Below are 103990 nucleotides of genomic sequence, written 5' to 3' on the forward strand. Positions count from 1 at the left end.
TCGCTCCTCGTCAGCTACCTCGCGCCCGTCCCGTTCCCGGTGCTGTTCATCGCGATCAACCTGCCGTTCTTCCTGCTCGCGATCCGCGGCAAGGGCTGGGTGTTCACGCTGCGGAGCGGCGGCGCGATCGTGCTCGTGTCCGTCCTGTCCGGGGTGCACCCGCTGTTCCTGCCGGTCGGGCACATCGACCCGTTCTACGCGGCCGTCGTCGGCAACGTGCTCTGCGGCGTCGGCATCCTCATCCTGTTCCGACACCGAGCCAGTCTCGGTGGGTTCAACATCGTCGCGCTGATCCTCCAGGACCGGTTCGGCATCCGCGCGGGCTACGTGCTCATGGCCGTCGACACCGTGGTGGTGCTCGTGTCACTCGTCGCCGTGCCGCCGCTCAACGTGCTCGTCTCGGCGCTCGGTGCGGTCCTGCTGAACCTCATCCTCGCGCTCAACCACCGGCCGGGCCGCTACCTCGGCGTCTAGGGCAGGAGATCCGCCCGGCAGCAGGACGTGCTGCTCGACAACATCCTGCTACCGCGCTGATGTCCTGCTGTCGCGCGCCTACTGCTTGTAGGACGACAGGAAGTTCCCGAGCCGCTCGATCGCGTCCGTCAGCACGCGCTCCTCGGGCAGGGTCACGACCCGCAGGTGGTCGGGGTCCGGCCAGTTGAAGCCCGTGCCCTGGACGAGCAGGATGTGCTCCGCCACGAGCAGATCGTGGACGAGCTGCTCGTCGTCGTGGATCTCGTGGACCTCGGGGTCGAGGCGCGGGAAGGCGTAGAGCGCCCCCATCGGCTTGGTGCACGAGACGCCCGGGATGGAGTTGAGGCCGGCCCAGGTGGCGTCGCGCTGCTCGAGCAGACGGCCGCTCGGTGCGATGAGGGCGTCGATCGACTGCACACCGGAAAGCGCCGCCTGCACGGCATGCTGCGCAGGCACGTTCGGGCACAGACGCGTGGACGCCAGGAGGGTGATGCCCTCGAGGAAGCCGCGCGCGTGGTCGCGGGGCCCCGTGATGACGAGCCAGCCGGACCGGTAGCCGGCGACGCGGTACGTCTTCGACAGGCCGTTGAACGTCAGGCAGAGGAGGTCGGGGGCGACGGTCGCCATCGGGATGTGGACCGCGTCGTCGTACAGGATGCGGTCGTAGATCTCGTCGGCGAGCAGGAGGAGCCCGTGTTCACGCGCGACGCCGGCGATCTGCTCCAGCACCTCACGGGAGTACACCGCGCCCGTGGGGTTGTTCGGGTTGATGACGACGATCGCCTTGGTGTTCGGCGTGATCTTGGAGCGGATGTCCTCGATGTCGGGCGCCCAGTCCGCCTCCTCATCGCAGCGGTAGTGCACCGGCGTGCCACCCGCGAGGCTCGTCATCGCGGTCCACAGCGGGTAGTCGGGCGCGGGGATGAGGACCTCGTCGCCGTCGTCGAGGAGGGCCTGCATCGTCATCGTGATGAGTTCGGAGACGCCGTTGCCGAGGAACACCCACTCCGGATCGACCCGGGGGAACCCCTCCATCTCCTCGTAGCGGTAGGAGACGGCCTGACGCGCGGAGAGGATGCCGCGGCTGTCGCTGTACCCGTGGGAGTGGGGGAGTGCGGCGATCATGTCGCGCACGATCTGGTGCGGTGCCTCGAAGTCGAAGATCGCGGGGTTGCCGGTGTTGAGCTTCAGGATGCGGTGCCCGTCGGCCTCGAGACGCACGGCCTCGACGAGGGCCTTCCCCCGGATCTCATAGAGGACGCTTTTCAGCTTGGAGGATTGGTCGAGGGTGCGGCGGGTGGTCATCCCCACAGGCTACTGCGGGGATGTGAACGCACGACAATGCCGATTCAGGGATCGCGGCTCCCACGGTCGGTCGGCTCCGGTGTCAGACGGCAAGGGCCTCGAGGCGGGCGAGGAGCACCGGACGAGGAGGCCGCGCCGTGCGGACGACGTCGAGCGCGGTCCGGCCGTCAGCGAGGACGACGGCCGGGTCGAGGCCAGGCGCGGCGAGGAGCACGTCGTACAGCGGTTCGAGTCGGTTCTCGGGGAAGTTGCCCTGCCCGGCGAGTGCGGTCAGCGGGACACCGTTCGCCGGTGACGACGCGTTGACGTCGGCACCCGCGGTGATGAGTGCGCCGAGCACCCGGGCGTCCTGTTCGGCGTCCCGCGCGCCGGAGCGGTCGAGCGCGAGGTGGAGGACGCTGTCGCCCTCGGCGGTGCGTAGGGCGACGTCGGCACCGTCGGCCAGCAGCTGCGGGACGAACGTGGAGCGGACGGTGAGGCCGGGATTGCGCAGGACGGCGTGGAGCAGGCTGTCGCCGTTCTCGTCGACCGCGGACGCGAGGCCTGGGGTGTAGACGGCTCGGAGCTCGTCGAGGTTCTGCCAGGTCGCCGTGCGGGTCACCGCCTCGGCGGCGGGGGCGAGTCCGGCCGCATCGAGATACGCCGTCACCAGGTCGAACAGCTGCGGCCGCCGGAAGCGACTCGAGCGCGCGCGGTCGAGCACCGAGTGCCCGTGCGGGTCGGGCGCGAGGAGCTCGAGGCCCGGCTGGTCGAAGAACGCACGGTAGTAGGGTTCGAGCTCCGCTTCGGACAGCTTCGGGTGGTCGACCTCCTCCACCGGGCGGCGCTGGTGTCGTCCGGCAGGCCGGTTCACGTCGGCACCGGCGGCGATGAGGCGACGGACGAGCGGAGGGTCGACCTCGGGGTCCCGGGCGCGCTGCGCCAGCAGGACGTGCAGCAGCGTGTACCCCTCGTCGAGGACGACCGTCGCATCCGCCCCGTCGTCAAGGAGCCGCCCGGCGATGAACGCGCGCGTCGCCGGATCCTGGTTGGACATCGCCTCGGCCAACAGCGGCAGCCCGGTCGAATCGGTGTACGAGGGCCAGGTCTCGGGGTCGTAGGCCGCCTCGAAGTCCTCGATGCTCGCACGCTTCAACCAGTAGGGCCGGACCACCATCGTGACATCCTCCGATCGGGCGGCACCGGCGGAATGGGCCGCGCCCACCAGCCTAGGCGGACGCCCCGCGCGCTGTCCGGCTGGATGCCCGCTGTCAACGTCGGGGACACGATTCGTCCACGTTCAGGGTAGAGGAGTACCGTCAGACGCTGGCGGTCAAGACTGCCTGGTCAGAGGCACGGAGGAATCGTGACCGGAAACGCAACTACCCGATTCGACAATGTGGCCATGTTGTCGGTGGCGAGCACGCTGCCGTCCGCAGTGGTGACCTCGGTCGAGATCGAAGAGGGCCTCGCGGCCGCGATGAAACGCGCCCGCCTCCCGAAGGGCATCCTGCGACGCGTCGCCGGTGTGGTCGAGCGACGACACTGGGGACCCGGCGAGAACTCGGACGACGCCACGGTGTCGGCCGGACGCCGCGCGCTGGCCGAGGCCGGCATCTCACCGTCGCAGATCGGGCTCATGATCAACACCTCGGTCACGAGACAGCACCTCGAACCGTCCGTCGCCGTGCGCATCCACGACGGCCTCGGCTTGCCGAGCTCGGCCATCAACTTCGACATCGCCAACGCCTGCCTCGGGTTCGTCACCGGTATGACGATGGCGGCCGCGATGATCGAGTCCGGACAGATCGAGTACGCGCTCATCGTCAACGGTGAGGACGCGAGCGAGGTCCACGCCAACACGATCGAGCGCCTGAGCGGCAGCACCATCGACCGCGACGACTTCATGAGCGAGTTCGCCTCTCTCACGCTCGGCTCCGGAGCAGCCGCCGCCGTCATCGGGCCGGCCGATCGTCACCCCGAGGGACACCGCATCCTCGGCGGGGTCACCCGCGCGGCGACGGAGTTCAACCACCTCTGCGTCGGCAGCGTCGACGGCATGTTCACGGACGCCCGAGCACTCCTCAAGGGTGGGCTCGATCTCGTCGTCTCCGCGTGGAAGGAGGCCGCCGGCGACTCGTGGCGGTGGTCGAAGATGGACCGCTACATCACCCACCAGGTGTCGTCCATCCACACGGACTCCATGGTGAAGGCCGCCTCGCTCGACCGCAGTCGCGTCCCGGTCACCTATCCCTACCTCGGCAACGTCGGGCCGGCCTCCATCCCGATCACCCTCGCCGACCAGCAGTCGACCCTGAACAAGGGCGACCGCGTCCTCCTCATGGGCGTCGGCTCGGGGTTGAACACCGGCCTCATGGAACTCGCGTGGTAGCGGGCACCGTCGCCGCGAACGTCGGTCTGCGGACCATGGGGGTGCGCGCCGCAGGTCTGCCCGGTCTGCCCGCCGCCTTCTCCCACCGCATCGACGTCCCCGGCCGCCTGGCCGACGACGGCACCACGCGCAACTGGCACTACCTCGACACCGCCTCGGCGCTCGCCGAAGCCGGCGCGACACCGGTCGGCACCGTGCTCGCCGTCCACGGGAACCCGACGTGGTCGTACCTGTGGCGCTCGCTCGTCACGCAGTCGGTCGAGCAGGCCTCCTCCGGTGGCGACGCCTGGCGCGTCGTCGCCGTCGACCAGCTCGAGATGGGCTGGTCGGAGCGGACCGAGGTCGCCCGCACCCTCGAACAGCGGATCGCCGACCTCGCCGCCTTCACCGAGGCGCTCGGCATCACCGGTCCCGTCGTCACGCTCGGCCACGACTGGGGCGGCGTCATCTCCCTCGGCTGGGCGACGGAGCACCCGGAGGAGCTCGTCGGCTCGATGCTCCTCAACACCGCCGTGCATCACCCGGAGGGCACGGCGATCCCCGCGCCGCTGCGTCTCGCCGGCGCTCGAGGCATGCTCGGTGCCGGATCGGTCCAGACCACGGCGTTCCTCGACACGACGCTCTCCCTCGCGTCACCGCCGCTCGACCGCGACGTCCGCGACGCCTACCGGAGCCCGTACGGGTCGCCGGCCCGCCGTCGGGGGATCGGTGCGTTCGTCGCCGACATCCCCGCGACGCCCGACCACGTCAGCTTCCCGCGCCTCGAGCGCCTCGCCGACGACGTCGCCCAGCTCCGTGTCCCGGCCGTCATGCTCTGGGGCCCCCGCGATCCGATCTTCAGCGACCGCTACCTCGACGACCTCGCCGACCGCCTTCCGCACGCCGAGGTCCACCGCTTCGAGGGTGCCGGCCACCTCGTCATCGACGACGCCCCCGTCGCCGAATCGCTGCTCACCTGGCTCGGCGACCGCCTGCCGCAGGGTGCGGCCGCGGAGACCGTGCCGGCTGCTCCCGCCGAGGCGTCCGCGTCCGACAGCGGCTTCGAGCCGCTGTGGCGTCGGCTCGACCAGCGTCGCACCGACGACGGCGACGCCATCGTCGAGCAGCGCGGGTCCGGAACCGCACGTCGCGTCAGCTGGCGGCAGCTCGACGACCGCGTGACCCGCCTGGCCGCCGGCCTGCACCGCATCGGTGTGCGACGGGGCGACCGCGTCTCGCTGCTCGTCACGCCTGGCGCCACGCTCACCGCCGTCATCTACGCCTGCCTGCGCATCGGCGCGGTCGTGGTCGTCGCCGACGCCGGTCTCGGCGTCAAGGGACTCCACCGAGCCGTGCGCGGTGCCTGGCCCGCCTACGTCATCGGTGAGACCAAGGGGCTCGCCGCAGCCCGGGCGCTCGGCTGGCCCGGCGTGAAGGTCTCGGCCGCCCGCCTCCCCGGCGCGACAGCAGCAGCGCTCGGCGTCTCGTACAGCCTCAAGGACCTGCTCGACACCCGCACGACGCCTGAGCTGCCCAGCGAACCCGGCCCGACCGACCTCGCGGCGATCCTGTACACCTCGGGATCGACCGGCCCGGCGAAGGGCGTGAAGTACACCCACGCCCAGCTGTCGTCGCTCCGCGACGTCCTGTCGGACCACTTCGCGATCACCGCCGATTCGGGACTCGTCACCGGCTTCGCTCCGTTCGCCCTCCTCGGTCCGGCGCTCGGTGCCCGCTCCTCCACGCCTGAGATGGACATCTCCTCGCCACGCACGCTGACGGCCCGCGCTGTGGCGGCGGCCGTGGCGGAGACGGATGCCGACATCGTGTTCCTCTCGCCGGCCGCCATCCTGAACGTGGTCGCGACGGCCGACGCGCTCGACAGCGCGGACCGTCAGGCGCTCCAGGGCGTCAGGACCGTGCTCTCGACGGGCGCGCCCGTCAGTCGCCAGCTCCTCACAGCACTCGTGGGTGTCCTGCCCAACGCGTCCGCGCACGCGGTGTACGGCATGACCGAGTGCCTGCTCGTCGCGGACATCACCCTCGACACGCTGCCCGACGAGGACACCGAGCACACGGGTGTGTGCGTCGGGACGCCCATCGGCGGCGTCGACGTGCGCATCAGCCCACTCGACGAGGCCGGACGCGCCACGGGTGCGCCGACGCAGGACGCGGATCGCCTCGGCGAGGTCATCATCTCGGCGGAGCACCTCAAGTCGCAGTACGACCGCCTCTGGCTGACCGACCGTGCCGCTGTCCGCGACGTCGCCGATGACGGACGCTGGCACCGCACCGGCGATGTCGGGCATCTCGACACCGATGGCCGCCTCTGGATCGAGGGCCGTCTGCCGCACGTGATCGCGACCCAGGACGGACCGATCGCTCCGGTCGGACCGGAGCAGGCGATCGAGACCGTGTCGCTCGTTCGCCGCGCCGCCGTCGTCGGCGTCGGCCCCGCGGGTCTCCGCCAGTGCGTCGCGATCGTCGAGACGACCACGGGTACGAAGCGGGTCCAGCTCGCTGCGGCGGAGCTCGCCGCGCAGGTGCGGGACGCTTCGACGCAGCCGCTCGTCGCGGTGTTCGTCGTACCCGAGCTGCCGACGGACATCCGCCACAACTCCAAGATCGACCGCACCCGCCTGTCGGTGTGGGCGGAAGGCATCCTGGCCGGTGAACGGCTGAGCACCCCGTGACGGTCCTCGTGACCGGCGCGAGCGGCATGCTCGGCCGCGAGGTCGCGTTGGAGCTGCTCCGCGCCGGCCACCACGTCCGCGTCCTGCAGCGCGGCCCGTCGGCGCTCGCCGATGTCGAGGAAGTGCGCGGGTCGATCACCGACGCGGCGGTCGTCGAGACGGCGATGGACGGTGTCGACGCCGTCGTCCACCTGGCCGCGAAGGTCTCGTTGGCGGGTGACCCGGCGGAGTTCGAGCGCGTCAACGTCGCCGGGGCCGAGGTCGTCCTCGACGCCGCCGAGACCGCGGGCGTCTCACGATTCGTCCACATCTCCTCGCCGTCCGTCGCTCACGGTGGCTCGGCGCTCGTGGGTGTCGGTGCGGAACCGGCCGACCCGGACGCAGCACGCGGGGAGTACGCGCGGACGAAGGCGAAGGGTGAGCTCCTCGCCCTCGAACGTGACCGTCGCGGGTTCGCGGTCGTCGTCGTGCGGCCGCACCTCGTCTGGGGCCCGGGCGACCCGCAGCTCGTCGAGCGCATCGTCGACCGCGCACGCCGCGGCCGGTTGCCGTTGCTCGACGACGGAACCGCCCTCATCGACAGCACGTACGTCGCGAACGCGGCGTCGGCGATCGCGGCGGCACTCGAGCATGCGGAGACGGCACACGGTCGTGCGTTCGTGGTGACGAACGGGGAGCCGCGTCCGGTCGGCGAGCTGCTCGCGGGCATCTGCCGTGCTGCCGGTGTGAAGCCGCCCGCCTTCAGTGTCCCCGCCGGCGTCGCCCGGGCCGCAGGTGGGCTCGTCGAGCGCCTGTGGAGCATCCGCCCCGGCGCCGATGAGCCGCCGATGACGCGCTTCCTCGCGGAACAGCTGTCGACCGCCCACTGGTTCGACCAGCGTCAGACCCGCGCGGCCTTGCACTGGACGCCGGCGGTCTCGATCGACGAGGGACTCGAACGCCTGGCGGAGCACTACCGCGCCTGACGCCTGGCCCGGGTGAGCCTGCGCCGTCATCGGCTCACCGACCGGCATCGCGCTCGTCCGCTCCACGGTCTACCGTGTGAGTCATGACCCCGCGACGCGACTCCGAGACCGGGGGCGCGGGCGGCGGCGCACCGGGCGATCACCCGTCGAGACCCCGTCACCGGGTGATCGGCCGCATCATCGGCGTCGCGGCGTTGGTCGCGTTCATCGTGGCGGCACCAGCCGTCGCGCGGTTGCTCGACTTCGGCGTGCGTGTGGGGGAGGGGGCGGCGGACGAGTCCTCGGTGGAGGGCTTCTACGGTTCCGCCACGCCCACACCGGCGTCGACCGCAGCGCTTCCAGGGACGATCGTGCGGAGCGAGTCCGTCGTCGGCGCGCCGGACGGTGCCACGGCGCTGCGGGTCGTCTACCACTCGACCGATGTCGACGGCGCCGACATCCTCGTCTCCGGCCTGATCGTCGCACCGAGTGAACCGGCGTCGGCCGGGACTCGAACGGTCGTGTCCTGGGCGCACCCGACGACCGGGACCGCGCCGCACTGTGCTCCATCGAGTGGTATCGCACCGTTCGCGCTCATCGAGGGCCTCACCGACCTCCTCGCGGACGGCAACGTCGTCGTCGCCACCGACTACGCGGGGATGGGGGTCCCCGGCCCGGCGTCGTTCCTCATCGGCGCGACCGAGGCGGCGAACGTCCTCGACATCGCCCGCGCCGCACAGCACGTCGAGGGCATCGGCGCGAGCGACCGCGTCGTGCTGTGGGGGCACTCGCAGGGCGGACACGCGGCCTTGTTCGCGGCACAGCGTGCCGCCACCTACGCGCCCGAGCTCGACGTTCGGGGCGTCGCGGTCGCGGCTCCGGCGAGCGATCTGGCAGCCCTCCTCCAGGACGACATCCGCGACGTCTCCGGCGTCACGATCGGGGCCTACGCCTTCAACGCCTACGCGGAGGCCTACGCCGATCGGCTGCCGACGGACCCGCTGAGCACCATCCTCTCCCCGGCCGCAGTGACGGCCGTGCCCGCGATGGCGAAGCTGTGTCTCCTCGGCGAGAACAGACAGTTGCACGACATCGCCGACCCGATGATCGGCTCGTTCTTGACGGCGGACCCGGCGACGGCTCCCGTGTGGAGCGACCTTCTGCGGGAGAACACTCCGACCGAGCGGATCACCGTGCCGCTGTTCGTCGCACAGGGGTCGAAGGACACGCTCATCCGGCCTACCGTGACCGCCGCTTACGTCGCCGCGCAGGAGCAGACCGGCGCGACGGTCAGCTCACACGTCTACCCCGACGCCGATCACGCCACCGTCGCCCTCACGGCCCTCGCCGACCTCCGGGCCTGGATGCGCACGCTGTGATGCGCTAGCGGATCCGGTTCGCCTCCCCTGTCGGACGTCTGCCCTAGCGTCGAGCGCATGCGTTCGTTCCGGATCCAGGTGCCCGATCCCGACCTCGAGGACCTGCGGCGGCGACTCGACACGGTTCGCCTCCCCGCCGCGATCGGTGACGCCGGCGAGGAGAGTGCCCTCTCGCTCGACCGGTTGCGGGCGCTCGTCGACCACTGGCGGGACGGCTTCGACTGGCGGCGCATCGAACGGGAGCTGCAGGAGGTGCCGCAGTTCGAGGCGGAGGTCGACGGCCAGCGGCTGCATGTCGCGCGGCTACCGGCGCCGGACGGCGTCACGGTGACGGTCCCGGTGATCGCGTTCCACGGCTGGCCGTACTCCTTCGTCGAGATGCTGCCGCTGGCGAGGGAACTCGCAGGACGCACGGTCGACCTCGGCGACGGCCGGACACTCGGCTTCGAGGTCGTCGTCCCCTCGCTGCCCGGGTACGGGTTCTCGGCGCCTCTCGCGGACCGGCCGTTCACCGGCCCGGTGGTCGCCGAACTCATGCACGCACTCATGACCGAGGTGCTGGGGCGCGCGAGCTACCTCACCTACGGCGAGGACGTCGGGTCGACGACGAGCGACTGGCTCGCGGCCCTGTATCCCGAATCGGTCATCGGCCAGTTCGCGACGCACGCCGCCTTCCCATCTGCGTCCCGAGCGCGCGACCTCACCGCCGAGGAGCAGGACTGGCTCGCCCGACACGACCAGGAGTGGGCTCGCGGCCTCGCCTACGCGCGGGTGCAGGCCACCAGGCCCGAGATCCTCGCGACGGCCCTCAACGACTCGCCGGTGGGCCTCGCCGCGTGGATCGTGGAGAAGCTCCTCGCGTGGGCGGGCGAGGGGGACTGGTGGACCGACGACGAGCTGCTGACCACGGTCTCGCTGTACTGGTTCACGCAGAGCGTCGGGTCGTCGTTCCCGCCGTATCGCGACCACCCGAAGCAGCCTGAACTCCCACTGGTCGAGGTGCCCGTGGCCGTCGCCGTGCAGACGGGCGAACGCGGACTCCCGCGCTCCTACGCGGCGCGGACGTACACCGACATCCGGAGCTGGGAGGAGCTGGACTGCGGTGCGCACTTCACTGCCTGGCAGGTGCCGGACGTGGTGGCGGACCGGATCGAGGCGTTCGCCGTGACCCTGCTCGAGGACTGACCGGCCGAGGAGGCGGGCCGTCAGGCGTCGGCGTCGCGAAGTGAGCGGATCATCCTGCGCAGGATGCCGAGCGCCGCCTGCTGCTCGTCCGCGGTCAGGTCGCTCAGCATCCGCACCTCGACCGTTCGCACCGCGGCGGTCGCCTGCGCGAGATGCTCGCGACCGAGCGGCGTCAGCTGCGTGGGCAGGGCCTTCCCAACGGGTGCCTGGTCAGGACGGCTGACGAAGCCGTCGCGCTCGAGGGCCTGCAGGAGCACGTTCATGGACTGTCGGGTGACGAAGGCGCCGCGAGCCAGTTCCGAGTTCGACAGCCCGGGTCGCTGGGCGAGGAGTTCGAGGCAGGAGTAGTGCGTGATCGTCATGCCGAGTGGCCGCAGCACCGCCTCCATGGCTGAGCGGAGTGCGCTCGACGCCTCCTTCAGGAGGTACCCGAGCGAGGTGTCCAGTTCGATCCCGTCTTGACTCATGTCAGTATTCTGACATAGACTGAGTGTGTCAGATAACTGACACAAGAGAAATGGACGCACATCATGCCCGTCACCGGACCCGACTTCATCTCCCTCCAGGTCACCGACCTCGACGCCTCGCAGGCCTTCTACGAGCAGTACCTCGGCCTCGTCCGCTCGCAGGCCGGCCCGCCGCACGCGGTCGTCTTCGAGACGACGCCGACCGCCTTCGCGCTGCGCGACATCGTCCCCGGGACCGACCTCGCCTCGGTGAACCAGCCCGGGATCGGAGCGGCGATCTGGCTGCACGCCACCGACGTCCAGGAGATCCACGACGCCCTCGTCGCCGACGGCCACGCGATCGTCTCGGCGCCGATCGACGGCCCGTTCGGTCGCACCTTCACCTTCGCCGACCCCGACGGCTACCAGCTGACGCTCCACGACCGCGCCTGAGCCGTCCAGTGCCCGACGCGTCAGAATGGACGGATGCGACGATCGAGAGTGCACGTGATGGGCGCCAGTGGTAGTGGCGTGACGACGCTCGGGCGGGCGCTCGCCGATCACTGGTCCGTCCCGCACGCCGACGCCGACGACTACTTCTGGGTGCCGACGGACCCGCCTTACGTCACCAAGCGTTCTGACGCGGAGCGGGTGCGGCTCGTGCGCGAGCTGTTCGTGCCGCGCGAGGCGTGGGTCCTGTCGGGTTCGATGCCCGGCTGGGGCGACGAGATCGTCGCCGAGTGCGACGCGATCGTCTTCGTGACCCTCGACCCGGCGGAGCGGCTGCGGCGTCTGGAGGCCCGAGAGATCGAGCGGCGGGCCGGCGAACCGCACGACGAGCGCGCGTGGCAGGAGTTCCGGGAGTGGGCGTCCGGCTACGACGACCCCGCGTTCGACGGCCGGAGTCGGGCGTCGCACGAGGCCTGGCTCGCGACCCTGCCGCAGTCGGTCCTCCAGGTGGACAGTGGGCTGTCGCGAGCTGAACTCCTCGACGCTGTCCTGGCCTGGGAACCGCGCTGACGGGTGTCGGTGCCAGAGTTCTGTCAACGGGGTGTCGGCCGCCGGATCGAGGCGCATACTGGAACGGTCAGACTTATCTGACACACGTCGCTTAGTGAGCGACTGCGGCGTGCGGTTCCGACGCTCGAGGAGGATGTCTCACCATGAAGGCACTGCGGTACACGAAGATCGGCTCGGCCCCCGAGGTCGTCGAGATCGAGAAGCCGACACCGGGGCCGGGTGAGATCCTCCTGAAGGTCACCGCCGCCGGTGTCTGCCACTCCGACGACTACGTCATGAGCCTCCCCGAGGAGGACTACCTCGCGCAGCAATACCCGCTGCCGCTCACGCTCGGTCACGAGGGTGCCGGCGTCATTGAGTCGTTCGGCGAGGGTGTCGAGACGAGCCTGCAGATCGGTGACGCGGTCGCCGTCTACGGGCCGTGGGGCTGTGGCCACTGCCTGAACTGTTCGCAGGGCAAGGAGAACTACTGCACGAACGCCGTCGCCGAGGGGATCCGTCCTCCCGGACTCGGCAGCCAGGGCTCGATGGCCGAGTACATGATCGTCGACGACGTGCGCCATCTGGTGCCGATCGGCGACCTCGACCCCGTGAAGAACGTGTCCCTCACCGATGCCGGGCTCACGCCGTACCACGCGATCAAGCGCAGCCTGCCGAAGCTCGGTGCCGGCACCTTCGCCGTCGTCATCGGATCCGGTGGTCTCGGTCACGTCGGCATCCAGATGCTCAAGGCGCTCTCCGGAGCGACGGTCATCGTCCTCGATGTGAGCGACGAGAAGCTCGAGCTGGCGAAGCACGTCGGCGCCGACGTCACGCTCATCAGCGACGAGTCGGCCGCGGGCAAGATCCGCGAGCTGACCGGCGGGGTCGGGGTCGACGCGGTGTTCGACTTCGTCGGCGCCAACCCGACGATCGCCACGGCCACCGCGGTCGCCGCCATGGAGGCCGACGTGACGATCGTGGGCATCGGTGGCGGATCGGCGACCATCGGCTTCGGTTCGATCGCCTATGACGCCGCCGTCCGCGTGCCGTACTGGGGTTCGCGGAGCGAGCTCATCGAGGTCTTCGAGCTCGCGAAGGCGGGCAAGGTCGACGTCGAGGTGCAGCCGTACTCGCTCGACGACGCCCCGAAGGCCTACGAGGACCTGCACGCGGGCACGATCCGCGGTCGCGCGGTCATCGTTCCGTAACCACGACTCCCGGAACCGGCGTCGGTCGCACTCGCGGCGGGCGCCGGTTCTGCGTTTTCAGTGCACCTCGGCGCAGGGTTCACACCCTGGAAACACTTTCGACACTGCGTCGAAACTCCACCAACGCATACGTTCAATACAGTATCGAAATGAGTCGCGGCGAGGGCAGCGACGTAACCGGAGGAGCATCCCATGACCGTCATCGAGACCGTTAACACCGTGGAGTCCGTTCCGGTCGGGACCACGACCTACGACGTGCAGATCACCGGCTTCGACCCCGACTCCGCGAGCGGCCAGTCCAACTTGGGGCCCGACGACGCGCCCTGAATGGAACCCGGAGCCTCGTTCACGCCCGGTGTCAACGGGGCGACGATCCGCGTGGAGAACACCCCGGGTGCCGGCTATTTGCTCAACAGCTACTCCTACACGCCCACCGAGGTCGTCCTGTTCGGCTGGCCGAACGCCCTGAGTGCCGGCAACCCGTTCTATCCGGACGAGCCGTTCCGCTTCACCTCCCGCTTCTCGAACCGCAACGCCGTGGGCACCCCGGCCCGCGACCTGCAGATCTGACATGCCGGGAATGCCGACCAGGTCCACCTGACCGGGCCGGGGACCCAGCGGCTGCAGCAGTTCCCGATCATGATCGAGTACGGGGTCCTGACCGGCACGCCGAACGCGCAGCTCAGCCGCTGCGGTCGGGTGGGCGACGGTGCAGCGACCTGGTACGCCTCGCCGGCCGATATCCCGGCGGGCGGTGGCGACGCTGATGGCGGTGCCGCGGCTGGAGGCGGCGACGACCTCAGCAAGACCGGTGTCGACGGTGTCGTCCCCGCGACGGCGCTCGGTACGCTCAGCCCTGCTGATCGGTGCGCTGACGGTGGCCGTGGTCCGGCGCCGACGGGTTTCGGATTCACCCTCCGCGTGATGACAGGCATGACGCGGTCGCGCATCCCGTCCACGACGTGTACGCAGAACGGCCCCGTCCCTCCGGGGGGGGGGGGCGGGGCCGTTCGTGCTTCAGCGGTCAGGCGGGCCGGTGGGCTCGCCGGGTCGCCGTCGTCAGTGCTGTGCCTGCTTCTGGCGGCGCAGCATCATGACGAGGCCGGCCGCGAGGAGCGTGAGTGCTCCGCCGATCGCGGCGATCGTTCCAGCCGCGTCGACGCCGGTGGAGGCGAGCTTGCCGTTCGACGAGTTGCCGCCGGTCGAGGATCCGCCACCGGTGTCGCCCGAGTCCTTCGTGTCGGTGTCGACCGCGACACCGTAGTCGATGGTGTCGGTGCCGTCGGCGAACACCGCGCCGGGCACGGTCGTGGCGATGAGGTGGCCGTCGCGCAGCGTCCAGGTGATGAGGTCGGTGTCGGCCGGGATGATCCACGAGGCGTTGTCCGGGCCGGCCGGGTTGTCGATGCCCGGGGTCGCGGGGTTCGGGACGACAAGCGCGTCGATCGTGACGGTGTGCTCACCGCGGGTCGTGAGGCCGGAGGCGTCGGTGGTGTCGATGGTCACGGAGAAGGTGCCGGTCGTCGTGGTAGTGCCGACGAGGTGCCCGGTCTGCGGGTCGACGGACAGGCCGTCCGGGAGTGAACCGGCCACGGTGGAGTACGAGGTCGGAGCGTAGGCGACGGTCGCCTCGGCGGAGTAGTCGAACGTCACCAGTTCCTCGTCGAGGGCGGTGTGCGCGGGCACCGAGACGGACGCGTCGTGCTGGTCGACCTCGACGACAGGGTACAGGGTGGTACCGTTCGCAGCGGCTCCGCTCGGGTCGTCGATCGTCCACGGGTACTGGGCGTACCACTCGTAGTCGCCGCGGATCGGCTCCAGCCCTTCGGCCGACGCCTGGGCGCGCGTGACGATGTCGGTGCTCGCGAAGGTGAGGGGACCGGCGTCGACGGATCCGTCTCCGAGTCGAGCCGTGCCGCCCGACCACGGAACGGTGCGGTCAGCCGGTGTGGCGGTGATGCTGCTCTGCTCGGCGGACTTCAGGATCGGCTCCGAGCTGACGTGACGCTGGTCGTCCGCCCACAGGGTCGACGTGGTCGGGAGTCCCGAGAAGTCGTTGATCGCATTGAATTCGAGGTTAAGGATGTTGTACGGGCCGCGCGGGAACGAGGCGAGGTCGGCACTGTCGAGCAGGTTGTAGCCGACACGCAGGTCGGTGAGGGCCGTGAGCGCCTGCAGGTCCATGTCCGTCTGTCGGTTGAACGGGACGAAGAGTTTGGTGAGGTTGGGCAGCGCGTCCCAGCCGGTGATCGTCGTCGGGGGAGCGACGGTCTCGTCCGCGACATCCGGGATGAGGCTCAGTGTGGTCAGGGTGTCGCCGACCCCGGCAAGATCGTGCAGATCGATCGTCGCGGGGAGGTTCTTGTACCCCTGGAGCGTGAGGGTGCGGAGCGCGTCCATCCCCTCGAGCGGCGTGAGGTCGTTGATCTCCAGGTTGGAGTGCAGGCGGAGGATGGGCGCGTTGACGAGGAACTGTGCACCCTCGAGGCTCGTGATGGTGGCGTACTTCGAGACGCACTCCACCCAGCCGGTCACTGTGGCGAGTTCGGCCTCGGTGATCGGCGTGGCGGCGTCGCGCTTGAACTGGTCCTCGTTGAGGCACGCCTGGAAGTTCGGGTCGGCGACGACGTTGGTGTCGCCGGCTGCCGCCCACGCTGCGGTGGGGATGAGGGAGCTGGCGATGGCTGCCGTGCCGAGCAGGGCCGATGCGGCCAATGCCCGTCGGCGTCGGGGGAGGTGGGACATGGAGGTGCTCCTAGCTTGTCTGATGGGGTGTTCATCGATCGAACAGTCGCATCAATCGTTTTCCGGGAGGCGGCTCGAGCAGCCGATCAGGTGATTACTTAAATACTAGACGCTCATGTTCAATACGTCAACATCTTTGGCTAGGTGATATGGCAGAGCTCGGTGTCATCCCGGCGACCCGCGCCTTCATCTCCGCGAAACATCGCCGTCACCACGGCGAAACCGGGTGTCCGCATACTTTTCAATACAGTATGGAAATACGTCGCAGTACGCGTGCGACACAACCGGAGGAGCACCCCATGACCATCGTCGAGACCGTTACCACCGTGGAGTCCGTCCGCGCCCGACTGCAGGAGGCCGGCGTCAAGTACGCCATGGCGAGCTTCGTGGACATGCACGGCAGCATCAAGACCAAGTTCGTCCCGCTGTCGCACCTCGAGCGCATGGCCGGGGGATCGGAGCTCTTCACGGGGGCCGCGCTCGACGGCCTCCCGCAGGCGATCAGTGACGAGGAGCTCTCCGCTCGCCCCGACCTCGACAGCGCGGTGCAGTTGCCGTGGCGGAAGGATGTCGCCTTCTTCGCGAGCGACCTGTACACGAAGGGCGAGCCGTTCGAGGCGGCGTCGCGCAACATCCTCAAGCGCCAGCTCGAGGCGGCGGCTGAGATGGGCTTCACCTTCAACCTCGGGATCGAGACCGAGTTCTTCGTCCTGAAGGACACCCCGGAGGGTGTGACCGAGGTCAGCGACCGCGACGACCTCGCGAAGCCCTGCTACACGGCGACCGCGGCGCTCGACAACCTCGATTGGCTCACCGAGCTGGTCGAGGCGATGACCGAGATGGGCTGGGGCGTGTACTCGTTCGACCACGAGGACGCCCCGGGGCAGTTCGAGATCGACTTCAACTACTCAGACGCGCTCACCATGGCGGACCGCGCCGTCTTCTTCCGGCTCATGGCCAACGAGATCGTCCGCAAGCACGGCTACTTCGCCACCTTCATGCCGAAGCCCTTCGCCGACCGCAGCGGCTCGGGTGCGCACTTCAACATGTCGCTCGCCGACATCGAGACCGGTGAGAACCTCTTCGAGACCGACGACGACCCACGTGGTTGCGGCATCTCGGAGCTCGGCTACAAGTTCATCGCCGGTGTCCTCAAGCACGCGCCGGCGCTCTCTGCGGTCATCGCGCCGACGGTCAACAGCTACAAGCGCCTCGTGCGTCAGGGCAGCATGTCGGGCTCGACCTGGGCTCCCGTGTTCGTGAGCTACGGCAACAACAACCGCACCAACATGCTCCGCGTGCCCCTGCAGGGTGGCCGCGTGGAGTGCCGGGCGGCCGACATCAGCTGCAACCCGTACCTTGGGGCGGCGCTCATCCTCGCCGCAGGCCTCGAGGGCATCCGTGAGGACCTCGACCCGGGAGCGCCGCACACCGAGAACATGTACGACTACACCGAGGCGCAGGTCGCGCAGCTCGGCATCGGCATGCTGCCCCGCAGCCTCGGCGAGGCCGTCGACGAGTTCGCGACCGACTCGTTGTCGCGCTCGGTGTTCGGTGACGCCATGTACGACGCGTTCATCGACTACAAGCGCCAGGAGTGGAACGAGTACCAGGCGCACGTGTCGGACTGGGAGACCGCCCGCTATCTGAAGTTCTTCTGATCCCGATGCACCAGGTCCTCGACCTCGGGAGGTTCGCGCTGGAGTCCGGCGCGGACCTCCCCGAGGCGCGGCTCGCGTACACGACGCAGGGCGCGCTGAACGCCGACGGCGACAACGCCGTCCTGCTCCCGAGCTACTACACCGGGACGCACGCGAGCTACGAGCCGTGGGTAGGTCCGGGGCGGGCGCTCGACCCCGCGGACTGGTTCATCGTCTCGGTGGACCTGTTCGGCAACGGTGTGTCGACATCGCCGTCGAACGCCGCCGCGGAGGTTCGCGGGGCCGCGTTCCCCGAGGTCTCGATCGGTGACAACGTGCGCGCGCAGCGCCAGCTCGCCGAACACCTCGGGGTCCGCCGCTGGCGGCTGGTCGCCGGCTGGTCGATGGGCGCGTTGCAGGCCTACGAGTGGGCGGTGCGGTACCCGGAGTCCGTCGCCACGTTCCTCCCCGTCGCCGGTGCCGCCCGCTGCTCGCCGCACAACGCGGTCTTCCTGGCCGGCGTCGAGGCGGCGCTCCGAGCCGACCCGGCGTTCGACGACGGCCGCTACACGACACCGCCGCGGGCCGGACTCCGCGCATTCGGGACGGTGTATGCCGGGTGGGCCTACTCGCAGGCGTTCTTCCGCGACGGCACCTACCGTGAGCTCGGGTACGCCGACGTCGCCGACCTCCTCGAGGACTGGGCGGCCGACCACGAGCGGTGGGACGCGAACGACCTGCTCGCGATGCTGCGCACCTGGCAACGGGCGGATCCCGGGCGAGGGGTCGAGGGCGGGTTGGCCGCGGCGCTCGGCGGAGTGCGCGCGCGGAGCCTCGTCATGCCGTCGTCGACCGACCTCTACTTCACCGTCGAGGACAACGTCCTGGAGTCGGCGATGATGCCTCGGAGCGAGGTGCGGGTGATCGAGTCCGACCTCGGCCATGTGGCGGGGCGGCCTGGCGTGCGTGCCGCCGAGACGGCCGTGATCGAGGCGGCCATGCGGGAGCTGCTGGGCGAGAGGTGAGCTGCTGTGCCCGCCCCTAGGATTGGCGGAGGTGTCCGCGAGCAGGGAGTGGTGATCGATGGCCGGCCGCACAGGAGCATCGCCCGGTCGTCCTCGCGCGAGCGGGATCGCCGCCGAGGATCCTCGTGAGGAGATCATCGAGGTCGCGACCAGGCTGTTCGCGGAGCGCGGGTACGAGCGCACGAGCATGACGATGCTGGCCGAGGCGTGCGGGATGAAGCAGTCCTCGCTCTACTACTGGTTCGCGAACAAGCGCGAGGTGCTGCGGGCGACCGCCGCCTCGAACCGCCAGTCGGTCGGCGCCGCGGAGGCCCTCGGTCCGATCGAGGCTGGCGTTCCCGCGAAGCTCTACCGCGTCCTCTACGAGGACGGCGTCGCGATCTGCGAGGCGCCCTTCGACTACAACGAGATCGAGCGGCTCGCGGCGGAGCATCCCGACGACCTCGCGTCGTTCTGGGACGACTACCGCACGCTGTTCACCTTCATCGCCGGGCTCATCCGCGACGGCGTCGAGCAGGGGACCCTCGTGCTCGGCGGCAGCGAGACGCCGGAGTGGGCGGCAGCGGCCGCACTCCACGCCAACGAGGGCATGCAGAAGGCCTACCGCTATGGCTCCGGCGACATCGCCGCGCAGTACCCGCCGGTCGAGGCCGCCGAGGGTGCGAGCGAGACGGACCGCATCAGGGCCTTCGCGCGGCGCACCTCCGCCGCCACCCTCCACAGCCTCCTTGTCGACCGCGCTGCGCTCGCCGACGTCGAGCGGGCTGCGCTCCAACTCGACCTCGCGGCCGGCTAACCCGCCGGAGACTCGTCCTCAGCTGGGGCGTCCGTCGAGTGGGTCCGACGTCCCGACCGCAGGCTCGACGTGATGACGCCCATCATTCACGTCTGCCGAGGGGTAAACGCCGACCGGACTCGACACGCGATCCCGTAACGAACACGAAACGGATTCGATACTGCATTGAAACCGGTCGTCACAACAATTGGATGACCTATTGAAAATGCGGTCGTCCGTTTCGGATCCCGCGCGAACCCTGGAGGTCCGAATGGACACGGCTGCAATCGCGGGCAACACTGCATGGCTCCTGACGGCGGTGGTGGCCGTGGCGCTGATGCTGCCCGGCCTGGCGATGTTCTACGGCGGCATGGTCAGCCGTCGCGTCACCATGAACATGATGATGATGATCTTCGCGTCGTTCTGTCTCGTCGGGATCCTCTGGGTGGCCTTCGGCTACTCGATGGTCTTCGGCGACAGCCTCGGCGGCCTCGGGCTCGTCGGCGACCCCACCGAGTACCCGGGCCTCGGCCAGTTGCTCGTCGCCCCTGAGGGGAGCACGCTGCCGCCGCTGGCGCTCGCCGCACTCCACCTGATGTTCGCCGGTCTCACGATCGGGATCGTCGCCGGTGCTGCCGCCGGTCGGATGAAGTTCAGCGCATGGATGGTCTTCGCCGGTGTCTGGTCGACGCTCGTCTACTTCCCGGTCGCGCACTGGGTCTTCGCCTTCGACTCCGCTGACGGCAGCGTGCAGGGTGGGTGGCTCGCCAACACGATCGGCTCGATCGACTATGCCGGCAGCACCGCGATCCACGTCAACTCCGGGGTCGCCGCCCTCGCCCTCGCCATCGTCCTCGGCAAGCGCAACGGCTTCCCGTCGCAGCCCAAGGCGCACAGCCTCCCGCTCACCCTGCTCGGAGCCGGACTCCTCTTCGTCGGTTGGATCGGCTTCGACGGCAGCGCCCTCGGTGCGGCCGACAACAACGCCGCCGTCGCGGTCTTCAACACCGTCGCCGCCACCTGCACCGGCGTCATCGTCTGGCTCGTCGTCGAGAAGCTGCGCGACGGTCACCCGACCACGCTGGGCGCCTGCTCGGGTGCGATCGCCGCACTCGTCGCCATCACGCCCTCCTGCGGCGCGGTCACCCCGCTCGGCTCGCTCGCGATCGGCGCCGCCGCCGCGGTCGTCTGCTACTTCGCCGTCAGCCTCAAGGTCCGCTTCGGCTTCGACGACGCCCTCGACGTCACCGCCCTCCACTTCGTCGGCGGCGTCGTCGGGGGTCTCCTCATCGGTGTCCTCGCGGTGCCGCTCGCGCCCAGCGGCGGCGAGGGACTCCTCGCGGGCGGCGGCTTCCTCCTCCTCGGCAAGCAGGCGCTCGCGATCGTCGCCGTGTTCGCCTACACCTTCTCCATCACCTGGGTGCTCGCCAAGGTCCTCGACAAGACGATGGGCATCCGGGTGTCGGCCGAGACCGAGGCGCAGGGGCTCGACGTCGCCCTCCACGCGGAGAACGCGTACGAGATCAGCACGCACGAGGCGCTCGCCCCGCGCGGGCACGCCGAGCCGAAGGTCCCGGCCGTCGTCGAGTAGTCCCGGACGGCCCCCGCGGTCGACCATCCCCTGCCGAGGACACCACCGCGGTAGGGGGTGGTCGATACCCCAGGGTGATGCCCGGCGTCCGTCCGCTTCGTAGCGTCGGAGCATGGACGTCATCAACGAACTCATCCTCGGCGCCGTGACCTCACCATGGCTCTACCTGGTGATGTTCGCAGCGGCCGTGATCGACGGCTTCTTCCCGCCGATCCCCAGCGAGACGGTGCTCGTCGCCGCCGCGGCGGTCGCCGTCTCGACCGGTGGGTCGAACCTCCTGCTGCTCTGCGCCGTCGCGGCGGTGGGGGCGGCGATCGGCGACAACCTCGCCTACCTCATCGGCCGTGGCGTCGGCACGACCCGCTTCGCCTGGATGCGGCGTCCGCGCATCGCCGCGGCCTTCGACCGGGCCGGGCGGACCCTCGGCAGGCGGGGCGCGCCGCTCATCCTGGGTGCGCGCTACATCCCCGTCGGACGGGTCGCCGTCAACATGTCGGCGGGTGCCCTCCGGTACCCGTGGCGTCGTTTCCTGCCCCTGAGCGTCATCGGTGGCGTGACCTGGGCCGCCTACAGCGCGCTCATCGGCGTCGTGGCCGGGAAGCTCTTCGAGGACCAGCCGTTCCTCAGCTCCGTCATCGGGGTCGCCGTGGCGCTCGTCCTCGGTCTCGTCGTCGACCGGGTCGCAGCGGCGCGTCGTCGTCGTCGCGAGCGCTCGGAGGCCGCTGCCGGGGCGAGTGGGACCGAGGAGGCGGAGGCGGACGACCACCCCGTCCTGGTGCTGGTGGGAGAATGACGACCATGGATCGCACGTCGCCCGGCATCACTCGTCGGACCGTCATCCTCATCGTCCTCGCGGGCGTCGGAGTTGTCCTGCTCAGTGTCCTCGTGCCGATCCAGAGCCTCCTCTACGGCACCGTGCTCCCGGCGTCGTTCCTCCTCGGAGCCGCGATCTGCGGGGCACCTGTCCTCTCCGTGGTCCTTCCGCGCGTCGCGATCGCGCTGTTCGCCGCCGCCGCGTTCGTGCTCCCGCTCATCGCCTCGGCCGATCACGACCCGGTCTGGCCGTGGCCGTGGTCCGTACCCGCGCTCATCGCGTTCGCCGTCCTCGTCGGGGCCGTCACCTTCCTGCACGGCTGGTTGCCGGGGCTCATCACCCTGCTCGTGAACATCGCCGGCTCGCTCGTCGCAGCGCTGCTCGTGCCGTCCGCCGCCGACCCGACCGCCATGGCCGCCGACCTCATCGTCGCGTCCTCCATCGCTGCCGTGGCGTTCCTCGTCGCGCTCCTCGTCTCCGGGCGCGTGCGCATCGGCGAGGAGCTCAACCGGGAGCGCCAGGTCTCGGCCACCGAGCAGTCGCGGCGGCTGCTCGTCGAGGAGCGCACGCGGATCGCCCGCGAGCTGCACGACGTGGTCGCACACAGCATGTCCGTGATCCAGGTGCAGGCCTCGACCGCCAGGTACCGGGTGCCCGGCCTCTCGGACGAAGCCACGGCGGAGTTCGACGACATCGCAGCGACCGCCCGGGCGTCGCTCGTGGAGATGCGTCGCCTGCTCGGCGTCCTGCGGACCGAGGATCAGGTGGCCGAGTTGACGCCGCAGCAGGGCATCGCCGATCTCCCGGCGCTCGCGGAGAGCCTGCGCCGGGTGGGCGCCGACATCACCCTCCAGGTGACCGACACCGACGGCGCCGAGGTCCCGCCGTCTGTGCAGATCGCCGCCTTCCGCATCGTCCAGGAGGGCATGAGCAACGCGGTACGGCACGCGCCCGGCGCACCGGTCGCCGTGGACGTCCGGGTCGACGACGCCGCGGTGCACCTGCGCATCCACAACGGAGCGTCCCGGTCGGCAGGTGAACACGGAGCCGGACACGGCCTGCGTGGCATGCTGGAGCGCGCGGAACTCCTCGGCGGCGGCTTGAGCGCTGGGCCGGACGGTGAGGGCGGCTGGCTCGTCGTCGCCACGTTGCCGGTCGCCGTGTCGTCCGAGCCACGGACGTCGACACCCTCGTCCCCTTCCCGACCCGTCTCCACGAAGGATCGCCCGTGACCATCGACGTCCTCATCGCCGACGACCAGGCCATGGTCCGCGCCGGGTTCGGTGCCCTCCTCGACGCCCACGAGGGCATCCGGGTGACCGGTCAGGCCGCGAACGGCGCCGAGGCCGTGAAACTCTCCGCGCGACTCGACCCCGACGTGATCCTCATGGACGTCCGTATGCCCGAGCTCGACGGGATCGAGGCGACCAAGCGCATCCTCGGGCCGTCCTACCCCGCGGCGAAAGTCCCACGGATCATCATGCTCACCACCTTCGACATCGACGACTACGTCTACGACGCGCTACAGGCCGGCGCGAGTGGCTTCCTGCTCAAAGACGCCCTTCCCGAGGACCTGGTCCACGCCGTGCGGGTCGTGGCGGCGGGCGACGCCCTGCTCGCCCCGAGCGTGACCCGACGGATGATCGCGCAGTTCGCCGCGCAGAAGCCCCGCGCCTCGCATGGCGCCGCGCGGCTGGCGGAGCTCACCGAGCGCGAGCGAGAGGTGCTCGTCCTCATCGGCCATGGGCGGTCGAACAGCGAGATCGCCGCGACCCTGTTCATCGCGGAGCAGACCGTGAAGACCCATGTCGGCAAGGTCCTCGCGAAGGTCGGCGCGCGCGACCGCGTGCAGGCCGTGATCTTCGCCTACGACACCGGACTCGTCGCCCCGTCCTGACCCGGACTCCGCGCGTCGGCGCCTCACCCCTGGGTACGGGGCGCGACGACACCGCCGGGTGATGTGCCCTTCGGTACCGCGTTCATAACCTCCTCGGACATCACCGAGGAGGACCGTCATGGCCATCACCCACACCCCACCGCAGCTCGCCGAACCAGGGCCCAGACCCGCGCTCGCATCCGCAGTCGTCGCCTTAAGCGTTCGCGACACGGGCATCGACCTCGTGCGTGCCTGCTGCATCGTCGGGGTCGTCGTCCTGCACGCGATGATGGTCGGCGTGACGGTGACCGCCGCCGGCCCGGTGTTCGAGAACGCGAGCGACGGCACGGCGTGGATCGCGCCGCTCAGCTGGGTCCTGCAGGTCATGCCGCTGTTCTTCGTCATCGGCGGGTTCGCGGGGTTGATCGCCTTCCGTCGGCAGCGATCGCGAGGGGTGCCGGCCTCGGCGTTCGTCGCGGCACGGCTGCACCGCCTGTTGCTCCCCGCGGTCGTGACCATCGGCTGTGTGGGAGCCGCACTCGCGATGCTGACTCTGGCCGGTGTCCCCGCCGACCTCGTCGCCATGGCAGGCTTCCGGTTCGGCCAGCCCCTCTGGTTCCTCGGCGTCTTCCTGCTCTGCCAGGCACTGCTGCCCGCACTCGCCGCCGCCCACGAGCGCGCACCGCTCCGGTCGATCGTGTCGCTCGCCGCGGCCGCCGTGCTGGTCGACGTCCTGCGCGCTGCCACCGGCGTCGACGCCCTCGGATTCCTCAACCTCGTCCTCGTCTGGACCGCGCTCCAGCAACTCGGGTTCTTCCTGGCGGACGGCTCGATCGGCGCGCTCAGCCGGCGTGTCCGGGCGCTCGCCAGTGTCGGGGCGGTCGTCGTCCTCGTCGTCACCTGGTGGACCGGCGTGTACTCGAGTGACCTCATCGCGAACATCAACCCGCCCACCGCGGCGCTCCTGCTCGTCGGCGTCGCGCACACGGCACTGCTGTCGCTCCTGCGGGACCGGCTCACGAGGCTCAGCCGGCGGCCCAGGGTCGCGGCGGTGACGGCCTTCGTCACCACGCGGGCCATGACGATCTACCTCTGGCACATGCCGGTCCTGCTGGCGATGGCCGGCGCGTCGGCCCTGTTCGCACTGACGACCGGCATCGCGCTTCCGGCGCCGGATAGCCTCGGATGGTGGCTCGGGCGGCCACTCTGGCTGGCGCTCGCGCTGACGCTGACCGCACTGGTCGCGACGGTGTTCGCCCGCGTCGAGGCGGTTCCGAGCCCGGTCGCGACCGGTGCACGACGGCGACTCGCGATCGCCGTCCTACTGGGGCTGGGCGCGATCGTGGCGCTCCTCGTGGTCGGCACTTCCGTGCTGACCGCGGCGCTCGCCGTGGTGCTGATCCTCGCCGCGCTCGTCCTGAGTGCAGAGCCCGTCGCGGATCGTCGCGGCCAGTGCCGTGCGCCGACGCTGGTGGACCTCGGGTGCGTCCGCTGAGGTCGCGACGACCGTCATCGACGCCTGTGCCCACGTCGCGGCGGTCGAGATGAGCAGCGACCAGATGTCCGCCGGGTCGAGGTCGGGGCGGATCGACCCCGCTCGTTGCTCCGCCTCGATGTCCCGGATGTGGCGGACGTCGTGGTCTTCGAGGCTGGGGTACAGGTAGCCGGTGCTCTCGCGCTCGAGCCGCTTCCACAGCACCAGGCGGGCGAGCGCCGGATCGGCGAGGTAGTCGTCGTAGAGCCGGGCCGCGTACTCGGGGAGCTCGGCGGCGGTGAACGGTACGCGGTCGCCGTTCGCGATGACGTGGGCGTGGAAGACGGCGTCGAACAGCTGGTCCTTCGCGCCGTAGTAGGCGTAGATCATCGGCTTGCTCATGCCGGAGCGCTTGGCGATGCGGTCCACCCGTGCGCCAGCGATGCCGTGGGTGGCGAACTCCTCGGTCGCGGCGTCGAGGATGCGCTGGCGAGTCTGTTCCGCGGTGGTCATCGATCCAGTGTAGCGACACTACCAACTAGTAGGTAGTATCAGCCCATGCGCACAACCGCCCTCATGTCCACCGCTGCTCCCCGCTCCCTTCGACCGACCGTCATCGACCGCCGCGACCTCCGCCCGGACGATGTCGACGTACGGGTCACGCACTGCGGCGTCTGCCACAGCGACCTGCACGCCCTCGCCTCCGCGGGACCCGCGGCCGGACTCGTGCCCGGACACGAGTTCGTCGGGGAGGTTGTCGCCGTCGGCTCCGAGGTGACGTCCTTCGCCCCCGGCGATGCCGTCGCCGTCGGCAACATCGTCGACTCGTGCGGTACCTGCACCATGTGTCTGCGCAGCCAGGAGAACTCCTGCTTGGAGTTCCCGACCCTCACCTACGGTGGCCGGGACCGCATCGACGGGAGCACGACGCTCGGCGGCTACTCCGGGCGCTATGTCGTCCGCGACAGCTTCGTCTATCACCGCCCGGCCTCCCTGGATCCGGCGGGTGTGGCACCCCTGATGTGCGCGGGCATCACCGTCTGGGAGCCGCTCCGCACCAACGGCGTGGGGGAGGGGACGCGGCTCGGCGTCGTCGGCCTCGGCGGTCTGGGGCACCTCGCCGTCCGACTCGGCCACGCGCTCGGCGCCGACGTCACGGTCTTCACCACCTCCGAGGGCAAGGCGACCGACGCACTGCGGCTCGGCGCGTCCCGGGTCGTGGTCTCGACCGACCCCGAGGCGATGGCCGCAGCGGCCGGCAGTCTCGACCTCGTCATCGACACGGTCTCCGTGGAGCACGAGCTCGCGCCGTACCTCCGCGTCCTCGACCTCGACGGGACCCTGTGCTCGCTCGGCTACCTCGGACCGATCTCCATCCAGACGATGGACCTGCTCCTCGGCCGGAAGCGACTGACATCGTCGGGCAGTGGCGGTCACCGGTGGACGCAGGACCTGCTGGACTTCTGCGGCGCTCACGGTGTGACGGCCGACGTCGAGCTCGTCCCGGCGGCGGACGTGGACGTGGCGCTCGACCGGCTCGCCCGCAACGACGTCCGGTACCGCTTCGTCCTGGACCTCGCCGACATCGACGCCGAGCTCGCCTGACGATCAGGAGTGCGTCGTCTGCCGTCCCATCGCGCCGTCGAAGAACGCCGCGAGCTCCGCGGTGGCCGTGAACGGGAGCACGTGGGCGACGTACTGGTCCGGCCGCACGACGACGACGGCACCCGCTCGGTCGACGCCGCGCCCGGCGAAGATGTCGACGTCGGGATGGCGGGCGTAGACCTTCTCGTAGTCGATGAGGTCGAACGGGCCGACGCGCGGCAGGAACACCGGCGGAACGGTGCCGAGGTCGATGTCGGTGTGGCGCTGCTGGTAGACGATCTTCACGTCGAACCAGTCGTCGGCCCGCACGCCGTCAGGCACCGCGCGGAGCGGTGACTCCGGGTCGTCCTGCAGCCAGGCGGCGAGCTCCGCCGATCGGCCAGACGCTGGCGAAGCGGCATCCGCGAAGACGTAGATCCGCCAGCGCCCGTCGGCCGTGGCGTGGTGTCCGAGATGGATGTGGTTGGCGTCCGCGACGCGCGAGGTGAGGGCGGACTTGAACCGCTTGCCGATCGGGAAGCCACTCGCGAGGTGCTGGTGGGTCGCCTCGCCGACGATCGCCGACGGGCTGTACTCGGTCATGAAGCCGGCCGGGAACTCCGCGGTGCGCACGTAGAAGTCGGCGAGCTCGGACGGGTCGGCGAACTCCTCCGGTCGCTTCGCCATGAGCGTCGACCACTCCCGGTCGAAGTCGATGAGGTCCTGCGCGACCACCTGCCGCTCGGCCGAGTAGGTCGCGAGCAGGCTCTCCGGGCTGCGGCCCTCGAGCACATGTCCGAGCTTCCACGCGAGGTTGAACCCGTCCTGCATCGACACGTTCATTCCCTGGCCGGCCTTCGCGCTGTGGGTGTGGCAGGCGTCACCGGTGATGAAGACGCGCGGCGTGCGCGTGCCGAGTTCGTCGAGCGGGACGTCGTCGAAGCGGTCCGTCAGGCGATGGCCGACCTCGTAGACGCTGTGCCAGGCGACGTGCTTCACGTCGAGCCGATAGGGACTCAGGATGGTGTTCGCGTGGTCGATGATCTGCTCGATCGAGGTCGACCGCACGGCCTCGCTGCCGCCCGACGGCACCTCGCCGAGATCGACGTACATCCGGAAGAGGTGCCCGCCCTCGCGGGGGATGAGCAGGATACTGCCGCCGGAACCCGACTGGATGGCGCACTTCGTACGGATGTCGGGGAAGTCGGTGACGGCGAGGGCGTCCATGACGCCCCACGCGTGGTTCGCCTGATCACCGGCCAAGGTGCAGCCGATCGCCTGGCGGACGGCACTCCGGGCGCCGTCGGCCCCGATGACGTACTTCGCGCGGACGGTCCTGGTCTCGCCGGAGGACTCGTCGCTCGTGTCCAGCAGCGTGACCGCGACCGGGTACTCCGCGTCGTCGTCGATCTCGAGTCCCTGGAACGCCCACCCGTAGTCCGGCCGCATCCGGGTCGGCGCGTTCGCCATGTACTCGGCGAAATAGTCGAGCACGCGGGCCTGGTTCACGATGAGGTGCGGGTACTCGCTGACGCCGGTGGTGTCGTCGAGTGGGCGTGCGCCGCGGACGATGCGGCTCGGGTCGTCGAGGTCGGGCTTCCAGAACGCCATCTCGGTGATCCGGTACGCCTCGGCGGTGATGCGCTCGGCGAAGCCGAAGGCGTCGAAGGTCTCGACGCTGCGCGCCTGGATACCGTCCGCCTGGCCGATCGCGAGGCGTCCCGGTCGGCGCTCCACGATCCGCGTGGTGATCGTCGGGAACCGGGACAGCTGGGCGGCGGCGATCATGCCGGCCGGCCCGCTGCCGACGATGAGGACGTCCATCTCCTCCGGGAGGTCATCGGGCCGGTCGACGCCGGCGCCCGCTGCGGGCAGGACCCGCGGATCACCGGAGACATAGCCGTGGTGGTGGAACTGCATCGATTCCTCACTTCATCGTCAAGAATTCGATAATGGAACACGGTGTTCGCTTATCGCACGGCAGACACTACCCTGCACCGGCGAATGGTGGAAGACCGTTCGCCGGTGCAGGTGCAGCTCGAGTCGCGGGAGCTCAGTCCTTCGTCGCCCAGGTGCCGAGGTCCTTCACCTCGATGGCGGTCGGGAGTGCGTCCGCGTCGCCGAGGAACGCCTGGCAGGCGACCAGGGGAGCGTCGGGTGCGACTCCGGCGGTCGCGTTGCCGTCCGGCGTGCAGTCGAACTGGCCGATCACCTGGATGGGCTGGTACGTGCCCGTGCCGGTGAGCTTCCACTCGTCGGTCTTCGGGACGGGCAGAGCCGAGCGGTCCGCGTCCGCGATGTCGCCGTCGGTGAGCGTCACCGAGTAGGTGACGAAGTACGGCGTCTTGCCCTCGTCGGAGGGTGTCGACTGCAGACCCATCTCGGCGAGGTCGCTGAGCTTCCCCTCCCGGACGTCGTCGATGGCGAACGACATCTCGACGCCCGTCCCGACCTCGACGGCCACACCCGTGCCGAGTGCCCGGGCGTCGTCGGGTGCCTCCTGTGGGCTCGAGCACCCGGTCAGGGCGATCCCGGCGGTCGCTGCGACGAGGGCGGTCAGGGCGAGGGTGCGGTGCATGCGGATCATGTCATCGACGGTATCTGGGACGGCCGCCCGAGGCCTACGGGGACAACTCCCCATCTGTCGGGGAGGAAGCGCGACTCGCCGTCGTCCAGTGCCCCGGTCGGTCGAGGGTGGTCGGCAAGAGCGCCGCCTCGTCACCTCGTGCCGCGTTGAGCTGCATCTGGGTGAGGAACAGGGCGGCCGAGAGGTCGGCCCCGTCGAGTCGTGTATCGCGGAGATCGGCTCCGAGCAGGTCGACGCCCGCCAGGTCCGCCCCCCGCAGGTCCGCGCCGATCAGGATCGCCCCGCGTAGATCGGCTCCGCACAGCCGACGAGCGCGCAGGTCGCGGCCGGCGAGGTCCGCCGAGGGGTGGAGGTCGTCGCCTGGCTCGGTGTCGGCGCCGGCCAGGTACCCGCCCCGCGCCTCCTCGCTGACGTCGATCAGCAGGTGCCGGACGTCGGCGCGGAGGGACTCGACGTCGCAGGCGAGGATCTCGGAGGTGCCGCCGTCGAGGATCCGCTGGATCCCAATACGGAGGCGGCTGATGTGCATCACCAGGTCTGACGCGGCCGTCCGCTCGGCGGCTTCGACGAGGTACCAACTCATCTCCTGCAGCTGGCGCACGACGGAGAACGTGGCGAACATCTCGGGGCTCGTGTCGGGGCGGTCGCGCCAGCTCGTACCGCTGAAGAGCTCCTGCGACACGAGCTGGCCAGCGCCGAAGCAGTCGAAGACGGTGCACCCGCGGAACCCTCTCGGACGCAGGGATTCGTGGATGGTGCAGGAGAAGTCGTCCGCCAGATTGAGGCAGGGCGTGCCTGCCGGTTTGTCGATCGGGAAGTCGGTTGATCGTTGGAACCCGAACGCGGTGCAGCAGAGCGCGAAGCAGTCAGCGCAGTTCGCGCGAAGAGCCGAGCGGTCGTCGGAGGGGGTCGAGGAAGCGTCGATGGACGTCATGCGTGGGTGTTCTTTCCGGAGTGGTTTCGAGTGGGGGCCGGGGTGCAGGGGAACTCCGCAGGGAGCTCCCGTTCCGGGCGCACGAAATCACCGCCCCTCGTGGGAGGAGCGAACGGGTGTCGCTGAAAGGCCTCTGGGTCACAGAGCGAAAGAACGGTTCACTGCACTCAGGGTATCGGAGGGTGCCGAATCGGCACGCTCGATCGGATTGCAAGCAGAACCCAAGGGTTCTAAGGTGAACAGCGATTTCGTGAATGGCAGACGGGTGATGACGATGAGTGAGCAGCCAGTGGGTTGGGGGAGTGCGCGTGCGAAGTTGGGTCGCGACCCGGAGCGAGTCGCCGCCGCTCGCCATGCCGCTGAGGCAGAAGTGCTCGCTTATCAACTGGTCACGCTGCGGAAGGAAGCTGATCTGACGCAGACGGAGCTCAGTAAGACGATGGGCGTATCGCAGCGTCGCGTGTCGGCCATCGAACACGGGCAGCTTGAGTCGTTCGAACTCGACACCATCAGGAAGTACGTCGCCGCGTTGGGTGGTCAGGTCCGGGTTGTCGCCGACTTCGGGGATCGCAGTGTCACCCTTGCGAGTTGACCTTCTCGCAGGCCTGTGATCGCATCGAGCAGATGAGTATGCGTCCATTGGTGCTCTCGGGTGGTCCTGCGGTCGGGAAGTCGACCTGCGGCAGGCGCCTCGCCGGAGAGCGTGAACGAGCGGCGTTCATCGATGCCGACGACGTTCGGCAGTTGATCGTGGCCGGTGATGCGACGCTCTGGAGCGGTCCGGAGGGGCAAGCACAGCACCTGCTCGCGGTCCGGAACGCCGCGGCGCTCGCTTGCAATCTCGGTGACGCCGGCTTCGACGTGGTCATCGCGGATGTCGTGCCGGGTGACGCGCTCGCGGCCTACCGTGCGGAACTCCCCGACTGCCTCGTGGTCCATCTCACGCTCCCGGTGGATGAGGCGCGAGAGCGTGCAGCGACGCGCCCCGCGTATCTGACGGACGCCGAGTTCGATCTGCTGCACGACCTGCTCGCATCGCCGCCGGAGGTCGACGTCGTCCTGGACGTCTCCGGCTTCACGATCGACCGACAGCTCGAGGCGATCCGCGACGTGTGGTCGTCGTACCGCTGACCCCGTCGGGGGTTCAGTCCCGGATGAGCTGGTTCAGTGCGGCCCAGCCGAGCGTGGGCGGTGATGCGGGAGCTGCATCGGGCGTCTCGAGCATCGCCGTCGCCCACTGCTGCGCGAGGCTGTAAGCGGCTTCCGCGATCGACGAGCCAGCGCTGATGCGACTCGCGCCGGCTCTCGCGAGCTCGCTGATCGTCAGCGTTCCCGGACCGAAGGCGACGTTGAGTGGCAGGGTCGTCGCATCGGCGAGCCGTTCGATCGTGTCGGCTCGGAGGGCACCGAGCACGAAGATCCCGCTCGCGCCGGCCCGTGCATACGCAGCGGCACGCGTCACCGTCTCGTCGAACCAACGGTCGTCTCCGATGTCGCCGAGTCGATGCGTGTCGATCCGGGCGTTGATGAAGAGGGGAATCCCGGCCTGGTCAGCGGCAGACCGTGCTGCCTCGATCCGTCGTTCCTGTTCCGCGATCGGGCGGAGCGAGTCCTCGAGGTTCACGCCGGAGGCGCCCGCGTCGATACAGGAGGCGATCGTGCGGGCGACCTCGTCCGGTGTCTCTCCGTAGCCGCCCTCGATGTCCGCGGTGACCGGGACGGACACCGACGATGCGATCCGTCGCACGGTGTCGAGGGCGACGTCGCGGGTCAGCTCGTTCCCGTCGCGGTGCCCGAGCGACCAGGCGACCCCGGCACTCGTCGTCGCGATCGCGCGGACGCCGGACGCCAGGACGGCGTGGGCGGAGGCGACGTCCCAGACGTTCGGCAGGATCAGCGGGTTTCCGGGGACATGCATCGCCTGCAGGGCGAGCGCGCGTTCGAGCGGCGTGGTCATCAGGCAAGTCCAGCACATCTTCCTTGCCGAGCGCGGCACGCCTGCCCGTATGGTTGACCCGTCCGCAGGTGCGCGGTCGTCGTCCCCTAGGAGGTAGCCGTGCGTGTCTTCGGTGTCTTTGCCCTCGTACTCGCCGCCCTCGGCCTCGTGGTCGCCTCGCTGGTCGTGATCGGCAACCCGGATCTGGCCGCACCCGGTCCGCAACTCCTGCCGTACCAGGCGTACGACTCCTGGCGCTTCACCCTCGGCCTCCTCCTGTGGGGTGCGGGTGTCTGGCTCGCGGTCGGCATCCTCGCGGTGTCGCGTCAGCCGGGGCTCGCATGGCTCGTGCTGCTCGCGTTCATCCCGCTACTCGTGGTCGACCTGATCGGCGGCGGGCTGATGCCGAGCTTCGTCCTGGCGCTCCTCGCGGTCGTCGTCCTCGGCCTGGTCGTCCCGGTGATCGTCGGGGTCGTCGGCATCGCGATCGGCGGGGCTGTCCGGCGTCGGAAGCTGCGGACAGCACCGACGGCCTGAACCGTTCGGCCGGCGCTTCCGCTACCGCGCACCCTCGAAGGTCTGCGTCCCGAGCACTGCGAGGAGCTTGAGCTTGCTTGCGGCCTCGGTGTGCGGCGCGGCCGTGAGGACGAGGAGTGCCTGCGACTGGTCCTCGGTGAACAGGGCCTGGCAGTCCAGCTCGATGGGGCCGATCTCGGGGTGGATGAGCACCTTGTGGTCCTCGAAGCGCCGCCCGACCTCGTGCGTCGCCCACAGCCGCCGGAACTCCTCACTGTGCCCGGTGAGGGCCTCGACGATGTCGCCCGCCGGCGACTGCGCCCCCAACGAGCCGTAGGCCGCACGCAGCGACGCGACCTGCGCTCGACTCTGCCGGTCCCGGTCCTCGGCGGGGTATCGCTCGCGTTCCTCCGGGTGCAGGAACCAGCGGTAGATCGCGCTGCGTTCCAGGCCCCGGTACCGGTTCGCATCGCCGAACAGCGCCCGGGCCGGGTCGTTCTGGACGAGCGTCTCGCCGAGCGCCGACAGGATGAGCGCGGGTGCGTCGGTGAGCCGGTCGAGGACGCGCAGAAGCGCCGGCGCGACGTAGTCGGTCGCTGCGAGGCGGGTCGGCGCGTTGTGTCCGGCGATCCGATACAGGTAGTCGCGTTCCTCTGCACTCAATCGGAGAGCCCGCGCGAGCGAACCCAGCATCTGCGTGCTCGGCTGCGGACCCCGCTGCTGCTCGAGCCGCGCGTAGTAGTCGGTCGACATCGCTGCGAGCTGTGCGACCTCCTCGCGTCGGAGCCCGGCCGTCCGTCGCCGAGGTCCGCTGCTCAGACCGACGTCCGCGGGCTGCAACGCCGATCGGTGTCGGAGGAGGAAGTCGGCGAGCGCTGGGCGATTCATCACGCCAGTATCCGCCTCCGCGGCCACGCGATCCAGGGATCGCGGATCCATGGATCGCTGCACCCTGGTGCGGCCGTCGTCACCGACGGAGACTCGATGCATGCAGATCACCGGAAACACCGTCTTCATCCCCGGCGCGACGAGCGGCATCGGCCTCGCTCTCGCACGACGCCTCCACGCAGCCGGAAACACCGTCATCATCGGCGGGCGACGCACCGAACTCCTCGAGTCGATCGCCGCCGACGAGCCCGGCCTCCACACCGTGCGGATCGACACAGCCGATCCTGCGAGCATCGAAGCCGCGGCGAAGCAGGTCATCGCGGAGCACCCGGAGATGAACGTGCTCATCACGATGGCCGGCGTCATGCGCGGCGAGGACTGGACTGGTTCCGACTTCGTCGCGACCGCCGAGGAGATCATCACGACGAACGTCCTCGGGCCCATCCGGCTCATCGGCGCGTTCATCGAGCAGCTCCGCAGCCGACCGGACGCGACGATCATGACCGTCTCCTCGGGCCTCGCTTTCACCCCGCTGCGGGTGACGCCGACCTACAACGCGAGCAAGGCGGCCATCCACATGCTGAGCGAGTCGATCCGCCTCCAGCTGGCGGACACGGGCGTCCGTGTCGTCGAGCTCGTCCCGCCGGCCGTCCGCACCTCGCTCATGCCCGGCCAGGAGGAGAGCGACTTCGCGATGCCACTCGACGCGTTCGCCGACGAGGTCATGGGCCTCATCGAGTCGCAGCCCGACGCCACGGAGATCCAGGTCGAGAACGTCAAGTTCCTGCGCTACGCCGAGGTCCGCGGCGAGTACGACCAGACCGTCGCGATGCTCAACCGCCTCGACCCGCACTAGGCGCGTTCGTTCGCCCGGATCTGCACGAAATCAGGCTGAGATCGTGCAGATTCGGGCGACTCAGCGCGTGCGGAGCCCGCCAGATGGCGGTGCGATGCAGGGAAGACGGGCACGTTCGGCGGGTGAGTCGCGCCGTCGCGAGCAGCAGACTGGGGACACCGTCATCCGCTGTGGACATTGGAGTTCATCATGACCGCGACCGCGAACCACCCGCCCTTCGATCCCGAGCTCGCCGCGGTCCTCTCCGCCATCGGTGATCTGATGCCCTCGACCCTCACCGCCGACATGATCCCGATGCTGCGCCAGGCGTCGCCGGTCTCGCTCCCCGTGGACGAGATGCTCGCCGAAGCCGGGGTCGAGCGCCGCGATCTGACCATCGCCGGGTACGAGGGTGCCGAGATCTCCGTCTCCGTGCTCGCGCGAGCCGGCAGGGTCGGCACCGGCCCCGGAGTGTTCCACACCCACGGCGGCGGGATGATCATGGGCGACCGCTTCGTGGGGCTCGCCCAGTTCCTGCCGTGGATCGTCGAACTCGACGCCACGGTCGTCACCGTCGAGTACCGACTCGCACCGGAGTTCCCCGACCCGTACCCGGTGGAGGACTGCTACGCCGCACTCGTCTGGACGGCGGAGCACGCGCAGGAACTCGGCATCGATCCGGCTCGGTTCATCATCGCGGGAGCGAGCGCCGGTGGAGGGCTCGCCGCTGGTGTCGCGCTCCTGGCCCGCGATCGGAGCGGTCCGGAGCTCGCCGGCCAGGTCCTCATCTACCCGATGCTCGACGATCGCGACGCCACCGTCTCGACCACGCAGATCGACGGGGTCGGCGTCTGGGACCGGGGCAGCAACATCACCGGCTGGACCGCACTGCTCGGCGACCGTGTCGGAGGCGACGACGTCTCCATCTATGCCGCCCCGGCACGCGCAACCGATCTGACCGGCCTGCCACCCGCCTTCATCGACTGCGGCAGTGCGGAGGTCTTCCGTGACGAGGACGTCGCCTACGCGACGTCGCTCTGGCAGGCCGGCGTCCAAGCCGAGCTCCACGTGTGGCCGGGTGGGTTCCACGGATTCGACATGCTCGCGCCGCACGCCGAACTCGCCCGGGCCATGACCGCCGCCCGGAACGCCTGGGTCGCTCGCCTGCTCGCGCCCTGAGGTCATCGCCTGTGACGACCCGGTTCCCTATGCTGGGTCGTCACAGGCACATCGGAGTGACGCCATGCAGGAACTCGTCGGCCGCCTCACCGCCTTGGATCCCGAGGCGAGTGAAGGTCTGAAGGTCATCGCCTACTTCGACGCGCTCGTCGCGGGCGGGGTGAACACCGAAGCGCTCACCCGCGGAGCAGCCGTTCTGGCCGGGGTGCCAGCAGGAGCGCGTACCCCGGAGGCTGCCGTCCGCGTCGATCCTGCCGGCCACCGGCTGCCCGTCGAATCCGCGGACTGGCCGACGCGCACGGTCGCCGGTGACGGGTCCGTCTGGTTGGAACGCGTCGGAGTCACCCACGCCAACGACGCGATCGTGCTCGAACGGTTCGCGCTCGCCGTGGCCCTGCTGCGGTCGCGGCGTCACCCGCAGGCGGACTCGTCGGTGCAGGTCCTGCTCGATGCCGACCGTTCCGAGTCGGAACGATCGCAGGCCGCCGAACGACTGTCCCTCTCCGGCTCCGCCCTGCGGGTGATCGCGACGTCACCGTCGGTGCACCCGCAGGGCGGTCCGTCGGCCCTCACGGTCGGCACCGGTGGCGTGCTGCGGGCGACGATCATCAGCGGTCCCGACTCGGTGCCGGGACCGTCTACTGTCGACGGCGTCGCCGGAATCGGACGCCCGGGCGTCGCGACCCAGCTGGTGCGATCGTGGGCGGACGCGCAGTTGGCCATCAGCATGACGGACGCCTCCCACCGGGTCGTCGACATCGCGGACCTCGGTATCCTCGCTGACGCGGTCCGGGAGTTGGCCGCCACCGCCGCTGGGGTGCCGGACGTCTCGGCGCTCGCCGCACTCGACGATCGTGCCGTGCGGGTGCTCGACGCGCTGGTGCGAGGCGACAGTGTGCGGTCAGCAGCGCAGGAGCTCGGCATGCACCACTCGACGTTGCAGGGCAAGCACGAGCACTTCACCCGGATCCTGGGATACGACCCTCGTGAGCCGGTCGGCCGGGCGCGCTACGAACTCGCCTCGCTGCTGCTCAGATCCATGGGGCGTTGAGTCGCCCGGTTCTGCACGGAATCCGGCGATATCCGTGCAGATTCGGGCGACTCAGCGAGCCGCTGCCTCCAGATCCAAGACGACGTCGTCGAGGCCGGCGCCGCTCACCGTCACCGTGATGGCGCCGGGCCCGCTCGGCCGGACGATCGCCAGTGCCCGTCCGTCGAAGGTGGTGCGCGTGGTCGCGTCGAAGCGCTCGGTCGTCTTCGGGGTACCGGTTCCGAAGCCCGCGAGCCGACCCGCGCCCGCGACGCTGACCGAGACCTCGCGGTCGGCGCCGGTGACCAGGACGCCGTCCGCGTCACGCAGCTCGATCGCGATGAAGGCGAGATCGGTCTCGTCGGCGCGGAGCGTGGTCCGGTCGGCGGTCGCCACGAGCCTGGTCGGGCCGGTGGCGGAGACGAGCGCGGTGCGGCCGACCTCCGCGCCCGAGCGGAACGCGACCGCCTCGAGCGTGCCCGGCCGGTAGACGATCTCGAACTCGGCGAGCTTCGGCCGGCGTCCACCCACCGGCCCGCGCGCCACCTCGACACCGTCGAGCAGCAGGGCCACCTCGTCGGCGTCGGCGGCCACCTCGACCGTCACCGGCGCGCCCTCGAAGCCGGGCCACGTCCACGAGTCGACCGAGTCGCTCCATGCCCACGGCGACTGCATCGTGATCGTGTGCCCGTGGTGTTCCGGTCGGAGCACCGCGATGGCCGGCTCGGACCGCAGGCCGAAGACGATCTCCCGGTAGTATGACACCGGCCGCCGCCAGCCGGTGATGTCGAAGTCGCCGCACCACGCGGTGAGGTACGGGAACTCGCGCTCGAGTGCGCTGTTCGCCTCGGGGTCCTCGGCGTAGGAGGTCGCACCGATGCCGACCTCGCCGAGGTAGTCCCAGCCGGTCCAGGTGAAGTCGCCGATCACGTTCGGGTTCGCCTCGACGAGCGGCCAGAGGTCGCCGATCTGGGTCGGGAAGGTCTCCGAGCCGACGATCACGCGGTGCGGGAACCGCTCGGCATCGCTCGCGTAGCGGCCGTCCGCGTAGTTGAGACCGAGGACGTCGAGGGCTGCACTGGACTCCTCGGTGCGCGTCGTGACGGCGTCGGAGGATCCGATGAGGCTCATCATGTTCGCGCCCGCTTCGCCCATCAGCTCGTTCAACCCCTGGTCCGACGCCATGATGCCGTCCAGATCGTCGAGCACGGCCAGGGTCGCGTTCACGCCGTTCGTCACGAGTCGTGTCGGATCCAACGCCCGCACGTGCTCGGCGAGTTCCCGCGCCTGGATCGCGCCGTGCGGGGTTCCGACCTCGACGATCTCGTTGCCGATCGAGTACATGATCACGCTCGGATGGTTCATGTCCTTCGCCACCATCGACTCCAGATCGGCCCGCCACCACTGCGCGAAGTCGAGGGAGTAGTCGTGGTCCGTCTTGCCCCGGCCCCACATGTCGAAGGCCTCGTCCATGACGAGCATGCCGATGCGGTCGCAGGCGTCGAGCATGGCGGGCGACGCCGGATTGTGGGCCGCGCGGATCGCGTTGAAGCCGGCGTCCTTGAGGAGCTGGATACGCCGTTCCTCGGCGCGCGCGATCGACGCTGCACCGAGCGGACCGTTGTCACTGTGGACACAGGCGCCGCGCAGGAGCACCGGCTCGCCGTTGATGCGGAGACCCTTCCGAGGGTCGACGGTGACCGTGCGGATGCCGTGGACCGTGTGGACGACGGCCGCCTCGTCGGCGGGTCGGTCGTCGACCTCGAGCGAGGTCCTCGCCGAGTACAGTGCCGGCGAGTCGACGCTCCACAGGGCTGCGTCCGGCACGTACAGGCGCTGGCGGATGAGCGCGCTACCGCCTGGCGCGACGGTGACCGGCGTGCGCTCGCCCTCGACCACCCTCCCGTCTGGGCCGGCGAGTTCCGTCGCGAGGACGCGCGCACTCCTGGTGAGACCCCGGTTGACGATGGTCGTCGCCACTTCGAGCACCGCCTGGTCGTCCTCGATCCGGATCGTCGTGATGCGGACGCCGTCGGGTTCGACGTGCGTGGGTTCGTCGACGTGCAGGAGGACCGGGCGGTGCAGCCCGGCTCCGGCGTACCAGCGGGAGTCCTGCCCTGCGCGGGTCTCGATGCGCAGCGTGTTCGTCTCGCCGAAATGGAGGAACGGGGTGAGCTCGACGAAGAAGCGCGCGAAGCCGTCGGCACGATTGCCGGCGAACTCGTCGTTGAGGTACACCATCGCGTGACGGAACGCGCCCTGGATCTCGAGCCGGACGATGCGACCGGACCACTCGGCGGGGACCTCGAAGGTCTTCACCTGGCTGAACGCGCCGGCGGGGAAGTAGGCGGCCCCGCCCTTCGCGACTGCGTCCGGCGAGCGCTCGGTATCGCGCAGGGCGTCGTGCGGGAGGGTCACGGCCAGCGAGTCGTCGGCACCGCCCTGGACGGCGGCGAACGGGCCTCGGGGTGCCCGGACGATCCAGTCGCCGGTGAACGGGATGGTGGTCATGACGTGCTCCAGTGCAGATCGGGATGACGAAAGTCTTTCGGCGTCGTGCGCCCTGACCCCGAAGGTAGGCTGAGCGGCCAGGCGTCGTCAACGCGTCGGTTCGAAACTGTTTCGCTAGGCTGGGAGCGACGGACGGCTGCCCGCTGCGGGACGAGGGAGGGGCTCCATGGCACGCACACCCATGACGGGTCCGACGCTGGCGTCGATCGCAGAGCGCGCCGGTGTCTCGATCGCGACCGTCTCAAAGGTGATCAACGGTCGTTCGGGCATGTCCGAGGCGACCCGTGCCCGGGTCGAGACGGCCGTGCGCGAACTCGGGTACCGCCCGACGCCCCGGTCGATGCCCGGTGCTCCGCGAACCATCCACGTCGTGTTCGACACCCTGCACAGCGTCTACTCCCTCCGTGTCCTCGACGGCATGGTCGCCGCGGCACAGCGGTCGGACGTCGATCTCGTGACGCGGGTGCTGTCGCCCGGTTCCGGCTTCGGGTCCACGGATGCGACCGGAGACGAGGTGGCGCTCGACCGCAGCTTCGTCGACGGCGTCGCGGCGCGAGGTGCAATCGGCATGATCGTCGTCACGACCCCCATCGCCGCCGACGTCGTCGACGCGTGCCTCGACGCGGGCATCGCGCTCGTCGCGGTCGACTCACCGGATCCGCTGGACCGCTCGGTGGCGAGCATCGGCTCGAGCCATGCGGCCGGTGGTCAGCAGGCGGTCGAGCACCTCGTCGGCCTCGGGCATCGGCGGATCGCCTTCGTGGGCGGACATCCGGCGAATCCCGGCCTTCATGCGCGGGCGATCGGCTATCGAGAGGCGCTTTTGTCGGCCGGTGTCACGCTCGACCCAGGGCTCGTCTCGGAGGAGGGGATGGGCACCGCGGCGCGGGCGGTCGAGCGCATGCTCGCACTCGACGACCCGCCGACCGCCGTGTTCGCGACCAACGACGCCGACGCCTTCGCCGTCATCCGCACGGTCGTCCAGGCCGGTCTCCGCGTGCCGGAGGACGTGAGCGTGGTCGGCTACGACGACACGTACTCGGCGATGCTGACCGTTCCGCTCCTGACGACCGTCCACACCTCGATGCACGACATCGGCCGGGCGGCGGTCGACACCGTCCTCCGCCTGCATGCCGGCGAGCGGCCGTTCTCCCATCACCTCGAGCTCGCGACGACGCTCATCGCGCGGGAGTCGACGGGGCCGGTCCCGCCCTCGACGCCCTGAGTTGCCCGAATCTGTGCGTTTCAGCCCGAATTTCGAGCAGGTTCGGGCGACTCAGCGGGACGAGCGTGGCAGGCGGAGGTCGGCCAGCGTGAAGCGGCCGACGGGGAGCGCGGCACGGATCCGGGACTCGTCGAAGCGGCGTGAGGGACGGAGGTCCGCGGGGAGTTCCGGTGCCACTGGGGCCGCCTCGCTCACTCCTTCCGCCAGCATCTGCGCCTGCGCCTTCGCCACCAACGGCGTCTTCATGAGGCGTTCCGTCGCGCGCGCGAGCAGGCGGATCGTCCACACGGGGACCGGGACGTACAGCGGGCGGCGTCCGGCCACGTGCGCGATCCGGCGCACGGCCGCACCCAGCTCGAGTTCCTCGGCGCCCATGACCGCGACGGTCGGGTCCGACACCCGGCCCTCGAGTGCTGCGACGAGGACGTCGACGGCGTCCGCGACCGGCACCGGACGCACGCGGCGCTCGCGGTAGCCGACGGTCGCGAACACCGGGAAGGTGCGGACGGCCTTGGTGACGTGATCGACCATGTGGTCGCCGGCGCCGTAGATCATGCCGAACTTGAGGACGGTGTGCGCGATGCCCGACCCCAGCACGATCTCCTCGGCCGCCCACTTCGTCTCGTGGTACCCGGAGCCGCAGTCGGGGCGCGCGCGGAGGAAGCTCACCAGCACGATGCGACCGACGCCGGCGCGGCGGGCCGAGTCCACGACCGCCCGGGTGCCGTCGACGTGCACGCGCTGGAAGGTCTGCTCGCCGAGCTCCCGGTTGATCCCGGCGCAGTGCGCGACCGCGTCGCAGTCGGCGAACGCGGCGGTCAACGCCTCGACGTCGTCGATCTCCACGCCGGTGCGTCGGGAGACGACGACGATCTCGTGCCCGTCGTGCTGCAGTCGCTCGGCCAGGTGTCGTCCGACGAACCCGGTCCCACCGGTGATGGCCACTCGCATGCTGTCTCCTTCGCTTGTTAGCAATATAGCGAAACTGTATATCGCAATTGTGCTAGATTGCAAACATGGCAGATACAGCGTCGGACATCTTCGCCGCGCTCGCTCATCCGACGCGGCGGCAGATCCTGCAGGACCTCAAGGACGGCGAGCTCGCCGCGGGGGAGATCGCCGCACGCTTCGACGCCACCGGTCCGACCATCTCCCGGCACCTGAGCGTCCTGCGCCAGGCGGGCCTCGTCTCCGAGCGCCGCGATGCGAACCGCATCCTCTACTCACTCGTCGGTGAGCGCCTCGCGCTGTCGGTGGGCGACTTCCTGTCCACCGTCTGTCCGGAGCAGATGGTCCTGCGTGAGGTCCGCAAGCGCCGGACCGCGTAGCTCGATCTCGAGCGGCCCTGAGTCGCCCGGTAGTGTTCGATTCGGCCGCGATCTCGAGCCGTTTCGGGCGACTCAGCGCAGCCCGCGCGTGACGCTGCGGACGATCGTCTGCGTGGCGGCCTCTCCGGCGCGGGTCGGCAGTAGTGCCCAGACGTGGAACTGTCCGGAACCCTCGTGGTAGTCGACCGTGACGCCGGCCGCTTCGGCTCGTTCGACGAGCAACTCTGCGTCGGGGTTGAGGACGTCGCGGGTCCCGCTCAAGAGCGTGAGTGGTCCGAGCCCGGCGAAGTCGCCGAAGAGGGGGCTCACGGTCGGATCGGTGATGTCCAGATCGCCGCGCCAGTGCTCCGCGAACACGCGCCCACCGGGCGTCGCCAGCCAGGGGTCGCTCGGCTGCACGAGGGGGATCCGCGGGTTGCTCCAGGTGAGGTCGAGCGCCGGTGACAGCAGGGTGGTCATCGGCAGGACGACGCCCTCGTCCCGGAGTCGGAGCGCAGCCGACAGGGCGATCTGACCGCCGGCCGAGTCGCCCGCGAGGACGGTCGGCCCGTGCCGCTCGATGCTGCGCCGGACCAGCTCGACGACGCCGTTCTGCGCCATGGCCGCGGTGCCGTAGGGCACGAGCGGGTAGATCGGGAGTGTGACCACGGCGCCGGTCTCCGCGGCGATGGTGGCCGCCAGCGTCCAGTGCTGCGGTGCGATCTCGCCGACCCAGCCGCCGCCGTGCGCGTACACGACCCCGCCGATCGCCGGTCGTCGCGTGGGGGACACGGTGTACACCGGCCACTCTCCGAAACGTTCGACGTCGACCCGGACGTCGCTGCGGAGGGTGCCGGGCGGACCGTAGGACGCCGGCCGGAGGGTGCGTTCCCGGATCCGGCGGCGCGCGCCGGCCTCACTCACGAAGGCGCGGTTCGCGCGGATCAGTCGGAGCGCTGGGCCGACGACGACGCCTGGGATGGTGAGCACGGTGCCTCCGCGGTTGACGGGTTCCTGGGGCTCGCCACGGTAGCAGCGCAGGCTGGGCAGGAGTCCCCGTCATGCTGGAGGTGAAGCGCTCCGACGGGTCTTCGTCGTGGGACACTGGCAGACGGCGTCGACGTGCCGATCGCGCCGCAGCAGCCCGTCCCGAAGGAACCGCATGCCCGAGCTGAACCCCGTCGTCATCGAGCGAGTCGCCTGGGACGACGAGCGGGCCGTGCGGCTCCGCGCCGCGATGGACGAGGAGATGGACGCACGGTACGCGTCGGCCTGGGAGGACTGGGACCCCGAGGCCGCCGAGCGAGCGCTGACCGCGTTCACCGTCGATCCTGCCGACATCAGTGCGACCTTCCTGGCCCTCATCGACGGCGAGCCGGTCGGTCACGCCGCCCTGCGCCGACTACACGGCGAATGGGAGCTCAAGCGCGTCGTCACCCTCCCGGCTCACCGCGGGCGGGGCGTCTCGAAGCGTCTGATCACCGCCGTCGAGGACACCGCCCGTGCCGAGGGGGCGTCCCGCCTCATCCTGCAGACCGGCGACCGCCAGCCCGAGGCCGTGCGGCTCTATGAGTGGCTCGGCTACGAGCCCATCCCGATCTACTCGCCGTACGAGGTCATCCCGATGTCGCTCTGCTACGCCCGCCCGCTCCGCTGACGCTCGGCAGCGCGGCTGCCTCCGCTAGTGAGTAGCTTTCGCGGGCTGGTTCCGTGACCGCAGGCGCGAGATCCCGGTCACGATCGCGACGACGATCAGACCGAGGACGAGTCCGAACACGGCGGACATCGCGGTGTCGGCGATCCAGACGACGACCGGTCCGGCGGCCTCGATCGCGTGGGTGACGACGTGCAGGAGGTCGTACGGTCCGTGCCAGAACGTCTCGGCCAGGTTCGCGATCACGAGGTGGCCGCCGACCCAGAGCATCGCGACCGTGCCGACAATGCTGATGACGCGGAAGACCGCGGGCATCGACGCGACGATCCGTGCGCCGGTGCGGCGGACGCCGCGTGACGGGTTCTTCATGAGCCGGAGTCCGATGTCGTCGATCTTCACGAGCAGGGCGACCGCGCCGTAGACGACCGCGGTCATGACGAGGCCGATGACCAGGAGGGCGCCCAGTGTCATCCAGATGCCGAGCCCCGAGTCGAGGCTGGCGAGGGAGATGAGCATGATCTCCGTGCTGAGGATGAGGTCGGTGCGGACCGCCCCGGAGACGAGCTTCTTCTCGTCGCGGACGTCCTCCTCCGCCTCCGCGTGGTGCATGCCGAACCACTCCATGACCTTCTCCGCACCCTCGAAGCAGAGGTAGGTGCCTCCGATGATGAGGAGGAACGGCAGCACCCAGGGGGCGAACGCCGTGAGCAGCAGGGCGATCGGGATGATGATGACGAACTTGTTGATGAGGCTGCCGCGGGCGATCCGCCACACGACCGGCAGTTCCCGTGCGGGGGTGAGCCCCTGCACGTACTGCGGGGTGACGGCCGCATCGTCGATGACGACGCCGGCGGTCTTCGCACTCGCCTTGAGGGCTGCGCTGAGGATGTCATCGACAACGGCGAGCAGGCCGACCGACATGTGCTTCTCCTTGGCTCGGGGATCACGCCGCCGCAGGCTCGGCAGGGACGGAGTCCACAGTACTGTCGTGATCGCCGAAGGGTGTACTGCTGGACACTCCCTCGCCGACGTGCACGGCCGTAGCGTCGTCCGTATGCAGATCCAACCGAAACCCGCGACGATCAAGAACCCCGCCGAGCAGTTCACCGGCGACGTCTACCTCGACCTGCTGGCCGCGCCGCAGCAGGACGGCCAGCACATGATGGTCGCGAAGGTGCGGTTCCTCCCCGGCGCCCGCACCGCATGGCACTCCCATGCCAACGGGCAGACCCTCCACGTCACCGAGGGAGTCGCCCTCATGGGCACGCGCGACGGTGCCGTTCTCGTCGTCCAGCCGGGCCAGACGGTCTACACCCCGCCCGGCGAGGAACACTGGCACGGGGCCACGCCGGACGACTACATGGAGCACCTCGCGATGTTCGAGCAGGCGGACGACCCGGCCACGAGCACCACCTGGCTCGAGCACGTCGCCGAAGCCGACTACCACCGCCCCTGACCGACTGCCCGCCCGCGACCCCGCTTCTCCGCTGTGGAGAAGCGGGAGTCCTCCCCAGAGGTAGGGAGGCCTCCCTTCCATGCGGATGCCACCCCGGTACTGTTGGCACTCACGACAGATTGGGGATTTCGAATGGTCGAGACCACACCGCGCCGCTCACGGTCGGCAGTGCTCGCGCTGACCTTGACGATCGGAACGCTCGTCGCGGCGGCGATCATCGGCGGATACTTCATCATCGTCGGCGATCAGGCCGACATCGCCGGGCGGGTCTGGCTCACGCTGCTGCTGCTCGCGGCCTTCGTCGGTGCCGTGTCGCTCGACGCCGCAGCCGGCCACGGACCCAACAAGTGGTACCTCGCGGTGTCGACGTTGGTGAACATCTTCCTCGTCACCGTCGGCCTCCTGAAGCTGTGGAACGGGTGGCTCCAGCCGCCGAACACCTCCGACGGGTTTGTCTGGTCCACGCAGATCATGCTGTTCCTCGGCATCCTCATCATCGTGCGTCTGGCGCTCATCATCATCCAGGTGTACTTCCTCCACTTCGTCACCCGCGCCACGTCCACCGTGGTCAGGGCCACCGGCATCGTGACGATCGCGCTCATCATCGCCACGGTCCTCGTGCTCGTGCTGCCGATGGCCTTCCCCGAGGGCACCTGGGCGGACTGGTGGTGGCGCATCGCCGCGGCCACGACGCTCGCTGCGGCGATCTCCGCCGTGATCCCCGTGATCGTGCGGGCGTTCTCCCCGAAGCCGGAGGGCGAGCGGGTGACCTACGGGCAGCAGCCGTACCGTCCGGAGGTGTACCAGCAGGCCGCACCCGGCTACCCGGCGCAGGGTTACCCGGGTCAGCAGGGTTACCAGGGCCAGCAGGGCTACCCGGGACAGCAGCCGCAGCAGCCGTACCAGGGGCAGCAGCAGCCGTATGGCGGCCAGCCGAACCCCGGCCAGTACGGGCAGGGGCACCCCGGGCAGGGCTACCAGGGGCAGCCTGCCCCGCAGCAGTTCGCCCCGCAGCAGCCGGGCCAGCAGTGGCCCACGCCGTCCTGGCAGGGGTCCGCGCCCGGGCAGCCTGCTCCGGCACAGCCCGCGCCGCAGCAGTGGGGGCCTCCGCAGCCGCAGGTTCCGTCGTCGCCGGTTCCGCCTGCGTCTCCGCAGCAGGACCAGCAGCGTCCGCAGGAGTCACGCCCTCCGCAGGAGCCGAAGCAGCCGACGGAGCCGCAGAGCCCGCCGCCCGCCGAGTAGGCGAACCGACCACGAGCCGGCTGGAAGCCCACCGCTTCCAGTCGGCTCCGTCGTCGGTCGCACTCGAAGCCTCGCTCCGCTTGCGCACAACTGCGTAGCCGCGTCGGGCATGTCTTCGCCCAGCGGCGGATGTGGCGATGCGCTCGCTCCGTGAGTATGGAATCGGCGCGGTGCGACCGCCCGCCGCCGACTCCTCACGATGGGTGACGATGCGCAAGCTCCTGAAGGTTCCACTGATCTCGATCGCCACGATCGCCGGCCTCGTCGCAGCGGGCCTCGCGACGACGAGCATCGTGAACGCCGTCGCGAGTTCGTCGGAAGCGGGCGAACTGCAGCCCTACGGGCAGTTGGTCGACGTCGACGGCAAGGACATGAACGTCGTCATCAGTGGTTCCGGCGCTGAGACGATCGTCCTGCTACCCGGGCAGGGCACCGCGGCACCCGGCCTCGACTTCGAGCCGCTCGTCGACGAGCTCAGCGACCAGTACCGCGTGGTGGTCGTCGAGCCGTTCGGCTACGGCCTCAGCGATCAGACGGACGTGCCCCGGACCTCGGCCAACATCGCCGGTGAGGTGCACGCCGCCCTGCAGCACCTCGGCATCGACCGCTACGTCCTCGCCGGACACTCGATCGCCGGCATCTACGCCCTCGAGTATCTCGAGCGGTTCCGCGCCGAGGTGACAGCGTTCATCGGGATCGACACGAGCGTCCCGACCCAGCCCGGAAGCGACGACCCGACGCCGACTGACGGCGTCGACACGCTGAAGGCGCTCGGCATCCTCCGCCTCCTCACCGCCATCGCGCCCGACCCGTACGAGGGCCTCCCGTACGACGCCGCCACGAAGCGCCAACTCGCGATCCTGACGAACCGAAATGCGATGTCGCCGACGCTGCTCGACGAGATCGCCCACACGCCCGGCAACTTCCAGGCGGCCCGGTCACAGTCGTTCCCGGCCGACCTGCCGATCCTCATGTTCGTCGTCGGCGACGACCCGGAACTCTCCGACTGGGTGCCCCTCCACGAGGAGCAGCTCGCCGGAGTCGACCGGGGTGAGCTCGTCCGACTCGACGGCGGCCACTACCTGCACCACACCGAGGCGACGGTGATGGGCGAGGACATCAAGCGGTTCCTCGCCGACACGCCGGGAGACTGAATCCCCGGCCGATCCGGGCTGGCGTGTCGTCGGATGTCGGGTTAGGCTCACTCTCTATCGAACGTATGTTCGAACGACGGGAGGCCACGCATGTTGATCACGAGCACCGAGATCGCGGTCTGGACGACGCCGGCAGGCGTGCCGGAGCGACTGTTCTGGGATGGAGCCCGGTACCTCGTCACCGACACCCCGACCCCGCTCGAGCCGAACGTCTCGTTCGTCACCCATCCGCCCGCGGCGACCCCCGCCTGGCGGTTCCAGGCGACCGCTGCAGACGGCCGGTCCTTCGTCTTCGACATCCGACTCGACACCGCGCGCGGACGCTGGCAGCTCCTCCGAGCGTACGAATGAACCGCTCAGACCGTCGCCCGGGTCGACGTCGCTCCGGCTGTCAGGCGGCCGGCTGCAACCGCACGACGATCGCCTTCGAGACCGGGGTGTTGCTGCGGTCGGCCGTCGAGTCGAGCGGGACGAGGACGTTCGCCTCGGGGAAGTACGCCGCGGCGCATCCACGGGCGGTCGGGTAGGAGACGACGCGGAAGCCGCGGAGCTCCCGATCCGGCTGCCCGGCCCACTCGCTGAAGACGTCCACCGTCTGCCCGTCCTCCAAGCCGAGGTCGCGGAGGTCGTCCGGGTTGACGAAGACGACGTTCCGGCCCTTCTTGATGCCGCGGTACCGGTCGTTCAGGCTGTAGATCGTCGTGTTGAACTGGTCGTGCGAGCGCAGGGTCTGCAGGAGCAGCCGCCCGGGCGGGCAGTGGATCGGTTCGAGCTCGTTGACCGTCAGCAGGGCGCGACCCTCGGGGTTCGTGAACGTGCGGGAGTCCCGCGGTCCGTTCGGCAGGACGAAGCCGTCCTCGCGGCGGATCTGCTCGTTGTACCCCTCGCAGCCCGGCACGACCCGTCCGATGTGTTCGCGGATCGTGTCGTAGTCGTCCTCGAACGCCTGCCAGGCGATGCCCGAGTCCTCACCGAGCGTCGCTCGCGCGAGGCGCGTGATGATGGCGACCTCGGAGAGCAGACCGGGCGCTGCCGGCGGGATGCGTCCGTGCGAGGCGTGGACCGCGCACACCGAGTCCTCGACGCTGACCATCTGCGGTCCGCTCGCCTGCAGGTCGATCTCGGTGCGCCCGAGGGTCGGCAGGATGATCGCCGCCTCGCCGGTGACCGCGTGCGACCGGTTGAGCTTCGTGGAGATCTGCACGGACAGCTGCGTTCCGCGGATCGCGGCCTCGGCGGCGGCGGTGTCGGAGATCGCCGCGACGAAGTTGCCGCCGAGCGAGATCCAGGTGCGGACCTCGCCCCGCCGCATCGCTCGGATCGCGTTCACCGCGTCGACCCCGTGCTCCCGCGGCATCGGGACCGCGAACTCGCGCTCCATGGCGGCGAGGAAGGACTCGGGCATCTGCTCCCAGATACCCATCGTCCGGTCGCCCTGCACGTTGCTGTGCCCGCGGATCGGCGATGCCCCGGCGCCAGGCTTGCCGATGTTCCCGCGGAGGAGGAGCAGGTTGATGATCTCCTTGATCCCGTTGACCGCCGCCTTGTGCTGGGTCAGACCCATCGCCCAGGTGACGATCGTCGCGTTCGACGCGATGTAGCGCTCGGCGAGTTCGTCGATCTGCTCGCTCGTGAGGCCGGTCGCCTCGAGCACGGCCGCCTCGTCGAGGTCGGCCAGGTGGGCCGTGAGCTCCTCGAGTCCGAGGCAGTGCTCGGCGAGGAACGCGTGGTCGAGGATCGTCCCCGGAGCTGCCGCCTCGGCCTCCAGGACCCGCTTCGAGACCGCCTGCAGCAGCGCCATGTCGCCGCCGAGCCGGATCTGCAGGAACTGGTCGGAGATGACCGTGCCGCGCCCGACCATGCCGCGGACCGTCTGCGGGTTCTTGTACCGCTCGAGCGCCGCCTCGGGGAGCGGGTTCACCGAGACGATCGTCGCGCCCGCCTGCTTCGCGTCCTCGAGCGCCGTCAGCATGCGCGGATGGTTCGTGCCCGGGTTCTGGCCCATGACGATGATGAGGTCGGCCTGCTCGAAGTCCTCGTACCGGATGGTCGACTTCCCGACGCCGATGACCTCGCCGAGCGCCGTGCCGGTGGACTCGTGGCACATGTTCGAACAGTCGGGGAGGTTGTTGGTCCCGAAGGCGCGGACGAAGAGCTGGTAGACGAAGGCCGCCTCGTTCGACGCGCGGCCGCTCGTGTAGAAGACGGCTTCGTCGGGGGACTCCTGACCGCGCAGCTGCTCGCCGACGATGGCGAACGCCTCGTCCCAGCTCACCGGCCGGTAGTGGTCCGAACCGGCCGGCTTGTAGACGGGCTCCGACAGCCGACCCTGCATGCCGAGCCAGTACTCCGACTTGTCGGCGAGATCGGTGAGCGAGTGTTCGGCCCAGAAGCCGCTCGGGATGACGACCGGCGTCGCCTCCCAGATGACGGCCTTCGCGCCGTTCTCGCAGAACTCGAGCTTCTTGCGGTCGTCCGGGTCGGGCCAGGCGCAGCTCATGCAGTCGAAGCCGCCGCGCTGGTTGATCGAGGTGAAGAGCTCCGCGGTCCGCTTCGGACCGAGCTGCCGGAGGGCGGGCTCCATGGAGTGCAGGATGCCGGGCAGGCCGACGGCGACGTGCTTCGGGTGGGTGACCTCGATGTCGGCGTCCGTGACGTCCTCGACGGGCGGTTCGGCGCTCATGCGTTCGCTCCGGTCTGGAGTGCTGCTGGTGCCGAGCCTTCGGCCGGGTCGGCGAGCCGGTGCGTTCCGCTGTAGACGACCATCGAGTCGCCACGGAGGAAGCCGACGAGCGTCATCCCGAGTTCGGTGGCCAGTTCGGCGGCGAGCGAGGACGGAGCGGAGACGGCGGCGAGCATCGGGATGCCGGCCATCGAGGCCTTCTGCGTGAGCTCGAAACTCGCGCGCCCCGACACCATCAGGACCATGGAGCGGAGCGGGAGCAACCCCTCCTTCGCCGCCCATCCGACGACCTTGTCGACGGCGTTGTGTCGGCCGACGTCCTCGCGGAGCACGAGCATCTCGCCGGTGCGGGCGTCGAACAGGCCGGCCGCGTGCAGACCGCCGGTGCGTTCGAAGACCGCCTGCTGTGCCCGGAGGCGGTCGGGGAAGGTCACGAGGAGCGTCGGGTCGAGGAGGAAGTCGTCGTCTGCGACCGTGTACCGCGAGCTCGTCCGGACGGCGTCGATGCTCGCCTTGCCGCAGAGGCCGCACGAGCTGGTGGTGAAGAAGTTCCGTTCCAGGCTCGGATCGGGGGCGGGGACGCCGGGGGACAGGGCGACGTCGAGCACGTTGTACGTGTTGACGCCCTCGTCCGTCGCGCCGGCGCAGTACCGCGCGGTCCGGACGTCGTCACCCCGACCGATGACGCCCTCCGAGACGAGGAAGCCGATCGCGAGGTCGACGTCGTGGCCGGGCGTCCGCATCGTGATGGCGAGCGAACGACCACCGACGCGGATCTCGAGCGGCTCCTCGACGGCGAGGACGTCCTCGCGGGTGCGTGCGGGCTGTCCCACCGTGATGCGGGTGACGCGTCTGCGCGCCGTGATGCGAGTCATGGCTCATGGCTATCACCACCATCGGACGAGGGCAAGGTGCCTCACCGGATCCGCAGCCGCCTCGGGGGCTGGATCGCGGCTTAGGCTGGTGCCATGTCCGTCGACGCGATCATCCTCGCGGGAGGGCGGTCCTCCCGTCTCGGCGGCGTCGCGAAGGCGTCGTTGTTCCGCGACGGCCGGACGCTCCTCCAGCTCGCGATCGATGCTGCGCGGGCGGCCGGCGGCCGTGTCGTCGTGGTCGGCCCCGAGGTCGAGACGACTGATCCAGTCCGCTTCGTCCGCGAGCGCCCCGTCTTCGGTGGCCCTGCCGCGGCCATCGCCGCAGGCTTGGACGCCCTGCGTGATGACGTCGCGGCCGAGGGTCCCGCGCAGGTCGCCGTCCTCGCCTGCGACATGCCGGATGCCGCATCGGCGCTCGCCGCGGTGCTCGACGCCGCCACAGCCGCGACCGGGACCGAGACCGAGGGCTGGGTCGCTGTGGACGACTCCGGTCGTGAGCAGCCGCTGCTCGCCGTCTACGACCGGGAGGCCCTGGAACGCCGGGTCGCCGCACTCCGGGCGTCGCAGCCGAGCGGTGACCTCGCGGGTGTCTCCGTCCGCCAGCTGCTCGCCGGACTCGTCCTCCGACAGGTGCCCATTCCCGACGGCAGCTCGGCCGACGTCGACACCTGGGCCGACGCCGCCGGACTCGGGGTCGTCTCCGCCGTCGAGTCGCCGACGCCGACCGCGTCCACTACACCGACCGCCGACCCTGAGGAGCGTCTCCGATGACCGATGACCTGCATGCCGTCCTCGCCGACTGGACCGACCGGGTGTCCGCCGAGCTGGAGCTCGGCGACGTCGCGGTCGACATCGACGCCGTCCTCGGACTCGCGGGCACGGCCGCGCACGCCGTACGGCGTCCGGCCGCCCCGCTCACCACCTACCTCGTCGGCATCGCCGTCGGGAAGGCGCTCGCGATCGGGGCGGATCCGGTCGCCGCCGCCGAGGCTGCGACCGCGGCCGTCGAGCGGTTGGTCGCCTCGGACTCGACCGCATGACGAGGTCCTCCTGGTCGGACGCCCGCACCATCGCGCATGCGGCGGGTGCCGCGCAGCGGTCCGACGTCGTCGACACCCTGGCGCTCACCGAGGCCCTCGGACACGTCCTCGCGGCGCCGCTCGTCTCGCCCATCGCGATCCCGCACTACGCCTCCTCGGCGATGGACGGCTGGGCGGTGGCCGGGAGCGGCCCGTGGACGCTGCTGACCGGCGGCGACGCCGAGCGCGCACGGTCGGTCGGACTCGGCGACGGTGTCGCGGTCGACGTCCTGACCGGAGGACTGATCCCGGCGGGCGCCGAGGCCGTGCTCCAGCTCGAGCACGGCGTGGTCGAGCAGAGCGCGGGATCAGCTCGCCTCCACCTCGCGCCGTCCGCACCGAGCGGGGAGCCGCGCCCGGGGCGGCACATCCGGCCCGCCGGAACCGAGTCACCCGCGGGGTCGACCGTCCTCGACGCCGGCACGCGTCTCGGTCCCGTGCACCTCGCGGTCGCCGCCGGCGCCGGCTTCGACCGGGTGCCCGTCATGCCGCTGCCGCGGGTCCGCCTGGTCCTCACGGGCGACGAGGTCGTCACGAGCGGCGTGCCCGCGCCCGGGTTCGTGCGCGACAGCTTCGGTCCATCGCTCCCGGGAGTGATCGCCTCGCTCGGTGGCCTCGTCACGTCCAGCGTCCGTGTCGGCGATGACGCGTCCACCACGGCCGACGCCCTCGGGCTGACGAGCGCGGTCGGCGCTCCTACCCGCCACCAGCGGGATCTCGTCGTGACCACGGGTGGTACCGGCGACTCCCGAGCCGATCACGTCCGAGCGCTGCTCCGCGACGCCGGAGCGGACTTCCTCGTGGACGGCGTCGACGTCCGCCCGGGTGGCCCTGCGCTGCTCGCGCGGCTGCCGGACGGCCGCCTGTTCGTCGGGCTGCCCGGCAACCCGCTCGCCGCACTGCTCAGCGTCCTCACGCTCGCGCACCCGGTGCTCGCGGGCTTCCAGGGACTCGAGCTCCCGGCCCTGCGACCGGCGGTGCTCGCCTCGCCCGTCGACGGGGCTCGCTCAGGGACGGTGCTGCGCCCCTACCGCTCGATGCACGATGCGGACTCGCCGACGCCGCATGCGGAGCCGACGCCCTGGCACGGGGCAGCCATGCTCCGCGGGCTCGCCGACGCCGATGGCGTGCTCGTGTGCCCGGGCTCCGGCACGGCCGCGGGCGGCCTGGTACCGAGTCTCGACCTGCCCTGGTGATCGGGCCTCGGGTCAGCGGCCCGGACGGCTGCCGCCGTCATCAGCCGCAGCAGTTCCTCGCCGGCGAGGATGCCGCGCCGCTCGGTGACCGTCAGCGTGTCGATCGTGAAGCCCTCGTCGTCGAGCTCGCCGTGCGCCGGCCGGAACGCGAGGTCGGCGGTCTCCAGCATCGACTGGTCGAGGAGCGAGTCACCGGCCGCGAGGACGAGTGGTCCGTCGAGGCGGCGGGCGACCTCGCTGACGGCGTCGTGCTTCGTGAGCGTCCGCGGCACGCAGTAGAGCTTGCGTCCCTGCAGGGACACCGTCCATCCGAGCCGTTCGCACTCCTGCTCGACCTGTTCGAGCCAGCCCGCCGGGATCGCGTCGCGCTCGACGATCGAGTAGAAGAACAGCGCGTCCGCGACGTTCGTCTTGAGGATCCAGGTCGGCGACGCCAGTTCCTCGAAGCGCGCGAGCGCCTCGTCGAGCGGAGCGGTGTGGTCGGTGAGGTGCGCTCGCACGCTACCGCGCCAGTCGGCGTCCGGGACGCCGTCGACGAGGATCTCGCCGCCGTTGCTCGTGATCGCGTAATCGGGTGCACCACCCGGCAGCTGCACCCGCTGATACTGCGCCACGGTCCGCGTCGTGACGGGCATGAAGACGGCCTGTGAGCGCAGCTCGATCAGCAGGCGCTCCGACTCGCGCGTCATGAACGAGATCGGCACGCCGTTCCAGAGCTCCGAGACGATGATCGACGGCGCTTCGGGGTCCGGTGTCTCGAGCCAGAACGCCTTCGGCGAGTAGATGAGGGTGCGGTCGAGGTCGCAGGCGACGAGGGCGCTCACTGGGCGTCTCCCGCCGCGGCGTCGCTCAACGGGTTGATGAGCCCGACACAGCTGTAGGGCAACCCGGGCACGACCTCGACCGGCACACCGCGCTGCTCGGCGAGCAGGAGCACGTGCGCGACGTCGTCGAGGGCGTCCGGCGACACGAGCACCTTCCACGGCACCCGGCGGAGCAGGACGCGGGTGGTCTCGCCGACACCGGGCTTCACGAGGTTCACGGTCGGGATGTCGTACTGTTCGCGGATCCGCTCGACGGCCTCCCAGCCGATCCAGCTCGGTTCGCGATCGGCCGCCGAGGCCTCCTCCACACCCGCGGCGACGTCGTCGACCACCTCGGCGAAGCGGCTCGAGACCGCGTCGAGGAAGGCGCCGGAGACGTCGTGACTGCTCAGCTCACGGTAGAACTTGGCGCCGTGGAACTGGTCGTCGGAGAGCAGCTCGCGGTTGTACACCGTGCGGGACACGAGGCCGGAGACGGTGGAGTTCAGGCACGCGGACGGGATGAGGTAGTCGTCGCGGGTGCCGTACACGGGCACGCAGTGTCCGGGGTCGGCGAGGACCGCCAGTTCGTCGGAGAAGCGGATGCCGTCGGTCTCGGCGAAGAGTTCCAGCGCCGCCGTCAGTTCGCGCGCGATGGCGCCCTTGCCGGTCCAGCCGTCGACGAACGCGATCTGCTCCGGGTCGTGGTGCGCCGCGAGGTAGCGCAGCGCGGTCCCGTCGACGCCGACACCGCGCACGATGCTCATCGTGTAGTGCGGCACGTCGATCCCACGGACCTCCTTCGCCCAGCGACGCATGAGGATCCCGATGGGCGTTCCGGCGCGGGCGAGGGAGACCAGCACGGGGCGGTTCGCGCGGGAGGCCAGGACGAGGTCGGTGACGACGCCGACGGCCACCGCGAGACGTCGGCTCGACCGCGCGAGGGCGTCCCGGTAGAGCTCCTCGTACTCGGGGGAGGGCAGGTACTCGATGGGCAGCGACTCGGCGTAGTGCGCGCGACCGCTCTGGATCGCGGCCTCGCGTTCGGAGGCGTCGGCCTCGAGGCGGGTGTCGCCGAGGTCGGTGAGCAGCCAGCGCACCTCCGAGGCGTCGTAGGACCCGAAGTCCGGTCCGGTGAGCGGCTCGGGGAGGGCGGCGGCGTCGATGGTCACGGTGCGGGGTTCCATTCGGCTGGAGTCGGGACGGATTCGGTGAGGAGGACGACGATGACGCGGTCGGTGACGGTCCGCAGCGCCTCGACGACGCCGTCGGGCCGGAGCAGGAGCTCGCGGTCGGCGCCCGGCTCCGGGAACAGGACCACCGCCGCGAACCGTGAGCCGCCGCGCGAGAGGTTGTAGGCGAAGCGGGGTCCGAGGCCGTCGATCGTGCGGTCGTGGCTGGTGAAGGACACCGCACTCGCGATGGCGTAGTCGTCACGGTCGATCACGGCGATGGGGGACCGCGTGGTGGTCGAGAAGCGCGTCGCTCCGCGGGTGCGGTCGAGGTGGTCGGCGACGGCCAGCGGTACCGCGATGAACTCCTCGGAGCCGAGCACCACGACCTCGCCGTCCGGCAGCTCCGGAAGGACCCGGTCGGCGATCGCGGCGGTCACCGCGTCGTCCAGGCGTCCTGGCGCACCGAAGCGCGCGCTCCGCACGGGCGACAGGTCGGAGGCGTCCACGACGACGACGTCGCCGGCTGCGGTCGAACCGGCTACCGATGCGGCGGGTGCAGCGTCGATGACCGCTCGCGCGCGGGCGAGGACGTCCTCCGGAAGGTCGACGGCACCCACGCCGAGCGCGACGACGGTGATCCGGGTGCCGAGGCTGTGGGCGAGGTCGTCGAAGCGCTGCCGGTCCGCATCCGAACGGAGGTCGATGAGGCCCGCGACCACCCAGTGCGCCTGCGGCGTGGTGGCGTGCAGCGCGGTGATCGTGTTGCGCACGGTGCGTCCGGTGCTCAACTCGTCGTCGACGAGCACCGTGGTGCCACCGACCGTGGCCCACGCGGGGTCGCTCGGGTACAGGCGGTGGTCGCTCGCGTGCGAGTGCTCCTCCTCGAACGGCGTGAAGGGCACGTCCGCCTCGTGCCTCGTGGAGTGGAGGTACGGCGAGCCGAGCGCGTCGGCGACGATGTGGCCGAGCCCGGTCGCCGTCTCCGCGTAGCCGACGGTGACGAGCTCCGGCCCGGCCACTGGGGCCGCATCACGGAGCTGGGCGAGGTGCTCGCGGACGGCGGTGAGGGCGGCGAGACCGTCAGCGTCCGGCCGTTCCCGACGGGCCAGGAGCTGCGCCACCGTGTCGAACGGAGCCGTCTCCGGGTCGCTGCCGTCGAGCGCGCTCCGCACCAGCAGTCCGACCAGTTCGCCGGCGGCGAGTGCCAGACCGGGCACGGTCGGCACGTGTTTGGCGAGGACCGTCGACACGAGCAACTGCGCGCGTTTGGGGTTGTCGCGGAGTGCGAGACCGACGAGGTCCTCCACCGGGATCAGGCTTCGGGACGCGTTCGAGCGCAGGCCGATGCCGACGGCGTCACTGACGAAGCGGCCCGTCCATACGGTCACCGCATGCTCGTCTCGAGGAGGTCGACGAACGTCGTCTCCTCCGCTGCCACCCCGAAGGCCTCCGCGCGGAGCAGGGTCTTGCGCGCCCACGCCTGGTGCGGCTTCATCTCGTTCATCTTGTTCCGATACGGGGAGGCGTTGGCACCGCCGCCCACATCGCCGACGACCGAGAGGGCGTCGACGTACTCCTCGTGGCTCACGACCGACATCGCGTGGACGACCGGCACGTGGCTCGGGTGGATGACCGTCTTGCCGAGCAACCCGTTCGCCTGGTCGAGCGCGATCTCGCGGATGAGGCCGTCGAGTCCCTTGAGGAGGAGCTTCTGACGCAGCTGCGCCTCGTTCGCGTCCTGGAACGGCGTCATGCGCAGCTGCGGGCGCATGAGCCGCTCCGCGTTGTGGAAGTGCTCCCAGACCGTGCCGGTGATGACGAAGTCGTCGCCCGGCCGACCGAAGACGTTGACGACGTCGGCGATGACCGAGGAGACGAGTTTCACGTCGTACACGGTGAGGTCGCGCGAGCGCCGGAGCGAGAACGCGCTCGAGAGGTCGGTGGCGCCGATGCGGACCGCCAGGACGTCCTCGCGGTGGGCCTTGGTGACGTCGACGATCCCGGAGAGGGTGTCGTCGCGGGTCTCGCGGTGGATCATCCGCGGCGACTCGAGGATCGGCATGACCCGGAGGCGACGCGCGCCGTTCGACCCGTCCTGCCCGTAGTCGCGCTGCACGCGACCGAGCGCTTCGAAGAAGCGGTCCGCCACCCCGTCGCTGTTCTCGTACTTGGGGATGACGAAGCCGCTCAGGAGGTCGAGTCCCGGACCGAGGAGCCCGGCGACCCGCTCGAGCTGCTCGGGCGTGCGGACGCGGATGAACAGCAGCGGCAGCACGGGGCGCTTGGACCCCGAGCTCTTGGCGGCGAGCTGCTGCATCGCCTCCGCGACGTTCGTCTCGGCGAACTCGACCGCGTCGTCGGGGACCGAGTCCTCGAGGCACAGCACCATGCTCAGGCAGCCGTGCTTCGCCTGCTTCACGACGTCCTTCGCGAGCGTCGGGCGCGTGCCGGGACTGTAGAGCGTGGCGCCGAGTGCCGCCGCCACGTGTTCCGGCGGGGAGTCGATGCTGATGGGGCTCGGGAGCTTGTGGAACAGCCGCGACGCGCGCTTGTCGTCGACGTAACTGAAGTGGCGCATGGTCATCGTCTCCGGGGTTCGCGGGCGACGACGTACGGCGTCGGCTCGAAGCCGAACTGCTGCAGGAGCGTCTCGAGGGGGATCTCGGCGGGAAGGGGTTCGAGGCGGAGTTCGAGTCTCGACCCGATGCGCAACAGCGAGACGACCGGCGGTGCGCCGGTGTCGTCAGCCGCGGCGAAGCTCTCGCCGTCAAAGAGCTGCACCGTCAGTGGGTGGCCGGCTGTGCCGACGAACAACGCCCTCCGGATGAGGTGCACGTGCCGGAGCGCGAGGATCGCGTCGCCGCCGTCGAAGCCGAGCAGCGGCCGGTTGCCGGGCGTCGTCACCGGTGTGCCGTCGATGCCGTCGGCGGTCGCGACCCCCGTCACGAGTTCGACGGTCTCCCACACGATCGCCGTCGCTCCGCCGACGATGAGGCTGCCGATCGCGGACTGACGCGGGTCGAGCCGGACCAGCGGGGTCTCGTCGTCGAGGACGCGGACCTCCTCGGCTGTCGGGGCTGGGAAGGGCTGCGGGGTCGTCGGAGCTGCGGCGGGCGTGGTGGCGGGGCGTCCCGACGGCGTAGCGGGAGCGGGCGACGAGGATCCGCCGAGCGAGAGTCCTGTCGAGGGTGCAGACGGTGCAGACGGCGCTGCCGATGCCGCCGGGGCAGGGGGCGCGGCGGCGGGCGTCGACGGCCCGCCGAGCGTGAGTCCCGTCGACGGTGCTGCCGACGCGGCGGGCGTTGCGGGGGGAGGTGCTGCCGGGGCGCTCGCCACGGGTTCCGCCTGCGCCACCGGCTCGGGTCTCGGCTTCACCCGACGACGAAGGTAGTCGATGTCCCGTCGCACCGGGGAGGTGTTGAGCGGCACGGCTCAGAGGTCGATTCTGAAGTCGCGTGCCACGCCGGCGAGACCGCCGGCGTACCCCTGCCCGAGAGCGCGGAACTTCCAGTCCGACCGGTGCCGGTACAGCTCGGCGAGGAGCAGCGCCTGGCTGCTGCGGACCTCCGCGATCGGCACGTCGAAGCGCACGAGCTCCCGACCGTCGGGTGTGGCGACGCGGACGAACGCCGAGCGCACAGGCGAGAAGTCACCGGGACCGCGGACGTCGGGGTCGATGTAGAGCAGGAAGGCGATCTTCGACACGGCGTCCGGCACGCGCGACAGCTCGACGTCGATCTCCTCGTCGTCGGCCTCGGACGAGAAGGTGACCGCGCCGTCCTGGCTCTCGACCTGGTTGAAGAACACGAGGTGGTCGTCGGACAGCGCCTTGCCGTCGTCGCCGCACATGATCGCCAGCGGCACGGGCTCGCTCTGCGGTCCGCGGCTCGCGATGACGTCCCAGCCGAACCCGATGAGTACGGCGTCGAGGCCGGGGTTCTCGGCGGTGAGCGCGGCGTTCGCGCCCGCGATCAGCGACGCCATCAGTGCGCACCCAGCACGAGACCGGCGTCGGGCTCCTGGAACTTGTCGGAGAGGAAGCGACCGTGCGTCGAGAGTTCGGCGATCGCGCCGATGCGGATCTGGTTGAGGAGGTCGCGGATGGTCTCCTCGATGAGCTCCAGCTGACGGGCGAAGACGATCGTGCTGCGGGAGTCGTCGGTGCGGTCCGCGGCCGGCAGCGCGAGGAAGGAGCGCAGCGGGCTCGGGAGGTAGTCCGTCACCATCGCGGCGAGGAGCACGCGCTGCTCGGTCGACGCACCCTGGTCGGCGATGGTCGCGACGACGAGGCGCAACTGGTCGTCGATCTGTCGGAGCTGCGAGGTGAGCAGCGTGGGGAGGTCGCGCCCCACGGAGCGCACCGAGTCGCGGAGTTCGTCGAGGTGCCGGGCCGTCTGCTCGTCCTCGGTCTCACCGACGGGCGCCGGCGTGGCGTCGACGACGCCGAGCGGCTCGGCCCCGCCGGTCCGCAGTGCGTTCAGCAGTCGTCCGAATGCCATCCCTCGTCCCCCTTCGTCCTCAGCGACCCGTGCGCCCGATCACCCGAGCGTGAGGCTACCGCAGTTCGCGCTGCTCGGCCTGACGGCTGCGCTCGAGGTACGGCTTCGCCTTCTCGAGACCAGACTCGAGCGCGTTGACGGTGCCCTCCATGTTCTTGGCGGCTTCGGCACGGAAGGTGTCGATCGCGTCCATGGTCTGGAAGACGTTGTCGAACGCGCGCTGCAGGGTCTCGACGCTGACACCCGCGGTGGAGGCCTGCTGGTGGATGCGCGTGGTCTGGTCCTTCAGCATCTCGCTCGTCTGCAGGATCATGTTGTTCGTCGTGGTGTTGATCGCGTCGATCTGGTCGAGGACCATCTTCTGGTTCGCGAGGGCCTGCGCGACGACGACGGCGGTCCGCAGGGCGGCGATCGTCGTGGTGCGAGCGCGGTCGACACCCTTGATGAGCTCGAGGTTGTTCTTGCGGATGAGGTCCATCGCGAGGTAGCCCTGCACCGAGACGGCGAGCTGCGTGAGGATGTCCTGGTGGCGCTGGCGGACGGGGAAGAGGACGTCGGCCTCGAGCTTCTGGGCTTCCTCGATGCGTCCGGAGGAGCGGGCTTCGTCGATCTTGGCGACGCAGGCGGCGTCGAGCGCCTTCGCGAAGACGGCGTACTCACTGAGCGCCTGCATCGTCTCCCAGAGCTGGACCTTCTCGCCGGCGAGGGCGGCGTTGTCCTTGAGGAGCTCGTCCTGGCCGGCCATGAGCGACTTGATGATCTTGTCGAGCTGGGTCTGCGCGGACTCGTACTTCTGGAAGTACTTGGCGAGCTTGTTGCCGCCCGGGATGAACCCGAGGATCTTGCGGCCGACGCCGAGGTCCGCCTGGTTCGGCGTGAGGTCCTCGACGGTGCTGCGGAGGTCGCCGAGCGTGGTCGCGACCTTGATCTGCGCGCTGTCACCCGAACGCTTCGCACCGGCGACCGAGGTCGACGAGCGGTCGAGCATGCGGGAGGAGTAGCCGCTCGACTGCACCATCTCCTTGCCGCCGATCTGGGAGATGCCCTCGATCTTCTGCGTGAACTCGGGCGAGCGCGGGTCGAGCGTCGCGACCTCCGTCACGAAGGAGCGCGCCTGCTGCTGGATCTCCGTCTGGCGCTCCGCCGGGACGGGGACCATGCCCGGTGCCTCTTCGGCCTGCACGACGTCCGGTGCATCCGGAGCGTGCAGCACGAGGGAGGCTGCTGCCTGTTCGTTGGCGTCTGGCGGAGTGAGTGGCGTGCTCATACGGTCGACCTTGCTCTCGTGTGTGGCTTGCTCGTGGTGGAGGCGTCGGTGCTCAGCCGAGCGGGACGCCGAAGTCGCCGGCGATGCCGGCGAGACCGGTGGTGTAGCCCTGGCCGACGGCCTTGAACTTCCACTCGGATCCGTTGCGGTAGAGCTCCGAGAACAGCATGGCGGTCTCGGGGGCGGCGTCCTCGCTGAGGTCGAAGCGGACGATCTCGGTGCCGTCCTGGTCGACGATGCGGCAGTACGCTCCGCGGACCTGGCCGAAGTTCTGGCGACGCTCGTCGGCCTTGTCGATCGACACGGCGATGATCACGCGCTCGACGTCTGCCCCGACCGCGTTCAGGTCGACCGAGATCTGCTCGTCGTCGCCCTCGCCGTCGCCGGTGCGGTTGTCGCCGAGGTGCTTGACGGAGCCGTCCGCCGAGGCGGGCTGGTTGTAGAAGATGAAGTCGGCGGAGGAGCGCACCTTGCCGTTCGCGCCGACGAGCAGCGCGGAGGCGTCGAGGTCGAAGGCCTCACCGCTCGTGGTGCGCGGGTCCCACCCGAGACCGACCGTCGCGACCGTCAGGCCGGGGCTGGTCTTGGTGAGCGAGAGGTTGTTGCCCTTTTCGAGGGTGAGTCCTGCCATGGTGATCGCTTCTCCTTCGGAACTGCGCTGGCGCGCGGGGGACTGCTGCGGGTGGTGCTCAGAGGGCCTGGGCGGCCGGGCCGAGGAGGTCCATGACGGAACGCCCGTTGGCGCGCTCGCCGATCGCCTTGAAGGTCCAGCCGTTGCCCTCGCGCGAGACCTTCGACATGATCATCGCGGTGTGCGGACCGGAGTCGGTGAGCTGGTAGCGGGCGACCTCGGGCGAGCCGGGGGTCGAGTCGTCGATGATCCGGCTGAAGGCGTTCTGCACGGTGTCGAAGGTCTGGCGGCTGTAGCTGCTGATCACGAAGACGATCTGCTGGACGGACGGGGCGACCCTCGAGAGGTCGACGAGGATCGTCTCGTCGTCGCCGTCGCCGGCACCCGTGAGGTTGTCGCCGGTGTGGCTGGCCGAGCCGTCCTTGCTCGCGAGCTGCTGGAACCAGATGGTGTCGAGCACCTTGCCGGTGGCGTCGAAGAAGATCGCTGAGGCGTCCAGGTCGATGTCGGGTGCGGACGAGCGGCCGAAGAAGCCGCGCTTCACCGGTGCGACGCCGTCCCAGCCGAGACCGAGGCGGATCCGCGTGAGCGAACCGCCGTCCTGCTTCGTCAGTGAGAGCGACTGGCCCTTTTCCAGACTCAGACCCATGGTTCCGTCTCCTAGATGCTTCATCGTGTTGCTGGTGGTGAGGTGTGGGACGTGCGCCCCCGGCCGAAGCTGGGAGCGCACGTCCACGTTATCGGTTCAGCCGGGCGAGCGCCCGGATTCCCGGTCCGTTCAGAGCAGGCCGCGTGAGTCGGAGCTCTTCGCCTGCAGCTCGTGGGCCCGGGCGAGCAGCCGCTGGAGCTCCTCGTCGTCGGCCGCCTTCGCCTGGTGCTTGGGCTTCAGGTTCGCGAACGACTTCTGGCGCTCGACCATGCGGGTGTAGCTCGTCTCGAGTTCGACCTCGTCCACGTGGTGACCGTCCGGGATGTCCTCCGGGGAGTCGGCGTGGTCGACGATCTTCTTCGCCTGGGTGCGGGCGTCGCTGATGATCGTGTGTGCACGACCGGCCGGGCTGAGGAGCGAGGCGAGGACCGTGACGGTCAGGATGCCGATGATGACGATGAGCGACAGGCCAGTGCTGATCTCGAACACCGGGATGTGCTCGCCACCGTTGAGGAACGGCAGGGTGTTCTCGTGGAGCGCGTGCAGGACGAGCTTCACACCGATGAATCCGAGGATCGCCGCCAGGCCGTAGCTCAGGAAGATGAGGCGGTCGAGCAGGCCGTCGATGAGGAAGTAGAGCTGACGGAGGCCGAGCAGCGAGAACGCCGTCGCGGTGAAGACGATGTACGGGTTCTGCGTGAGGCCGAAGATCGCGGGGATCGAGTCGAGCGCGAAGAGCAGGTCGGTGCCGCCGATGGCGACCATGACGAGCAGCATCGGCGTGAGGACCTTCTTGCCGTTCTCGATGGTGACGAGCTTGTCGCCGTCGTAGCGGTCGGTCGTCTTGAAGAGACGCTTGGCGAGACGGATGACGAAGTTGTTCGCGTCGTCGCTCTCCTCCTCCGGGCGGAGGAGCTTGATCGCCGTGAAGATGAGGAACGCGCCGAAGATGTAGAACAGCCAGGACCAGGCGTTCACCGCGGCGGCACCGAGGAAGATGAAGCCGGTGCGGGCGATGAGGGCGAAGACGATGCCGAAGAGGAGCACCTTCTGCTGGTCGGCCCGCGGCACGCGGAAGCTCGACATGATGATGAGGAAGACGAAGAGGTTGTCGACCGACAGGGCCTTCTCCGTGATGTAGCCGGCGAAGTACTCGGATCCGAGTGTGCCACCGCCGAAGAAGAGGACGCCGAGGCCGAAGACGATGGCGATACCGACGTAGAGGGCCGACCACTTCGCGGCTTCCGGCAGCGTCGGCTCGTGGGCCTTGCGCACGTGGAAGATGAAGTCGAAGGCGAGGAGGGCCAGAATGCCGACGATCGTCAGCAGCCAGACGTATCCGGGGATTTCCATGGGCTGTGTTCTCCGCAGCGCTCGAGGTGGGGGACGGGTGATGTTTAGTTGGTGCCGTCCCACTATATAGTTGGTATGGTCGAACCAACACCCGAACGCACGTATTCAGAAAGAATTCAGCTATGAGCGATGACGTCGACCCCGCCGAGGCGGGAGCCGTCATCCAGGCGTCCCTCGCGACGGTGCTCCGGTGGTCCACCAGGGCCGACAACCGGCGTTCACTGCACGACGCCGAGGGTGCCGCCCTCACCGCCACGGACGCGTGGCTCCTCGAATACGTCATCACCGCCGGGCCGATCCGCATGTCCACGGTCGCGGGCTGGATGGACGTCGACAAGTCGACCGCGACGGCCGAGGTGCGTCGCCTCGAGGAGGGTGGTCTCGTCGTCCGGGCGACGGATCCGAGTGATCGCCGCGCGGTGCTCGTGAGCGCGACGGACGAGGGACGGACCGCCCTCGAACGACACCGGCAGGCGGCGCAGCAGGTCTACAACACCCTCGTCGGCAAGTGGAGCGAGCGCGATCGAGCGGAACTCGCCCGGCTGCTCTCGCGGTTCGTCGACGAGTTCTCCTGGGTCAGCGACGCCGTCTCGCAGCACAACGCGAGTCGCTGACTCTACGGCCTCACGGGTCGATGCGCACCGGGATCGGTCCCGTCCGCTCCGCCCGCGGCCCGTACACCCAGAAGCGGTAGAGCACGAAGCGGAACGCGGAACCGAGGGCCAGCCCGACGATGTTCGCCGACACGTTGTCCGCCAGCGGCGTCGTCAAGTGCATCGCGTCGTGGGAGACCCAGAGGCAGGCCAGGGCGATCGCGCCGCCCGCGAGACTCACCAGACCGAATTCGAGCGCTTCGCGGGCGACGTCCGAGCGCCGATGCGCGCGGAAGGTGAGGAGCCGGTTGCCCACCCAGTTGGCCACGATGGCGAGCGTCGTGGAGATGCCCTTCGCCACCAGCAGCCCGGAGGTGCCGGTGTGGAGGAACACGGTGTACGCGAGCAGGTTGAAGACCCCGACGTCGACGAGGAAGCCGGCGCCGCCGACGAGGCCGAAGGCGGCGACCTCGCGGACGATCGGTCGCCGGAGCAGTGCACGCGGATTCGGGAGCGGTCGGATCAGCATCGCGTCACGACCTGACGAGCTCGAAGACGATGCTGCGGTGGACGGGGATGCGCTGCTCGACGTGGTAGCCGAGCGCCTCGAGGTCCGCCACGTTCGGAGAGGTGCTCGAGCCCTCGACGACCCAGACGGTGTCGTGGCCGATGAGCCGGTCGTGGATCTCGGACAGCGGCGCGGCCAGGTCCCAGAGCTCGGGGCGGTCGCGGTAGCTCGTCTCGAGCGCCACGTCGTCGAGGCCGGCGAAGGCCTGCGGGTAGAGGTCGATCGCGAGCCGCGACTTGCGCGAGGGCTTCACCGACTGGTCGAAGACGACCGCGTCGCCCGGCGAGGCATGGGCCTGGACGACCTCCGCGGTCTGCCTGAGGTCGCTGCCGTCGTCCTTTGCGAACGGGCCGCGCTGTTCCGCGAGGACCGGGATCGCGAGCGCCAGCACGAGCGCGACACCGACTGCGGTCGCCACCGCCCGGTCCACCCGCTTCGGCAGGAGGTCGACGATCGTCCGGAGTCCGAGCGCCATCATGATCGCGACGGCCGGGACGCAGAAGGTGACGTAGCGGAGGTTGTACATCGGCGTCACGAGGGTGTTGCCGATGATGAGCAGCGCGGTCGGTGCGAGCGCCCAGACGGCGATCATCGCCAGGGCGCGACGCTGCCGGGACGATCGGCGCACCACGAGGACCCCGATGGGAGCGAGCACGATGAGTAGCCACGCGAGCACGGCGAACGCCGGCGTCTGGAACCACTGGCCGACGAGCACCGATTCCGGCGTCGCGTAGTCCCGCCTGCCGAGGAACGCGATCTGCTCGCGCTGCGCGATGCCCGCGATCACGATCGGAGCGCCGAGGACCAGTGCGCCGACCAGGGACCAGCCCCACCCTCGCATCACCCTCCGCCCGGGGCGTTGGAGCACCATCCAGGTTGCGTGCACGAGGAGGAGCATCGCGAGGTACAGGAACAGGTACATCGAGGCGGCGCTCGCGATGGCGAAGAGCGCCCAGCTGCGGCGCGATGTGGACCGGCGGCGAACGAGCGACACGAACCAGACCGTCAGCCACACGACCGTGGCCATACCCAGCGCATAGGAACGCGTCTCGGCGCCCATCCGTGTGACCTGGGGGATGACGGCGAACACGAGGCCCGCCGTGATGCCGATCGCCGGGGTGAAGATGGACCGCGCGAGCACGACCGTGCCGGCCGCGGCCAAGCCGACGCCGATCGCGCTCGGGAACCGCGTGACGGCCTCGGCGGTGCCGAAGGCACCGGTCCAGACGTGCAGGAACGCGTAGTACAGGCCGTGGACGGCGTCGATGTGGCCGATCATCCCGAACATGACGGGGAGGGGGCGTTCGGCGGCGAGGACGCTCGCCGCCTCGTCACCCCAGTACGACGGCGTGCCGATGCCGATGAGCGAGACGAGGGTGGCGAACAGGCCGACGACCCAGGGTGCGACGCGGCCGCCGAGGAGGGCGTGGAGGGCGTCCCACCGACGGCGCGAGGGCGCGGTCGGGACGGTGATCGTCGCAGTCATGGGTTCCCCTCGGACGCGACAACCTGGCGCGTCGTCTCATCGTCCGCCGCTCGGATGAACGCCAGCAGAGAGATTCCTGAGAGGCCGCGGGGGATCCTGCCGGGACCCCACGGCAGGAGCCCGGCCGCCCCGGTGGGGAGTTGTCCCCATCGCGCGGCAACGGCGCGCGGGACAGACTGCTGGAGTCCGCCGCCGAAAGGAATCCCGATGCAGCTCTCCCGCGTCACCGCCCTGATCACCCTCCCCGTCGCAGCCATGCTCGTGCTGGCCGGATGCTCCACGCCGTCGGCCCCCGGCGCGAAGCCGACGGAGAAGGCTTCGTCGTCTGCCACGTCGAAGCCGACCTCGACCGGATCAGCGGACGGTGAGGTCACCGAGCCTGGAGCGCAGGTCGGGATCGACGAGCCGATCGTCTACGAGTCGCAGGGCACCGACGGCGTCACCGCACTCATCAGCGCGAAGCTGACCGAGGTCACCCCCGCGACGGCCGACCAGGTCGCGTTCCTCAAGACGCAGTTCGACGGCGGGGAACTCGACGGCTACGACATCACGCTCATCCGGCTCGAGATGACCAAGGTGTCGGGCGACCCGGTGGCGTTCAACAGCGACGCGACCTCCTTCTCGCCCGTCGACGCCGATGGCGAGAAGGTCCAGGAGGCCACGCTCATCGGGTGGGACGAGTGCGGATCCGAGTCGTTCACCGAGGAGTTCGATGCTGGCGCGCCGATCACGCAGTGCTACGTCGCGGCGGCTCCCGCCGGTGGCAAGGCTCCGGCAGGCCTCATGTACGACGGCGGTTTCACCGACCCGAACCCGTACGACTCCTTCGACGGCGACCCGATCCTGCTCATCAAGGACTAGCTGTACTGCAGCCCTGCTCAGGGACCGGAGCGTTCTCGGTGAACCTCTCCCGGTCACTGAGGTGACGCAACCGGAGTGCCCTTCGACAGGCTCAGGGACCGGAAAGCTTGCGAGCGCACTCCAGCCTGGTCACTGAGCGTGTCGAAGTGCCCACGAGGAACCCTTCGACACGTCGATAGGCGCAGCGCAGGGACCGAAGCGTTCCGGGCACACCTCCCCCGGTCACTGAGCCTGTCGAAGTGCCCACGAGGAACCCTCCGACACGTCGACAGGCTCAGAACGGTGCAGGATCGGGTTCGGTGCGATGGTGTTTCCCGTCGGGTGTCGTCCACTCGAGGACCCCGCCGGGCCCGTGGTCGAGGTTCCATCCGGGCGGATGCTTCATCCGGTGGTGATGTCGACACAGGCAGGCAAGGTTGCCGACATCCGTTGTCCCGCCGTCTTCCCAGGCGACCGAATGATCGAGGTCGCAAGCCCGGGCTCGCCTGCCGCAGCCCGGTGCCCGACAGGTGCCGTCCCGGAGGCGCACTGCGCGCTGCAGGTCGGCGGGAACGCGGTACTGGTTGCGTCCGACGGAGAGGATCGCACCGGTTTCCGGTTGGACGAGGATCCGGGTGAAGCTGGGTGCGTTCACCGCGATACGCGCGGCGGTTGCGGGGTCGATTGGCCCGTACCCGTCGAGCGTGGCCGGGGCGTCGCTGACGCCGGCCATGCTCAGCGCCGGAACGGTGATCTGCACGGTCGGCTTGATGTGCTCCTGGACCTCGATCGGGTGAGGGAGGACCTGGCTCGACATGACGTCGTCGGGTGTGACACCGGTCAGGGCGAGCGCCGCGAGGGCGTCGGCCTGCAGTTGGGCGCAAGTGCGGGTGTCGCCCGCCTTGCGTGACTCCGTGGCGGCTGCTTCGACGCGCTCGATGATGCCCTGATACGACCCGCCTCGAGCGAGGCCAGCACGGCGGGTGCGTCGTTCACGAGATGCTCGGCATCGTTCGTCGCCCGCTGCACAGTCTGCTCGGGCGTGCGGGTCGCCATCGCGAGGGCTGCGCAGGTGGAGCGGCGCGACAAGGCCAGTCGCTCGGCCGGCGGGAAGATCGCCGGGACGACCGAGTCGGCGAGCGCGTCCGCATATGCGGCGGAGCGAGCAAGCAAGCGCGCCTCTCGCGCATCGAGGGCCGCCCGCAGCCGTTGGATCTCCGCGTACTCGTCCGAGAACTCCACCAGCTGCTGAGTTGGGGGACTGTGGAAGTTGCTCGTGTGCCCTTCGACAAGCTCAGGGACCGGAAGAAGATCACCGGAGCAGGAGGTCCCTCGTGGGCCCTTCGACAAGCTCGGGGACCGGAGGAAGATCACCGGAACGGGAAGCTCCTCGCGTGCCCTTCGACAGGCTCAGGGGCCGGGGGAGATCGGCCGGATTGGCGGGGTTTTCCGTGGGCCCTTCGACAAGCTCAGGGACCGGGGAGGGGAGCCAGGGACCGGAGGAGGGGAGCCAGGGACCGGGTAGGGGAGCCAGGGACCGGGGGAGGGGGTCAGGGACCGGGGGTGAGCCGAGTCGGCGTCTCGCAGACAGACGAACGCCGGTGACCCGCGAGGGCGGGGCACCGGCGTTCGTGTGATCGGGAGGTCAGTTCTTGAACGCGTCCTTCACGTTCTCACCGGCCTGCTTCACGTCGGACTTGGCCTGGTCGGCCTTGCCCTCCGCGACGAGCTTGTCGTTGTCTGTCGCCTTGCCGACGGCCTCTTTGGCCTTGCCCGCGAGGTCTTCGGCGGCGTTCCTGATCTTGTCTCCTGCGCTCATATGGTGCTCCTCACATGTTCTTCGGGCTGTCGATCCGCACTGATCGAATCCGACAGGGCGACCTGGTGGACGCCCTTCACTTCTACACCCGGGAGCTCGACGTCCGGGCGGGGCTCCAGCAGACTCCCAGAGAACTCCCCGGACCACACAGCACCAGTGCACCCGTCGTCGGTTCGTCCTCGACTGCCAGGACCCCGGCCATCAGACCACGCCGCTCGTGCCGAGCAGGGTGCCGATCGCGAAGGTGGCTGCGAGGGCGAGCGCTCCGCCGACCACGACCCGGACGGTCGGGCGGATCGCCGGGTTGCCGCCGATCCTCGCGCTCGTGAAGCCGGTGAGTGCCAGCGCGATGAGCACGACGACGAAGGTGATCGGGACGCGCACCTCGGGCGGCGGCAGCAGGATCGCGAGCAGGGGGAGCAGCGCCCCGACCGTGAAGGCGAGCGCCGAGGCGCCGGCGGCCGCCCACGGGCTGACGACCGCGTCCTCGGTGATGCCGAGTTCGGCCTCGAGGTGCGCCGTGAGCGGGTCGTGTGCGGTCAGCTCCTCGGCGACCCGCCTCGCGGTCGTCGGCTGGAGCCCCTTCGCCTCGTAGATCCCGGCGAGTTCCGCGAGCTCCGCCTCGGGGTCGTCGGAGAGCTCCCGCCGCTCCTTCGCGATGAGGGCCCGCTGACTGTCCCGCTGGCTGCTCACCGACACGTACTCGCCGAGGGCCATGGAGATCGCGCCACCGACGAGCCCCGCGACACCCGCTGCGAGGAGCGGGGCGCTGTCGGTCGTGGCACCGGCGACACCGACGACGAGGGACGCGACGGAGACGATGCCGTCGTTCGCGCCGAGTACACCAGCACGGAGCCAGTTCAAGCGGCCCGCGAGGTCACCGCGGTGCGGTTCGTCCTGGTGGGCGCCGGTTGGTGGTGATGAACTCATGGATGCATCCAAGCACCGCGCGGGCCGCCCGCGCAGGGTTCCCGGCCGATCCCGGACCCGATCGCCTAGACTGGAGGCTGGTGCGCCGGGAAGTCTGGTCGGCGGGCGATCGATCGGGATCGCTCTGCTGCTCGACCGAACCCTCCCCCGAAGGATCCGTATGCCCGACGCTCACCGCTCCCACGACCTGCCGGCCGACCAGGCCCCGCACTCGATCTGGCGTGGCATCCACCAGACGCTCCAACAGGACACCGTCGGTGGCGCCCTCCTCGTCGTCGCCACCGCACTCGCGCTCGTTCTCGCCAACACCGGTGCCTCCGAGTTCTACCTGAGCGTTCGCGACTTCACCTTCGGTCCGGAGGCGCTCCATCTGAACCTCTCCGTCGGTGCCTGGGCGGCCGACGGGCTCCTCGCGATCTTCTTCTTCGTCGTCGGTCTGGAGCTCAAGGAGGAGTTCGTCGCCGGCAAGCTCCGTAACCCCAAGACCGCGGTACTCCCCATCGCCGCTGCGGTCGGCGGCGTGGCCGTGCCCGCCGTCATCTACGTCCTCGTGAACCTGAGCGCAGGGCCCGACGCATTGCAGGGCTGGGCGATCCCGGCCGCCACGGACATCGCGTTCGCCGTCGCGGTGATCGCGGTGGTCGGCAAGTTCCTGCCGCCGGCACTGCGGACCTTCCTGCTCACGCTCGCCGTGGTGGACGACCTCATCGCCATCAGCATCATCGCGATCTTCTACACCGACCACATCGAGTTCCTGCCCCTGGCGCTCGCGGCCGTGCCGCTCGCGATCTTCGCCGTGCTCGTCCAGCGCGGCGTCCGGGCATGGTGGGTGCTCATCCCGCTCGGTCTGTGCACCTGGGCGCTCATCCACGCCTCCGGTATCCACGCGACCGTCGCCGGCGTGCTGCTCGGCTTCATGGTGCCCGTCTTCTCGACCAAGCGCGCCCGCGTCCAGGTGGGGACCACCGCCGAGGGGCGCCCGGTCTACGAAGGCCTCGCCGCGCACTTCGCCGACCGCTGGAGCGTCGTCTCCACGGCGGTCGCCGTCCCGATATTCGCCTTCTTCTCCGCGGGCGTGGTCATCGGCGGGATCTCCGGGCTCGTCGAGTCGTTCCAGGACACCATCGCGCTCGGGATCATCGCCGGGCTCGTCCTCGGCAAGCCGATCGGCATCCTGGTGACGACGTTCCTCGTCACTCGACTGCCCGGCCTCGGCCTCGACCCGTCGATCCGTTGGGTCGACCTCGTCGGCATGGCGTTCGTCGCGGGCATCGGATTCACGGTGTCGCTGCTCGTCGGTGAACTGTCCTTCGGTGTCGGCAGCGAGTCCGACGACCACGTCAAGGTCGGTGTGCTCGCCGGCTCGCTCATCGCCGCCGCGATCGGTGCCGCGATCCTCGCCGCCCGCAACCGCGTCTACCGGCGGGCGGTCACGGCTGGAAGTAGTACGCCGAGTGCAGGCGGCAGCCCGGATTGAACCGGGCGTCGCAGTTCGGGCAGCCGTCGACTTCCAGGTAGCGCTCGATCGTCAGTTCCGTCGAGCACACGCCGCACAGGATCGCTTCGCGGTCGCGCTGCTCGCGCGGCCACTGCTCGGCCGGGTGGTCGGCGCACTCCGCGTGGCACAGGTGGCACGGGTAGTACTCGCCGCAGCAGGCGAAGCGGATCGCGATGACGTCGAGCGCGGTCGCGTAGTGGACGCAGCGCGTCTCGTCGTCGACCGTCTTGCCGAGGACGCGCACGGTGTCGTCGCCGCTCATCGGACGCCCCGGGCGGTGAGGGCCTCACCGAGCTCGTCGGCGTGCTTCAGCGACACCACGAGGAACGGCACGACGAAGGTCACCAGGTTCGACCCGGCCCCACGCGCCCGCTGCGCTTCCCGGACGCTCGTGGCCAAGCGGGCGAGGACGGGCACCGTGTTGATGGCGACGGCGAGCATCAGTGCGATGCGCGAGGGGTCGACACCGAAGCGACCCAGGGGCTGGAGGACGCGCTCGAAGGCGTCGAGCAGGTCGGCGACCCGCGTGCTCAGCACCAGGAGCGCCGCGAGCAGGATGGCGGCGACGATCCGGGAGGTGTTCGACACGGCGGACTCGACGTCGAGGAACAGCAGTTGGCCGGCCACCGTGATCGTGATGATCCAGCGGATGAGCAGGAGCTGCCGTCCGAGCTCGCCGAGGCCGAGGCCCGAGACGAGGTAGGCGAGGACGGTCACCGTGGTGGCGATGCCAGCGGTCCACCAACTCGTCGGCAGGAGCGAGATCGCGAGCACCACGACGAGGATGCCGAGCGCCTTCGGGCCGGCCGGCGCGCGGTGGAGCCAGCCGGAGCCGGGACGGTAGAGGGTGATCACGCGGTCACGCCCGCAGACTCGCGCGGTAGGCCGCGATCACGTCGTCCGGTGCTCCCTGCGCGACGACCCGCCCACCGTCGAAGAGCAGCGCGGTGTCGCAGCGGGCGGCGAGCTCCAGGTCATGGGTGACGAGGAGGAGCTGATGGCCTGCCTCGGGGTGGAGGAGGTGATCGGCGACGGCGGCGCTGTTGCGGGCATCGAGGTAAGCGGTGGGTTCATCGGCGATGAGCAGCGCCGGCCGGCGGATCACGGCCCCGCAGAGCGCCAGCAACTGCTTCTGGCCGCCGGAGAGTTCGTAGGCGGACCGGTCGGCGAGGGCAGTCAGGCCGAACTCGTCGAGCGCATCGGCGACCTGCGCGGCGATGTCGGCCTTCGACGCCTTCGTGCCGCGGAGGGAGAACGCGACGTCCTCCGCCACCGTCGGCATGACGATCTGTGCGTCCGGGTTACTGAACACGATGCTGACGAGTCGTCGAAGGGTCGCCGTGTCCTTCGCGGCGTCGACCCCGTGGACCTGGACACTGCCGGCGGTCGCTCGCGTGAGGCCGCCGACGAGCCGGGCGAACGTGGACTTGCCCGAGCCGTTCGCGCCGATGACCGCGATGCGCGCGTCGTCGAGGTGGAGCGTCACGTCGTCGAGTGCGACGGTGTCGCCGAGACGAGCGGTGACGCCGTCGAGACGGATGGCGGATGACTGGTCGATGTCCCCGATCATCGCACGACCTCGAACACCGCGGCGACGCCGAGACCGCCGCCGACCGAGGCCGCCGCCACCCCGATCGTGCCCGCCGGAGCCCCGCCGCGGACGAGCCGCGAGAACAGGCGGACCACGGCGACCGCACCGCTCGCGCCCCACGGATGACCGAGCGCGAGGGCGCCACCGTCGGCGCAGAGACGCTCGTCGTCCTCGGCGACACCGAGTCGGTCGAGCACGGCGAGCGTCTGGGCCGCGAACGCCTCCACGATCTCGAACGCGGCGACCTGCGCGAGGTCCACGCCGGCCCGATCGAGGGCGTCGAGGATCGCCGGCGCGGCCCCGATCCCCGGGAGTGCCGGGTCGCAGCCGACGACGGCGTGTGCCCGGACGGCGAGGCCGGGCGTCGTGCTCCCGTGGGCGGGCCCGCCGGGCATGACGAGCACGGCGGCCGCACCGTCGCTCACCCGGCAGGTGTTGCCTGCGGTGAGTGAGCCTTCGGAGAAGAGCGGGGTGAACCGGGGGAGGAGCCGCTCGATCCCGCTGCGCGGCGCCTCATCGTGCTCCGCCGCCCCGATCAGCGCGACGAGCTCGTCGGTGAACCGCCCGGCGGCGACGGCGCCCGCCGCACGGTGCGTGCTCCGCGCCGCGTAGGCGTCCTGGCGTTCGCGGGAGATCCCGTCGTGCTCGGCGAGGTCCTCCGCGGCGCGGGTCATGTCGGGGTCGTGCCAACCCGCCGGTGCGAACGGTGCGCGTGCGTAGGCGATGCCGTCGACGGAGCGGGTCGGCGCGGTCGACGCGCTCTCGACCCCGCCGGCGATCCGTGGCCGATGGTCGCCGGCGCTGATCGCCGTGGACGCCTCGATGATCGCCGCGAGGCCGCTGCCGCACTGCCGGTCGACGGTGAGCCCTGGAACGTCGAAGCCGAGGCCGGCCCCGAGCGCGGCGATGCGGGCCGGGTTGCCGCCGGGGCCCATGCAGTTCCCGAGGACGACGTCCGCCACCACCGGCGGCAGGCCCAGGACGTGCGTCGCATCGTCCTGCACGGCGCGGACGACGGGGACCGCCAGCTGCTCGACCGTGAGTGCGGCGAGGGCGCGCCCGCGCGTCGCGATCGGCGTCCGTCGGGCCGCGACGATGCGCGGGAGGGCGTGCGACTCAGTCAAGGGACGCCACCGTCCCTGCCGCGAGTCGGTCGGCGAGCTCCGCGCGGGCGGCCTTGCCGGTGACGGTGCGGGGCAGCTCGTCGACGACAAACCACCGTCGGGGCCGATGGGTCGGCGGCAGCAACGGTGCGAGGGCGTCGCGGAGCATCGCGCGGGTCGGACGCGCGCCCGGGTGCAGTTCCAACACGGCCGTCACGAGCGATCCGACCCCGGCGTTCGGCAGACCGAGCACGACGGCGTCGTCCACCTCGTCGAGTCGGCGCAGAGCCTCCTCGACATCGGCGGGGATGACGGTCGCCGCGGCCGTGAGGATCGCATCGTCGGATCGGCCGAGGAGCGTGACGATCCCGTCGTCGATCCGTGCGCGGTCGCCGACGGTGGACCAGTCGCCGTCGCGTCGGAGCGGGCCCGAGCCCTCGAGGTACCCGGTCGCGACAAACGGCGATCGGACCCAGAGGACGTCGTCGTCGCGCACCTCGAGCTCGACGCCGGGGAACCCGCGGAGGCCCGGCCGATCCGGATCGACACCGTCGTCGACCGCCACGAAGGAGAGCTCGGCGGCTCCGTAGTAGGACACGACACGGATGCCGAGGCCATCCGCCCTGGCGCGGAGTGCGGGGTCGAGTGAGGCGCCTCCGATCAACGCCACCCGGAGGCGGGGCGGCACCTCGCCGTCGAGCAGTGCCCGGAGGCCGTTCGGGGTCCCGTGGAACCGGGTCGCGTCACGGGCGTCGTCGGCGGTGAGCGCGTGGGTGGTCGGGAGGGCGAGCGAGCAGCCGACGGCGGCCGCATGGGCGACCGAGAACAGCGACAGCGACGACGCGGGCGGCGATGACAGCGCCAGGACGTCGTCCGGCCCGAGGTCGAGCAGCGCGCCGACGGCCGGGAAGGAGTCCGCCCACGACTCGGCGGTCCTGAGCACGATGCGCGGCTCGCCCGTGGTGCCGGAGGTCAGCGTCGCCCACCCCTGGCCAGGCTGTGGACCGGACGCGGTGCTGCGGTCGCGGACGGAACGCCAGTACGACTCGCTCCACCGGTCGTCGCCGATCAACGGCACGCCGCCGGCCGCCCGCACCTCGAGCGCCCGACGGACGAGGTCGGTCGGCGCCCCGCCGCGCAGCGGGACGAGGTGCCCTGAGCGCACGGTCATCCGATCCGGGCGGGCTCGCCGGGACGCGTGGAGCCGGCGCCGGCCGCGTTGCGGAACGCGCGCGGGTAGGCGCGGGCGAGCGTCATCGTGATGACCGTCGCGAGCACGACCTTCACGAGGTCGCCGGGCACGAACACGAGGCTCTGCAGGGCGGTCTCGCCGAGTGGCAGGCGGGTGACGAGCGACTGCACCGGGATGCCGAACGCGTAGATGACGCCGATGCCGCCGACGAAGACGCCGAGCGCGGTGCGCCACCAGCGCAGCCGACGCCCGCCGGCGTGCACGATGAGCCCGATCACGAAGACGCCGACGATCCAGCCGAGGAGGTACCCCGCGCTCGGTCCGACGAAGACGCCGATCCCGCCGCGACCGCCGGACAGGAGGGGCAGGCCGATGGCGACGAGGGCCAGCAGCACCAGCATGGAGAGCATGCCGCGCCACGGGCCGAGGATCGCGCCGGCGAGCATGACGCCGAGGGTCTGCGCCGTGATGGGCACCGCGCCGAGCACCGAGAACGCGCCGGGCAGGCCCAGGGCGGCCACGATGGCGGCGAACACGGCGATGCGTGCGATGTCGGTCGCGTCGATCCGGAGTCTGCTCATGCTGGGTCCTTCGTCGGGATGGTCGGTTCGCCTGGGGCGGGTGGCTCGCACCTGAACGGTGTTCACCTGAACAGCGTTCACTATAGTGGTGCTCATGTCCGGTCCCGAAACAGTGCGTCGCCATCGGCGCGACGATGTGGCTCAGGTGGCCCTCCGCATCCTCGACGATCACGGCCTGGCAGACCTCACGATGCGCCGCCTCGCCGCGTCGCTCGACGTCCAGCCGAGCGCGTTGTACTGGCACTTCGAGAACAAGCAGACCCTCATCGCCGAGCTCGCCGACCGGATCGTCGATGCCCACCCGGCACCGGTGGACGCCGTGTCCGAGGCCGGTTCCGATTGGCGCGAGCGGACGCGGGTGGAGGCGGAGGCGCTGCGTGACGCCCTCCTCGCCTATCGCGACGGGGCCGAGGTGGTGTCGAGCACCTACGCGCTCGGGCTCGGTTCCGGGCGGGCGCTCACCCGGCTGACGGACGCGGTATCGGTGGCCGGGTTCGACGAGGCGACGAGTCGACGTGCGGGCACGGTGCTGCTCCACTTCATCCTCGGGCACGTGTCGCACGAGCAGCAACGGATGCAGTACGACAGCGTCGGCGTGCTGGCTGACGCTGCGACGGATCCGCTCGGCCAGGAGGACCAGGCACAGGCGTTCGCCTTCGGGGTCGGTCTCCTCGTCGACGGCCTGGCGGCGCTCTCCGTCCGCTGACGGCTCGTCGTGCGCGATAGCACAGGGTGGATGGAACCGCCCACCGTCTGGATCGGCGGCGGCCCACGGTAGCGTTGGTGTAGGCAGGACGCGAGGGAGGCAGGCGATGGCGAAGGGTGATGACGACGACGTCGACATCGTCATCGACGCCTGGGCGAACGCGTTGCCCGACGTGGACTTCGCACCGCTCGACGTGGTGTCCCGCCTCCGCCGGCTCGTGCCGCACCTGCAGGAGGTCCGACGCCTGTCGTTCGCCGCGAGCAACCTGCGGCCGTGGGAGTTCGAGTTCCTCTCCATCCTCCGCCAGCACGGAGCGGACGGGCTGACGCCGTCCATACTCGCCACCCGACTGGGCATCACGAGCGGCAACCTCGCGAGCCAGCTCGATCGTCTGGCCGCTCGCTCGCTCGTCGCCCGGCAGAAGAACGAGGCCGACGGCCGGAGCAAGATCGTCGTCCTGACGACCCTCGGTCAGCAGCGGGTCGACGAGGCGATGCGGCGGCTGGTGGACGACGAGAACGCGATGCTCGCCGGGCTCAGCCATGAGCAGGTGGCGGTGCTCATCGAGAGCCTCCGGGTCATCGGCGCGGCGCTCGAGCGTCGGTAGGGGTCTGGGTCGAGGTTCCGGACCTGCCTCAGAACCGCAGGTCGGACGGCCCGCTCAGCTCGATCCAGGTGTCGGTGTCGGGACGCACTGTCGCGGGAGCCGGCTCGAGGACGTCGGCGGAGGCGAGGGCGCCGAAGTCGAGACCGGTGACGCTCGCGAGGTCGAGGATCGGCAGCTGGAAGGTGCGGAACGGGCCGAGTGGGGGCACGGCGGTGGCATCCTGCGTGTCGTCGATCGCACTGGACCGGCCGAGGTCGAGGTCGTCGAGCTGCGCCGACTGGTCGAGGAGGTAGCCGCTCGCCGCGAGCGCTCCGTCGTTCGACCACGCCGCCACCTTCCAGAACCGGCGCGGGATCTGCACGCCGCGGTAGAGCGGGTCCGTGTCGGCGAACACCGGCCCGGTGAAGACCGACAGTCGCCGGCGCCCGGCCGAGGCGTACTCGAGGACGAGGTCCTCCAGGCCGTTCCAGAGCTCGAGTGACTGGTTGAAGTCCGCCGCCTGCGGGGCGGCGTTCGTGTAGCAGAAGGTGTCGACGTTGGCCTGCCGGGCGATCTCGACGGGCCCCCAGACCGGGTCCCTCCGCCGCACGAGGTGGCCGCGGTCGAGGTCGTTGCGGGCGTAGAGCTCCGGGCCGGCCTGCTCCTCGACCGGGACGCGGTCGTCGAGGTGCCAGTCGTCGCCGCGCCCGAGGTCGAGGAGGGCTGCGCCGTCGATGTCGACCCCTGTCGCGGCTGCCAGGCGGCGGTCGGGGTCGAGGAGCACGGTGAAGTGCGTGTAGTCGAGACGGCGGAGGCGCGACAGTTCGGCGGGATCGGTGGGTGCCGGGAACTGCAGCTGGTCGGCGAGGTCGAGGAAGCCTGAATCGAAGCCGGTCATGGCAATGAGTCGATCATGAATCCGATCGAATCGGAACGGGGGACCCGCCCGATGGCCACGACGTCACCGACCGTTCACGATCATGCACCCGTTCCGCAACAAATGAGAGCGCTCTCTTGACCTCCTCCGACCCAGCGCTTAGTGTGTCCTGCATGCCCGTGGGAACGTTCCCACGGCGTCGCGCCGCGGATCCCGGATGGGTGGCCGGCCGACACCGAAGCGCACACACAAAGGAGTGACTGTGAACAGCAAACGCCGCGGCATCACCGCCGCATCCATCGCGGGGGCATCGATCCTCGCCGTCCTGGCCTCGGGGTGCAGTTCCCCCGCCGGCGGTGGCGGAGACGAGAAGATCACCCTCTCGGTCACCACGTTCGGCACCATGGGCGTCGACGCCAACTACGAGCAGTACATGGAGGAGCACCCCAACATCACCATCGAGGCCACCAACCTGGAGGGTGGTGGAGCAGCGCGCGACGACGCCTACGCCAAGATCGCCGCGGGAACCGGCCTCAGCGACGTCGTGGCCATCGAGGAGGGCTGGCTCGGAACCATCTCCGAGGTCAGCGACTCCTTCGTCGACCTTCGCGACTACGGCATCGAGGACGTCAAGGACACCTGGCTGGACTGGAAGTACGAGCAGGGCACGGACGCCGACGGTCGCGTGATCGGCGCCGGTCTCGACATCGGACCGCAGGGCATCTGCTACCGCGGTGACCTGTTCGCGGCAGCCGGTCTGCCGAGCGAGCGCAGCGAGGTCGCTGCGTACTTCGGCGGCGAGGACGCGACCTGGGACCGTTTCTTCGAGGTCGGTGAGGAGTACGTCGGTGCCACCGGGAAGGCGTTCTATCACAGCCCCCGGTTCTTCTGGAACTCCTTCGTGAACCAGCAGGAGGAGGGCTACTACAAGGCCGACGGCGAGACCCTGAACATCGAGGGCAACGACGTGCTGAAGGAGCAGTTCGCGAAGATCGTCGAGGCCGAACAGGCCGGGCTCGGTGCCGGTCTTCCCGGCTGGGACGTCGGCCCGGAGGCCAAGGAGGGCAAGTTCGCGACCTACATGTGCCCGAGCTGGATGCTCGGCATCGTGCAGGGCTACTACGACGAGGGCACGACCGACAGTGGTTGGGACTTCGCCGACGTGATGCCCGGCGGCGCTGCCAACTGGGGCGGTGCGTTCCTCGGCGTCGCCGAGAACTCCGAGCACAAGGAGGAGGCGGCCGAGCTCGCCCTCTGGCTCGCATCCCCTGAGGCGCAGGCCGCATCGTTCGAACTCGCCGGTCCGTTCCCGAGCACGCTCGACGGCCAGGAGCTCGTGAAGGACTCCACCAACCCGTTCTTCAACGACGCGCCGGTGGGCGAGATCTTCGCCGCGCGGTCGGAGGGGGTCGTGGCGCAGGTGAAGGGTCCTGAGGACTCCAACATCCAGGACAACGTGTTCGGTCCGATCCTCGACCGGGTGAGCCAGGGCGAGATCACCGATGGTGACACCGCCTGGAACGAGGCGCTCAAGCTGCTCGACCAGCTCGTCGGCTGACCTCCTCTCCGACGCAGCTCGCCGGGGCGTCCGTTCGCACGCGGACGCCCCGGCACCCCTCCCGCTCCCTCTCCCGGATTGGCAGAGCCATGACCAGCACCGCAACCGTCCGCCGGCCACCTGCCGCGTTGACGTTCAGACAGAAGCTGAACCGCTTCGACTACCGCGCCTCGCCGTACCTGTACATCGCGCCGTTCTTCATCCTCTTCGCCCTCATCGGCATCTTCCCGATCGTCTACACCTTCAACGTGTCGCTGTACGAGTGGCATCTGTTGAAGGGCCAGGGCGACTTCGTCGGACTCGACAACTACGTCTCCGTCCTCTCGGACCCGTTCTTCTGGAACGCGTTCGGCAACACCGTCAGCATCTTCCTGCTCTCGGCGGTGCCGCAGCTCGTCATCGCGACGCTGATCGCCGCCCTCCTCGACCAGACGCTCCGCGGTCGCACGTTCTGGCGGATGAGCATCCTGCTGCCGTACATCGTGGCGCCGGTCGCCGTCGCGGTCATCTTCCTGCAGATCTTCAACCAGTACCACGGACCGGTCGCCGGCCTCCTCGAGCTCTTCGGGCTCGACCCGATCCGGTGGGCGTTCGACGTCTTCCCCTCGCACGTCGCCATCGCGAGCATGGTGAACTGGCGGTGGACCGGCTACAACGCCCTCATCCTCCTCGCTGCGATGCAGGCGATCCCTCGGGACGTCTACGAGTCCGCCGCGCTGGACGGCGCGAACAAGCTCCGACGGTTCTGGTCGATCACGATCCCGATGATCCGCCCGACGCTCATCTTCGTCGTCATCACCTCGACGATCGGCGGGCTGCAGATCTTCACGGAACCGAAGCTGTTCGACCCCCGGAGCAACGGCGGATCCGACCGGCAGTTCCAGACGATCGTCCTGTATCTGTACGAGCTCGCCTTCCCGAGACGGGACTTCGGTCGAGCATCCGCCACCGCCTGGATCCTGTTCCTCGTGATCATCCTCGCGGGCCTGATCAACTTCGCCATCACCAGGGCCATCCGGACGAACGACGCACGTCCGGTGCGGATCCCGAAGGTGCGCGACACCCTCATCACGACGCGGTCCGTCAGCACCAGCCCGGCCCGCTCGCGTTCGACGACCACGAGCACCACCGACCAGCGAGGCGGACGAGCATGAGCACCCTGATGGAACGCACGCGGACCGAACCGACCGCGACCACGGAGGCCCCGCGGTACCGCAAGGGCAAGGACCACGAGCGGCCGGGCATCCTCACCTACGCCATCCTCATCGCGTTCTTCGCCATCTCGGCGTTCCCGTTGTGGTGGTCGTTCGTGATCTCGAGTCGGCAGTCCTCCGACACGAACCTCGTGCCGCCCGCCGTCCTCCCCGGCCCGAACTTCCTCGGCAACGCGGCGAAGGTGTTCGAGACCGCCCCGTTCCTGCAGGCGCTCGCGAACAGCGTCATCATCTCGGGCGCGATCACGGTCTCGGTGGTGTTCTTCTCGACCCTCGCCGGCTACTCCTTCGCGAAGCTGAAGTTCCGGGCCAGCAACGGGCTGCTTCTCGCGGTGATCGCCACGATGGCCATCCCCACGCAGCTCGGCATCATCCCGTTGTTCATGCTCATGGCCGAGTGGGAGTGGGTGGGGACGCTCCAGGCGGTGATCCTGCCAGGGCTCGTGACCGCGTTCGGTGTGTTCTTCATGCGCCAGTACCTCGTCGACGTCATCCCCGACGAGCTCATCGAGGCCGCGCGCGTCGACGGCGCGTCGATGTGGGGCACCTTCTGGCATGTCGCGCTCCCGGCCGCCCGACCGGCGATGGCCGTCCTCGCGCTCTTCACCTTCATGGCCGCGTGGACCGACTTCCTCTGGCCACTCCTCGTCCTCGGTCCGCGGAACCCGAGTGTGCAGACGGCGCTCGCGGCCCTGAGTGCGAGCGGCGGACAGACCCCGGACCACTCGCTCGTGCTCGCCGGCGCGGTGCTCTCGGTGATCCCGCTGCTGATCCTCTTCGTCCTTGCGGGGAAGCAGCTCGTGGCGGGCATCATGCAGGGCGCGGTCAAGGGATGACGTCCGCGCCGCATACAGTGTCTTCACACCGGCACGACTGAGGAGACACACCATCGACACCGAGACGGACTCCACCGTCCCCACGCTCATCGCGGTGGCAGCGCTCGCGGGCGTCTCCAAGTCCACCGCCTCCCGCGTCATCAACGGGTCCTCCCAGGTGACGCCGGAGGCGGTCGCGTCGGTGACCGCCGCCGTCGAGCAGTTGCACTACGTCCCGAACCGTGCGGCACGCAGCCTCGTGCGTCGGCGTGCGCAGACGATCGCGATGGTCATCCCGCAACGCACCGCCGAGTTCTTCGCCGACCCCTACTTCGCCGAGGTCATCCAGGGTGCCGCGATGTACGCGTCGTCGACCGACTACACGCTGACCCTGCTCATCGAATCCGACGTCGACCCGGACAAGACCCGTCGGTTCCTCACCGGCGGCAACGTGGACGGTGCGCTCGTCCTCTCGCATCACACGAGCATGCAGGCGTACGCGAAGCTGTCGACGTCCCTCCCGGTCGTGTTCGGGGTGCGGGCGCTCGAGGAGACGACGCCACCTGGACACGTCGTCGACGTCGACAACGTGGAGGCGGGCGCCCTGGCGACCCGGCGTCTGGTGGAGGCCGGTCGGTCCCGCATCGCCACGATCACCGGCCCGCTCGACACCGCGGCCGGCATCGACCGCCGTGCCGGGTGGCGGCGCGCCCTCCTCGAGGCGGGACTCGAGCCGGGACCCGAGGAGGAGGGTGACTTCACGCCGACGAGCGGCGCACGCGCGATGGAACGGCTCCTCGCGGACGGCCGGCAGGTCGATGCGGTGTTCGCGGCGTCGGCGCAGATGGCGACCGGAGCGCTCGGGGTGCTTCGAGACCGGGGGATCCCGGTGCCGGCGCAGATCGCCATGACCGCGGTCGACAACAACGTGTTCGCCGTGGACGCCTACCCGGCGTTGACGACCGTGGACCTGCACACGGCGGACAAGGGTGCGCTGCTCGTCGAGACCCTGCACCGCCTCATCGCAGGAGAGGAAGTGCCGGAGATGACCACGATCCCGATCGACCTCGTGGAGCGCGCCTCGGTCTGATCCCAGCCAGGGCTCGTAGGCGGGAGTCGCCGCACCTGATTGCACTTACTAGAACTCCACACTTTTGTTTCAGTTAGTTGTTTGATATATTACTTTTCATGACCACGATCTACGAAACCACGCGCCGCACCGAAGATTCGCGCATGCTCGCAGCTCTCGTGTCCGCCACGTTCCTGCTCGACGCGCTGATCGTGTTCGGCATCGGCTTCATCCCCGGCGTCTCGCCGCTCGAAGGCGGACCGACGGCGATGACCGCAGCGGTGCTGACCGCCGTCCTCTTCGCCGTTCAGCTCGTGATCGTCGTCGTGATGGCACGTGCCGCCCGGGCCTCCATCGCCTGAGGGCATCGCTTCGGCGAGGTGCTCAGAGATGGATCTGCGTCTTCGGTCCGCCGGAGCTCGCGCGGGGGAGTCCCTCGGCGAGGACCCGCGGCACCTCGTCCAGGGTGATGCCGGTGCCGATGAGTCGGCGGATCCGGTCACCCATGAGCGCAAACCGTCGTGCCGCCTCGTCGATCTCGGCCGAGCCGCCGAGCACCGCGTGGACGGCGGCATCGAGGGCGATGAGTCTGCCCGACGGGAGTCCGACGTCACCGTCGGGGACCCCGAGCAGCGCGATGCGGACGCCGACGGTGGCGTTGTCGAGCAGCCGACGCGTGACCTCGGCTGAGCCGGTCGCTTCGATGACCACGTCGAAGCGCTCGTCGCCGAGCGTCGCGGGGTCGCGGGTCTCGAGGCCGAACCCCGTGGCGAAGTCCCGGTCGGATTCGCGGCGCGCGGCGACGGCCACCTCGGCGCCGGCGTCCGCGGCGAACAGGGCGGCGAACATGCCGAGGGTCCCGGCGCCCCAGACGAGCACGCGGTCGCCCGGGCCGGTCTCGGTGAGTCGGATGCCGCGAAGCGAGCACGACGCCGGCTCGACCATCGCGCCCAGGTCCGCATCGACACCGGGTGGGAGGCGGTGTACGGCCCGCTCGGGGAGCACGAGGAGTTCCGCGAGTGCGCCGTCCAGCTGGCCGAGGACGCCGAGTTCGAGGTGGTCGGGGCAGCGGTGGTGGTGTCCGGCGGCGCAGCGAGCGCATGCGCCGCACCCGATGAACGTGTCGCCGGTGACGAGGTCGCCCGGCCCCACACGGCTGACGCCGTCGCCCACGGTGACCACTCGGCCGGCCCACTCGTGGCCGGGCTGGAGCGGCAGGGTCGTCCGTCCGTCGGCGAGGTACGGCATGGTGCCGCGGAAGAGTGCCACGTCGGTGCCGCAGAGTCCGGCGCGCTCGATCCGGATGAGGACCTCACCCGGTCCAGGCGGTGGATCCGGTCGCTCGAGGACGGTGGCCTCGTTCGGTGCGGTGATGCGTACGGCTCGCATGCGGTCTCCTCGTCGTGACGGCGCTGGTCAGAGCGTAGTGGGAGGCGCGTCCGGGTTGCAGTGCAACAGTCACCGTCGACCCGCATGCGGAAGGACGAGGTGTCCTCGTGGGCACTTCGACAGGCTCAGTGACCGGGGGAGGTCTGCTCAGTGACCGGGGGAGGTCTGCTCAGTGACCGGGGGAGGTCTGCTCAGTGACAGGGGGAGGTCCGTCCGGAACAACTCCGGTCCGTGAGCTTGTCGACGGGCGTGAGCGCGCGTCAGCTCACCAGGACGACTTGCCTCCGCCTGCGACGACCGCGCTGGGCCGCTGCACCTCGGCGAGACGGGAGGTCCGGAGCGGCGTCGTCTCCCACCAGGCGTCGAAGGTGCCGGACGCCGGGTCGATCTCGAGGTGCATGCGGTGGGGTGTCTCGATGAAGATCGCGTCGACGCGGAGGACCCGCGCTCCGTCCTCGCCGCCCGTGCCCCAGGCGGCACTCGCCGTGATCGGTCCATGCGTCCGCCACGCGCCGACACCGGGGACGAGCTCCACCCGGTCGTCGCCCTCGTGCACGACCAGCACGGTGTCGTCACCCTCGCCCGCCGTCACCTCGAGCGCCGTCAGCTGCGCCAGGCCGGTGTCGGCGGCGGCCGCGAACGTCCGTCCGACGAGTTCGCGCAGTGACGAAGCCGCGCCGGTCTCGTCCGAGGCGTCGAGCGGCGGCAGGGCGAGCCCCGCCAGGCGTGCGAGCAGCGACTGATCGGCGTCCGAGGTCGGACTGCGGTCTGCGTCGCTGCGCTCGGCGGTCCCGAAGGCCGGCAGCAGGTGCTCCCACGCGGCGTTCAGCACGGCCTGCATGTCGAGACTCTGCCCCGTGATCGCCAGGACGACGTCGTGCTCCGGCAGGACGACGCAGTACTGACCGTAGGCGCCGTCGCCACGGAACCCGTGCCGGGCCATCCAGAACTGGAACCCGTACCCCTGCGCCCAGTCCGACTCCGGGTCGTCGCCGTTCGCGATGTGCGATCGCGTCGCCTCGACGACCCATGCGGCTGGCAGCAGCTGCCGACCCTCCCAGGCGCCGCCCTGCAGGTAGAGCTGACCGAGCGCGGCGATCGCCTCCGTCGTGGCGTGCAGGCCGCTGTACCCGAGCTCGAAGCCCTCGTCGTCCTGCTGCCAGTCGAACTCGCCGATACCCAGCGGCTCGAGCAACCGCGGTCGCAGGTAGTCGGTGAGGGTCCCGCCCGTGACGCGCTGGACGATCGCCGCGGCCGTGTACGTGCAGGGCTGGTTGTACGCGAAGACGGTCCCCGGGTCCTCGTCGGGCGGGAGGAGCAGGAACCCGCGGACGAGGTTCGTCGGGTCGATCGCAGCGGCCCGCATGATCGTCTCCTCGCGGTGGCCGCTCGCCATCGCGAGCACGTGTCGCACGCGCATGGCGCGGCTGCGGGGGTCGGTGATCTCGGCGTCGAGCTCCGGGAAGTGGCTGATGATCGTGTCGTCGAGTCCGAGCAGGCTCTCCTCGACGGCGAGGCCGACGGCGGTCGAGGTGAAGCTCTTGCTCAGCGAGTACAGCAGGTGCACCCGATCAGCCGAGTACGGCGCCCACCAGCCCTCGGCGACGACGTTCCCGCCGCGCAGGAGCATCAGGCTGTGCGGTTCGACGTTCGGCGTGTGCTCGAGGGCCGTGATGAACGCCTCGATCCCGGCGGCGTCGACGTGCTGGGCGGACGGAGTGCTTCGCTGCAGGCTCATCCCTCCATGCTGCCATCTGCCGGCGGTGGGATCGACCCGACGCTCAGTCCTGGTCGGCGTCGAGCTGGTCTCGGAGTCCCTGGTTGATGTCCTCGAGATCGAGCACGCGAGCGATGCCGGCGAGGTTGACGCCGTCGTCGCGGAGGTCGGTGACGCGCTTGAGTCGCTCGATGTCGTCCTCACTGTAGCGACGGGTGCCTCCCTCGGTCCGGGACGGGGTGAGGAGGCCTTTGCTCTCGAAGAGCCGCAGGGACGCCTCCGGGACGCCGGCGAGCTGGGCTGCGACGGCGATGCCGTACACGGGTGTCGCGCCGTCACGATCGGCCATGCTTGAGGTTTCCTTTGAACGGGTTGCAATGGATCAGGTTTCGGATGTATAAAAAATCTACACCACGAAGTGCAGATCTGAACCACCGGATCTGTGGCTTCCGGGCACTGACAATCGATGAGCCCGATCCGTCATCGGGCGACAGGGAAGGAGAACACCCATGGCAATGACCCTCGATCCCATCAGCCAGCTCGACCGCTTCGCGGCCTCCGTACTGGACTCCGTGCGCGCACCCCGGCCCATGCCGGTGGACCTCTTCCGTGACGGCGACCGGTACATGATGGTCGCCGACCTCCCCGGCATCGACCCCGGATCCATCGACGTCGACGTCGACGGAGGTCAGCTGACCATCCGTGCCCAGCGCACGGCCGACAGCCGTGAGGGTGTCCGCTGGCTCGCACGCGAGCGCGGTGGCGGCCACTTCCTGCGGCAGTTCACCCTCGGCGAGGGAGTCGACCTCGACGGCATCACCGCGTCCTACGACAGCGGTGTGCTCTCCGTGATCATCCCGGTGAGCGAGCGTGCGAAGCCGCGGAAGATCACCGTCGACTCCACGACCGACCACCCGCAGTCGATCAACGCCTGACCCGGGATCGACACTGAGCCGGGATCGACACCCGTCCGGATCGAACGAACCGAACGCCCCGCCCACGATCCGTGGGTGGGGCGTTCGCCCGTGTGCGACCGGCGGTCGGCATACTGGGGGCATGTCCCGCGTCCAACGGATCCTCGTAGCGTCAGCCCTGCTCGTGATCGCCGCACTCGGCCTGTTGGTCGCGGCGACGCAGACCACGATGATCTGGTACCAGGCGCCGGGTGCCGACGGCATCGCGACGGAACAGGTCGCGGTGTTCGAGCCGGCGGTGGTCGGCACTGTGGTCGCCGCGGTGGCGGTGCTCGCGCTCCTGGCGCACCTGGTCCTCGTGATCCGACGCGCGGTGCCTCGGATGCAGTGGGTCGTCGCCATCGCGCTGACCGTGGTGACCGTGATCGCCGCGGTCCTCGTGTCCATCGCGGACCGGCCGGTGTTCTAGCGCACGTCGAGCTCAGCCGAGCAGCTCGGCCAACAAGGCCCGAGTCGTCTCCTCGCTCGCCCCGGGGGCCTGCAGGCGCACCCAGTCGTCGCCACGTCGAGCGTGCGCCGAGTGCTCGCTCCCAGCCGCATCCACGGCGCCGACCGGACTGTCCTCGCGAAGCACCCACGCGCCTCCGGGGAGCACCGTGAACCGGACGAGCTCGCGGGAGTCCGCGGACAGCAGTCGGCAGTCGAGTCCGCCGACCCGCTGGAGCGAGTCCTGCACGAGGTGGTAGCTCGGTGTCGCGGTGCTCACGTAGCTCGCGCCGGTGGCGGCTGCGCCGAGGTGTGCCGCCGCGGTATCCACCGGCAGCGCCGTGGCGCACGAGCGCGAGGTGGGCGCCGACGACGGGGGTGCGGCGGGCGCCGGAACCGGGGCTGCCGCGAGCGCTGCGCGAGCCAGTTCCTCTGTGCGCGTCCCTGCCGGGTCGTCGACCCCCGCCGCATCGACCTCGATGAACCGCTCGCCGTCGAGGGCGTGGACGGAGCAGGCGCCGTCCGAGCACATCGTCCCGTTGATCTCGCCGACGCTGTCGCTCCAGTCGGTGTGCTCGTACCAGTGGTTGAAGGTGGCCCAGTGGTCGACGCCGTCTCCGACGATTCGGACGGTCAATGAGGTGTCGGCCGCTTCGTCGGCCCAGGCGCAGACGGTCCCGCCGTCCTGCAGGACCGGGGCGTCGTCGACGGTGAGCGGTTGCGGCGCGGCTGCGGCGCCCAGGAAGGATGCGACCTCCGCGTCCGGGACGAGCGCGTCGCAGGCGAGCCCCGGAAAGGTGGACGTCGGCGCGGGTGGGAGCGCCGCCGATGCATTCGGTGGGGATCCGGTCGGAGTCCCGGTGGGCACCCCCGACGGCGGCGCGCTACACGCCGCGAGGACGCCCAGCAGCGCGGCGATCGTGAGGACGCGTGCGCCACGTGCGACCGCGGGCACCGTTCGACTCAGCCCACTGCTCATCGTCGCCGGAACAACCCTCGCTTGCGGCGATGGAACGGCGGGACACTGGTCAGGAGATGCTTCGCGCCAGGCGCCACGTACATGACGTCGATCGGCACGCTCGCCGAGTACGTCGCGAGGGCGCGTGCGAGCGGACCGCTGATCGTCTCACGGGCGGTCGGGGCGCCGACGATGACGAGGAGGTAGCACTCGTCGAACGTGCCGCCCTCCTGCGGGGTGACCTTCCAGCCCAGCACCGCTTCGTCGACCTCGCCGTACTCGGCGAGGACCGCGGTCAGGGTCTCGGTCATCCCTGGTGGGATGCGAGCCGGCTGTCCCACCATGACCTCGGTCTCGCGCTCGACCACGCGTGGTGTGAGCACCGCCTCGCCGTCGAGCAGCTGGGCGACTTCGCCGGGGAGGAACTCCTTGCCGTGCGTGGAGTGCGGGTTCAGGACCAGCCTCGCGCCTCGGGTCATCTGCCACAGGACGCGGCAAGGGAGGGCGAGGAGGTGCTGTTCGAACGACGGGACGACCTGGAGTGTCTCCTGGAAGCGCGCCTTCGAGGTGTAGAACGGCTGCACCGAGCTGCCGTCCGAGTCGAGGAGGTCAGCCAGGGTCGCCATGCCGTCGTCGGTCACGGTCCCTGCCACGATCACGGTGCTCTCGAGGAGCGCCGTCAGGAACGCGGGGGCGTTCGAGCGGTCGTTCGCGGCTGCGGCGAGGAGGGCTTCGATGTCGGGAGCGTCGGGTGCGTCGTCGGCGGCAGGCATGCCAGCAGCGTATCCCGGCCGTGTGGGAAGGTGCGCGTGCTCAGCAGCAGTCGCAGGTGTCCGTGTTCTCCGAGGTGAGCGATGAGACCGGCCGCTTGCACGCGTCTCCACGCCAGGCTTCGACGCCCTCACGGACCGCGAAGCCGGCGATGACGAGGGCGGCGACGCCGTCCGCCCAAGCCCAGCCGAGGGTGCTGTTGAGGACCAGCCCGATGAGGACCGCGGCCGACAGGTAGGAGCAGATGAGCGTCTGCTTCGAGTCGGCGACGGCGGAGGCGGAGCCGAGTTCCTTGCCGGTCCGGCGCTCGAGCAGCGAGAACGCCGGCATGATCACGACGCTGACCGCCGCGAGGACGATGCCGACGGTCGAGTGCTGGACTTCGGCGAACCCGAGCAGCGAGCGGGCGGCGTCGACGCTCACGAACGCGGCGAGGCCGAAGAACGACAGGGCGATCACCCGGAGCGCGACCCGTTCCCGACGATGGGGATCGGGGCTCGAGAACTGCCAGGCGACCGCGGCGGCGGACAGGACCTCGACGATCGAGTCGAGACCGAAGCCGACGAGGGCTGCCGATGAGGCGACGGTCCCGGCCGACAGGGCGACGATGGCCTCGACGACGTTGTAGGCGATGGTCGCCGCGACGATCCAGCGGATCCGGCGCTGCAGCGTCGCGCGTCTGGCGGGGCTCAGCTGGGCGCGGAGACGAGGGCTCGGCAGGCCGACGGTGCTCATGCGCAGGTGCAGCTCTCACCCGAGCAGCAGGCGGGATCGACGATCAGGACGAGCCGGAGGAGGTCGTCGAGCGCCGGCGCCAGGTGGCTGTCCGCCAGGCGGTACCAGGTGTTGCGTCCTTCCTTGACGCCTTCGACGAGGCCGCAGCCGCGGAGACAGGCGAGCTGGTTCGACATGACCTGTCGGGAGACGCCGAGTGCGTCCGCGAGATCGGAGGGGAAGGCCGGTGCCTCGCGCAGGGTCAGGAGGATCCGGGCCCGGGTCTCGTCCGACAGGGCGTGCCCCAGCCTCGCGAGCGCGGCGGTGTGCGTCAGGGTCGCGGTCGGTGTCATGGTGTCGGTCACGCGAACGACAGTACACGAAACGCTGTATCGAGCAAGTCTCGCGGTCGCCCGAACAGCCGCGTTAGGTGAGGCGAAACGCTGGCAATCGGGCGTCTCGGCTTGCTGCCGCCGCACGGCGCTGGCAACGTTGACGGGTCCTCGCGGCATGGCGCCCGAACGCATCTCCGCGTCCAGGACGCATCACAGGAAGACCTCGCGACATGACGTTCTGGCCGCTGCTCCTCATCGCGCTCGGCGTATCCGCCGACGCCTTCGCCGTCGCCCTCACCAAGGGCCTGCACATGCGGCGGTTCAACGTGCGTCACGCGCTCGTGATCGCCGGCACCTTCGGACTCTTCCAAGCGGTCATGCCGCTCATCGGCTGGTTCCTCGGCACGCAGTTCGCGCGGTACATCACGGAGGTCGACCACTGGGTCGCCTTCGGCCTGCTCGCCCTCGTGGGCGGCAAGATGCTCTGGGAGGCGTTCTCGAGCCACGAGGACACCGAGGTCGACTCCGACCGCATCGACGTCCGGCGACTCCTCATCCTCGCGCTCGCCACGAGCATCGACGCGCTCGCCATCGGCATCACGCTCGCGTTCCTGCCCGGTTCGATCCTCGAAGCCGTCGTCCTCATCGGACTGACGACGTTCGTGCTCGCCTTCCTGGGCGTCTTCATCGGCCGTCGCGTCGGTCAGCGCTTCGGCAAGCCGGCGGAGATCGCCGGTGGAGTCATCCTGATCCTCATCGGTGTCAAGATCCTCATCGACCACCTCACCGGCTAGTCGGAGGTCACCGCTTCCGGGTGAAGATCGCGCCGGTCGACACGTCCTCACCGAGCGCCTCGAGGCTCCGCCCACGCGTCTCGGGTACCTGGGTGGCGACGAACAGGAGCGCGAGTGCGCCGACACCCGCGAACAGGAAGAAGGTCCCGGTGATGCCGAGGCCGTCGACCAGGGACGGGAAGTACAGCGCCAGGAACCCGTTTGCGACCCAGAGCATGAAGATCGAGACACCCATGCCGAGGCCGCGCATCTGGAGTGGGAAGACCTCGGCGAGGTACACCCAGACCGCCACGTTGAGGAACGTCTGCATGGAGCCGACGAACACGACCACGAGGAACAGGATGACCCAGGGACGCATCGGGTCGCCCGGCTCGAGCACCATCGAGGAGAAGCCGATGAGTAGATGGCACGCGGTCGTGAGCGAGAAGCCGATGACGAACGTCTTCCGTCGGTCGAGTCGGTCCATGTAGGTGAGGGCGATGAAGCCCCCGACGACGGCGATGATCCCGGGCGCGATGTTGGCGATGAGCGCGGCGCTCTCGTCGAAGCCCGACTCCACGAGCACGGTCTGCCCGTAATACATGATCGAGTTGATCCCCGTGAGCTGCTGGGCGATCCCGACGCCGACACCGACGAGCAGGATGCGCACGAGCCACGGGTTGCGGAGGACGGCCCCGAGCCCGATCCGGTGTTGGTCGCGCTGCGCGGTGATGGACGCCTCCACCTCCGCGAGTTCGGCGACGGCGCGGTCGTCGGAGCGGACGGTCCGCAGGACGTCCAGGGCGTCCTCGCGGCGACCGTGGTCGACGAGCCACCGCGGTGACTCGGGCATCCGCAGCATGCCGACGAACAGCGCGACCGCCGGGAGGGCGCAGACGGCGAACATGATGCGCCACACGCTCGTGTGCTCGCTGAACACGGTGCCGATGACCGCGTTGATCACGAACGCCGACAACTGTCCGAGGACGATCGCGACCTCGTTCCGGCCGGTGATCGACCCGCGGATCTCGTACGGAGCGAGCTCCGCCAGGTAGACCGGGACGACGGCGGAGGCACCGCCGACGGCCAGTCCGAGGAGGACGCGGCCGGCGACGAGGAGCTCGACGTTCGGTGAGCAGACGACGACCAGCGTGCCGACGAAGAAGAGGACGGCCAGCACGATGATGCTCCGACGTCGGCCCCAGGCGTCCGACACCCGCCCGCCGAGCAGCGCACCGACGGCGGCCGCGAAGACGAGCGAGCTCGTGACGACACCCTCGGTGATGGGCGTGAGCCCGAGTTCCGCGGTCATCGGACGCAGCGCCCCGTTGATCACGCCGGTGTCGTAGCCGAAGAGCAGGCCGCCGAAACAGGCGACGATCGAGATCAGGCCGAGGTGGCGGCGGTGCGGCCCGGGCGTGAGGGCCGGCAGCGTGCTCGCCGACTGTCGGGCTGTGGGGGATCCGGCCATCGTGCTTCCTCGTCTGCTGGGTCCCGGTGCCGAGCGGCGACGTGGACACGACGACAGTACCGGCTCCGCGCGGTTGCGGGGCGGGCCGTGGCCTCGCCCCGCAACCACACCGACGCCAGGCTGAGGGAGCTGCATCGGTACAGACGGTTCGGGTCTCGTCTACCCGGACGAGGGTACGGTCGAGAGCGATCCGCCGTTCGCGCTTGAGGATGTCCGTCGGCTGTCGTATCCTCTGCGCTCGGCGTTCCTCTGCTCCCTGAGCGACCGGTTCAGTCGTCGGTGCCCGGCCGGAGCAGGCCGCTCTCGTACGCGAGGATGACGAGCTGGGCGCGGTCGTGGGCGGCGACCTTCGTCATGATGCGGTTCACGTGGGTCTTCGAGGTGTGCGGTGAGATGACGAGGTCGTCGGCGATCTGCTGGTTGGATCGGCCGCGGGCCACGAGGAGCAGCACTTCCAGTTCCCGCTCGGTGAGCAGCGCCAGCTCGGTGGGGACCGGGCGCGGGCTCGTCGGTTCGTCCGCAGCGACGACGTACCTGGTGATGAGACTCCGGGTCGCCGCGGGGGACAGGAGCGCGTCTCCGGCGTGCACCGCGCGCACGGCGCGGACGATCTCCTCGGGCTCCGAGCCCTTGCCGATGAACCCGCTCGCGCCGGCGCGCAGAGTCGCGATGAGGTTCTCGTCCTCCTCGAACGTGGTGAGGATGAGGACCCGGGTGTCCGCGAGCTCGGGGTCGGCGCACATCGCGGTGGTCGCGCCGATGCCGTCGAGGACGGGCATGCGGATGTCCATGAGCACGACGTCCGGTCGCAACTCGCGGGCGAGAGACACCGCCTGTGCGCCGTCCACGGCTTCGCCCACGACCTCGAGGTCGGGCTCGGAGGAGAGGATGTCGGCGACTGCCTGGCGGATGAGCGACTGGTCGTCGACGACGAGCACGGTGGTCATGCGGGGGACTCCTCGGGGTGTGTCGGGGCCGGGTGTGTCGGACCGGGGTGCGTCGGCTCGCCGGTCGGGAGGCTCGCGGACAGCCGCCAGCCACCCGGGGTCGCGCCGACGTCGACGGCACCGCGGACGGCGGCGACGCGCTCGTGGATGCCGAGGAGTCCGTGCCCGGTGGTCGGCGCCGCGTCGGCCTGCTCGGGCGGGACGCCGGGTGCCGTCGGATTGCTCACGCTGACGACGATCCTCCCGTCGCCGCCCTCCACGAGCACGTGCGCGCGACGCTCAGGACCGTGCTTCAGTGCGTTCGTCAGCCCCTCCTGGACGACGCGGTAGGCGACCGTGTCCGTGGCGGTCGACAGCTCCGGTGCGTCGGGGTCGATCCGTGTCGTGATGTCGAGGCCTGCGGTGGTGAACTCGGCGATCAACGCGTCGAGTCGGTCGAGTCCCGGCTGCGGCAGCGTTCCACGGGGGCCTGCGCCAGCGTCCCCGCCATCGCTCCGCAGGACCTCGAGCAGGTCACCGATCTCGCCGAGCACCGTCCGTGACGCCCGGCGGATCGAGACGAGCGCCTCCTTCGCCTTCTCCGGCCGCGACTCCAGGGAGCTCGAAGCCACCCCGGCGTTCAGGCTGATCACCGAGATCTGATGGGCGACGGTGTCGTGGAGGTCGCGTGCGATCCGGAGACGCTCCTCGGTCACCCGACGCCTCGCCTCGGCCTCGCGGGTCTGTTCGGCCCGCTCCGCGCGTTCGGTGATCGCCAGGATGTACGCGCGGCGCGAGCGCGTCCCGTCGCCGGCTGCGGCGGCGAACGCGATCATCACCGCGAACTGGACCGTCCGCGGATCGAAGCTGCCGATCGACGCCAGCAGGCTGAGGAGGGCGACGGCGACCATCGTCGCGACGGCCGTGATCAGGGTCGTCCGACGTGCGGAGCGCACGGCCACCCCGAACATCGCGATCGCGGCCGCGATCACGACACCGGGAGCGAGGGTCCCCGTGATCGCCGCCGCACCGTAACAGGCGATGACGGCAGCGAGCACCGGGATGGGCCAACGTCGGCGGAGCGGGAGCAGGAGTGCCGGCGCGACGACCAGGGCGACGACGAGCGGGCTGCCCGGCCGGAACTCCGCATTGGGGAAGGGGATGAACGCCGAGGCGATGATGAGGACCGCGGCGACCACGTCGTGCACCCACGCCGGAGGTCTTCGACGCGGATCGCGCACCCGGTGATCCTGCGTCGCGGAGGTCATGGGCCCAGTCTGCCGGGAACCGGCGCCGGGCGACTCCTCCGCACGTGGCATTCCGCGGTACCACGGACGCGGTACACGGGTGTCCGCCGGTGGGGGACGCGCCGGACGGGCGACGCCGCGAGTCTGGAGTGGAGCCGGAGCACCCGGCCCCAGACGAGGAGACACCATGCAGAGCACCACAGCGCCGCCGATCATCTCGGTCCGGGACGTCCGGCGTTCCTACGGTCGCGGTCAGAACCGGTTCGACGCGCTGAAGGGGGTGAGCTTCGACATCCACGCCGGCGAGAGCGTCGCGATCGTCGGGAAGAGCGGCTCCGGCAAGTCCACGCTCATGCACGTGCTCGCGCTCCTCGACGCACCGAGTTCCGGCACCGTCGAGCTCGAGGGCGTCGACACGAGCACCCTCCGCGGTCGCCGCCTCAACACGACCAGGAACAAGACCTTCGGGTTCGTGTTCCAACAGTTCTTCCTCACCGCCAACGCGACGGTGCTCGAGAACGTCCTGCTCCCGATGAAGATCGCCGGCGTCCGCCGTGGTGACCGACGTCGCCGGGCGCTCGCCGCACTCGCGCAGCTCCAGCTCGAGGACAAGGCGCGGAACCGGGCGGTGAACCTCTCCGGCGGGCAGAAGCAGCGGACGGTGATCGCCCGCGCGCTCGTCAACAACCCGCGGATCATCTTCGCCGACGAGCCGACCGGCAACCTCGACACGGCGACCGGCGCAGTCGTGGAGGACATCCTCTTCTCCCTCAATCGGGAGAGCGGCATCACCCTCATCGTCGTCACCCACGACGAGGAGCTGGCGGCACGCTGCGATCGGCGGATCCTCATCCGCGACGGACTGCTCGTCGAGGACGCGGCGGTGGCCGCATGAGAACCGTCGACCTCATCGGGACCGCCGTCGCGAACACGTTCCGGTCCAAGACCCGCACCATCCTGACCATCCTGGCGATCTTCGTCGGGGCGTTCACGCTCACGCTCACCAACGGGCTCGGCACGGGCATCAACGCCTACATCGACGACACGGTGTCGAGCGTCGGCGCGTCCGACACGATGACCGTCACCAAGACGTCCGACACCGCAGGCGGGTTGGGTGCGGCGACGAGCGGGCCGAAGGAGTACGACCCGGACGCGGTCGCCGCCACCGGTGCCGGCGCGCCGGGATCGACCGTCGTCGCCCTGACACCGACCGACCTCGACGAGCTCGGCAGGATCGACGGCGTCCTCGACGTCCAGGCCGTGAAGTCGATCTCGACCGACTACATCGAGGCGGGCGGCGGCACGAAGTACGTCGTCGGTGTCGGTGGACTCATCTCCGGGCAGAGCGTCACGCTGGTGGACGGTGCACAGCCTGACGACGACACCGACACGCTCCAGCTCGTGCTCCCCACGTCCTATGTGGAGCCGCTCGGCTTCGGCAGCGACGCGGACGCGGTCGGGCAGACGGTCACCGTCGCGATCACGGATGCGCAGCGCACGCAGCACACCGTGGACGCGACCGTCGTCGGAGTCGCCGAGGAGAGCCTCGCTTCGCCCACCGGTGCATCGATCGTGCCGAACGCCGCGCTCACCGACCTCCTCTACGAGACCCAGAACATCGGCGTCCCGTCCGACCAGGTCGAGCGGTACGCGCAGGCGTCCATCCGGTTCGGCGCGGACGCCACCGACGAGCAGGTCACGGCGTTGAAGGACCGACTGGCCGACGCGGGCTACACCGGCACGACCGTCGCGGACCAGCTCGGCACCATCAAGACGGTGATCGACGGGATCGTCCTCGTCCTCAACGCCTTCGCGATCATCGCCCTCCTCGCGGCCAGTTTCGGGATCGTCAACACGCTGCTCATGTCCGTGCAGGAGCGCACCCGCGAGATCGGTCTGATGAAGGCCATGGGGATGGGCAGCGGCAAGGTCTTCGGGTTGTTCAGCATCGAGGCCGCGTTCATCGGCTTCCTCGGCAGCGCGATCGGCGTCGGCATCGCGGTGCTCGCCGGCACCGGCATCAGTGCAGCGCTGTCCGGATCGCTCCTCGCCGACCTGCCGGGTCTCGACCTCATCGCGTTCGACCCGGTGTCGCTCGGGATCATCGTCCTGGTCGTCATGGTGATCGCGTTCCTCGCCGGCACCCTGCCCGCCGCCCGTGCCGCCAAGGCCGATCCGGTGGAGTCGCTCCGCTACGAGTGAGGTGCAGTGGTCGGGAATGCCGGGTGGCGGCTGTGGGGCGTGGCGGAAGCGACGCCCCACAGCCGCGCCGGCGCCAGGTTGAGGAGCAGCGCCGGCGCAGACGCTCAGGTCGCGTCTGCAGCGTCCACGTTACGACGAGCGGCCGTCCCGTCGTCGGAGCTTGAGGCTCCGCGCCCTCTTTTTCTCCGCTTCGCGCTGTGGTTGTCAGTGCGGGTCGTCGGTTTCATCGCGCTGCTCCCGTCGGTCTCTTCCGGACACTACTCCGGAACCCATATCGTCGACATCATGCGTGTGTTGCAGCGGGCGGGACTGCCGCTTCTCGTGTCCGGAACGATCGTGCTCGCGCTGTCGGCGTGCACTGGTGGGAGTGGGCCTGGAGGCGGCTCCGCCGGGAGTGCGTCGCCCGCTGCGTCGGTGCCGGCGGAGACGTCGAGCGGGGGCTCGGGAGACGGATCGTCCCTGCAGGTCGACTGCGCGGCGGTGGAAGCGGCCGTCGCGCCGTACATCGACGGGCTCGTCACGCGGGAGGACAACGGGGCGGACGAGTACGGGACCGTCTGCGGCTGGGAGGCGCCGGAGGGGACGATCGATGCGGCGGACATCCGCTCGGTGGAGATCGTCGTCTCGCCCGAGTCGAGCGAGGCACTGTCGGCCGACGAGCTCGCCGCCGCCGGGCTCACGCCGATCCCGGATGCGACCATCGAGGCTGCCGGAGGGATCGCTTACAGCGCGACGGTCGAGACCGGTGTCGCCGCGGTGATCGTCACGACGGTGGTGCTGCCGGAGACGGAGGTATCCGTCACCGGTGGGCAGTGGGCCGGTCATCCGTCGCTCGACGGGCCGGCCGCGGTCGAGGTCGTGAAGGCGCTCATGGGCCGGTGAGTGGACTGGGAGCCGCGGACCCCTCCGGTCCCTGAGCAACCCCCTCCGGTCCGGTCCCCGAGCAACCCTCCCCGGTCCCTGAGCCTGTCGAAGGGTACTCGGAGGCACTTCGACAAGCTCAGTGACCGGAAGAGGTGCACCCGCATCCACTCCGGTCTCCGAGCAGCCCCCTCCGGTCCCTGAGCCTGTCGAAGCGCGCACGAGGAAGCGTCCAAGACCAGCGGCACCCGCACTCACTCCGGTCTCCGAGCAGCCCCCTCCGGTCCCTGAGCTTGTCGAAGGGCACACGAGGGACCTCCCGCTCCGGTGATCTTCTCCCGGTCCCTGAGCCTGTCGAAGGGCCCACGAGGACACTTCCACACTCGGCTCGACTCAGCATCTGGAATGTCAGTGGTTCATGGTGGACTGGAGTCATGACCGAGACCACCCTCACCGCGATCCGCGCGAGCGACGAGTACGCCGCGCGCCTCGCGGAGTTCTCGGACCACTACGCGGACATCCAGCGGCGTCGCGCCAACCTGGACGCCGAGGAGGCCCGGCTGCTGGCCCGATCTGCGGCCTACGCGGACGCCTTCGCAGACGTCGCGGTTCCGGCGATCTTCCCGCCGGCTGAACGTCAGGCCCTCTCCCGCCGGTCGACCTGTGCGGCGCTCGCGATGGCGACACGGACGCCGGAACGGGCGGTTCAGCGTGCGACCAACGATGCCGAACTGCTCGTGAACGAAGCGCCGACTGTGCTTGCCTCACTTGAGGCCGGTCGTATCTCCGCCCGGCATGCGCAGACCATCACGGACCAGCTCTGCGACGTCCCGACCGCAGGGCGAGCGGTGTTCCTCGCCGAGGTCCTGCCGGTCGCCGAACAATCCACCAATGCGTACCTCCGGAAGCGTGCCCGCGTTCTGCGCGAGCGCCTCCACCCGGAATCGATCACCGCACGCGCAACCCGTTCGGAGGCTGACCGTCGGGTCGAGTTCGAACCGGCCGCCGACGGCATGGCGTGGGTGCACCTCTTCACCACGGCGCCGATCGCCCAGGGGCTCATCGAGCGGGTCGAAGCCGCCGCGGCCGAGTCACGCCAGGCGGGCGACACCCGCACGTGCGCACAGCTGCAGGCGGACGCGCTCGCGGCCCTCGCCCTCACCGGAGTAACCCCGGAAGACATCATGTCGAGCCCTGTGCTTCCGCACCCGATCGAAGTGCAGGAGCACATCACGCCAACCGTGCAGATCACCGTCCCGGCACTGAGCATGGCCGGCGTCTCCGACGCACCCGGCATGCTCGATGGGTACGGCCCGATCGACCCCGAGACCGCGGCACGCATCGCGGTGAACGCACCCAGCTTCACCCGGGTCCTCGTCCAACCCGAAACCGGCGCGATCCTTTCCGTCGGGCGGAACCAGTACCGCGTTCCGGCCGATCTGCAACGCGCGGTCCGCTTGCGGGACGGCACCTGTCGGGCACCGGGCTGCGGGAGACGAGCCAGAGCCTGCGATCTCGACCATTCGGTCGCGTGGGAGGACGGCGGGGTGACAGATGTCGGCAATCTTGCTTGTTTGTGTCGACATCATCACCGGATGAAGCACCTCCCCGGATGGAACCTCGACCACGGTCCCGGCGGGGTCCTCGACTGGACGACACCTGACGGCAAACACCACCGGACGGAACCAGATCCCGCACCGTTCTAGCCCCCGCAGGTCACTGAGCCTGTCGAAGAGTTCCTCGTGGGCACTTCGACAAGCTCAGTGACCGGGAAAGGTGCGCCCGAACCGTTGAGGGGTCCTCGTGGGCACTTCGACAGGCTCAGTGACCGGGCTGGACTGTGCTCGCAGGCGTTTCGGTCCCTGAGCCTGTCGAAGGGCAGTCGGGTTGCGCTGCCTCAGTGACCGGGAGAGGTGTGCCCGGAACGTTCAGGCGTGCTTGTGGGCACTTCGACAGGCTCAGTGACCGGGAGGGGTGTGCCCGGAACCGGTTCGGTCCCTGAGCTTGTCGAAGGGCACTCGGGTTGCGCTGCCTCAGTGACCGGGGAGAGGTGTGCCCGGAACGTTGAGCCGTGCTCGTGCGCGCTTCGACAAGCTCAGTGATCGGGAGAGGTGTGCCCGGAACCGATTCGGTCCCTGAGCTTGTCGAAGGGCAGGCAGCCCCGGCGTGCTTCCGGGACCACCTCCGCACCCCGCCGGGTAGGCTCCAAACGTGGGCACCGACGAAGACCAGATGCTGTCACTCGTGTACGCGAGCACGGCGACACAGCCGTTCAGCGACGACGACCTCACCGCCCTGCTCGCCGTCTGCCGCGAGAACAACGCCCGCGCACAGCTCACCGGCATGCTCGTCTACCGTGACGGCCGGTTCCTCCAGGTCCTCGAGGGCCCCGAGGCCGCTGTCCGCAAACTGATGGTCACCCTCGCCGCCGATCCCCGTCACACCGGCATCCGCGTGATGTTCGAGGAGCCCATCCGCGAACGCCAGTTCGCCGCCTGGACCATGGGCTTCGAACGCGCCGACACCAGCTCCGCCGCACAGCTCGACGGCTACCGCGACACCTTCGACGACCTCGACCGCGACGACCCGACGGCCACCATGCGCGCCCTGCAGGAACTCGCCCGCTGGTTCCGCAGCCGCGCCACGCGGAGCTGAGCCGCGCTCAAGCCCTCGCTCACACCCGCAGTCAGCCCGCGAGCTTGCCGATCGGGCTGTCGTCGAGGTTCGCGAGCAGCTCGGCGACGTCGCCGTAGACCGCGACAGCACCCGCGTCACGGAGCTCCTGCTCGCCGAACCCACCGCTGCGCACCCCGATGCACTCCACACCGGCCCGCGCAGCCGCCTCGATGTCCCAGACGGCATCGCCGACCATGACCGCTCGCGACGCCGGCACGCCCGCACGATCGAGGGCGACCTCGACGATGTCGGGCTCCGGCTTGGCGGTCTCCACGTCACCGGACGAGGTCGCCGCGAAGATCGCATCGTCGACGTCGAGCAGCTCCCGCAGGATCTCGAGTTCGTTCTCCGGAGCCGAGGTCGCCAGCACGACTGCGATCCCGCGGCCTGCCAACTCGCCGAGCAGCTCGCGCGCACCGCCGATCACCCGCAGCCGGGAGGTGTTCTGGAGGTAGTACTCGCTGTGCAACTCCTTCGCCCGATCGCCGTACTGCTCGACCTCGTCGGACCCGTCGAGGAGCGATTCGAGCAGCTCGCCGCCGTCCTTGCCGATCGAGCGATGGATCCGCCACGCGTCGACCGGCCTGCCGGCATCGGCGAACGCGCGATCCCACGCGTCGACGTGCAGGTAGTTCGAGTCGACGAGCGTCCCGTCGATGTCGAAGAGCACCGCGATGCGGTCGTCGGAGTTCTCGGGGACGGTGGTGTCAGCTGGTTCGGACATGCGTCCAGTCAAACCCGCGAGCCCGCGATTGTGAAGCGGTGGTCATTCGCCGCAGAACGTGCGAGCCCGCGGACGCCGCAGCGCCGCCCGCTACTGGAACCGACTCGTGAGGATCACGGAGCTGGTCGCATCGTCGAGGAGCACCTGCGTCGAGCGGCCGTCCTGCGAGAAGTCGTCGTCGAGAGCGGACGAACGCACGAACGGTCCCGGCGGCAGCGCGTCGTCGAGCCCGGGATCGAGGTCCGGGAGCTCCGCCTCCGCGTCCGAGCCCGCCTCACCGGGTGCGAGCGCCCGCAGTTCCGCGTAGCCGGCCTCATCCAGGACGACGACCGCGTCGATCCAGTACGTGCTCGGGCCCGGAACCCGCTCGTCGCCCATGGTCCCCGACATCCAGGTCGCCGAGAGCGCGGTGGCGAGCTGGGGGAAGCGGTCGGTGAGCGGGCCGAGCTCGTGCCGGATCTCACCGGTGCCCGAGCGGGTGGCGGAGTCCGATACCGATGCGGATGCCGCCGTCGTCCGGTCCGGCGACGGTGACGACGCGCAGCCGGCGAGCAAACCGGCGACCACGACGACCACCGTGGCCACGACGGTCGCGCGCGGCGCGAGACGGTGACGTCGATCGTGCATCCGAGCAGTCGTGTCCATGCCAGCAGCCTAGAGGTCGTCGATCACTGTCCGTTCGGCCAGCCCGGGACTGTGCGGCAGGCGGGGGTGCCCGGAGCGGCTTGCGCCGAGGCTGGATCCATGAACCTTTCCACTCATCCCATCGAGGCTCGCGGGCTCCGCAAGACCTTCCACGGTCGCCCGCGCGTCGATGACGTGTCCTTCACCGTCGCCCCCGGCCGGGTCGTCGGACTCCTCGGCCCCAACGGCGCCGGGAAGACCACCACCATCCGCCTGCTGCTGGGACTCGCCCGTCCCGACGCGGGGGACGGCCTCATCCTCGGTCGCCCCTACCGAGAGCTCGATCAGCCGGCGCGCACCGTCGGCGCCGTCCTCGACGCGGGCGGACTCCACCCGGCGCGCACCGGTCGGCAGCACCTGCGCATCGCCGCCGCACGGATCGGGGTCGACGCCTCCCGCATCGACGCGGTCCTCACCGAAGTAGGGATGGCACGCGACGCCGACCGCCCCGCCGGCGGGTACTCGCTCGGGATGCGTCAGCGCATCGCGATCGCCGCAGCCCTCCTCGGCGAGCCGGCCGTGCTCATCCTCGACGAGCCGTCGAACGGCCTGGACCCTGCGGGCATGCAGTGGTTGCGACTCCGGCTGCGTGGGTTCGCCGACGCGGGTGGGACGGTCCTGCTCTCGTCCCACCTCCTGTCCGACGTCCAGGACATCGCAGACGACGTGGTCGTCATCACCGACGGGCGCGTCGTGGCCCAGTCGTCGATGGGTGACATCCTCGCCGCATCGGGCGGTGACCTCGAGGCGTACTACCTCCAGGTCACCGGAACGACCCAGCTCACCGAGAACGGGCAGGTGCGCTGATGTTCCGCGCTGAACTCATCGGTCTCGTCACCACGACCGCGACGAAGGTCACCGCGGCGGTCGCCGTCGTGGGACTCATCGTCACGCAACTCGCCTTCGTCACCCTCATGCCCGCCCTCGCCGACGGCGACATCGGCCCTGGCCTCGACGCCCTCGGGAGCGACTTCCCCGTCCTGGACCTCGCCTCCCGCGCCGTCCAACTCGACGCGCTCAACCCCCTCGGTGCGTCGATGGGCAGCGGCTCCATCGGCGTCGCACTCCTGGCGATCACCCTGCTCGGTGTGCTCGCCGGCACGAGTGACGACCGCTACGGCGGCATCGTCGGTGCCGCCCTCGCCTCGCCGAAGCGGTTCCGCATCGTCGCAGCCAAGGCGGGCGCGGTCGCACTCGTCGGCGCCGCTCTCGGTGTCGTGCTCGCCCTCGTCAGCCTGGTCACGCTCGTGATCACCCTGGGCGCGACCGGGACGCCGTTCGTCCTCGGTCTCCCGGACCTCGCAGCCCGGTTCGGGCTCGGTGTCCTCGCCGTCACCGCCCTGTCGGTCATCGGACTGGCGGTCGGACTCATCGTCCGCACCCAGCTCGCCGGCGTTCTGACGATGATCGCGATCCTCATCCTCGAACCGGTCGTCGTCTCCTCGATCCAGCTGGTCACCGGCGGCACCGTGCCGGCCTGGACCCAGTTCCTGCCCGTCGCCCTCGCCCAGGGCGTCATCCACGGCGGAACGAACGGGCTCGGACCGTCCGTCGTCATCCTCGCCCTCGTGGCCCTCACCGCCGCCCTCACTGCGGCCGCCTCCGCTGCGCTCTCGCGCCGCGACATCTGAAAGGAACCACCCACATGAACGACCAGACCCACACTCAGACCAAGACGCAGCACCAGACCCGTCACCGGACGCTCATCGCCGTCTCGGCCGCCGCCGCGCTGCTCGCCGGAACCGTCTCCCTCAGCGCCTGCTCCAGCGCCACCGAGCAGACCGCCGGTCCCGGCTCCGAATCCGGCCCGCTGCAGGACCGGATGCAGTCGCTCGTCGACGCCGGCTACCCCGCTGCGCTCGCCTCGGTGATCGGACCGGACGGTGAGGCGATCGACGTCGCGGCCGGCATCGGCGACCTCGCGACCGACGAGCCGGCCCCGGTCGACGGCGAGGTGCGGATCGCGAGCAACACGAAGATGTTCGTCTCGACCGTCGTCCTCCAGATCGTCGAGGAGGGGAAGGTCGCGCTCGACGCCCCGATCGACACCTACCTCCCTGGGCTCATCACCGGCGACGGCATCGACGGCACCCGCATCTCGGTCCGTCAGTTGCTCCAGCACACGGCAGGGCTCCCCGAGTACGCCGACCAGATCGCCGCCGACGCGTTCGCGGCACAGGAGCGGTACACCTCGCCCCGCGACATGCTCGACATCGCCCTCGCCAAGCCGGCCGTGTTCGCGCCGGGGGAGCGCTGGGAGTACAGCAACACGAACTACCTCGTGCTGGGGCTCATGGTCGAGAGTGTCACCGACCGGGCGCTCGCCCAGCAGATCGACGAGCGCATCGTCAAGCCGCTCGACCTCGAGCACACGTACTTCCCGGCGCCGGGCGAACGCGAGCTGCGCGGTGAGCACCCGCACGGGTACCACGCGAAGACCGTCGGCGACCTCCTGGACATCACGGCCCTCGACACCTCGTTCGCCTGGTCCGCCGGTGCGCTCGTCTCGACGCCGCATGAGCTCAACGTCTTCATGAAGGCACTGCTCGACGGCGAACTCCTGAACGAGGAGACCCTCGCCGAGATGCGGACCACGGTTCCGGCCGGCGACGAGTTGTGGCCGGGAGCGGGCTACGGGCTCGGCCTGCAGAGCTACCCGCTGAGCTGCGGCGGTGTGGCGTGGGGCCATGGCGGCGACATCCCCGGAACCCAGACGCGCAACGCGGTCGGTCCCGACGGCACGGCCGTCACCATCGCCGTCACCTCGCTGCCGTGGGCGGTCGTCTCGCCCGACGACAACGAGCGGTTGATGAAGCAGTACCGGATCGTCGTCGACGCCCTCGACGCGACCCTCTGCGAGCGATGATCACTTCCCACCGGACGCCGAGCGCCGACCCCAACCGCTGTCTCTTATACACATCTGACGCTGCCGACGACAATTA

General features: G+C 70.0%; 107 protein-coding genes and 2 pseudogenes (1 of these 109 only partly in view). 57 read left to right on the plus strand and 52 right to left on the minus strand.

Annotated features, from left to right (window positions below; genetic code table 11):
* Positions 1-474 carry the 3' portion of a YitT family protein gene (locus tag ACQG07_RS14520; RefSeq protein ID WP_426738623.1) on the plus strand. 195 nt of this gene lie to the left of the window's left edge, so 474 of the gene's 669 nt are visible here — the last part of the coding sequence; its start codon lies beyond the left edge, outside the window; its stop codon occupies positions 472-474.
* A gap of 78 nt (positions 475-552) precedes the next feature.
* On the opposite strand, the gene ACQG07_RS14525 is transcribed toward ACQG07_RS14520, so the two are convergent.
* Together ACQG07_RS14525 and ACQG07_RS14530 are read right to left on the minus strand one after the other, a co-directional pair.
* Complete coding sequence (locus ACQG07_RS14525) at positions 553-1779, minus strand: pyridoxal phosphate-dependent aminotransferase (protein ID WP_056009747.1); 1227 nt, start codon at positions 1777-1779, stop codon at positions 553-555.
* Positions 1780-1861: 82 nt separating this feature from the next.
* Positions 1862-2935 carry a hypothetical protein gene (locus ACQG07_RS14530; RefSeq protein WP_426738624.1) on the minus strand — a complete coding sequence of 358 codons (1074 nt, stop codon included), beginning with the start codon at positions 2933-2935 and terminating at the stop codon, positions 1862-1864.
* A 228-nt stretch (positions 2936-3163) separates the two neighbouring features.
* Here ACQG07_RS14530 and ACQG07_RS14535 point away from each other — a divergent pair, with 228 nt between their 5' ends.
* The 5 genes from ACQG07_RS14535 (at position 3164) to ACQG07_RS14555 (ending at position 10330) form a co-directional block, all read left to right on the plus strand.
* Positions 3164-4150 (plus strand): 3-oxoacyl-ACP synthase III, encoded by a 987-nt coding sequence (locus tag ACQG07_RS14535; RefSeq protein WP_194718740.1) that lies wholly within the window; start codon positions 3164-3166, stop codon positions 4148-4150.
* Positions 4144-6822: an alpha/beta fold hydrolase gene (locus tag ACQG07_RS14540; protein ID WP_426738625.1), complete on the plus strand. Its 2679-nt coding sequence runs from the start codon at positions 4144-4146 to the stop codon at positions 6820-6822. The genes ACQG07_RS14535 and ACQG07_RS14540 overlap by 7 nt, the downstream gene beginning before the upstream one ends.
* A complete protein-coding gene (locus tag ACQG07_RS14545; protein WP_426738626.1) occupies positions 6819-7787 on the plus strand; it encodes an NAD-dependent epimerase/dehydratase family protein in 969 nt (322 codons plus the stop codon). The genes ACQG07_RS14540 and ACQG07_RS14545 overlap by 4 nt, the downstream gene beginning before the upstream one ends.
* 83 nt (positions 7788-7870) lie before the next feature.
* Positions 7871-9145, plus strand: coding sequence for an alpha/beta fold hydrolase (locus tag ACQG07_RS14550; protein ID WP_426738627.1), 1275 nt, complete (start codon positions 7871-7873; stop codon positions 9143-9145).
* A gap of 57 nt (positions 9146-9202) precedes the next feature.
* Positions 9203-10330: an epoxide hydrolase family protein gene (locus tag ACQG07_RS14555; protein ID WP_426738628.1), complete on the plus strand. Its 1128-nt coding sequence runs from the start codon at positions 9203-9205 to the stop codon at positions 10328-10330.
* A 20-nt stretch (positions 10331-10350) separates the two neighbouring features.
* On the opposite strand, the gene ACQG07_RS14560 is transcribed toward ACQG07_RS14555, so the two are convergent.
* Positions 10351-10797, minus strand: a complete 447-nt coding sequence (locus tag ACQG07_RS14560) for a MarR family winged helix-turn-helix transcriptional regulator (protein ID WP_426738629.1) — start codon at positions 10795-10797, stop codon at positions 10351-10353.
* Positions 10798-10860: 63 nt separating this feature from the next.
* On the opposite strand from ACQG07_RS14560, the gene ACQG07_RS14565 reads away from it, so the two are divergent.
* The 5 genes from ACQG07_RS14565 to ACQG07_RS14585 all read left to right on the plus strand — a co-directional run bounded on the left by ACQG07_RS14565 (position 10861) and on the right by ACQG07_RS14585 (position 13556).
* Entirely contained in the window at positions 10861-11229 is a 369-nt protein-coding gene (locus tag ACQG07_RS14565) for a VOC family protein (RefSeq protein WP_079704572.1), read from the plus strand.
* A gap of 33 nt (positions 11230-11262) precedes the next feature.
* Positions 11263-11796 (plus strand): AAA family ATPase, encoded by a 534-nt coding sequence (locus tag ACQG07_RS14570; protein WP_426738630.1) that lies wholly within the window; start codon positions 11263-11265, stop codon positions 11794-11796.
* A gap of 143 nt (positions 11797-11939) precedes the next feature.
* Positions 11940-12986, plus strand: a complete 1047-nt coding sequence (locus tag ACQG07_RS14575) for an NAD(P)-dependent alcohol dehydrogenase (RefSeq protein WP_191940106.1) — start codon at positions 11940-11942, stop codon at positions 12984-12986.
* Between the two features lie 192 nt (positions 12987-13178).
* Entirely contained in the window at positions 13179-13313 is a 135-nt protein-coding gene (locus ACQG07_RS14580) for a hypothetical protein (protein WP_426738631.1), read from the plus strand.
* Positions 13314-13556: a hypothetical protein gene (locus ACQG07_RS14585; protein ID WP_274499040.1), complete on the plus strand. Its 243-nt coding sequence runs from the start codon at positions 13314-13316 to the stop codon at positions 13554-13556.
* 489 nt (positions 13557-14045) lie between these two features.
* On the opposite strand, the gene ACQG07_RS14590 is transcribed toward ACQG07_RS14585, so the two are convergent.
* Positions 14046-15731, minus strand: a complete 1686-nt coding sequence (locus ACQG07_RS14590; RefSeq protein ID WP_274499042.1) for an Ig domain-containing protein — start codon at positions 15729-15731, stop codon at positions 14046-14048.
* 299 nt (positions 15732-16030) lie between these two features.
* Here ACQG07_RS14590 and glnT point away from each other — a divergent pair, with 299 nt between their 5' ends.
* The 8 genes from glnT to ACQG07_RS14630 all read left to right on the plus strand — a co-directional run bounded on the left by glnT (position 16031) and on the right by ACQG07_RS14630 (position 24947).
* Positions 16031-17392 carry a type III glutamate--ammonia ligase gene (gene glnT / locus ACQG07_RS14595; RefSeq protein WP_274499043.1) on the plus strand — a complete coding sequence of 454 codons (1362 nt, stop codon included), beginning with the start codon at positions 16031-16033 and terminating at the stop codon, positions 17390-17392.
* 5 nt (positions 17393-17397) lie between these two features.
* The gene (locus ACQG07_RS14600) at positions 17398-18396 is read left to right on the plus strand and encodes an alpha/beta fold hydrolase (protein WP_426738632.1); all 999 of its coding nucleotides are present in this window, start codon (positions 17398-17400) and stop codon (positions 18394-18396) included.
* A 58-nt stretch (positions 18397-18454) separates the two neighbouring features.
* Positions 18455-19192: a TetR/AcrR family transcriptional regulator gene (locus ACQG07_RS14605; RefSeq protein WP_426738633.1), complete on the plus strand. Its 738-nt coding sequence runs from the start codon at positions 18455-18457 to the stop codon at positions 19190-19192.
* Positions 19193-19442: 250 nt separating this feature from the next.
* Positions 19443-20762, plus strand: a complete 1320-nt coding sequence (locus ACQG07_RS14610; protein WP_426738634.1) for an ammonium transporter — start codon at positions 19443-19445, stop codon at positions 20760-20762.
* A 112-nt stretch (positions 20763-20874) separates the two neighbouring features.
* Positions 20875-21555 carry a DedA family protein gene (locus tag ACQG07_RS14615; RefSeq protein ID WP_274499047.1) on the plus strand — a complete coding sequence of 227 codons (681 nt, stop codon included), beginning with the start codon at positions 20875-20877 and terminating at the stop codon, positions 21553-21555.
* A 5-nt stretch (positions 21556-21560) separates the two neighbouring features.
* Complete coding sequence (locus ACQG07_RS14620; protein WP_274499048.1) at positions 21561-22808, plus strand: sensor histidine kinase; 1248 nt, start codon at positions 21561-21563, stop codon at positions 22806-22808.
* Complete coding sequence (locus ACQG07_RS14625; RefSeq protein WP_079704581.1) at positions 22805-23473, plus strand: response regulator; 669 nt, start codon at positions 22805-22807, stop codon at positions 23471-23473. The genes ACQG07_RS14620 and ACQG07_RS14625 overlap by 4 nt, the downstream gene beginning before the upstream one ends.
* 118 nt (positions 23474-23591) lie before the next feature.
* Positions 23592-24947 carry an acyltransferase family protein gene (locus tag ACQG07_RS14630; protein WP_426738635.1) on the plus strand — a complete coding sequence of 452 codons (1356 nt, stop codon included), beginning with the start codon at positions 23592-23594 and terminating at the stop codon, positions 24945-24947.
* A gap of 3 nt (positions 24948-24950) precedes the next feature.
* Here the strand turns inward: ACQG07_RS14630 and ACQG07_RS14635 are convergent.
* Positions 24951-25439, minus strand: a pseudogene (locus ACQG07_RS14635) (TetR family transcriptional regulator); the annotation flags it as partial.
* A 45-nt stretch (positions 25440-25484) separates the two neighbouring features.
* On the opposite strand from ACQG07_RS14635, the gene ACQG07_RS14640 reads away from it, so the two are divergent.
* Entirely contained in the window at positions 25485-26531 is a 1047-nt protein-coding gene (locus tag ACQG07_RS14640) for an NAD(P)-dependent alcohol dehydrogenase (RefSeq protein ID WP_426738636.1), read from the plus strand.
* Between the two features lie 3 nt (positions 26532-26534).
* Here the strand turns inward: ACQG07_RS14640 and ACQG07_RS14645 are convergent, their stop codons facing one another.
* From ACQG07_RS14645 to ACQG07_RS14655, 3 genes are all read right to left on the minus strand, one after another.
* Complete coding sequence (locus ACQG07_RS14645; protein ID WP_426738637.1) at positions 26535-28430, minus strand: FAD-binding monooxygenase; 1896 nt, start codon at positions 28428-28430, stop codon at positions 26535-26537.
* A gap of 133 nt (positions 28431-28563) precedes the next feature.
* Complete coding sequence (locus ACQG07_RS14650; RefSeq protein ID WP_426738638.1) at positions 28564-29097, minus strand: hypothetical protein; 534 nt, start codon at positions 29095-29097, stop codon at positions 28564-28566.
* A 34-nt stretch (positions 29098-29131) separates the two neighbouring features.
* Positions 29132-30031 carry a pentapeptide repeat-containing protein gene (locus ACQG07_RS14655; protein ID WP_426738639.1) on the minus strand — a complete coding sequence of 300 codons (900 nt, stop codon included), beginning with the start codon at positions 30029-30031 and terminating at the stop codon, positions 29132-29134.
* Between the two features lie 235 nt (positions 30032-30266).
* On the opposite strand from ACQG07_RS14655, the gene ACQG07_RS14660 reads away from it, so the two are divergent.
* Together ACQG07_RS14660 and ACQG07_RS14665 are read left to right on the plus strand one after the other, a co-directional pair.
* Positions 30267-30623, plus strand: coding sequence for a helix-turn-helix domain-containing protein (locus tag ACQG07_RS14660; RefSeq protein WP_426738640.1), 357 nt, complete (start codon positions 30267-30269; stop codon positions 30621-30623).
* Complete coding sequence (locus ACQG07_RS14665; RefSeq protein ID WP_426738641.1) at positions 30620-31162, plus strand: hypothetical protein; 543 nt, start codon at positions 30620-30622, stop codon at positions 31160-31162. Before ACQG07_RS14660 ends, ACQG07_RS14665 begins: the two co-directional genes overlap by 4 nt.
* A 13-nt stretch (positions 31163-31175) precedes the next feature.
* Here ACQG07_RS14665 and ACQG07_RS14670 read toward each other — a convergent pair whose 3' ends face one another.
* Positions 31176-31988, minus strand: coding sequence for an isocitrate lyase/PEP mutase family protein (locus ACQG07_RS14670; protein ID WP_426738642.1), 813 nt, complete (start codon positions 31986-31988; stop codon positions 31176-31178).
* 99 nt (positions 31989-32087) lie between these two features.
* Between ACQG07_RS14670 and ACQG07_RS14675 the strand changes: the two genes are divergently transcribed.
* The gene (locus ACQG07_RS14675) at positions 32088-32504 is read left to right on the plus strand and encodes a hypothetical protein (protein WP_426738643.1); all 417 of its coding nucleotides are present in this window, start codon (positions 32088-32090) and stop codon (positions 32502-32504) included.
* Positions 32505-32525: 21 nt separating this feature from the next.
* Here the strand turns inward: ACQG07_RS14675 and ACQG07_RS14680 are convergent, their stop codons facing one another.
* Entirely contained in the window at positions 32526-33371 is an 846-nt protein-coding gene (locus ACQG07_RS14680) for a helix-turn-helix transcriptional regulator (RefSeq protein ID WP_426738644.1), read from the minus strand.
* 100 nt (positions 33372-33471) lie between these two features.
* Here ACQG07_RS14680 and ACQG07_RS14685 point away from each other — a divergent pair, with 100 nt between their 5' ends.
* From ACQG07_RS14685 to ACQG07_RS14695, 3 genes are all read left to right on the plus strand, one after another.
* Positions 33472-34227: an SDR family oxidoreductase gene (locus tag ACQG07_RS14685; RefSeq protein WP_159876953.1), complete on the plus strand. Its 756-nt coding sequence runs from the start codon at positions 33472-33474 to the stop codon at positions 34225-34227.
* 189 nt (positions 34228-34416) lie between these two features.
* Positions 34417-35385: an alpha/beta hydrolase gene (locus ACQG07_RS14690; RefSeq protein ID WP_426738645.1), complete on the plus strand. Its 969-nt coding sequence runs from the start codon at positions 34417-34419 to the stop codon at positions 35383-35385.
* A 64-nt stretch (positions 35386-35449) separates the two neighbouring features.
* Complete coding sequence (locus ACQG07_RS14695) at positions 35450-36436, plus strand: hypothetical protein (RefSeq protein ID WP_426738646.1); 987 nt, start codon at positions 35450-35452, stop codon at positions 36434-36436.
* A gap of 51 nt (positions 36437-36487) precedes the next feature.
* Here the strand turns inward: ACQG07_RS14695 and ACQG07_RS14700 are convergent, their stop codons facing one another.
* A complete protein-coding gene (locus ACQG07_RS14700) occupies positions 36488-38926 on the minus strand; it encodes a glycoside hydrolase family 2 TIM barrel-domain containing protein (protein WP_426738647.1) in 2439 nt (812 codons plus the stop codon).
* Between the two features lie 166 nt (positions 38927-39092).
* Here ACQG07_RS14700 and ACQG07_RS14705 point away from each other — a divergent pair, with 166 nt between their 5' ends.
* Complete coding sequence (locus tag ACQG07_RS14705) at positions 39093-40151, plus strand: LacI family DNA-binding transcriptional regulator (RefSeq protein WP_426738648.1); 1059 nt, start codon at positions 39093-39095, stop codon at positions 40149-40151.
* Positions 40152-40202: 51 nt separating this feature from the next.
* Here the strand turns inward: ACQG07_RS14705 and ACQG07_RS14710 are convergent, their stop codons facing one another.
* A complete protein-coding gene (locus ACQG07_RS14710) occupies positions 40203-41102 on the minus strand; it encodes an NAD-dependent epimerase/dehydratase family protein (RefSeq protein WP_426738649.1) in 900 nt (299 codons plus the stop codon).
* A 65-nt stretch (positions 41103-41167) separates the two neighbouring features.
* On the opposite strand from ACQG07_RS14710, the gene ACQG07_RS14715 reads away from it, so the two are divergent.
* A complete protein-coding gene (locus ACQG07_RS14715) occupies positions 41168-41479 on the plus strand; it encodes a metalloregulator ArsR/SmtB family transcription factor (protein ID WP_064295846.1) in 312 nt (103 codons plus the stop codon).
* A 72-nt stretch (positions 41480-41551) separates the two neighbouring features.
* On the opposite strand, the gene ACQG07_RS14720 is transcribed toward ACQG07_RS14715, so the two are convergent.
* Positions 41552-42448 (minus strand): alpha/beta hydrolase fold domain-containing protein, encoded by an 897-nt coding sequence (locus tag ACQG07_RS14720; protein WP_426738650.1) that lies wholly within the window; start codon positions 42446-42448, stop codon positions 41552-41554.
* 172 nt (positions 42449-42620) lie between these two features.
* Here ACQG07_RS14720 and ACQG07_RS14725 point away from each other — a divergent pair, with 172 nt between their 5' ends.
* On the plus strand, positions 42621-43115 hold the full coding sequence (locus tag ACQG07_RS14725) for a GNAT family N-acetyltransferase (RefSeq protein WP_079704598.1): 495 nt from the start codon (positions 42621-42623) through the stop codon (positions 43113-43115).
* A gap of 24 nt (positions 43116-43139) precedes the next feature.
* On the opposite strand, the gene ACQG07_RS14730 is transcribed toward ACQG07_RS14725, so the two are convergent.
* On the minus strand, positions 43140-44033 hold the full coding sequence (locus ACQG07_RS14730; protein ID WP_079704599.1) for a DUF808 domain-containing protein: 894 nt from the start codon (positions 44031-44033) through the stop codon (positions 43140-43142).
* 133 nt (positions 44034-44166) lie between these two features.
* Here ACQG07_RS14730 and ACQG07_RS14735 point away from each other — a divergent pair, with 133 nt between their 5' ends.
* The 4 genes from ACQG07_RS14735 to ACQG07_RS14750 all read left to right on the plus strand — a co-directional run bounded on the left by ACQG07_RS14735 (position 44167) and on the right by ACQG07_RS14750 (position 47315).
* On the plus strand, positions 44167-44568 hold the full coding sequence (locus tag ACQG07_RS14735; protein WP_137242684.1) for a (R)-mandelonitrile lyase: 402 nt from the start codon (positions 44167-44169) through the stop codon (positions 44566-44568).
* 132 nt (positions 44569-44700) lie between these two features.
* Positions 44701-45810, plus strand: a complete 1110-nt coding sequence (locus ACQG07_RS14740; RefSeq protein WP_426738651.1) for a hypothetical protein — start codon at positions 44701-44703, stop codon at positions 45808-45810.
* A gap of 209 nt (positions 45811-46019) precedes the next feature.
* Positions 46020-46964 carry an alpha/beta fold hydrolase gene (locus ACQG07_RS14745; protein ID WP_426738652.1) on the plus strand — a complete coding sequence of 315 codons (945 nt, stop codon included), beginning with the start codon at positions 46020-46022 and terminating at the stop codon, positions 46962-46964.
* 90 nt (positions 46965-47054) lie between these two features.
* The gene (locus tag ACQG07_RS14750; protein ID WP_079704601.1) at positions 47055-47315 is read left to right on the plus strand and encodes a hypothetical protein; all 261 of its coding nucleotides are present in this window, start codon (positions 47055-47057) and stop codon (positions 47313-47315) included.
* A gap of 40 nt (positions 47316-47355) precedes the next feature.
* Here ACQG07_RS14750 and ACQG07_RS14755 read toward each other — a convergent pair whose 3' ends face one another.
* Together ACQG07_RS14755 and fdhD are read right to left on the minus strand one after the other, a co-directional pair.
* Positions 47356-49647: an FdhF/YdeP family oxidoreductase gene (locus ACQG07_RS14755; RefSeq protein ID WP_426738653.1), complete on the minus strand. Its 2292-nt coding sequence runs from the start codon at positions 49645-49647 to the stop codon at positions 47356-47358.
* A complete protein-coding gene (gene fdhD, locus ACQG07_RS14760) occupies positions 49644-50522 on the minus strand; it encodes a formate dehydrogenase accessory sulfurtransferase FdhD (RefSeq protein ID WP_426738654.1) in 879 nt (292 codons plus the stop codon). Before fdhD ends, ACQG07_RS14755 begins: the two co-directional genes overlap by 4 nt.
* 93 nt (positions 50523-50615) lie before the next feature.
* Between fdhD and mobA the strand changes: the two genes are divergently transcribed.
* From mobA to ACQG07_RS14775, 3 genes are read left to right on the plus strand one after another with little or no spacing between them, the layout of a single operon-like run.
* The gene (gene mobA / locus ACQG07_RS14765) at positions 50616-51293 is read left to right on the plus strand and encodes a molybdenum cofactor guanylyltransferase (protein ID WP_426738655.1); all 678 of its coding nucleotides are present in this window, start codon (positions 50616-50618) and stop codon (positions 51291-51293) included.
* Positions 51290-51562, plus strand: coding sequence for a DUF6457 domain-containing protein (locus tag ACQG07_RS14770; RefSeq protein ID WP_192004195.1), 273 nt, complete (start codon positions 51290-51292; stop codon positions 51560-51562). The genes mobA and ACQG07_RS14770 overlap by 4 nt, the downstream gene beginning before the upstream one ends.
* The gene (locus ACQG07_RS14775) at positions 51559-52797 is read left to right on the plus strand and encodes a molybdopterin molybdotransferase MoeA (RefSeq protein WP_426738656.1); all 1239 of its coding nucleotides are present in this window, start codon (positions 51559-51561) and stop codon (positions 52795-52797) included. The genes ACQG07_RS14770 and ACQG07_RS14775 overlap by 4 nt, the downstream gene beginning before the upstream one ends.
* Positions 52798-52967: 170 nt before the next feature.
* Here ACQG07_RS14775 and ACQG07_RS14780 read toward each other — a convergent pair.
* From ACQG07_RS14780 to ACQG07_RS14830, 11 genes and pseudogenes are all read right to left on the minus strand, one after another.
* Positions 52968-53486 (minus strand): annotated as a pseudogene (locus tag ACQG07_RS14780) (HAD family hydrolase); the annotation flags it as partial.
* A gap of 131 nt (positions 53487-53617) precedes the next feature.
* Entirely contained in the window at positions 53618-54772 is a 1155-nt protein-coding gene (locus ACQG07_RS14785) for a cysteine protease StiP family protein (RefSeq protein ID WP_159453338.1), read from the minus strand.
* Entirely contained in the window at positions 54769-56163 is a 1395-nt protein-coding gene (locus ACQG07_RS14790; RefSeq protein WP_426738657.1) for a phosphoribosyltransferase domain-containing protein, read from the minus strand. The genes ACQG07_RS14785 and ACQG07_RS14790 overlap by 4 nt, the downstream gene beginning before the upstream one ends.
* On the minus strand, positions 56160-57353 hold the full coding sequence (locus ACQG07_RS14795) for an HpcH/HpaI aldolase/citrate lyase family protein (protein ID WP_071261351.1): 1194 nt from the start codon (positions 57351-57353) through the stop codon (positions 56160-56162). The genes ACQG07_RS14790 and ACQG07_RS14795 overlap by 4 nt, the downstream gene beginning before the upstream one ends.
* Positions 57354-57355: 2 nt before the next feature.
* The gene (locus ACQG07_RS14800) at positions 57356-58204 is read right to left on the minus strand and encodes a hypothetical protein (protein WP_159876989.1); all 849 of its coding nucleotides are present in this window, start codon (positions 58202-58204) and stop codon (positions 57356-57358) included.
* A gap of 3 nt (positions 58205-58207) precedes the next feature.
* Positions 58208-58759, minus strand: coding sequence for a TerD family protein (locus tag ACQG07_RS14805; protein ID WP_064295863.1), 552 nt, complete (start codon positions 58757-58759; stop codon positions 58208-58210).
* The gene (locus ACQG07_RS14810; RefSeq protein ID WP_079704609.1) at positions 58759-59274 is read right to left on the minus strand and encodes a hypothetical protein; all 516 of its coding nucleotides are present in this window, start codon (positions 59272-59274) and stop codon (positions 58759-58761) included. Before ACQG07_RS14810 ends, ACQG07_RS14805 begins: the two co-directional genes overlap by 1 nt.
* Before the next feature lie 55 nt (positions 59275-59329).
* A complete protein-coding gene (locus ACQG07_RS14815) occupies positions 59330-60541 on the minus strand; it encodes a toxic anion resistance protein (RefSeq protein WP_079704610.1) in 1212 nt (403 codons plus the stop codon).
* A gap of 52 nt (positions 60542-60593) precedes the next feature.
* Entirely contained in the window at positions 60594-61172 is a 579-nt protein-coding gene (locus ACQG07_RS14820; RefSeq protein ID WP_079704611.1) for a TerD family protein, read from the minus strand.
* A 58-nt stretch (positions 61173-61230) separates the two neighbouring features.
* The gene (locus tag ACQG07_RS14825; protein ID WP_079704612.1) at positions 61231-61821 is read right to left on the minus strand and encodes a TerD family protein; all 591 of its coding nucleotides are present in this window, start codon (positions 61819-61821) and stop codon (positions 61231-61233) included.
* 129 nt (positions 61822-61950) lie between these two features.
* Positions 61951-63174 (minus strand): TerC family protein, encoded by a 1224-nt coding sequence (locus ACQG07_RS14830; protein ID WP_079704613.1) that lies wholly within the window; start codon positions 63172-63174, stop codon positions 61951-61953.
* 122 nt (positions 63175-63296) lie between these two features.
* On the opposite strand from ACQG07_RS14830, the gene ACQG07_RS14835 reads away from it, so the two are divergent.
* A complete protein-coding gene (locus tag ACQG07_RS14835) occupies positions 63297-63788 on the plus strand; it encodes a MarR family winged helix-turn-helix transcriptional regulator (protein ID WP_079704614.1) in 492 nt (163 codons plus the stop codon).
* A 10-nt stretch (positions 63789-63798) separates the two neighbouring features.
* Here ACQG07_RS14835 and ACQG07_RS14840 read toward each other — a convergent pair whose 3' ends face one another.
* Both ACQG07_RS14840 and ACQG07_RS14845 read right to left on the minus strand, forming a co-directional pair.
* The gene (locus ACQG07_RS14840; RefSeq protein ID WP_124768213.1) at positions 63799-64296 is read right to left on the minus strand and encodes a GtrA family protein; all 498 of its coding nucleotides are present in this window, start codon (positions 64294-64296) and stop codon (positions 63799-63801) included.
* 4 nt (positions 64297-64300) lie between these two features.
* Positions 64301-65821: a glycosyltransferase family 39 protein gene (locus ACQG07_RS14845; RefSeq protein WP_426738658.1), complete on the minus strand. Its 1521-nt coding sequence runs from the start codon at positions 65819-65821 to the stop codon at positions 64301-64303.
* Between the two features lie 207 nt (positions 65822-66028).
* On the opposite strand from ACQG07_RS14845, the gene ACQG07_RS14850 reads away from it, so the two are divergent.
* Entirely contained in the window at positions 66029-66682 is a 654-nt protein-coding gene (locus ACQG07_RS14850) for a hypothetical protein (protein ID WP_426738659.1), read from the plus strand.
* 274 nt (positions 66683-66956) lie between these two features.
* Here ACQG07_RS14850 and ACQG07_RS14855 read toward each other — a convergent pair whose 3' ends face one another.
* From ACQG07_RS14855 to ACQG07_RS14870, 4 genes are all read right to left on the minus strand, one after another.
* Positions 66957-67604 (minus strand): HNH endonuclease signature motif containing protein, encoded by a 648-nt coding sequence (locus tag ACQG07_RS14855; RefSeq protein WP_426738688.1) that lies wholly within the window; start codon positions 67602-67604, stop codon positions 66957-66959.
* Positions 67502-67903, minus strand: coding sequence for a hypothetical protein (locus ACQG07_RS14860; RefSeq protein ID WP_426738660.1), 402 nt, complete (start codon positions 67901-67903; stop codon positions 67502-67504). Before ACQG07_RS14860 ends, ACQG07_RS14855 begins: the two co-directional genes overlap by 103 nt.
* A gap of 403 nt (positions 67904-68306) precedes the next feature.
* Positions 68307-68480, minus strand: a complete 174-nt coding sequence (locus ACQG07_RS14865) for a CsbD family protein (protein WP_426738661.1) — start codon at positions 68478-68480, stop codon at positions 68307-68309.
* A gap of 201 nt (positions 68481-68681) precedes the next feature.
* The gene (locus ACQG07_RS14870) at positions 68682-69410 is read right to left on the minus strand and encodes a VIT1/CCC1 transporter family protein (RefSeq protein ID WP_426738662.1); all 729 of its coding nucleotides are present in this window, start codon (positions 69408-69410) and stop codon (positions 68682-68684) included.
* A 160-nt stretch (positions 69411-69570) separates the two neighbouring features.
* Here ACQG07_RS14870 and nhaA point away from each other — a divergent pair, with 160 nt between their 5' ends.
* Complete coding sequence (gene nhaA, locus ACQG07_RS14875; protein WP_426738663.1) at positions 69571-70887, plus strand: Na+/H+ antiporter NhaA; 1317 nt, start codon at positions 69571-69573, stop codon at positions 70885-70887.
* Here the strand turns inward: nhaA and ACQG07_RS14880 are convergent.
* Genes ACQG07_RS14880 through ACQG07_RS14905 form a run of 6 tightly spaced genes read right to left on the minus strand, consistent with a single transcriptional unit; the run spans position 70841 to position 75375 of the window.
* Positions 70841-71170, minus strand: coding sequence for a CHY zinc finger protein (locus tag ACQG07_RS14880; RefSeq protein WP_426738664.1), 330 nt, complete (start codon positions 71168-71170; stop codon positions 70841-70843). The two genes, nhaA and ACQG07_RS14880, sit on opposite strands and share 47 nt — an antisense overlap.
* A complete protein-coding gene (locus ACQG07_RS14885; protein ID WP_124768225.1) occupies positions 71167-71763 on the minus strand; it encodes an energy-coupling factor transporter transmembrane component T family protein in 597 nt (198 codons plus the stop codon). Before ACQG07_RS14885 ends, ACQG07_RS14880 begins: the two co-directional genes overlap by 4 nt.
* Before the next feature lie 4 nt (positions 71764-71767).
* Positions 71768-72478 carry an energy-coupling factor ABC transporter ATP-binding protein gene (locus ACQG07_RS14890; RefSeq protein ID WP_229939330.1) on the minus strand — a complete coding sequence of 237 codons (711 nt, stop codon included), beginning with the start codon at positions 72476-72478 and terminating at the stop codon, positions 71768-71770.
* The gene (locus tag ACQG07_RS14895; protein ID WP_426738665.1) at positions 72475-73623 is read right to left on the minus strand and encodes a thiolase family protein; all 1149 of its coding nucleotides are present in this window, start codon (positions 73621-73623) and stop codon (positions 72475-72477) included. The genes ACQG07_RS14890 and ACQG07_RS14895 overlap by 4 nt, the downstream gene beginning before the upstream one ends.
* A complete protein-coding gene (locus tag ACQG07_RS14900; RefSeq protein ID WP_426738666.1) occupies positions 73616-74773 on the minus strand; it encodes a class I adenylate-forming enzyme family protein in 1158 nt (385 codons plus the stop codon). The genes ACQG07_RS14895 and ACQG07_RS14900 overlap by 8 nt, the downstream gene beginning before the upstream one ends.
* Positions 74770-75375: a biotin transporter BioY gene (locus ACQG07_RS14905; RefSeq protein ID WP_085511169.1), complete on the minus strand. Its 606-nt coding sequence runs from the start codon at positions 75373-75375 to the stop codon at positions 74770-74772. Before ACQG07_RS14905 ends, ACQG07_RS14900 begins: the two co-directional genes overlap by 4 nt.
* Positions 75376-75469: 94 nt before the next feature.
* On the opposite strand from ACQG07_RS14905, the gene ACQG07_RS14910 reads away from it, so the two are divergent.
* Complete coding sequence (locus ACQG07_RS14910) at positions 75470-76081, plus strand: TetR/AcrR family transcriptional regulator C-terminal domain-containing protein (protein ID WP_079704628.1); 612 nt, start codon at positions 75470-75472, stop codon at positions 76079-76081.
* A 106-nt stretch (positions 76082-76187) separates the two neighbouring features.
* Entirely contained in the window at positions 76188-76688 is a 501-nt protein-coding gene (locus ACQG07_RS14915; protein WP_079704629.1) for a MarR family winged helix-turn-helix transcriptional regulator, read from the plus strand.
* A 28-nt stretch (positions 76689-76716) separates the two neighbouring features.
* Here the strand turns inward: ACQG07_RS14915 and ACQG07_RS14920 are convergent, their stop codons facing one another.
* Positions 76717-77565: a DNA/RNA non-specific endonuclease gene (locus ACQG07_RS14920; protein ID WP_426738667.1), complete on the minus strand. Its 849-nt coding sequence runs from the start codon at positions 77563-77565 to the stop codon at positions 76717-76719.
* Positions 77566-77800: 235 nt separating this feature from the next.
* On the opposite strand from ACQG07_RS14920, the gene ACQG07_RS14925 reads away from it, so the two are divergent.
* From ACQG07_RS14925 to ACQG07_RS14945, 5 genes are all read left to right on the plus strand, one after another.
* Complete coding sequence (locus tag ACQG07_RS14925) at positions 77801-79102, plus strand: ABC transporter substrate-binding protein (RefSeq protein ID WP_425313568.1); 1302 nt, start codon at positions 77801-77803, stop codon at positions 79100-79102.
* An 89-nt stretch (positions 79103-79191) separates the two neighbouring features.
* Positions 79192-80256: a carbohydrate ABC transporter permease gene (locus ACQG07_RS14930; RefSeq protein ID WP_124768239.1), complete on the plus strand. Its 1065-nt coding sequence runs from the start codon at positions 79192-79194 to the stop codon at positions 80254-80256.
* Positions 80253-81152 (plus strand): carbohydrate ABC transporter permease, encoded by a 900-nt coding sequence (locus ACQG07_RS14935; protein WP_079704633.1) that lies wholly within the window; start codon positions 80253-80255, stop codon positions 81150-81152. Before ACQG07_RS14930 ends, ACQG07_RS14935 begins: the two co-directional genes overlap by 4 nt.
* 94 nt (positions 81153-81246) lie before the next feature.
* Complete coding sequence (locus ACQG07_RS14940; protein ID WP_426738668.1) at positions 81247-82221, plus strand: LacI family DNA-binding transcriptional regulator; 975 nt, start codon at positions 81247-81249, stop codon at positions 82219-82221.
* 98 nt (positions 82222-82319) lie between these two features.
* The gene (locus tag ACQG07_RS14945) at positions 82320-82562 is read left to right on the plus strand and encodes a hypothetical protein (RefSeq protein WP_159877018.1); all 243 of its coding nucleotides are present in this window, start codon (positions 82320-82322) and stop codon (positions 82560-82562) included.
* A gap of 22 nt (positions 82563-82584) precedes the next feature.
* Here ACQG07_RS14945 and ACQG07_RS14950 read toward each other — a convergent pair whose 3' ends face one another.
* The 3 genes from ACQG07_RS14950 to ACQG07_RS14960 form a co-directional block, all read right to left on the minus strand.
* Positions 82585-83589: a zinc-dependent alcohol dehydrogenase gene (locus tag ACQG07_RS14950; RefSeq protein ID WP_426738669.1), complete on the minus strand. Its 1005-nt coding sequence runs from the start codon at positions 83587-83589 to the stop codon at positions 82585-82587.
* Positions 83590-83854: 265 nt separating this feature from the next.
* Positions 83855-85327, minus strand: a complete 1473-nt coding sequence (locus ACQG07_RS14955; protein WP_426738670.1) for a serine hydrolase domain-containing protein — start codon at positions 85325-85327, stop codon at positions 83855-83857.
* A gap of 43 nt (positions 85328-85370) precedes the next feature.
* Positions 85371-85655 carry a MerR family transcriptional regulator gene (locus tag ACQG07_RS14960; RefSeq protein ID WP_079704638.1) on the minus strand — a complete coding sequence of 95 codons (285 nt, stop codon included), beginning with the start codon at positions 85653-85655 and terminating at the stop codon, positions 85371-85373.
* Positions 85656-85815: 160 nt separating this feature from the next.
* Here ACQG07_RS14960 and ACQG07_RS14965 point away from each other — a divergent pair, with 160 nt between their 5' ends.
* The gene (locus ACQG07_RS14965; RefSeq protein WP_071261327.1) at positions 85816-86241 is read left to right on the plus strand and encodes an Hsp20/alpha crystallin family protein; all 426 of its coding nucleotides are present in this window, start codon (positions 85816-85818) and stop codon (positions 86239-86241) included.
* Positions 86242-86362: 121 nt separating this feature from the next.
* A complete protein-coding gene (locus ACQG07_RS14970; protein ID WP_426738671.1) occupies positions 86363-86689 on the plus strand; it encodes a hypothetical protein in 327 nt (108 codons plus the stop codon).
* A gap of 12 nt (positions 86690-86701) precedes the next feature.
* Here ACQG07_RS14970 and ACQG07_RS14975 read toward each other — a convergent pair whose 3' ends face one another.
* From ACQG07_RS14975 to ACQG07_RS14990, 4 genes are read right to left on the minus strand one after another with little or no spacing between them, the layout of a single operon-like run.
* Positions 86702-87661, minus strand: a complete 960-nt coding sequence (locus ACQG07_RS14975) for a hypothetical protein (RefSeq protein ID WP_426738672.1) — start codon at positions 87659-87661, stop codon at positions 86702-86704.
* A 20-nt stretch (positions 87662-87681) separates the two neighbouring features.
* Positions 87682-88437, minus strand: coding sequence for an enhanced serine sensitivity protein SseB C-terminal domain-containing protein (locus ACQG07_RS14980; RefSeq protein WP_426738673.1), 756 nt, complete (start codon positions 88435-88437; stop codon positions 87682-87684).
* A 40-nt stretch (positions 88438-88477) separates the two neighbouring features.
* Positions 88478-89170 (minus strand): cation diffusion facilitator family transporter, encoded by a 693-nt coding sequence (locus ACQG07_RS14985; RefSeq protein WP_426738674.1) that lies wholly within the window; start codon positions 89168-89170, stop codon positions 88478-88480.
* A complete protein-coding gene (locus ACQG07_RS14990; protein ID WP_079706164.1) occupies positions 89167-89502 on the minus strand; it encodes an ArsR/SmtB family transcription factor in 336 nt (111 codons plus the stop codon). The genes ACQG07_RS14985 and ACQG07_RS14990 overlap by 4 nt, the downstream gene beginning before the upstream one ends.
* 212 nt (positions 89503-89714) lie before the next feature.
* On the opposite strand from ACQG07_RS14990, the gene ACQG07_RS14995 reads away from it, so the two are divergent.
* Positions 89715-90278: a manganese efflux pump MntP family protein gene (locus tag ACQG07_RS14995; RefSeq protein WP_426738675.1), complete on the plus strand. Its 564-nt coding sequence runs from the start codon at positions 89715-89717 to the stop codon at positions 90276-90278.
* 7 nt (positions 90279-90285) lie between these two features.
* Here the strand turns inward: ACQG07_RS14995 and ACQG07_RS15000 are convergent, their stop codons facing one another.
* From ACQG07_RS15000 to ACQG07_RS15010, 3 genes are all read right to left on the minus strand, one after another.
* Positions 90286-91728 (minus strand): sugar porter family MFS transporter, encoded by a 1443-nt coding sequence (locus tag ACQG07_RS15000; RefSeq protein WP_426738676.1) that lies wholly within the window; start codon positions 91726-91728, stop codon positions 90286-90288.
* A 269-nt stretch (positions 91729-91997) separates the two neighbouring features.
* Positions 91998-92675 (minus strand): response regulator, encoded by a 678-nt coding sequence (locus ACQG07_RS15005; protein WP_426738677.1) that lies wholly within the window; start codon positions 92673-92675, stop codon positions 91998-92000.
* Positions 92672-93922 (minus strand): histidine kinase, encoded by a 1251-nt coding sequence (locus ACQG07_RS15010; RefSeq protein ID WP_426738678.1) that lies wholly within the window; start codon positions 93920-93922, stop codon positions 92672-92674. Before ACQG07_RS15010 ends, ACQG07_RS15005 begins: the two co-directional genes overlap by 4 nt.
* A gap of 166 nt (positions 93923-94088) precedes the next feature.
* On the opposite strand from ACQG07_RS15010, the gene ACQG07_RS15015 reads away from it, so the two are divergent.
* The 5 genes from ACQG07_RS15015 to ACQG07_RS15035 all read left to right on the plus strand — a co-directional run bounded on the left by ACQG07_RS15015 (position 94089) and on the right by ACQG07_RS15035 (position 99619).
* A complete protein-coding gene (locus tag ACQG07_RS15015; protein WP_426738679.1) occupies positions 94089-94796 on the plus strand; it encodes an ABC transporter ATP-binding protein in 708 nt (235 codons plus the stop codon).
* On the plus strand, positions 94793-96103 hold the full coding sequence (locus tag ACQG07_RS15020) for an ABC transporter permease (protein WP_426738680.1): 1311 nt from the start codon (positions 94793-94795) through the stop codon (positions 96101-96103). Before ACQG07_RS15015 ends, ACQG07_RS15020 begins: the two co-directional genes overlap by 4 nt.
* 285 nt (positions 96104-96388) lie before the next feature.
* Entirely contained in the window at positions 96389-96985 is a 597-nt protein-coding gene (locus ACQG07_RS15025; RefSeq protein ID WP_426738681.1) for a hypothetical protein, read from the plus strand.
* Positions 96986-97398: 413 nt separating this feature from the next.
* A complete protein-coding gene (locus tag ACQG07_RS15030) occupies positions 97399-98670 on the plus strand; it encodes a DUF222 domain-containing protein (protein WP_426738682.1) in 1272 nt (423 codons plus the stop codon).
* A gap of 505 nt (positions 98671-99175) precedes the next feature.
* On the plus strand, positions 99176-99619 hold the full coding sequence (locus tag ACQG07_RS15035; protein ID WP_426738683.1) for a BLUF domain-containing protein: 444 nt from the start codon (positions 99176-99178) through the stop codon (positions 99617-99619).
* Between the two features lie 31 nt (positions 99620-99650).
* Here the strand turns inward: ACQG07_RS15035 and ACQG07_RS15040 are convergent, their stop codons facing one another.
* The gene (locus tag ACQG07_RS15040) at positions 99651-100364 is read right to left on the minus strand and encodes an HAD family hydrolase (RefSeq protein WP_426738684.1); all 714 of its coding nucleotides are present in this window, start codon (positions 100362-100364) and stop codon (positions 99651-99653) included.
* A gap of 90 nt (positions 100365-100454) precedes the next feature.
* Entirely contained in the window at positions 100455-101009 is a 555-nt protein-coding gene (locus ACQG07_RS15045; protein ID WP_426738685.1) for a hypothetical protein, read from the minus strand.
* A 99-nt stretch (positions 101010-101108) separates the two neighbouring features.
* Between ACQG07_RS15045 and ACQG07_RS15050 the strand changes: the two genes are divergently transcribed.
* From ACQG07_RS15050 to ACQG07_RS15060, 3 genes are read left to right on the plus strand one after another with little or no spacing between them, the layout of a single operon-like run.
* Entirely contained in the window at positions 101109-101855 is a 747-nt protein-coding gene (locus tag ACQG07_RS15050) for an ABC transporter ATP-binding protein (RefSeq protein ID WP_137242641.1), read from the plus strand.
* The gene (locus ACQG07_RS15055; protein ID WP_137242640.1) at positions 101855-102679 is read left to right on the plus strand and encodes a hypothetical protein; all 825 of its coding nucleotides are present in this window, start codon (positions 101855-101857) and stop codon (positions 102677-102679) included. Before ACQG07_RS15050 ends, ACQG07_RS15055 begins: the two co-directional genes overlap by 1 nt.
* A 14-nt stretch (positions 102680-102693) precedes the next feature.
* Entirely contained in the window at positions 102694-103914 is a 1221-nt protein-coding gene (locus ACQG07_RS15060) for a serine hydrolase domain-containing protein (protein WP_426738686.1), read from the plus strand.
* Positions 103915-103990: the final 76 nt, after the last annotated feature.

It is taken from the genome of Plantibacter sp. 2H11-2 (assembly GCF_050031945.1).
In the GTDB taxonomy this organism is placed as follows: domain Bacteria; phylum Actinomycetota; class Actinomycetes; order Actinomycetales; family Microbacteriaceae; genus Plantibacter; species Plantibacter auratus.

What these genes read in the sequence shown, in the direction of transcription:
- ACQG07_RS14525 (WP_056009747.1), bottom strand. Translation starts at nt 1,779, where the DNA reads ATGACCACCCGCCGCACCCTCGACCAATCCTCCAAGCTGAAAAGCGTC.
- ACQG07_RS14530 (WP_426738624.1), bottom strand. Translation starts at nt 2,935, where the DNA reads ATGGTGGTCCGGCCCTACTGGTTGAAGCGTGCGAGCATCGAGGACTTC.
- ACQG07_RS14535 (WP_194718740.1), top strand. Translation starts at nt 3,164, where the DNA reads ATGTTGTCGGTGGCGAGCACGCTGCCGTCCGCAGTGGTGACCTCGGTC.
- ACQG07_RS14550 (WP_426738627.1), top strand. Translation starts at nt 7,871, where the DNA reads ATGACCCCGCGACGCGACTCCGAGACCGGGGGCGCGGGCGGCGGCGCA.
- ACQG07_RS14555 (WP_426738628.1), top strand. Translation starts at nt 9,203, where the DNA reads ATGCGTTCGTTCCGGATCCAGGTGCCCGATCCCGACCTCGAGGACCTG.
- ACQG07_RS14560 (WP_426738629.1), bottom strand. Translation starts at nt 10,797, where the DNA reads ATGAGTCAAGACGGGATCGAACTGGACACCTCGCTCGGGTACCTCCTG.
- ACQG07_RS14565 (WP_079704572.1), top strand. Translation starts at nt 10,861, where the DNA reads ATGCCCGTCACCGGACCCGACTTCATCTCCCTCCAGGTCACCGACCTC.
- ACQG07_RS14570 (WP_426738630.1), top strand. Translation starts at nt 11,263, where the DNA reads ATGCGACGATCGAGAGTGCACGTGATGGGCGCCAGTGGTAGTGGCGTG.
- ACQG07_RS14575 (WP_191940106.1), top strand. Translation starts at nt 11,940, where the DNA reads ATGAAGGCACTGCGGTACACGAAGATCGGCTCGGCCCCCGAGGTCGTC.
- ACQG07_RS14580 (WP_426738631.1), top strand. Translation starts at nt 13,179, where the DNA reads ATGACCGTCATCGAGACCGTTAACACCGTGGAGTCCGTTCCGGTCGGG.
- ACQG07_RS14585 (WP_274499040.1), top strand. Translation starts at nt 13,314, where the DNA reads ATGGAACCCGGAGCCTCGTTCACGCCCGGTGTCAACGGGGCGACGATC.
- ACQG07_RS14590 (WP_274499042.1), bottom strand. Translation starts at nt 15,731, where the DNA reads ATGTCCCACCTCCCCCGACGCCGACGGGCATTGGCCGCATCGGCCCTG.
- glnT (WP_274499043.1), top strand. Translation starts at nt 16,031, where the DNA reads ATGACCATCGTCGAGACCGTTACCACCGTGGAGTCCGTCCGCGCCCGA.
- ACQG07_RS14600 (WP_426738632.1), top strand. Translation starts at nt 17,398, where the DNA reads ATGCACCAGGTCCTCGACCTCGGGAGGTTCGCGCTGGAGTCCGGCGCG.
- ACQG07_RS14605 (WP_426738633.1), top strand. Translation starts at nt 18,455, where the DNA reads ATGGCCGGCCGCACAGGAGCATCGCCCGGTCGTCCTCGCGCGAGCGGG.
- ACQG07_RS14610 (WP_426738634.1), top strand. Translation starts at nt 19,443, where the DNA reads ATGGACACGGCTGCAATCGCGGGCAACACTGCATGGCTCCTGACGGCG.
- ACQG07_RS14615 (WP_274499047.1), top strand. Translation starts at nt 20,875, where the DNA reads ATGGACGTCATCAACGAACTCATCCTCGGCGCCGTGACCTCACCATGG.
- ACQG07_RS14620 (WP_274499048.1), top strand. Translation starts at nt 21,561, where the DNA reads ATGGATCGCACGTCGCCCGGCATCACTCGTCGGACCGTCATCCTCATC.
- ACQG07_RS14630 (WP_426738635.1), top strand. Translation starts at nt 23,592, where the DNA reads ATGGCCATCACCCACACCCCACCGCAGCTCGCCGAACCAGGGCCCAGA.
- ACQG07_RS14640 (WP_426738636.1), top strand. Translation starts at nt 25,485, where the DNA reads ATGCGCACAACCGCCCTCATGTCCACCGCTGCTCCCCGCTCCCTTCGA.
- ACQG07_RS14645 (WP_426738637.1), bottom strand. Translation starts at nt 28,430, where the DNA reads ATGCAGTTCCACCACCACGGCTATGTCTCCGGTGATCCGCGGGTCCTG.
- ACQG07_RS14650 (WP_426738638.1), bottom strand. Translation starts at nt 29,097, where the DNA reads ATGATCCGCATGCACCGCACCCTCGCCCTGACCGCCCTCGTCGCAGCG.
- ACQG07_RS14655 (WP_426738639.1), bottom strand. Translation starts at nt 30,031, where the DNA reads ATGACGTCCATCGACGCTTCCTCGACCCCCTCCGACGACCGCTCGGCT.
- ACQG07_RS14670 (WP_426738642.1), bottom strand. Translation starts at nt 31,988, where the DNA reads ATGACCACGCCGCTCGAACGCGCGCTCGCCCTGCAGGCGATGCATGTC.
- ACQG07_RS14680 (WP_426738644.1), bottom strand. Translation starts at nt 33,371, where the DNA reads ATGAATCGCCCAGCGCTCGCCGACTTCCTCCTCCGACACCGATCGGCG.
- ACQG07_RS14685 (WP_159876953.1), top strand. Translation starts at nt 33,472, where the DNA reads ATGCAGATCACCGGAAACACCGTCTTCATCCCCGGCGCGACGAGCGGC.
- ACQG07_RS14690 (WP_426738645.1), top strand. Translation starts at nt 34,417, where the DNA reads ATGACCGCGACCGCGAACCACCCGCCCTTCGATCCCGAGCTCGCCGCG.
- ACQG07_RS14695 (WP_426738646.1), top strand. Translation starts at nt 35,450, where the DNA reads ATGCAGGAACTCGTCGGCCGCCTCACCGCCTTGGATCCCGAGGCGAGT.
- ACQG07_RS14700 (WP_426738647.1), bottom strand. Translation starts at nt 38,926, where the DNA reads ATGACCACCATCCCGTTCACCGGCGACTGGATCGTCCGGGCACCCCGA.
- ACQG07_RS14705 (WP_426738648.1), top strand. Translation starts at nt 39,093, where the DNA reads ATGGCACGCACACCCATGACGGGTCCGACGCTGGCGTCGATCGCAGAG.
- ACQG07_RS14710 (WP_426738649.1), bottom strand. Translation starts at nt 41,102, where the DNA reads ATGCGAGTGGCCATCACCGGTGGGACCGGGTTCGTCGGACGACACCTG.
- ACQG07_RS14715 (WP_064295846.1), top strand. Translation starts at nt 41,168, where the DNA reads ATGGCAGATACAGCGTCGGACATCTTCGCCGCGCTCGCTCATCCGACG.
- ACQG07_RS14725 (WP_079704598.1), top strand. Translation starts at nt 42,621, where the DNA reads ATGCCCGAGCTGAACCCCGTCGTCATCGAGCGAGTCGCCTGGGACGAC.
- ACQG07_RS14730 (WP_079704599.1), bottom strand. Translation starts at nt 44,033, where the DNA reads ATGTCGGTCGGCCTGCTCGCCGTTGTCGATGACATCCTCAGCGCAGCC.
- ACQG07_RS14735 (WP_137242684.1), top strand. Translation starts at nt 44,167, where the DNA reads ATGCAGATCCAACCGAAACCCGCGACGATCAAGAACCCCGCCGAGCAG.
- ACQG07_RS14740 (WP_426738651.1), top strand. Translation starts at nt 44,701, where the DNA reads ATGGTCGAGACCACACCGCGCCGCTCACGGTCGGCAGTGCTCGCGCTG.
- ACQG07_RS14745 (WP_426738652.1), top strand. Translation starts at nt 46,020, where the DNA reads ATGCGCAAGCTCCTGAAGGTTCCACTGATCTCGATCGCCACGATCGCC.
- ACQG07_RS14750 (WP_079704601.1), top strand. Translation starts at nt 47,055, where the DNA reads ATGTTGATCACGAGCACCGAGATCGCGGTCTGGACGACGCCGGCAGGC.
- ACQG07_RS14755 (WP_426738653.1), bottom strand. Translation starts at nt 49,647, where the DNA reads ATGAGCGCCGAACCGCCCGTCGAGGACGTCACGGACGCCGACATCGAG.
- fdhD (WP_426738654.1), bottom strand. Translation starts at nt 50,522, where the DNA reads ATGACTCGCATCACGGCGCGCAGACGCGTCACCCGCATCACGGTGGGA.
- mobA (WP_426738655.1), top strand. Translation starts at nt 50,616, where the DNA reads ATGTCCGTCGACGCGATCATCCTCGCGGGAGGGCGGTCCTCCCGTCTC.
- ACQG07_RS14770 (WP_192004195.1), top strand. Translation starts at nt 51,290, where the DNA reads ATGACCGATGACCTGCATGCCGTCCTCGCCGACTGGACCGACCGGGTG.
- ACQG07_RS14775 (WP_426738656.1), top strand. Translation starts at nt 51,559, where the DNA reads ATGACGAGGTCCTCCTGGTCGGACGCCCGCACCATCGCGCATGCGGCG.
- ACQG07_RS14795 (WP_071261351.1), bottom strand. Translation starts at nt 57,353, where the DNA reads ATGCGCCACTTCAGTTACGTCGACGACAAGCGCGCGTCGCGGCTGTTC.
- ACQG07_RS14805 (WP_064295863.1), bottom strand. Translation starts at nt 58,759, where the DNA reads ATGGCGTCGCTGATCGCGGGCGCGAACGCCGCGCTCACCGCCGAGAAC.
- ACQG07_RS14810 (WP_079704609.1), bottom strand. Translation starts at nt 59,274, where the DNA reads ATGGCATTCGGACGACTGCTGAACGCACTGCGGACCGGCGGGGCCGAG.
- ACQG07_RS14815 (WP_079704610.1), bottom strand. Translation starts at nt 60,541, where the DNA reads ATGAGCACGCCACTCACTCCGCCAGACGCCAACGAACAGGCAGCAGCC.
- ACQG07_RS14820 (WP_079704611.1), bottom strand. Translation starts at nt 61,172, where the DNA reads ATGGCAGGACTCACCCTCGAAAAGGGCAACAACCTCTCGCTCACCAAG.
- ACQG07_RS14825 (WP_079704612.1), bottom strand. Translation starts at nt 61,821, where the DNA reads ATGGGTCTGAGTCTGGAAAAGGGCCAGTCGCTCTCACTGACGAAGCAG.
- ACQG07_RS14830 (WP_079704613.1), bottom strand. Translation starts at nt 63,174, where the DNA reads ATGGAAATCCCCGGATACGTCTGGCTGCTGACGATCGTCGGCATTCTG.
- ACQG07_RS14835 (WP_079704614.1), top strand. Translation starts at nt 63,297, where the DNA reads ATGAGCGATGACGTCGACCCCGCCGAGGCGGGAGCCGTCATCCAGGCG.
- ACQG07_RS14840 (WP_124768213.1), bottom strand. Translation starts at nt 64,296, where the DNA reads ATGCTGATCCGACCGCTCCCGAATCCGCGTGCACTGCTCCGGCGACCG.
- ACQG07_RS14845 (WP_426738658.1), bottom strand. Translation starts at nt 65,821, where the DNA reads ATGACTGCGACGATCACCGTCCCGACCGCGCCCTCGCGCCGTCGGTGG.
- ACQG07_RS14850 (WP_426738659.1), top strand. Translation starts at nt 66,029, where the DNA reads ATGCAGCTCTCCCGCGTCACCGCCCTGATCACCCTCCCCGTCGCAGCC.
- ACQG07_RS14865 (WP_426738661.1), bottom strand. Translation starts at nt 68,480, where the DNA reads ATGAGCGCAGGAGACAAGATCAGGAACGCCGCCGAAGACCTCGCGGGC.
- ACQG07_RS14870 (WP_426738662.1), bottom strand. Translation starts at nt 69,410, where the DNA reads ATGAGTTCATCACCACCAACCGGCGCCCACCAGGACGAACCGCACCGC.
- nhaA (WP_426738663.1), top strand. Translation starts at nt 69,571, where the DNA reads ATGCCCGACGCTCACCGCTCCCACGACCTGCCGGCCGACCAGGCCCCG.
- ACQG07_RS14880 (WP_426738664.1), bottom strand. Translation starts at nt 71,170, where the DNA reads ATGAGCGGCGACGACACCGTGCGCGTCCTCGGCAAGACGGTCGACGAC.
- ACQG07_RS14890 (WP_229939330.1), bottom strand. Translation starts at nt 72,478, where the DNA reads ATGATCGGGGACATCGACCAGTCATCCGCCATCCGTCTCGACGGCGTC.
- ACQG07_RS14900 (WP_426738666.1), bottom strand. Translation starts at nt 74,773, where the DNA reads ATGACCGTGCGCTCAGGGCACCTCGTCCCGCTGCGCGGCGGGGCGCCG.
- ACQG07_RS14905 (WP_085511169.1), bottom strand. Translation starts at nt 75,375, where the DNA reads ATGAGCAGACTCCGGATCGACGCGACCGACATCGCACGCATCGCCGTG.
- ACQG07_RS14910 (WP_079704628.1), top strand. Translation starts at nt 75,470, where the DNA reads ATGTCCGGTCCCGAAACAGTGCGTCGCCATCGGCGCGACGATGTGGCT.
- ACQG07_RS14915 (WP_079704629.1), top strand. Translation starts at nt 76,188, where the DNA reads ATGGCGAAGGGTGATGACGACGACGTCGACATCGTCATCGACGCCTGG.
- ACQG07_RS14920 (WP_426738667.1), bottom strand. Translation starts at nt 77,565, where the DNA reads ATGACCGGCTTCGATTCAGGCTTCCTCGACCTCGCCGACCAGCTGCAG.
- ACQG07_RS14930 (WP_124768239.1), top strand. Translation starts at nt 79,192, where the DNA reads ATGACCAGCACCGCAACCGTCCGCCGGCCACCTGCCGCGTTGACGTTC.
- ACQG07_RS14935 (WP_079704633.1), top strand. Translation starts at nt 80,253, where the DNA reads ATGAGCACCCTGATGGAACGCACGCGGACCGAACCGACCGCGACCACG.
- ACQG07_RS14945 (WP_159877018.1), top strand. Translation starts at nt 82,320, where the DNA reads ATGACCACGATCTACGAAACCACGCGCCGCACCGAAGATTCGCGCATG.
- ACQG07_RS14950 (WP_426738669.1), bottom strand. Translation starts at nt 83,589, where the DNA reads ATGCGAGCCGTACGCATCACCGCACCGAACGAGGCCACCGTCCTCGAG.
- ACQG07_RS14955 (WP_426738670.1), bottom strand. Translation starts at nt 85,327, where the DNA reads ATGAGCCTGCAGCGAAGCACTCCGTCCGCCCAGCACGTCGACGCCGCC.
- ACQG07_RS14960 (WP_079704638.1), bottom strand. Translation starts at nt 85,655, where the DNA reads ATGGCCGATCGTGACGGCGCGACACCCGTGTACGGCATCGCCGTCGCA.
- ACQG07_RS14965 (WP_071261327.1), top strand. Translation starts at nt 85,816, where the DNA reads ATGGCAATGACCCTCGATCCCATCAGCCAGCTCGACCGCTTCGCGGCC.
- ACQG07_RS14970 (WP_426738671.1), top strand. Translation starts at nt 86,363, where the DNA reads ATGTCCCGCGTCCAACGGATCCTCGTAGCGTCAGCCCTGCTCGTGATC.
- ACQG07_RS14980 (WP_426738673.1), bottom strand. Translation starts at nt 88,437, where the DNA reads ATGCCTGCCGCCGACGACGCACCCGACGCTCCCGACATCGAAGCCCTC.
- ACQG07_RS14985 (WP_426738674.1), bottom strand. Translation starts at nt 89,170, where the DNA reads ATGAGCACCGTCGGCCTGCCGAGCCCTCGTCTCCGCGCCCAGCTGAGC.
- ACQG07_RS14990 (WP_079706164.1), bottom strand. Translation starts at nt 89,502, where the DNA reads ATGACACCGACCGCGACCCTGACGCACACCGCCGCGCTCGCGAGGCTG.
- ACQG07_RS14995 (WP_426738675.1), top strand. Translation starts at nt 89,715, where the DNA reads ATGACGTTCTGGCCGCTGCTCCTCATCGCGCTCGGCGTATCCGCCGAC.
- ACQG07_RS15000 (WP_426738676.1), bottom strand. Translation starts at nt 91,728, where the DNA reads ATGGCCGGATCCCCCACAGCCCGACAGTCGGCGAGCACGCTGCCGGCC.
- ACQG07_RS15005 (WP_426738677.1), bottom strand. Translation starts at nt 92,675, where the DNA reads ATGACCACCGTGCTCGTCGTCGACGACCAGTCGCTCATCCGCCAGGCA.
- ACQG07_RS15010 (WP_426738678.1), bottom strand. Translation starts at nt 93,922, where the DNA reads ATGACCTCCGCGACGCAGGATCACCGGGTGCGCGATCCGCGTCGAAGA.
- ACQG07_RS15015 (WP_426738679.1), top strand. Translation starts at nt 94,089, where the DNA reads ATGCAGAGCACCACAGCGCCGCCGATCATCTCGGTCCGGGACGTCCGG.
- ACQG07_RS15020 (WP_426738680.1), top strand. Translation starts at nt 94,793, where the DNA reads ATGAGAACCGTCGACCTCATCGGGACCGCCGTCGCGAACACGTTCCGG.
- ACQG07_RS15025 (WP_426738681.1), top strand. Translation starts at nt 96,389, where the DNA reads ATGCGTGTGTTGCAGCGGGCGGGACTGCCGCTTCTCGTGTCCGGAACG.
- ACQG07_RS15030 (WP_426738682.1), top strand. Translation starts at nt 97,399, where the DNA reads ATGACCGAGACCACCCTCACCGCGATCCGCGCGAGCGACGAGTACGCC.
- ACQG07_RS15040 (WP_426738684.1), bottom strand. Translation starts at nt 100,364, where the DNA reads ATGTCCGAACCAGCTGACACCACCGTCCCCGAGAACTCCGACGACCGC.
- ACQG07_RS15045 (WP_426738685.1), bottom strand. Translation starts at nt 101,009, where the DNA reads ATGGACACGACTGCTCGGATGCACGATCGACGTCACCGTCTCGCGCCG.
- ACQG07_RS15050 (WP_137242641.1), top strand. Translation starts at nt 101,109, where the DNA reads ATGAACCTTTCCACTCATCCCATCGAGGCTCGCGGGCTCCGCAAGACC.
- ACQG07_RS15055 (WP_137242640.1), top strand. Translation starts at nt 101,855, where the DNA reads ATGTTCCGCGCTGAACTCATCGGTCTCGTCACCACGACCGCGACGAAG.
- ACQG07_RS15060 (WP_426738686.1), top strand. Translation starts at nt 102,694, where the DNA reads ATGAACGACCAGACCCACACTCAGACCAAGACGCAGCACCAGACCCGT.